Source organism: Microbispora rosea (assembly GCF_044460045.1).
GTDB classification, from domain to species: Bacteria; Actinomycetota; Actinomycetes; order Streptosporangiales; family Streptosporangiaceae; genus Microbispora; species Microbispora rosea.
Window position 1 is genome coordinate 1 of sequence record NZ_JBITJO010000011.1, and the last position, 113,873, is coordinate 113,873.

103 protein-coding genes and 3 tRNA genes (1 of these 106 running past the window's edge) are annotated in these 113,873 nt (G+C 67.9%); 44 read left to right on the top strand and 62 right to left on the bottom strand.

The features are described 5' to 3' along the window. Positions 1 to 826: 826 nt before the first annotated feature. The 3 genes from ACIBK1_RS33400 to ACIBK1_RS33410 all read left to right on the top strand — a co-directional run bounded on the left by ACIBK1_RS33400 (position 827) and on the right by ACIBK1_RS33410 (position 6,064). On the top strand, positions 827 to 2,143 hold the full coding sequence (locus ACIBK1_RS33400) for a trypsin-like serine peptidase (protein ID WP_030512584.1): 1,317 nt from the start codon (positions 827 to 829) through the stop codon (positions 2,141 to 2,143). 475 nt (positions 2,144 to 2,618) lie between these two features. Beyond that, positions 2,619 to 4,112, top strand: coding sequence for a trypsin-like serine peptidase (locus ACIBK1_RS33405; protein WP_030512585.1), 1,494 nt, complete (start codon positions 2,619 to 2,621; stop codon positions 4,110 to 4,112). Positions 4,113 to 4,609: 497 nt separating this feature from the next. Continuing rightward, positions 4,610 to 6,064 (top strand): trypsin-like serine peptidase, encoded by a 1,455-nt coding sequence (locus ACIBK1_RS33410; protein ID WP_396739681.1) that lies wholly within the window; start codon positions 4,610 to 4,612, stop codon positions 6,062 to 6,064. Positions 6,065 to 6,192: 128 nt separating this feature from the next. Here ACIBK1_RS33410 and ACIBK1_RS33415 read toward each other — a convergent pair whose 3' ends face one another. From ACIBK1_RS33415 to ACIBK1_RS33430, 4 genes are all read right to left on the bottom strand, one after another. Beyond that, positions 6,193 to 8,001, bottom strand: a complete 1,809-nt coding sequence (locus ACIBK1_RS33415; RefSeq protein WP_030512588.1) for an ABC-F family ATP-binding cassette domain-containing protein — start codon at positions 7,999 to 8,001, stop codon at positions 6,193 to 6,195. Between the two features lie 12 nt (positions 8,002 to 8,013). Next, positions 8,014 to 8,952, bottom strand: coding sequence for a 4-(cytidine 5'-diphospho)-2-C-methyl-D-erythritol kinase (locus tag ACIBK1_RS33420; protein WP_396739683.1), 939 nt, complete (start codon positions 8,950 to 8,952; stop codon positions 8,014 to 8,016). A gap of 182 nt (positions 8,953 to 9,134) precedes the next feature. Next, positions 9,135 to 10,592 carry a trypsin-like serine peptidase gene (locus ACIBK1_RS33425; RefSeq protein WP_357318127.1) on the bottom strand — a complete coding sequence of 486 codons (1,458 nt, stop codon included), beginning with the start codon at positions 10,590 to 10,592 and terminating at the stop codon, positions 9,135 to 9,137. A 296-nt stretch (positions 10,593 to 10,888) separates the two neighbouring features. Beyond that, positions 10,889 to 11,587 carry a TetR/AcrR family transcriptional regulator gene (locus ACIBK1_RS33430; RefSeq protein ID WP_396739685.1) on the bottom strand — a complete coding sequence of 233 codons (699 nt, stop codon included), beginning with the start codon at positions 11,585 to 11,587 and terminating at the stop codon, positions 10,889 to 10,891. 96 nt (positions 11,588 to 11,683) lie between these two features. Between ACIBK1_RS33430 and ACIBK1_RS33435 the strand changes: the two genes are divergently transcribed. Beyond that, positions 11,684 to 12,274 (top strand): TIGR03086 family metal-binding protein, encoded by a 591-nt coding sequence (locus ACIBK1_RS33435; RefSeq protein WP_030511405.1) that lies wholly within the window; start codon positions 11,684 to 11,686, stop codon positions 12,272 to 12,274. Positions 12,275 to 12,279: 5 nt separating this feature from the next. Here ACIBK1_RS33435 and rsmA read toward each other — a convergent pair whose 3' ends face one another. From rsmA to ACIBK1_RS33455, 4 genes are all read right to left on the bottom strand, one after another. After that, positions 12,280 to 13,131 (bottom strand): 16S rRNA (adenine(1518)-N(6)/adenine(1519)-N(6))-dimethyltransferase RsmA, encoded by an 852-nt coding sequence (gene rsmA / locus ACIBK1_RS33440; RefSeq protein WP_030511404.1) that lies wholly within the window; start codon positions 13,129 to 13,131, stop codon positions 12,280 to 12,282. 19 nt (positions 13,132 to 13,150) lie between these two features. Beyond that, a complete protein-coding gene (locus ACIBK1_RS33445) occupies positions 13,151 to 14,008 on the bottom strand; it encodes a TatD family hydrolase (protein ID WP_357318139.1) in 858 nt (285 codons plus the stop codon). 2 nt (positions 14,009 to 14,010) lie between these two features. After that, the gene (gene metG / locus ACIBK1_RS33450) at positions 14,011 to 15,597 is read right to left on the bottom strand and encodes a methionine--tRNA ligase (protein WP_363425920.1); all 1,587 of its coding nucleotides are present in this window, start codon (positions 15,595 to 15,597) and stop codon (positions 14,011 to 14,013) included. 84 nt (positions 15,598 to 15,681) lie between these two features. Continuing rightward, a complete protein-coding gene (locus tag ACIBK1_RS33455; RefSeq protein ID WP_030511401.1) occupies positions 15,682 to 16,554 on the bottom strand; it encodes a helix-turn-helix domain-containing protein in 873 nt (290 codons plus the stop codon). Positions 16,555 to 16,856: 302 nt separating this feature from the next. Between ACIBK1_RS33455 and ACIBK1_RS33460 the strand changes: the two genes are divergently transcribed. Continuing rightward, positions 16,857 to 17,780: a hypothetical protein gene (locus ACIBK1_RS33460; RefSeq protein WP_396739689.1), complete on the top strand. Its 924-nt coding sequence runs from the start codon at positions 16,857 to 16,859 to the stop codon at positions 17,778 to 17,780. Positions 17,781 to 17,947: 167 nt separating this feature from the next. Here ACIBK1_RS33460 and ACIBK1_RS33465 read toward each other — a convergent pair whose 3' ends face one another. Then, positions 17,948 to 19,189: a glycosyltransferase family 2 protein gene (locus ACIBK1_RS33465; protein ID WP_063754704.1), complete on the bottom strand. Its 1,242-nt coding sequence runs from the start codon at positions 19,187 to 19,189 to the stop codon at positions 17,948 to 17,950. Between the two features lie 398 nt (positions 19,190 to 19,587). Here ACIBK1_RS33465 and ACIBK1_RS33470 point away from each other — a divergent pair, with 398 nt between their 5' ends. Further along, complete coding sequence (locus ACIBK1_RS33470; protein WP_396739691.1) at positions 19,588 to 21,024, top strand: hypothetical protein; 1,437 nt, start codon at positions 19,588 to 19,590, stop codon at positions 21,022 to 21,024. A 46-nt stretch (positions 21,025 to 21,070) separates the two neighbouring features. Here the strand turns inward: ACIBK1_RS33470 and rsmI are convergent, their stop codons facing one another. Then, positions 21,071 to 21,901 (bottom strand): 16S rRNA (cytidine(1402)-2'-O)-methyltransferase, encoded by an 831-nt coding sequence (gene rsmI, locus ACIBK1_RS33475; protein ID WP_030511397.1) that lies wholly within the window; start codon positions 21,899 to 21,901, stop codon positions 21,071 to 21,073. A gap of 106 nt (positions 21,902 to 22,007) precedes the next feature. Here rsmI and ACIBK1_RS33480 point away from each other — a divergent pair, with 106 nt between their 5' ends. Together ACIBK1_RS33480 and ACIBK1_RS33485 are read left to right on the top strand one after the other, a co-directional pair. Continuing rightward, a complete protein-coding gene (locus ACIBK1_RS33480; protein ID WP_030511396.1) occupies positions 22,008 to 23,615 on the top strand; it encodes a dolichyl-phosphate-mannose--protein mannosyltransferase in 1,608 nt (535 codons plus the stop codon). Positions 23,616 to 23,731: 116 nt separating this feature from the next. Beyond that, positions 23,732 to 25,075: a hypothetical protein gene (locus tag ACIBK1_RS33485; protein ID WP_396739693.1), complete on the top strand. Its 1,344-nt coding sequence runs from the start codon at positions 23,732 to 23,734 to the stop codon at positions 25,073 to 25,075. 38 nt (positions 25,076 to 25,113) lie between these two features. On the opposite strand, the gene ACIBK1_RS33490 is transcribed toward ACIBK1_RS33485, so the two are convergent. Continuing rightward, a complete protein-coding gene (locus tag ACIBK1_RS33490) occupies positions 25,114 to 25,956 on the bottom strand; it encodes a cellulose binding domain-containing protein (RefSeq protein ID WP_396739695.1) in 843 nt (280 codons plus the stop codon). A 128-nt stretch (positions 25,957 to 26,084) separates the two neighbouring features. Continuing rightward, positions 26,085 to 26,495, bottom strand: a complete 411-nt coding sequence (locus ACIBK1_RS33495; protein WP_363530128.1) for a VOC family protein — start codon at positions 26,493 to 26,495, stop codon at positions 26,085 to 26,087. A gap of 80 nt (positions 26,496 to 26,575) precedes the next feature. On the opposite strand from ACIBK1_RS33495, the gene ACIBK1_RS33500 reads away from it, so the two are divergent. Together ACIBK1_RS33500 and ACIBK1_RS33505 are read left to right on the top strand one after the other, a co-directional pair. After that, on the top strand, positions 26,576 to 27,532 hold the full coding sequence (locus tag ACIBK1_RS33500; RefSeq protein ID WP_396739697.1) for a helix-turn-helix transcriptional regulator: 957 nt from the start codon (positions 26,576 to 26,578) through the stop codon (positions 27,530 to 27,532). An 11-nt stretch (positions 27,533 to 27,543) separates the two neighbouring features. After that, complete coding sequence (locus ACIBK1_RS33505; protein WP_036408595.1) at positions 27,544 to 28,461, top strand: amidohydrolase family protein; 918 nt, start codon at positions 27,544 to 27,546, stop codon at positions 28,459 to 28,461. A gap of 10 nt (positions 28,462 to 28,471) precedes the next feature. Here the strand turns inward: ACIBK1_RS33505 and ACIBK1_RS33510 are convergent, their stop codons facing one another. Beyond that, positions 28,472 to 29,893, bottom strand: coding sequence for a sensor histidine kinase (locus ACIBK1_RS33510; protein ID WP_051762489.1), 1,422 nt, complete (start codon positions 29,891 to 29,893; stop codon positions 28,472 to 28,474). Positions 29,894 to 30,441: 548 nt separating this feature from the next. Here ACIBK1_RS33510 and ACIBK1_RS33515 point away from each other — a divergent pair. Both ACIBK1_RS33515 and ACIBK1_RS33520 read left to right on the top strand, forming a co-directional pair. Then, positions 30,442 to 30,573, top strand: coding sequence for a hypothetical protein (locus ACIBK1_RS33515; RefSeq protein ID WP_363530123.1), 132 nt, complete (start codon positions 30,442 to 30,444; stop codon positions 30,571 to 30,573). A gap of 290 nt (positions 30,574 to 30,863) precedes the next feature. Continuing rightward, the gene (locus tag ACIBK1_RS33520; protein ID WP_396739700.1) at positions 30,864 to 32,279 is read left to right on the top strand and encodes an FAD-binding oxidoreductase; all 1,416 of its coding nucleotides are present in this window, start codon (positions 30,864 to 30,866) and stop codon (positions 32,277 to 32,279) included. Between the two features lie 534 nt (positions 32,280 to 32,813). Here the strand turns inward: ACIBK1_RS33520 and ACIBK1_RS33525 are convergent. Together ACIBK1_RS33525 and ACIBK1_RS33530 are read right to left on the bottom strand one after the other, a co-directional pair. Then, complete coding sequence (locus ACIBK1_RS33525; protein ID WP_396739702.1) at positions 32,814 to 33,755, bottom strand: SDR family oxidoreductase; 942 nt, start codon at positions 33,753 to 33,755, stop codon at positions 32,814 to 32,816. 42 nt (positions 33,756 to 33,797) lie between these two features. Further along, entirely contained in the window at positions 33,798 to 34,421 is a 624-nt protein-coding gene (locus ACIBK1_RS33530; RefSeq protein ID WP_030511387.1) for an NADPH-dependent F420 reductase, read from the bottom strand. 168 nt (positions 34,422 to 34,589) lie between these two features. Between ACIBK1_RS33530 and ACIBK1_RS33535 the strand changes: the two genes are divergently transcribed. Next, a complete protein-coding gene (locus ACIBK1_RS33535) occupies positions 34,590 to 35,501 on the top strand; it encodes a LysR family transcriptional regulator (RefSeq protein WP_396739704.1) in 912 nt (303 codons plus the stop codon). A 274-nt stretch (positions 35,502 to 35,775) separates the two neighbouring features. On the opposite strand, the gene ACIBK1_RS33540 is transcribed toward ACIBK1_RS33535, so the two are convergent. The 7 genes from ACIBK1_RS33540 to galU all read right to left on the bottom strand — a co-directional run bounded on the left by ACIBK1_RS33540 (position 35,776) and on the right by galU (position 40,793). Then, positions 35,776 to 35,852 (bottom strand) — tRNA-Ala (locus ACIBK1_RS33540). A 50-nt stretch (positions 35,853 to 35,902) separates the two neighbouring features. After that, positions 35,903 to 36,631 (bottom strand): divisome protein SepX/GlpR, encoded by a 729-nt coding sequence (gene sepX / locus ACIBK1_RS33545; protein ID WP_396739706.1) that lies wholly within the window; start codon positions 36,629 to 36,631, stop codon positions 35,903 to 35,905. A 387-nt stretch (positions 36,632 to 37,018) separates the two neighbouring features. Continuing rightward, on the bottom strand, positions 37,019 to 37,660 hold the full coding sequence (locus tag ACIBK1_RS33550) for a GNAT family N-acetyltransferase (protein WP_030511384.1): 642 nt from the start codon (positions 37,658 to 37,660) through the stop codon (positions 37,019 to 37,021). A 67-nt stretch (positions 37,661 to 37,727) separates the two neighbouring features. Next, complete coding sequence (locus ACIBK1_RS33555) at positions 37,728 to 38,204, bottom strand: MogA/MoaB family molybdenum cofactor biosynthesis protein (protein WP_030511383.1); 477 nt, start codon at positions 38,202 to 38,204, stop codon at positions 37,728 to 37,730. Between the two features lie 3 nt (positions 38,205 to 38,207). Further along, positions 38,208 to 38,684: a cyclic pyranopterin monophosphate synthase MoaC gene (moaC, locus tag ACIBK1_RS33560; RefSeq protein WP_396739708.1), complete on the bottom strand. Its 477-nt coding sequence runs from the start codon at positions 38,682 to 38,684 to the stop codon at positions 38,208 to 38,210. Next, the gene (glp, locus tag ACIBK1_RS33565; RefSeq protein WP_396739710.1) at positions 38,681 to 39,883 is read right to left on the bottom strand and encodes a molybdotransferase-like divisome protein Glp; all 1,203 of its coding nucleotides are present in this window, start codon (positions 39,881 to 39,883) and stop codon (positions 38,681 to 38,683) included. The genes moaC and glp overlap by 4 nt, the downstream gene beginning before the upstream one ends. A gap of 4 nt (positions 39,884 to 39,887) precedes the next feature. Further along, positions 39,888 to 40,793, bottom strand: a complete 906-nt coding sequence (galU, locus tag ACIBK1_RS33570) for a UTP--glucose-1-phosphate uridylyltransferase GalU (RefSeq protein ID WP_387077989.1) — start codon at positions 40,791 to 40,793, stop codon at positions 39,888 to 39,890. Positions 40,794 to 40,817: 24 nt separating this feature from the next. Here galU and ACIBK1_RS33575 point away from each other — a divergent pair, with 24 nt between their 5' ends. The 5 genes from ACIBK1_RS33575 (at position 40,818) to ACIBK1_RS33595 (ending at position 45,160) form a co-directional block, all read left to right on the top strand. Next, positions 40,818 to 41,393 (top strand): 5-formyltetrahydrofolate cyclo-ligase, encoded by a 576-nt coding sequence (locus ACIBK1_RS33575; protein WP_051762485.1) that lies wholly within the window; start codon positions 40,818 to 40,820, stop codon positions 41,391 to 41,393. A 99-nt stretch (positions 41,394 to 41,492) separates the two neighbouring features. After that, positions 41,493 to 42,932 carry a potassium/proton antiporter gene (locus ACIBK1_RS33580; protein WP_449566893.1) on the top strand — a complete coding sequence of 480 codons (1,440 nt, stop codon included), beginning with the start codon at positions 41,493 to 41,495 and terminating at the stop codon, positions 42,930 to 42,932. Positions 42,933 to 43,084: 152 nt separating this feature from the next. Further along, entirely contained in the window at positions 43,085 to 43,432 is a 348-nt protein-coding gene (locus ACIBK1_RS33585; protein ID WP_357321663.1) for an FmdB family zinc ribbon protein, read from the top strand. Positions 43,433 to 43,494: 62 nt separating this feature from the next. Then, positions 43,495 to 44,301, top strand: coding sequence for an S-methyl-5'-thioadenosine phosphorylase (locus tag ACIBK1_RS33590; RefSeq protein ID WP_396739713.1), 807 nt, complete (start codon positions 43,495 to 43,497; stop codon positions 44,299 to 44,301). 208 nt (positions 44,302 to 44,509) lie between these two features. Then, complete coding sequence (locus tag ACIBK1_RS33595; protein WP_396739715.1) at positions 44,510 to 45,160, top strand: SAF domain-containing protein; 651 nt, start codon at positions 44,510 to 44,512, stop codon at positions 45,158 to 45,160. Between the two features lie 50 nt (positions 45,161 to 45,210). Here ACIBK1_RS33595 and ACIBK1_RS33600 read toward each other — a convergent pair whose 3' ends face one another. Further along, a complete protein-coding gene (locus ACIBK1_RS33600; RefSeq protein ID WP_363407603.1) occupies positions 45,211 to 45,663 on the bottom strand; it encodes a MarR family winged helix-turn-helix transcriptional regulator in 453 nt (150 codons plus the stop codon). A 117-nt stretch (positions 45,664 to 45,780) separates the two neighbouring features. On the opposite strand from ACIBK1_RS33600, the gene ACIBK1_RS33605 reads away from it, so the two are divergent. Beyond that, on the top strand, positions 45,781 to 46,131 hold the full coding sequence (locus ACIBK1_RS33605; RefSeq protein WP_036408589.1) for a DUF1801 domain-containing protein: 351 nt from the start codon (positions 45,781 to 45,783) through the stop codon (positions 46,129 to 46,131). 34 nt (positions 46,132 to 46,165) lie between these two features. Here ACIBK1_RS33605 and ACIBK1_RS33610 read toward each other — a convergent pair whose 3' ends face one another. Together ACIBK1_RS33610 and ACIBK1_RS33615 are read right to left on the bottom strand one after the other, a co-directional pair. Next, entirely contained in the window at positions 46,166 to 47,290 is a 1,125-nt protein-coding gene (locus ACIBK1_RS33610; protein WP_396739718.1) for a D-alanyl-D-alanine carboxypeptidase family protein, read from the bottom strand. A gap of 129 nt (positions 47,291 to 47,419) precedes the next feature. Then, on the bottom strand, positions 47,420 to 47,986 hold the full coding sequence (locus ACIBK1_RS33615) for a hypothetical protein (RefSeq protein WP_396739720.1): 567 nt from the start codon (positions 47,984 to 47,986) through the stop codon (positions 47,420 to 47,422). 160 nt (positions 47,987 to 48,146) lie between these two features. On the opposite strand from ACIBK1_RS33615, the gene ACIBK1_RS33620 reads away from it, so the two are divergent. After that, positions 48,147 to 48,219: transfer RNA gene (locus tag ACIBK1_RS33620), tRNA-Arg, on the top strand. 198 nt (positions 48,220 to 48,417) lie between these two features. Here the strand turns inward: ACIBK1_RS33620 and ACIBK1_RS33625 are convergent. The 9 genes from ACIBK1_RS33625 to ACIBK1_RS33665 form a co-directional block, all read right to left on the bottom strand. Continuing rightward, positions 48,418 to 49,221, bottom strand: a complete 804-nt coding sequence (locus ACIBK1_RS33625; RefSeq protein WP_396739722.1) for a hypothetical protein — start codon at positions 49,219 to 49,221, stop codon at positions 48,418 to 48,420. Between the two features lie 135 nt (positions 49,222 to 49,356). Next, positions 49,357 to 50,724, bottom strand: a complete 1,368-nt coding sequence (locus ACIBK1_RS33630) for a tyrosine-type recombinase/integrase (protein ID WP_396739724.1) — start codon at positions 50,722 to 50,724, stop codon at positions 49,357 to 49,359. After that, positions 50,721 to 50,912 carry a helix-turn-helix transcriptional regulator gene (locus ACIBK1_RS33635; RefSeq protein WP_396739726.1) on the bottom strand — a complete coding sequence of 64 codons (192 nt, stop codon included), beginning with the start codon at positions 50,910 to 50,912 and terminating at the stop codon, positions 50,721 to 50,723. The genes ACIBK1_RS33630 and ACIBK1_RS33635 overlap by 4 nt, the downstream gene beginning before the upstream one ends. Then, a complete protein-coding gene (locus ACIBK1_RS33640; protein ID WP_396739728.1) occupies positions 50,912 to 52,291 on the bottom strand; it encodes a replication initiator in 1,380 nt (459 codons plus the stop codon). The genes ACIBK1_RS33635 and ACIBK1_RS33640 overlap by 1 nt, the downstream gene beginning before the upstream one ends. Before the next feature lie 95 nt (positions 52,292 to 52,386). Further along, the gene (locus ACIBK1_RS33645; RefSeq protein ID WP_396739730.1) at positions 52,387 to 52,527 is read right to left on the bottom strand and encodes a hypothetical protein; all 141 of its coding nucleotides are present in this window, start codon (positions 52,525 to 52,527) and stop codon (positions 52,387 to 52,389) included. A 20-nt stretch (positions 52,528 to 52,547) separates the two neighbouring features. Further along, positions 52,548 to 52,910 (bottom strand): hypothetical protein, encoded by a 363-nt coding sequence (locus tag ACIBK1_RS33650; RefSeq protein WP_396739732.1) that lies wholly within the window; start codon positions 52,908 to 52,910, stop codon positions 52,548 to 52,550. A gap of 14 nt (positions 52,911 to 52,924) precedes the next feature. After that, positions 52,925 to 53,587, bottom strand: a complete 663-nt coding sequence (locus tag ACIBK1_RS33655; RefSeq protein ID WP_396739734.1) for a DUF2637 domain-containing protein — start codon at positions 53,585 to 53,587, stop codon at positions 52,925 to 52,927. Positions 53,588 to 53,605: 18 nt separating this feature from the next. Then, positions 53,606 to 54,958 carry an FtsK/SpoIIIE domain-containing protein gene (locus ACIBK1_RS33660; RefSeq protein WP_396739736.1) on the bottom strand — a complete coding sequence of 451 codons (1,353 nt, stop codon included), beginning with the start codon at positions 54,956 to 54,958 and terminating at the stop codon, positions 53,606 to 53,608. Further along, positions 54,951 to 55,292 (bottom strand): SCO3933 family regulatory protein, encoded by a 342-nt coding sequence (locus ACIBK1_RS33665; protein ID WP_396739738.1) that lies wholly within the window; start codon positions 55,290 to 55,292, stop codon positions 54,951 to 54,953. The genes ACIBK1_RS33660 and ACIBK1_RS33665 overlap by 8 nt, the downstream gene beginning before the upstream one ends. A gap of 125 nt (positions 55,293 to 55,417) precedes the next feature. Here ACIBK1_RS33665 and ACIBK1_RS33670 point away from each other — a divergent pair, with 125 nt between their 5' ends. Then, positions 55,418 to 55,774 (top strand): GntR family transcriptional regulator, encoded by a 357-nt coding sequence (locus tag ACIBK1_RS33670; protein ID WP_396739740.1) that lies wholly within the window; start codon positions 55,418 to 55,420, stop codon positions 55,772 to 55,774. 177 nt (positions 55,775 to 55,951) lie between these two features. Here the strand turns inward: ACIBK1_RS33670 and ACIBK1_RS33675 are convergent, their stop codons facing one another. Beyond that, positions 55,952 to 56,170: a hypothetical protein gene (locus tag ACIBK1_RS33675; protein WP_396739742.1), complete on the bottom strand. Its 219-nt coding sequence runs from the start codon at positions 56,168 to 56,170 to the stop codon at positions 55,952 to 55,954. 150 nt (positions 56,171 to 56,320) lie between these two features. Here ACIBK1_RS33675 and ACIBK1_RS33680 point away from each other — a divergent pair, with 150 nt between their 5' ends. From ACIBK1_RS33680 to ACIBK1_RS33690, 3 genes are read left to right on the top strand one after another with little or no spacing between them, the layout of a single operon-like run. Then, on the top strand, positions 56,321 to 57,061 hold the full coding sequence (locus ACIBK1_RS33680) for an XRE family transcriptional regulator (RefSeq protein ID WP_396739744.1): 741 nt from the start codon (positions 56,321 to 56,323) through the stop codon (positions 57,059 to 57,061). 2 nt (positions 57,062 to 57,063) lie between these two features. Beyond that, positions 57,064 to 57,540: an NUDIX hydrolase gene (locus tag ACIBK1_RS33685; RefSeq protein WP_396739746.1), complete on the top strand. Its 477-nt coding sequence runs from the start codon at positions 57,064 to 57,066 to the stop codon at positions 57,538 to 57,540. A gap of 53 nt (positions 57,541 to 57,593) precedes the next feature. Beyond that, positions 57,594 to 58,061: a hypothetical protein gene (locus tag ACIBK1_RS33690; RefSeq protein ID WP_396739748.1), complete on the top strand. Its 468-nt coding sequence runs from the start codon at positions 57,594 to 57,596 to the stop codon at positions 58,059 to 58,061. 31 nt (positions 58,062 to 58,092) lie between these two features. Here the strand turns inward: ACIBK1_RS33690 and ACIBK1_RS33695 are convergent, their stop codons facing one another. The 3 genes from ACIBK1_RS33695 to ACIBK1_RS33705 all read right to left on the bottom strand — a co-directional run bounded on the left by ACIBK1_RS33695 (position 58,093) and on the right by ACIBK1_RS33705 (position 59,531). After that, a complete protein-coding gene (locus ACIBK1_RS33695) occupies positions 58,093 to 58,647 on the bottom strand; it encodes an HD domain-containing protein (protein WP_396739750.1) in 555 nt (184 codons plus the stop codon). A 67-nt stretch (positions 58,648 to 58,714) separates the two neighbouring features. Continuing rightward, positions 58,715 to 59,194 carry a GntR family transcriptional regulator gene (locus ACIBK1_RS33700; RefSeq protein WP_396739752.1) on the bottom strand — a complete coding sequence of 160 codons (480 nt, stop codon included), beginning with the start codon at positions 59,192 to 59,194 and terminating at the stop codon, positions 58,715 to 58,717. After that, on the bottom strand, positions 59,178 to 59,531 hold the full coding sequence (locus ACIBK1_RS33705) for a hypothetical protein (protein ID WP_396739754.1): 354 nt from the start codon (positions 59,529 to 59,531) through the stop codon (positions 59,178 to 59,180). Before ACIBK1_RS33705 ends, ACIBK1_RS33700 begins: the two co-directional genes overlap by 17 nt. Positions 59,532 to 59,694: 163 nt before the next feature. Here ACIBK1_RS33705 and ACIBK1_RS33710 point away from each other — a divergent pair, with 163 nt between their 5' ends. Then, positions 59,695 to 60,420 (top strand): XRE family transcriptional regulator, encoded by a 726-nt coding sequence (locus ACIBK1_RS33710; RefSeq protein WP_396739756.1) that lies wholly within the window; start codon positions 59,695 to 59,697, stop codon positions 60,418 to 60,420. A gap of 326 nt (positions 60,421 to 60,746) precedes the next feature. Here the strand turns inward: ACIBK1_RS33710 and ACIBK1_RS33715 are convergent, their stop codons facing one another. From ACIBK1_RS33715 to ACIBK1_RS33725, 3 genes are all read right to left on the bottom strand, one after another. Further along, positions 60,747 to 61,679: a hypothetical protein gene (locus ACIBK1_RS33715; protein WP_396739758.1), complete on the bottom strand. Its 933-nt coding sequence runs from the start codon at positions 61,677 to 61,679 to the stop codon at positions 60,747 to 60,749. Then, positions 61,676 to 62,659, bottom strand: coding sequence for an EcsC family protein (locus ACIBK1_RS33720; protein WP_396739760.1), 984 nt, complete (start codon positions 62,657 to 62,659; stop codon positions 61,676 to 61,678). Before ACIBK1_RS33720 ends, ACIBK1_RS33715 begins: the two co-directional genes overlap by 4 nt. A gap of 183 nt (positions 62,660 to 62,842) precedes the next feature. After that, positions 62,843 to 63,028 (bottom strand): hypothetical protein, encoded by a 186-nt coding sequence (locus ACIBK1_RS33725; RefSeq protein ID WP_396739762.1) that lies wholly within the window; start codon positions 63,026 to 63,028, stop codon positions 62,843 to 62,845. A gap of 731 nt (positions 63,029 to 63,759) precedes the next feature. On the opposite strand from ACIBK1_RS33725, the gene ACIBK1_RS33730 reads away from it, so the two are divergent. The 7 genes from ACIBK1_RS33730 to brxL all read left to right on the top strand — a co-directional run bounded on the left by ACIBK1_RS33730 (position 63,760) and on the right by brxL (position 76,798). Further along, positions 63,760 to 63,954, top strand: coding sequence for a helix-turn-helix domain-containing protein (locus ACIBK1_RS33730; protein WP_396739764.1), 195 nt, complete (start codon positions 63,760 to 63,762; stop codon positions 63,952 to 63,954). An 81-nt stretch (positions 63,955 to 64,035) separates the two neighbouring features. Continuing rightward, on the top strand, positions 64,036 to 64,638 hold the full coding sequence (locus ACIBK1_RS33735; RefSeq protein ID WP_396739912.1) for a DUF1819 family protein: 603 nt from the start codon (positions 64,036 to 64,038) through the stop codon (positions 64,636 to 64,638). A 2-nt stretch (positions 64,639 to 64,640) separates the two neighbouring features. After that, a complete protein-coding gene (locus ACIBK1_RS33740; RefSeq protein ID WP_396739766.1) occupies positions 64,641 to 65,240 on the top strand; it encodes a DUF1788 domain-containing protein in 600 nt (199 codons plus the stop codon). A gap of 4 nt (positions 65,241 to 65,244) precedes the next feature. Beyond that, positions 65,245 to 68,733: a BREX system P-loop protein BrxC gene (brxC, locus tag ACIBK1_RS33745; protein WP_396739768.1), complete on the top strand. Its 3,489-nt coding sequence runs from the start codon at positions 65,245 to 65,247 to the stop codon at positions 68,731 to 68,733. After that, complete coding sequence (pglX, locus tag ACIBK1_RS33750; protein ID WP_396739770.1) at positions 68,733 to 72,164, top strand: BREX-1 system adenine-specific DNA-methyltransferase PglX; 3,432 nt, start codon at positions 68,733 to 68,735, stop codon at positions 72,162 to 72,164. The genes brxC and pglX overlap by 1 nt, the downstream gene beginning before the upstream one ends. After that, a complete protein-coding gene (gene pglZ / locus ACIBK1_RS33755; protein WP_396739772.1) occupies positions 72,157 to 74,652 on the top strand; it encodes a BREX-1 system phosphatase PglZ type A in 2,496 nt (831 codons plus the stop codon). Before pglX ends, pglZ begins: the two co-directional genes overlap by 8 nt. Positions 74,653 to 74,662: 10 nt before the next feature. Further along, positions 74,663 to 76,798 (top strand): BREX system Lon protease-like protein BrxL, encoded by a 2,136-nt coding sequence (gene brxL / locus ACIBK1_RS33760; protein WP_396739774.1) that lies wholly within the window; start codon positions 74,663 to 74,665, stop codon positions 76,796 to 76,798. A 219-nt stretch (positions 76,799 to 77,017) separates the two neighbouring features. Here brxL and ACIBK1_RS33765 read toward each other — a convergent pair whose 3' ends face one another. Further along, positions 77,018 to 78,637 carry an endonuclease NucS domain-containing protein gene (locus ACIBK1_RS33765; protein ID WP_396739776.1) on the bottom strand — a complete coding sequence of 540 codons (1,620 nt, stop codon included), beginning with the start codon at positions 78,635 to 78,637 and terminating at the stop codon, positions 77,018 to 77,020. Between the two features lie 328 nt (positions 78,638 to 78,965). Between ACIBK1_RS33765 and ACIBK1_RS33770 the strand changes: the two genes are divergently transcribed. Then, positions 78,966 to 79,037: transfer RNA gene (locus ACIBK1_RS33770), tRNA-Arg, on the top strand. 163 nt (positions 79,038 to 79,200) lie between these two features. Here ACIBK1_RS33770 and ACIBK1_RS33775 read toward each other — a convergent pair. Continuing rightward, positions 79,201 to 80,277 carry a 1-aminocyclopropane-1-carboxylate deaminase/D-cysteine desulfhydrase gene (locus ACIBK1_RS33775; protein WP_396739778.1) on the bottom strand — a complete coding sequence of 359 codons (1,077 nt, stop codon included), beginning with the start codon at positions 80,275 to 80,277 and terminating at the stop codon, positions 79,201 to 79,203. Positions 80,278 to 80,354: 77 nt separating this feature from the next. On the opposite strand from ACIBK1_RS33775, the gene ACIBK1_RS33780 reads away from it, so the two are divergent. Continuing rightward, a complete protein-coding gene (locus ACIBK1_RS33780; RefSeq protein WP_081903927.1) occupies positions 80,355 to 81,257 on the top strand; it encodes a LysR family transcriptional regulator in 903 nt (300 codons plus the stop codon). A 167-nt stretch (positions 81,258 to 81,424) separates the two neighbouring features. Here the strand turns inward: ACIBK1_RS33780 and ACIBK1_RS33785 are convergent, their stop codons facing one another. Next, positions 81,425 to 82,321: a LysR family transcriptional regulator gene (locus ACIBK1_RS33785; protein WP_030511368.1), complete on the bottom strand. Its 897-nt coding sequence runs from the start codon at positions 82,319 to 82,321 to the stop codon at positions 81,425 to 81,427. A 157-nt stretch (positions 82,322 to 82,478) separates the two neighbouring features. Between ACIBK1_RS33785 and ACIBK1_RS33790 the strand changes: the two genes are divergently transcribed. Next, entirely contained in the window at positions 82,479 to 82,961 is a 483-nt protein-coding gene (locus ACIBK1_RS33790; protein WP_396739781.1) for a PAS domain-containing protein, read from the top strand. A gap of 583 nt (positions 82,962 to 83,544) precedes the next feature. Here ACIBK1_RS33790 and pdxR read toward each other — a convergent pair. Next, positions 83,545 to 84,948 (bottom strand): MocR-like pyridoxine biosynthesis transcription factor PdxR, encoded by a 1,404-nt coding sequence (gene pdxR / locus ACIBK1_RS33795; protein WP_396739783.1) that lies wholly within the window; start codon positions 84,946 to 84,948, stop codon positions 83,545 to 83,547. 188 nt (positions 84,949 to 85,136) lie between these two features. Between pdxR and ACIBK1_RS33800 the strand changes: the two genes are divergently transcribed. Both ACIBK1_RS33800 and ACIBK1_RS33805 read left to right on the top strand, forming a co-directional pair. Then, a complete protein-coding gene (locus ACIBK1_RS33800; RefSeq protein ID WP_396739785.1) occupies positions 85,137 to 85,604 on the top strand; it encodes a cysteine dioxygenase in 468 nt (155 codons plus the stop codon). Positions 85,605 to 85,694: 90 nt separating this feature from the next. Further along, on the top strand, positions 85,695 to 86,258 hold the full coding sequence (locus ACIBK1_RS33805; protein ID WP_396739787.1) for a dihydrofolate reductase family protein: 564 nt from the start codon (positions 85,695 to 85,697) through the stop codon (positions 86,256 to 86,258). Positions 86,259 to 86,272: 14 nt separating this feature from the next. Here the strand turns inward: ACIBK1_RS33805 and ACIBK1_RS33810 are convergent, their stop codons facing one another. Further along, positions 86,273 to 87,046: an IclR family transcriptional regulator gene (locus ACIBK1_RS33810; RefSeq protein ID WP_030511363.1), complete on the bottom strand. Its 774-nt coding sequence runs from the start codon at positions 87,044 to 87,046 to the stop codon at positions 86,273 to 86,275. A gap of 189 nt (positions 87,047 to 87,235) precedes the next feature. Here ACIBK1_RS33810 and ACIBK1_RS33815 point away from each other — a divergent pair, with 189 nt between their 5' ends. After that, positions 87,236 to 88,486: an FAD-dependent oxidoreductase gene (locus ACIBK1_RS33815; protein WP_396739789.1), complete on the top strand. Its 1,251-nt coding sequence runs from the start codon at positions 87,236 to 87,238 to the stop codon at positions 88,484 to 88,486. 283 nt (positions 88,487 to 88,769) lie between these two features. Here the strand turns inward: ACIBK1_RS33815 and ACIBK1_RS33820 are convergent, their stop codons facing one another. Then, the gene (locus ACIBK1_RS33820) at positions 88,770 to 89,525 is read right to left on the bottom strand and encodes an SDR family NAD(P)-dependent oxidoreductase (protein ID WP_030511361.1); all 756 of its coding nucleotides are present in this window, start codon (positions 89,523 to 89,525) and stop codon (positions 88,770 to 88,772) included. A 107-nt stretch (positions 89,526 to 89,632) separates the two neighbouring features. Next, the gene (locus ACIBK1_RS33825) at positions 89,633 to 91,264 is read right to left on the bottom strand and encodes a phytoene desaturase family protein (RefSeq protein WP_076442910.1); all 1,632 of its coding nucleotides are present in this window, start codon (positions 91,262 to 91,264) and stop codon (positions 89,633 to 89,635) included. A gap of 161 nt (positions 91,265 to 91,425) precedes the next feature. Here ACIBK1_RS33825 and ACIBK1_RS33830 point away from each other — a divergent pair, with 161 nt between their 5' ends. Together ACIBK1_RS33830 and ACIBK1_RS33835 are read left to right on the top strand one after the other, a co-directional pair. After that, positions 91,426 to 92,193, top strand: a complete 768-nt coding sequence (locus ACIBK1_RS33830) for an SDR family NAD(P)-dependent oxidoreductase (RefSeq protein WP_030511359.1) — start codon at positions 91,426 to 91,428, stop codon at positions 92,191 to 92,193. Then, positions 92,190 to 93,182 carry a hypothetical protein gene (locus ACIBK1_RS33835; protein WP_396739791.1) on the top strand — a complete coding sequence of 331 codons (993 nt, stop codon included), beginning with the start codon at positions 92,190 to 92,192 and terminating at the stop codon, positions 93,180 to 93,182. Before ACIBK1_RS33830 ends, ACIBK1_RS33835 begins: the two co-directional genes overlap by 4 nt. 83 nt (positions 93,183 to 93,265) lie before the next feature. Here ACIBK1_RS33835 and ACIBK1_RS33840 read toward each other — a convergent pair whose 3' ends face one another. The 10 genes from ACIBK1_RS33840 to ACIBK1_RS33885 form a co-directional block, all read right to left on the bottom strand. Further along, a complete protein-coding gene (locus ACIBK1_RS33840) occupies positions 93,266 to 95,245 on the bottom strand; it encodes an oxidoreductase (RefSeq protein WP_396739793.1) in 1,980 nt (659 codons plus the stop codon). Next, positions 95,242 to 96,855: an FAD-dependent oxidoreductase gene (locus ACIBK1_RS33845; RefSeq protein WP_030511356.1), complete on the bottom strand. Its 1,614-nt coding sequence runs from the start codon at positions 96,853 to 96,855 to the stop codon at positions 95,242 to 95,244. Before ACIBK1_RS33845 ends, ACIBK1_RS33840 begins: the two co-directional genes overlap by 4 nt. 29 nt (positions 96,856 to 96,884) lie before the next feature. After that, the gene (locus ACIBK1_RS33850; protein WP_357314323.1) at positions 96,885 to 97,880 is read right to left on the bottom strand and encodes an ABC transporter ATP-binding protein; all 996 of its coding nucleotides are present in this window, start codon (positions 97,878 to 97,880) and stop codon (positions 96,885 to 96,887) included. After that, positions 97,880 to 98,890 carry an ABC transporter ATP-binding protein gene (locus ACIBK1_RS33855; protein ID WP_396739795.1) on the bottom strand — a complete coding sequence of 337 codons (1,011 nt, stop codon included), beginning with the start codon at positions 98,888 to 98,890 and terminating at the stop codon, positions 97,880 to 97,882. The genes ACIBK1_RS33850 and ACIBK1_RS33855 overlap by 1 nt, the downstream gene beginning before the upstream one ends. Then, on the bottom strand, positions 98,887 to 99,774 hold the full coding sequence (locus ACIBK1_RS33860; protein WP_076442925.1) for an ABC transporter permease: 888 nt from the start codon (positions 99,772 to 99,774) through the stop codon (positions 98,887 to 98,889). Before ACIBK1_RS33860 ends, ACIBK1_RS33855 begins: the two co-directional genes overlap by 4 nt. Then, positions 99,761 to 100,711 (bottom strand): ABC transporter permease, encoded by a 951-nt coding sequence (locus ACIBK1_RS33865; RefSeq protein ID WP_030511352.1) that lies wholly within the window; start codon positions 100,709 to 100,711, stop codon positions 99,761 to 99,763. The genes ACIBK1_RS33860 and ACIBK1_RS33865 overlap by 14 nt, the downstream gene beginning before the upstream one ends. Positions 100,712 to 100,808: 97 nt before the next feature. After that, a complete protein-coding gene (locus ACIBK1_RS33870) occupies positions 100,809 to 102,428 on the bottom strand; it encodes an ABC transporter substrate-binding protein (RefSeq protein ID WP_030511351.1) in 1,620 nt (539 codons plus the stop codon). Positions 102,429 to 102,495: 67 nt separating this feature from the next. Then, the gene (locus tag ACIBK1_RS33875) at positions 102,496 to 103,728 is read right to left on the bottom strand and encodes an alcohol dehydrogenase catalytic domain-containing protein (protein ID WP_363425782.1); all 1,233 of its coding nucleotides are present in this window, start codon (positions 103,726 to 103,728) and stop codon (positions 102,496 to 102,498) included. Between the two features lie 155 nt (positions 103,729 to 103,883). Beyond that, entirely contained in the window at positions 103,884 to 105,317 is a 1,434-nt protein-coding gene (locus ACIBK1_RS33880; RefSeq protein WP_051762479.1) for an aldehyde dehydrogenase family protein, read from the bottom strand. Between the two features lie 111 nt (positions 105,318 to 105,428). After that, positions 105,429 to 106,274: an IclR family transcriptional regulator gene (locus ACIBK1_RS33885; protein WP_197042876.1), complete on the bottom strand. Its 846-nt coding sequence runs from the start codon at positions 106,272 to 106,274 to the stop codon at positions 105,429 to 105,431. Positions 106,275 to 106,378: 104 nt separating this feature from the next. On the opposite strand from ACIBK1_RS33885, the gene ACIBK1_RS33890 reads away from it, so the two are divergent. From ACIBK1_RS33890 to ACIBK1_RS33900, 3 genes are all read left to right on the top strand, one after another. Then, the gene (locus ACIBK1_RS33890) at positions 106,379 to 107,029 is read left to right on the top strand and encodes an SRPBCC family protein (RefSeq protein ID WP_396739799.1); all 651 of its coding nucleotides are present in this window, start codon (positions 106,379 to 106,381) and stop codon (positions 107,027 to 107,029) included. Next, positions 107,029 to 107,766: an SDR family NAD(P)-dependent oxidoreductase gene (locus tag ACIBK1_RS33895; RefSeq protein ID WP_030511346.1), complete on the top strand. Its 738-nt coding sequence runs from the start codon at positions 107,029 to 107,031 to the stop codon at positions 107,764 to 107,766. The genes ACIBK1_RS33890 and ACIBK1_RS33895 overlap by 1 nt, the downstream gene beginning before the upstream one ends. A 94-nt stretch (positions 107,767 to 107,860) precedes the next feature. After that, a complete protein-coding gene (locus ACIBK1_RS33900) occupies positions 107,861 to 108,649 on the top strand; it encodes an IclR family transcriptional regulator (protein ID WP_156081179.1) in 789 nt (262 codons plus the stop codon). 111 nt (positions 108,650 to 108,760) lie between these two features. Here the strand turns inward: ACIBK1_RS33900 and ACIBK1_RS33905 are convergent, their stop codons facing one another. From ACIBK1_RS33905 to ACIBK1_RS33915, 3 genes are all read right to left on the bottom strand, one after another. After that, positions 108,761 to 109,486 carry a hypothetical protein gene (locus tag ACIBK1_RS33905; protein WP_030511344.1) on the bottom strand — a complete coding sequence of 242 codons (726 nt, stop codon included), beginning with the start codon at positions 109,484 to 109,486 and terminating at the stop codon, positions 108,761 to 108,763. A 125-nt stretch (positions 109,487 to 109,611) separates the two neighbouring features. After that, positions 109,612 to 110,979 (bottom strand): helix-turn-helix transcriptional regulator, encoded by a 1,368-nt coding sequence (locus ACIBK1_RS33910; protein WP_030511343.1) that lies wholly within the window; start codon positions 110,977 to 110,979, stop codon positions 109,612 to 109,614. Between the two features lie 181 nt (positions 110,980 to 111,160). Next, positions 111,161 to 111,625 carry a hypothetical protein gene (locus ACIBK1_RS33915; RefSeq protein ID WP_030511342.1) on the bottom strand — a complete coding sequence of 155 codons (465 nt, stop codon included), beginning with the start codon at positions 111,623 to 111,625 and terminating at the stop codon, positions 111,161 to 111,163. Between the two features lie 235 nt (positions 111,626 to 111,860). Between ACIBK1_RS33915 and lgt the strand changes: the two genes are divergently transcribed. Then, positions 111,861 to 112,757: a prolipoprotein diacylglyceryl transferase gene (gene lgt / locus ACIBK1_RS33920; RefSeq protein WP_396739803.1), complete on the top strand. Its 897-nt coding sequence runs from the start codon at positions 111,861 to 111,863 to the stop codon at positions 112,755 to 112,757. A gap of 221 nt (positions 112,758 to 112,978) precedes the next feature. Here lgt and ACIBK1_RS33925 read toward each other — a convergent pair whose 3' ends face one another. After that, positions 112,979 to 113,873, bottom strand: partial view of a non-reducing end alpha-L-arabinofuranosidase family hydrolase gene (locus tag ACIBK1_RS33925; protein ID WP_363525774.1) — the 3' portion only. It continues 572 nt past the right edge of the window; the window shows 895 of its 1,467 coding nt (coding positions 573–1,467); its start codon lies beyond the right edge, outside the window; the stop codon is at positions 112,979 to 112,981.

The following is a 113,873-nucleotide window of genomic DNA, read 5'->3' on the forward strand; positions in this document are numbered from 1 at the left end:
CGCCAACTGGTCCGGCAAGATCGTCTGATCTTCCGCCCGGTAAAGCAGAGTCAAGGAAAGGGCCCGGCCTCCCGCCGGGCCCTTTTCCGTTGCCCGAAAACACCTACACCCGTGCTCCACCACGCGGCGGTCACGCCATCGATCTCACCGCCGACCCCTGGGCCGATCACACCGCTGATCCCTGGGCCGATCACAGTGCCGTCCGCCCCGGCCCGCCCCTTCTCCCCGCTCCACGGCCACCGTCTCGTCGTTGCGGGCGTCAGAGGCCCGATTGGGCACTTCGCGAGCGAGTGAAGCACTCACCCCGCACCCCATAGTGCTCACGGTTCTCACGCCCCGGGCCATCCGCCGTCAGATGACGCGTGACGGGCCGGCTCGCCACGCAGGCCGTAGATCGTCCCCAGACGGACGGGAGCCGCCCGAGCCCTCCCGTCCCCTGCCAGGCCCCGCAGACCGCCGCACGCCGCCGGTCGAGCCCTTTTGGGGCGCCCAGAACGAGCCACCGAGAGCGTGGGCCCGCTCCGCTGAAGGCCCTTTTGACGTAGGACCCCCTCTCTCGGTTTCATCCAGTCGGTGTGATTCGCGTCACACCGAGCCCCGACTCAGAGCGGTCGCGCACCGTGACGACGGACATCCGACACCGCTCGTGATCAGCACAGATGCCGCATAGGCCCATCAACCCGAGCGAAGCACGCGAGCCCGGAGGCGGCGGGCAGACGTCGTGGTTCCACTTACACCACACCAACTTCTCCTATAACTTTCTGACCGTTCCTTTACTGACGCATGGGGCGCAGGAGTCGCCTCACGACAGACCAGGGAGAGAAAGTTGAAGCGCACCCTCGCATTCGGTGGCATCGCGGCCGGCCTGCTGGCCTCCGCTGCCATCGCCGCCCCGGCTCACGCCGACTCCGTCCCGAGCGTGAACCTGGCCAACACCAACCTCGCCGCTCAGCAGGTTGCCCAGTACTGGCTCGGCCAGGCCAAGGCCAACCTGGTCAACGCCACGCCGTACACCGCTGAGACCACGGTTTCCGCCAAGCACGTGTCGACCGGCGGCGTCTCCGCCGACGACAAGGCCGGCGTCGTGGGCTCCAGCGGCGACCAGAAGGCTTCCACCGGCACGTCGAAGAACGTGAACCTGCCGAAGACCACCGGCAAGGTGTTCTTCACCGGCGCCGACGGCAAGCCGCACTGGTGCTCCGCGACCGCTCTGCAGTCGCAGTACAAGAACGTCGTGGCGACCGCGGGTCACTGCGTGTACGACACCAAGTCGAACGCGACCACGCTGGACAACTGGGTCTTCGTCCCCGGTTACTACGAGGGCAAGACCCCGTGGGGCATCTACGTGGGTAAGACCGCGTACACCCACTACGACTACAGCGTGTACGAGGACGGCGACCGCGACTACGCGTTCGTGACCGTCTACAACGGTGTCATCCCCACCGAGGGCGGCACCAGCGGCGGCAAGTACGAGTCGCGCGTCTTCCACAGCAAGTTGGACGCCTACAAGGAGCTGAAGAAGCTCCAGGCCGACAAGACCACCGCTCTGTCGAAGCTCACGGTCGTGCCGGTGTACGAGCGCAGCTCGCACAGCGGCGGCTGGAACAACGGCGGCTCGCACAGCGGCAGCTGGAACAACCACTCGACGCCGGCCCCGTCGCAGACCCCGAAGATCGTCGGCTACAAGGTCGTCGGCTTCAAGGTCTCGATCGCTCTGAAGGACGTCGGCACCCTCGGCGCCAACGTCGGCGGTCAGGGCCTGGCCTACAACCAGAAGATCGGCACCGCCGTCTTCGAGTTCGGCTACCCGAGCGGCTCGCACCCGGACGGCAACTACGCCTTCACCGGCAAGACCCAGAAGTGGGCCTACGGCAAGACCTTCAAGGCCTCTGCCCCGTCGATGAAGGCCGAGGAGCTCGTCGGCATCAAGTCCTCCTTCACCGGTGAGGGCGCCCTCGGCTCGTCCTGGCTGTACCGCTACAGCAGCGCCAAGCGGCTCGGCTACCTCAACGGTGTGACCATCGCGGTCTCCGACACCGACGGGAACGGCCGGATCGACACCAGCGTTTCGCCGTACTTCGACGGTGAGACCCTGGCTGTCTACAAGACCGCTCAGGCGAACTGGTCCGGCAAGATCGTCTGATCTTTCCCCCAGTCAGTGAGATGAAGAAAAAGGGCCCGGCCTCCAGCCGGGTCCTTTTTCTTACGCATTTCACGGACGACGAGATGGCGACGCGGAAAAGGAACGGCGTCGTCAATTCGTCAGGCCCCTCCCCCGGGGGCCGGGTGACCGGAAGGGCCGCACCCGAGTCCTGGTGGCCGTGACTCCTCCCTGGCCGTGTGAAGGGGGAGGTCCTGGCGACGCGTGAGCCGGATGTCGCCGCTGCGGCGGCCGAGCGGTCCGGGAAGGGGAGAGCCCGCTCCCGCCGCGGGCGAATTTCCCCGGAAAAGCACCCGGCGGCGTCGGCGTGCAATGGCATATCACATTGAAGATCACGAGGTGATACCCATTCCTTCGCCTCTCTTACGCCCTCAGCTACCAATCCGGTAGCTTTTGCGCATCCTTTACTGACGCATGAGGCGAAAGCCGCGCCTCACGACAGACCATGGAGAGCACTTTGAAGCGCACCCTCGCGTTGGGCGGCGTCGCGGTCGGCCTGCTGGCCACCGCCCTCGTCGCCTCCCCGGCGCACGCCGACCGCGGCCACGGCAAGCCCAAGGCCAAGCCGCTGGCCGAGACCAACTTCGCCGCCAAGCAGGTCGCCGCCTTCTGGTTCGGCGAGAAGATGGCGAACCTGGTCAAGGCCACGCCGTACGAGACCGAGACCAAGGTCGCGGCGAAGCACGTGTCGACCATGCCCAAGGAGATCACCGACACCAAGCCCGGCGTCGTCTCTTCGAGCGGCGACAAGAAGACCACCAGCACGTCGAAGAACGTCAACCTGCCCCGCACCACGGGCAAGGTGTTCTTCATCGGCACCGACAACAAGCCGCACTGGTGCACCGCGACCGCCCTGCAGTCGCTGAACAAGAACCTGGTGGCCACGGCCGGTCACTGTGTCTACGACACGGTGAAGGACAAGGACCTGATGGACAAGTGGGTCTTCGTCCCGGGTTACTACAACGGCAAGACGCCGTACGGCATCTACGTCGGCAAGATGGCGTTCACCCACTTCGACTACACCACGTACGGTGACGGCGACTTCGACTACGCCTTCGTCGCCGTCTACAACGGCGTCACCCCGACCGACGCCGGCGCCAGCGGCAAGTACGAGTCGCAGGTCTACAAGAGCAAGTGGGATGCCGAGCGGGCCAAGGCCAAGCTCGCTGCCGACAAGACCACCGCTCTCTCCAAGCTCGACGTCGTGGAGGTCAACACCCTCTCGAGTCGCGCCCCCGAGGTTCCGGTTTCCGTCGCCGAGTTCCAGGCCTGGAACAAGGGCAAGAACCTGACCGGAAACGGCCCGTGGGCTCCTCTGACGTCCGCCGGCGCGATCAACGACAAGGTCCAGCCGAACGAGTACAGGTCGGACAGGGACTCCTACGTCAGCAGGGACGGGAAGACCCTGTTCTGGCGGGTGAAGCAGCAGAGCGGCAACCACGAGTACAAGTACTACAGCCGGACGTTCAAGGCGAAGGCTTTCAAGGGCTACAAGGTCGTCGGCGCGAAGCTGACGATCGGCCTGAAGGACGTCGGCAAGCTCGGGGACAACGTCGGGGGCCAGGGCCTGGCCTACAACCAGAAGGTCGGCCAGCCGACCTTCGTGTTCGGTTACCCGAGCGGGTCGCACCCGGACGGCAACTACGCCTTCTCCGGCAAGACCCTCAAGTACAGCTACGGCAAGACCTTCCCCGCCACGGCCTCGGCCCTGAAGGGTGAGGCGCTCCAGGGCATCAAGTCGTCGTTCACCGGCGAGGGCGCCTCCGGCTCCGCCTGGCTGTACAAGTACAACAACTCGACGCGGTTCGGCTACCTGAACGGCGTCACCATCGGCGTCTCCGACACCGACGGCAACAACCGCTACGACACCAGCGTCTCCCCGTACTTCGACGGTGAGACCCTGGCCGTCTACAAGACCGCGGCCGCCACCCCCTCGTCCAACATCGTCTGACGCCTCGTCCCGTGAGGCTCAGCTGAGCAAGGGCCCGGCCGCGTGCGGCCGGGCCCTTGTCTTGTTCTCCACCCTTTGCGTCGTTCCCGCTCTCAACCGCGCGCTCTCCCCGCGCTCCCCGCGCTCCCTGTGCCCTCAGGAGCGCCTTCCGGGGCCGCCCGGCTGACTTCCTCCCGGCCGCAGGCGTTAGGCACGCACGGGCGAAATCAGACGTGATCACCGCATCGTATGGTTCCATCACATAGATGTGATTTGCATCACATTATCCGCTCAAACGATCAGTTACGCAGCGTGCTCGACACCTCTCGAAATCAGCATCTCATCAGCAGAAATACAGGAAACGTTCAGGTTCGGACGTGACCTTGATCGTTTCGGGTGCGTCTGAGGAGCAGCTTTCGGCGCTACTTTCCGCCTGCCTCCTCCGATAACTTTCTTACCGTCCCTTTACTGACGTGTGGGCGTACTTTGTGCCCCCGACAGACCAAGGAGAACAACCCTTGAAGCGCACCCTCACCCTCGGCGGCATCGCGGTCGGCCTCCTGGCCTCCGCCGTCGTCGCCGCCCCCGCGCACGCGGACTCCGTTCCGCACGACACCCTGGCCAGCTCCAACTTCGCCGCCAAGCAGGTCGCCGCCTTCTGGTTCGGCGAGCGTATGGCCAACCTTCGCAACGCCAAGCCGTACAACGTGGAGACGCGAGTCTCGGCCAAGCACGTGTCGACCGGCGGAGCGTCCGCGGACAGCAAGCCCGGCGTCGTCGGCTCCAGCGGCGACAAGAAGGCGACCACCAGCACCAAGAACGTGAACCTGCCGAAGACCACCGGCAAGGTGTTCTTCATCGGTGCCGACCACAAGCCGCACTGGTGCACCGCGACCGCTGTCCAGTCGCACTACAAGAACCTGGTGGCGACCGCCGGCCATTGCGTGTACGACACCAAGAGCAACAAGGCGACCCTCGACAAGTGGGTCTTCGTCCCCGGCTACTACCAGGGCAAGACGCCCTGGGGCATCTACGTGGGCAAGACCGCGTACACCCACTACGACTACGACGTCTACGAGGACGGCGACCGCGACTACGCGTTCGTCACGGTCTACAACGGCGTCATGCCCACCAGCGGCTCCAGCAAGAGCTACGCCCGCACCTACGAGACCTCCCGTCAGGCGAAGTGGGCCAAGGCCAAGCTCGACAGGGACAACGCCTACTCCCACCTGCGTATCCGGCCCGTGGTCGACACCCGCCACGTGGTCAAGGAGGGCACCCGCGACTCGCAGAAGGTCTACGTCAAGCGCGACGACTGGAAGAAGCTCAACCCCGAAGGCACTCCGGCCGACGGTCCCTTCAAGGAAGGCACCGGCGTCACGGACAAGGAGTACTCCTTCAAGCCGCGCGGCTGGGACGAGGGCAAGGCCTCCCGCGACGGCAGGGCGTTCTACCTGAAGAAGGGCGACAAGTACGTCGTCCGCACCTACTGGATCAACTACGACGTCGACTACCGCCTGACCGGCCGGATCCTTTCCATCGGCCTGAAGGACGTCGGCACCCTCGGCTCCAACGTGGGCGGCCAGGGCCTGGCGTACAACCAGAAGATCGGCACGGGCATGTTCGTGTTCGGTTACCCGAGCGGGTCGCACCCGGACGGCAACTACGCCTTCTCCGGCAAGACCCTCAAGTGGTCGTACGGCAAGACCTTCAAGGCCAGCTCCCCCACCATCAAGGCGCAGGAGCTCGTCGGCATCAAGTCGTCGTTCACCGGTGAGGGCGCGCTCGGCTCGGCGTGGCTGTACCGCTACAGCAGCACGAAGCGGCTCGGCTACCTGAACGGCGTGACCATCGGCGTCGCCGACCGCGACGGCAACAGGCGCTACGACACCAGCGTCTCCCCGTACTTCGACGGCGAGACCTACGGCGTGTACAAGACCGCCGCGAACAACTGGTCCGGCAAGATCGTCTGATCCGCCACCGCTCATGCGAAGGGGCCCGGCAGCGCGCCGGGCCCCTTTCGTTCTTCGCATCACCGCTGTCGAGACCGTGACCGGCCGACGGCGCCCTACCGCCCTAGCGCCCTATTGCTCTAGGCGGCCTACTGGCCTTCGAGGCGCTCCGCCACCGCCATCCACTCGAGCTCGGCCGACTCCTTCTGCGCGGCGATCTCCCGCAGCTCGGCGTCGAGCGTGGCCAGGCGTTCGAAGTCGCTCGCCGCCTCGGCCATCTCGGCGTGCAGCTTCGCCTCACGCTCGCCGAACTTGTCGATCTGCCGTTCCAGCCGGTTGAGCTCCTTCTGCAGCTCCCGCAGCTCCTTGGCGGACAGCCCGCCCTCCGGCGCCGGCTGGTCGTCCCGGCCGGCCCGCTCGGAAGCGCTTGCGGCGGAGGCCGCCCGGGCCGACAACGCGGCGCCCGCCGCACGGCGTTCCAGGTATTCGTCCACGCCGCCGGGCAGCATCGACAGCCTGCCGTCCCCGAGGAGCGCGACGCAGCGGTCCGCCACCCTCTCCAGGAAGTACCGGTCGTGACTCACCACCACGAGCGTGCCCGGCCAGCTGTCGAGGAGGTCCTCCAGCTCGGTGAGCGTCTCGATGTCGAGGTCGTTGGTCGGCTCGTCGAGCAGCAGCACGTTCGGCTCGTTCATGATCAGCCGGAGGAGCTGCAGCCGCCGCCGCTCGCCGCCCGACAGGTCGCCGACGACCTTCCACTGGGCCTCGCCCCGGAAGCCGAGGCGTTCGAGCAGCTGGGAGGCCGACCACTCCTTCTTGCCCACCTGGACGTACTTGCGGATCTCCTCGACCGTCTCCAGCACCCGCCGCGCGGGGTCCAGCTCGGCGAGCTCCTGCGACAGGTGGGCGAGTCGCACCGTCTTGCCGCGCACCATGCGGCCGGAGTCGGGCTCGACCGTGCCGGACAGCAGGCGCAGCACCGACGACTTGCCCGAGCCGTTCACGCCGATCAGGCCGATCCGGTCGCCCGGGCCGAACTGGTACGTGCAGTGGTCGAGCACCAGAGGCCCCGCCGCCGGGCCGCCCGCGTGGAGCGTCACGTCCTCCAGGTCCGCGACGGTCTTGCCGAGCCGCGCCGAGGCGAAGCTCAGCAGCTCGACGGTCTCCCGCGGCGGCGGCTCGTTCGCGATCAGCGCCTCGGCCGCGTTGATCCGGAACTTGGGCTTGGAAGTCCGGGCCGGCGGGCCGCGCCGCAGCCAGGCGATCTCCTTGCGCATGAGGTTCTGCCGGCGCTCCTCCGCGGCCTGCGCGATCCGCGCCCGCTCGGCCTTGGCCAGCACGTACGCCGCGTAGCCGCCCTCGTATCGCTCGACGGAGCCGTCCACGACCTCCCACGTGCGGGTGGAGACGGCGTCGAGGAACCACCGGTCGTGGGTGACGACGAGCAGCGCCGACTTGCGCTGGACGAGATGCCCGGCGAGCCAGGCGATGGCCTCGATGTCGAGGTGGTTCGTGGGCTCGTCGAGGATCAGCAGGTCGTGCTCCTCGACCAGCAGCCGGGCCAGGGCCGTACGGCGACGCTCCCCGCCCGACAGCGCGCCCGCGGGAGCCGCGAGGTCGATGTCGGCGAGCAGGTTGGCGAGGATCTCCCTGATCGCGGCGTCGCCGGCCCACTCGTGCTCGGCCCGGCCGGCCAGGACGATGTCCTTAACGGCTGTGTCCGGATCGAACCGGTCACGCTGGGCGAGCGCGCCGACGCGCAGCCCGCGAGTGTGGGTGACCCGGCCGCCGTCGGGCTTCAGCGTTCCGGCGATGATCGAGATGAGCGTGGTCTTGCCACCGCCGTTGCGGCCGACGACGCCGATCCGGTCGCCCTCCTCCAGTCCGAGAGAGACGTCGGCGAGCAGGGGCTTGGGCCCGAAGGCGTGGGAGACAGACTCCAGATTGACCAGATTCATCGCCCGTAAAGCTTATCCGGCCACGGTGGCCCCGGGGACGGGCCCGTGGGCGGTAACGACGGACCTGCAGCCGTCCACGTCCTTGAGCAGGGCGGCCAGCTCGTGCGCCCGCTCGGCGGACTCGGTCAGAAAGGCGCAGGTCGGGCCGGATCCGGAGACGATCGCGCCGAGCGCTCCGTGCTCACGGCCGGCGGCGAGCGTGTCCGCGAGCGAGGGGCGCAGCGCCAGCGCCGCGGGCTGCAGATCGTTGGACAACACCTGCCCGAGCGCCGTCGCGTCGCCCTCGCGCAGGGCGGCGAGCAGGGCCTCGCTCACCGCGGGCGTGGGCGCGGCCACCCCCGCCTCCTCGCGCAGCCGGTCGCACTCGCCGTACACCCTCGGCGTGGACAGACCGCCGTCGGCGAGCGCGAAGACCCAGTGGAAGACCCCGGCGGTCTCCAGAGGGGCGAGCCGCTCGCCGCGTCCGGTACCCACGGCGGTGTCGCCGAGCAGCGCGAACGGCACGTCGCTGCCGATGTCGGCGGCGATCTCCATCAGGTCCTCGACGGGCAGGCCGAGGCCCCACAGCTCGTTGCACGCCACCAGCGCCGCCGCGGCGTCGGCGCTCCCTCCGGCCATGCCGCCCGCCACGGGGATCGACTTCCGGATCAGCAGATCGGCCCGGTAGAAGCGGCCCGCCCGGTCGGCCAGCGCCCTCGCGGCCCGGACGGCGAGGTTGTCGTCGCTCACCGGGACCTCGCCCGTGAGGTCCCCCTCGACCCTGACCCTGAGCGGGGCGGCGGAAGGGTCCCGCTCAGGGGCGGGGCCGAGCGGCTCGGCGGCGGTGACCTCGTCGAACAGCGAGACCGCGTGGAAGACGTTCACGAGGTCGTGATAGCCGTCATCGCGCAGCGGTCCGACCGCGAGCTGGAGGTTGACCTTCGCCGGCACGCGCACCGTGATCGCGCTCATCGCCCGCTCACCGCCTCATGTCGCCGTCGCACGTCGCCGCGACCGGACTGCCTGGACATGGGACCCGAGCTTAGCGGCACCCACGCCCCCCGGAGATCCGGCGGCGGCCACGGGTGCGCATGTCCCGGGCAGCGGAAAGGGGCCCGGCTGACGCCGAGCCCCTTCGCGTGCGCGATGACCGATCAGACGATCTTGCCGGACCAGTTGGCCGCGGCGGTCTTGTAGACGGCCAGGGTCTCACCGTCGAAGTACGGCGAAACGCTGGTGTCGATGCGCTTGTTGCCGTCGGTGTCGGAGACCGCGATGGTCACACCGTTCAGGTAACCAAGCCGCTTCGTGCTGCTGTAGCGGTAGAGCCAGGACGAGCCGATAGCGCCCTCACCGGTGAAGGAGGACTTGATGCCCACCAGCTCCTCGGCCTTCATCGACGGCGCGGCCGCCTTGAAGGTCTTGCCGTACGACCACTTGAGGGTCTTGCCGGAGAAGGCGTAGTTGCCGTCCGGGTGCGAGCCGCTCGGGTAACCGAACACGAACATGCCCGTGCCGATCTTCTGGTTGTACGCCAGGCCCTGGCCGCCCACGTTGGAGCCGAGGGTGCCGACGTCCTTCAGACCGATCGACAGAGCCCGGCCGGTCAGGCGGTAGTCGACGTCGTAGTTGATCCAGTAGGTACGGACGACGTACTTGTCGCCCTTCTTCAGGTAGAACGCCTTGCCGTCGCGGGAGGCCTTGCCCTCGTCCCAGCCGCGCGGCTTGAAGCTGTACTCCTTGTCCGTGACGCCGGTGCCCTCCTTGAAGGGACCGTCGGCCGGAGTGCCCTCGGGGTTGAGCTTCTTCCAGTCGTCCCGCTTGACGTAGACCTTCTGCGAGTCGCGGGTGCCCTCCTTGACCACGTGGCGGGTGTCGACCACGGGCGTGACGGTCACGTGCGAGTAGGCCTTGTCCTTGGCGAGCTTGGCCTTCGCCCACTGGGCCTCGCGCGAGGTCTCGTAGGTGCGGGCGTAGCTCTTGCCGGACGCGCTGGTGGGCAGGACGCCGTTGTAGACGGTCACGAACGCGTAGTCGCGGTCGCCGTCCTCGTAGACGTCGTAGTCGTAGTGGGTGTACGCGGTCTTACCCACGTAGATGCCCCACGGAGTCTTGCCCTGGTAGTAGCCGGGGACGAAGACCCACTTGTCGAGGGTCGCCTTGTTGCTCTTGGTGTCGTACACGCAATGGCCGGCGGTCGCCACCAGGTTCTTGTACTGGCTCTGCACGGCGGTCGCCGAGCACCAGTGCGGCTTGTGGTCGGCACCGATGAAGAACACCTTGCCGGTGGTCTTCGGCAGGTTCACGTTCTTCGACGTGCCGGAGGAAGCCGACTTGTCACCGCTGGAGCCGACAACGCCGGCCTTGCTGTCCGCGGAGGCGCCACCCGAGGAGACGTGCTTGGTGGGCAGCGTGGTCTCCACCGCGTACGGCGTCGCGTTGACCAGGTTGGCCTTGTTCTGGCCGTACCAGAAGGCGGCGACCTGCTTGGCAGCGAAGTTCGTGCTGGCCAGGGTGTCGTGCGGAACGGAGTCCGCGTGGGCGGGGGCGGCGACGACGGCGGAGGCCAGGAGGCCGACCGCGATGCCGCCGAGGGTGAGGGTGCGCTTCAAGTTACTACTCCCTGGTCTGATCGTCGGGCGCAATTGCGCCCCATCCGTCAGTAAAGGACGACTAAAAGCTATCTGAGGATTTGCTGGCAGTGACCGCCCTAGTGGTTTTCCGTCTGATCACCGCGTCAGGATCGCGATCGTCGCCGCCGCCCGCACCCTCTCCGCGGCCGCCACGTTTTCGCTGATCACAAGGGCCGCCATACGCGACCCCGTCACAAACCGTCACTGATCGACACAAGCCCTGTGTGTGATGTAAATCACACTCCTTCGATGGAACGGGATCACCGTCGATCACGTCAAACTCGCCCCGACTGACCCGGCCGCCGCCACCGCCAGTTCAGCTCGCCCGGCTCCGGAGCCGGGCCGGGGAGAGCGGCCTCGCCGGTCCCGGTCACACCGGCTCCGGCAACACCCGCTCGGGCAACACCGGCGAGCACCATCGACAGGAAGCGCCGCCGCAGCTCGCGCGTGCGCTCCGCGTCGGGCACGCGCACGGCGGCGCACCCCTCCAGCACGAGACCGATGTCGTCTACGACCAGGTCACGGCGCAATAGTCCGGCCGCGTAGGCCCGCTCCACCAGCCGGCCCATCAGCTCGGCGGCCCGCCGCGCGTCACGCCCCATCTCCTCGGTCGGCGTGAAGGTGCCGGCGAGATGGACCGTGAGCGAGTGCACGTCGGCGTCGACGATCCGTTCGAGGAAGACGACGAGCGCCTTCCAGGCGTCCGGCTCGGCCTCGACCGCTTCCGCCTCCTCGATCCAGCGGCGCAGGCCGTCGTGGCACAGCCTGCGCAGCAGGTCCTCCTTGCCGGGATATCTCCGATAGAGCGCGCTCATCCCGACCCCGGCCCGCTCCGCGACGGCCGCCACCGGCGCCTTGGGATCGGCCAGGAAGACCTCCCTGGCGGCGTCGAGGATGGCGGCGTCGTTGCGCGCGGCCCGGCCCCGCCGTCCGGCGAGGCCGGCGGAACCGCTGTCGTCCGTCTGCTTCGGCATGCGGCCACAGTAGCAGTGGAACAGAACATTCCGTTCTGCTATAGTGGTGAGCAACGGAACAGAACATTCCGTTCCAATGAGGAAAAGGGGCATCCCATGAACGAGACCACCACGGCGAGCTGGCGGACCCTGCTGACCCAGGCGCACGACGCGTTGCGCGACGCCGTCGCGGGCGTCGGCGGCGAGGCGTGGGACGCCCCGACCCCGTGCGAGAAGTGGTCGGTCACCCAGGTGCTGCAGCACGCGACCGGGGACCAGACCGCCTTCACCGCCGCGATCAACGGTGGGCCGTGGCCCTCGGAGGACCCGTTCTCGCCCTCCGGCCGTATCGAGGGCGACCCCGCGGCTCACCTGGCCGTCGCGCTGGACGCCTCGGCCCGCGCCTGGGCGACCGTGGACGACGACGCCGAGCAGGTGCCGGTTCCGCTCCCCCAGGGCCCCATGCCGGCGTGGCTCGCGGCCGGCGCGTGTGCGCTGGACGCGGCGGTGCACGCCTGGGACATCGCCGTGGCCACGGGGCAGCCCTCGCCGCTCACCCCGGAGATGGCCCTGCCGCTGATGGAGGTCGCCTCCCAGATCGTCGAACCGCTCCGGGCCTACGGCGCGTACGCTCCCGCGCTGGAGACCGGCGACGACGCCGACGCGGTGGCCGTGCTGCTGGCCTACCTCGGCCGCCGGCCGATGTGAACCGCCTAGGTCGCCGCGGCCCGCTGCTCGGCGATGCGGGCGAAGTCCTCGACGCCCAGCTGCTCCCCGCGGGCCGAGGGGTCGACCCCGGCCCCGAGCAGGGCCTTCTCGGCGGCGGCCGCCGTGCCGGCCCAGGAGGCGAGCGCGGCCCGCAGCGTCTTGCGGCGCTGCGCGAACGCCGCGTCGACGGCGGCGAACACCTCTTCGCGGGTCGCCGTCGTCGCCGGCGGCTCCCGCCGTACGAACGAGACCAGGCCGGAGTCGACGTTCGGCGCGGGCCAGAAGACGTTGCGCCCGACCGGACCGGCCCGGCGCACCTCGGCATACCAGGCGGCCTTCACCGAGGGAACGCCGTAGATGCGCGACCCCGGCGTGGCGGCGAGCCGGTCGGCGACCTCCGACTGCACCATCACCAGCCCGCGCCGCAGCGACGGCAGCGCCTCCAGCAGGTGCAGCACGACCGGCACCGACACGTTGTAGGGCAGGTTCGCGACCAGCGCGGTCGGCTCGGTCCCGAGCTCGGCGGGCCCGACCTTGAGGGCGTCGGCGTGCACCACGGTCAACCGGCCGGCCACCTCGGGGGCCCGCTCGGTCACCGTCAGCGGCAACTGCTCCGCCAGCACCGGGTCGATCTCCACGGCGACGACCTCGGCGACCTCCGGGAGCAGGGCCAGGGTGAGCGAGCCCAGCCCCGGCCCGACCTCGATCGCCACGTCGTGCGGTTCGACCCCGGCGAGCCGGACGATCCGGCGGACGGTGCCGCCGTCGATTACGAAGTTCTGCCCCAGCTTCTTCGTCGGCCGGATGTTCAGCTTCTCCGCGAGCGCACGCACTTCGACCGGCCCGAGCAGACTCATGTCTCCAGTGTCTCCCGCGCTACCAGGCGCCGAAGACGGTCTCGCCGTTGACCGTGATCCGGGCGGCGAGATCGGCGAGGTCCATGCCCTTGACCTCCGCGAGGCAGCGGAGCGTGAGCGGGATCAGGTAGGGCGCGTTGGGCTTGCCCCGGTGCGGCGTCGGCGGCAGGTAGGGCGCGTCGGTCTCGACCAGCATCAGCTCGGGCGGGGCGACCGCCGCCGCCTCGCGCAGATATCCGGCGTTCTTGTACGTCACCGGGCCGGAGAACGACATGAAGTAACCGGCGTCCACACACCGCTTGGCCATCTCGGCGTCGCCCGAGAAGCTGTGGAAGACGACCACGTCGGGAGCCCCCTGGTCGGCGAGCACGGCGAGCACGTCGTCGTGCGCGTCGCGGTCGTGGATGACCAGGGCCTTGCCGGTCCGCTTGGCGATCTCGATGTGCGCGCGGAAGCTGGCGTGCTGGTCGTCCTTCGACGCCCAGTCGCGGAAGTAGTCGAGCCCGGTCTCCCCCACCGCCCGCACGTGCGGACGCCGTGCGAGGTCCTCGATCTCGGCGAGGACCTCGGGCGTGGAGGCGTGCGCCTCGTTGGGGTGGATGGCCACGGCCGCGTAGACGTCCCGGTGCCCGCCGGCCACCTCGGCGTTCCACCGGGACGACGGCAGGTCGTATCCGACGGTCACCAGCCGCGTCACGCCGACCGACTTCGCCTCGGCGAGGATCGACTCGACGCTCGCCCCGGCCGCCTGGGCCGCCAGCGCGACGGGATCACCCGAGGACGCCTGCCGGTTGCCGACCATGATGTCCAGGTGGCAGTGGCTGTCGAACACCTCGGCCGGCAGCGCCTCGGGCGGCGCGGGACGCTCACGCGACATGGTCAGGCGTTCTCCAGCCGCGGGAAGAGGATCTCGCCCTTGACGACCTGCGCCCCGGCGGGCAGCCGGCCCCAGGTGGCGAGGTCGGCGATCCGCTGGTCCGCGAGCGCGCCCAGGTGCGGCTCCGCCCCGAGGGACGCCCACAGCTTCTCGGCGGTGGTCGGCATGATCGGGTGGAGCAGGACCGCGATCGCGCGCAGCGACTCGGCCGCGGTGTAGAGGATCGTGGCGAGCCGCGCCTGTCCCTCCGCCGAGTCGTCCTTGGCCACCTTCCACGGCGCCTGCTCGCTCAGGTAGCCGTTGACCTGCTTGACGAAGTCGAAGATGGCGCCGATGCCGCCGGCGAAGTCCAGGTTGTCACCGATCAAGGTGTCGGCCTGGGCCACCGCCGCGGCCAGGCCGTCCGCGATCGCCTGCTCGGCCGGGCCCGCGTCCTTCGCCTCCGGCAGCACCCCATCAAAGTACTTGCCGATCATCGCCGCGACCCGGGACGCCAGGTTGCCGAAGTCGTTGGCGAGCTCGGAGGTGTAACGGGCGGAGAAGTCCTCCCAGGAGAACGAGCCGTCCTGGCCGAACGGGATCGCCCGCAGGAAGTAGTAGCGGTAGGCGTCCACGCCGAAGTGGCTCGTGAGGTCGCGGGGCGAGATGCCGGTGAGGTTGGACTTGCTCATCTTCTCGCCGCTGACCAGAAGCCAGCCGTTGGCGAAGATCTTGCGCGGCAGCGGCAGGTTGTTGGCCATCAGCATGGCCGGCCAGATCGCCGCGTGGAACCGGAGGATGTCCTTGCCGACCAGGTGGACGTTCGCCGGCCAGGTGGCGTCGAACTTCGCCTGGTCCGAGCCGTACCCGACGGCCGTGGCGTAGTTGAGCAGCGCGTCGATCCACACGTAGATGACGTGCTTGGAATCCCAGGGGACCGGGACGCCCCAGTCGAAGGTCGACCGCGAGATCGACAGGTCCTGCAGGCCCTGCTTCACCAGCTGCACGATCTCGTTGCGCGCCGAGGCCGGCTGGATGAAGTCGGGGTTCTGCTCGTAGTGCTCCAGCAGGCGCGGGCCGTACGCGGAGAGCCGGAAGAAGTAGTTCTCCTCCCTCAGCCACTCGACCTGGCTCTTGTGGATCGGGCAGAGGTCGCCCTCCAGCAGGTCGCCGGGAGACTTGTACTCCTCGCACCCGATGCAGTAGGGGCCCTCGTACTCGCCCTTGTAGATCTCGCCCTTGTCGTACAGGTCCTGCACGAACTCCTGCACGCGGTCGGTGTGGCGCGGCTCGGTGGTGCGGATGAAGTCGTCGTTGGCGATCTGAAGGTGCTCCCAGAGCGGCTTCCAGGCCTCCTCGACGAGTTTGTCGCACCACTCCTGCGGTGAGACGCCGTTCGCCTCGGCCGTACGCATGATCTTCTGACCGTGCTCGTCCGTGCCCGTGAGGTACCACACCTTCTCGCCGCGCTGACGGTGCCAGCGGGTGAGCACGTCGCCCGCGACGGTCGTGTAGGCGTGGCCCAGGTGCGGGGCGTCGTTGACGTAGTAAATCGGCGTCGTCACGTAGAACGCCGACTCCCCGGATGCAGTCGTACCTGTAGCCGCCATGTGCGAATCCTATCGGCCTCGGGGAGATGACTCCCCGGGTTAAAACGCCGCGCGCCGCGGACGCGGGCGACGTCTCCGGGAAGGTCAGCCCGCACGGCGGACGGCGGCCGGAGTCGTGCCCAGCCGGGCACGCATCACCCGGGTGAGGTGTTCCCGGTGGGAGAAGCCGCAGCTGACCGCGACCTCGCCGATGGAGGAGTTCCCGGTGCGGAGCAGGCGGCATGCCCGCTGCAGGCGCAACCGCAGCAGGTACTGGTGTGGCGACTCGCCCGTGCTGGCCTTGAACTGCCGGGTGAACTGGCTGACGCTCAATGAGGCCGCGGCGGCGAGATCCGCGACCGGCAGCGGTTCGGCGAGCCGCCGCTCCATCAGCTCCCTCACCCTGGTCATCTGCCGGGACGAAAGGCCGCTCGGGGTTCTGCGCCCCGGGCGCTCACGGCCCGCGCGATGCCGGTGCGCGAGCTGGGCGGCGAGCATCCCGGTCAGGTGGTCCGCATAGGTGCGGGCGGAGGGCTCCCAACGCCGCACGACACCGTGCAGCGCGAGCATGAGCTGCTCGACCAGCGGGTCCTTGGCGCCCAGTTCCTCACGCAGCTCCACCGGCCGGCCGTCGTTGGCCTCACGCAACGCCTCATCCGTGAGGTACGCGTGGACCGTGTCGAGCCCGCCCCCGAGCTCCACCGACAGACTGCGGCCGGCCGGGTGGAGGAAGAGCCCCCCGGCCGGAACCTTCCGGGAATACCAGGATCTCCCCTGGCCACGGCTCACGGTGACAGGGCCGTCGAGGTGCAGGATCAGCAGATGGGTGGGGGCGGGGGCGAACTCGGCGCGGTACGGCCGTTCCCGCTGGGTGGAGACGTACAGGTGCTCCCAGCCGAGTCCTGAACTGTCGCGCTGGGAGGTGATCCAGGGCTGCCGGAGTATCCCGCACGTGTCGACCAGGCCCAACTCCGCCATCTGCCGAACTCCTCATGCCCACATCTCCGGCGGCGGCTCACCGCCGGTCGTATCCCTGTCGCCGTCGGAATGCGGCCGGCCCAGGCCGGGCCGCGTTCCGAGCGTAGCGAGGCCACGTAGCGGGCCTCCGCACCGCCGACAGGTAGGCCGGTCTTCGGGCGCTTGGCCGGTCTCTCCCCGGTTCTCCCTGCACGTTCGGCTCGTTTGTCTGCCCAAAAGCCGCACTGTTCCCGACGAAGGCGGCAGTTGGGTTCGGTAGATCGCTACGGTCGGCTCGTCACCAACCATCCATCGGGGGATAGATGCGTTCCCGTAAATCGTCCTGGCTCGGCCGCACCGGCTCCGCCGTACTCCTGACCGCCGCCGGCCTCGCTGTCACCGGAACTTCGGCGCACGCCGAGGACCAGGCGTACGTGGCCGTCATGGCGGAGAGCAGTCAGCTCGCGCAGGGCGTCACACCGGCCCATGCCAAGCCGTTCCAGTTCGAGATCGTCAACTTCGTCGACTCCGGCACGACGGCGAAGAACGTCACCGTCACCGTCGATGCCGGCAAGCTGGACAGGACCCGTGTCGGCTACCTGGTTCCGAGCGGCTGCACGGCGAACGCGGCCGGATACACCTGCCGACTGGGCGACATGTCCGACTACTCCCGCGACTTCGGAGTTCCGCTGTACAGCCTGGGCGAGCAGGGCGCGGCCGGCACGCTGTCGGTGAAGGTGTCCAGCACGACTCCCGACCCCTATCTGGACGACAACAGCGTCGAAGTGCCGGTCACCGTCGCTCCGTCGGGCTACGACCTGGTCACCTGGGCCCAGGACGTCTACGCCGACGTCGCGGTCGACGGCGACGACGCCGGGGAGACCAATCTGACCCCGGTCAGGCTGGGCCACAGCGTCGCCTTCGACTGGGCGATCCGCAACTACGGCAGCCTCCCCGCCAAGGGGCTGAAGTACGGGTTCAGCCTGCCGCCCGGCCTCACCTTCGCCAAGCAGCCCATGGGCTGCCGCGTCCAGCAGTCGGACGGCTACACCCTGGCGGCCTGCGAGCAGCCGAACGTCACGCTGCAGCCCGGCCAGTCCTTCACCACCGATGTGAACCTGAAGGTCGGCTCGAACGTGCCCGTCGGCCAGCTCCACGGCCAATCGTTGTACGTCTTGGATTACACCACCGACGAGATCGACCAGGGCGACGCGAACACCGACTTCCAGGTGTTCACCAGGCCGTGACGCGGCCCTGAGCCGGACCGGCTCCGCCGGTCGTCCGACGCCCGCCTGGCGGCCGGGTCGTTCACCTGACGCGAGAAGACGCGGCGGGGTGCCGGAGCACCCCGCCGCGTCTTCGATCTTGCGGTTCCCGCGCGAGCCGGCGGGCGGCAGGAGGATCCCGCGGCGCTCTAGGCCACGGACTCGCGGTCGGCGGTGGTCTCGGACTCGCGGCTGACGGCCTCGGCGGCCTCCTCGGCGGCGGACGCCGCGATGTCGACCGGGTTCTCCCGCGTACGGCGGATGCCGAGGATGCTGATGAACAGCGACGCGAAGATCGTCTGGAAGCTCATGACGAACGCGGTCGCCGACGGCACGACGAGACGCAGCGACTCGGCCGGGATCAGCTCGCCGAAGCCGCGGCCGCCCCAGTGGGCGAGCGAGGCCACCAGGCCGACGAGACCGGCCACGGCCAGGGCGCCGCCCGCGAGCAGGCCCTTCTCCAGCGTGACGACGTCCACCAGCCTGCGGATGCGCCGGTCCTCGGGGAGGAAGCCCTCCTCGGCCGCGTACACCTTGGTGAACAACGCGAACAAGACGGCCTGGAAACCGCTGACCACCATCGCGGACGCGCCGACAAGCGTGTCGACGTCGAAGGCGAGCTTGCCGATGTAGACCGGGCCGAACGACAGCGCGGCCCCGGCGACGAGGCCGAGGCTCATCAGCACCAGGCCCGGGATGAAGAACAGCCAGCGCGGGCTGTAAAGCAGCAGGAAGCGCAGGTGACGCCAGCCGTCCCGCCAGGAGCGCAGGTGCGGCGGGCGGGAGCGGCCGTCGGGCGACAGGGTGGTGGGCACCTCGCGGACGTCGAGCCCCTGCAGGGTCGCCTTCACGACCATCTCGGACGCGAACTCCATGCCACCGGTCTGGAGTCCCAGCCGCAGGATCGAGTCGCGGCGGAAGCCGCGCAGTCCGCAGTGGAAGTCGCCGATCGCGCTGGGGAAGAACAGCCGGCCGATGAACGACAGGACCGGGTTGCCCAGGTAGCGGTGGAGCGGGGGCATGGCCCCCGGTGCGATGCCGCCGCGGAACCGGTTGCCCATGACCAGCTCGGCGCCGTCCCGGAGCTGCTCGACGAAGGGCATCAGGCTCGTGAAGTCGTAGGAGTCGTCGGCATCGCCCATGATGACGTACTTGCCGCGAGCAGCCCGGATGCCGCCGATCAGGGCGTTGCCGTAACCCTTCTCGTCAATATGGACAACCCGGGCGCCCGCATCGCGGGCCAGCTGTTGCGAGCCGTCGGTGCTGCCGTTGTCGGCGATGACCACCTCGCCGTCGATTCCGTTCTCGCGCATGCAGGTGAGAGCCTTGCGAACACAGATCTCAACGGTCTCGGCCTCATTGAGGCATGGCATGACAACGGTAAGTTCCACGTCGCAACTCCTCGCATATGACGGCAGGACACCAATGATGCCCGCTTCCCCGTAGCGCCCGAGTCAAGTCCGTGAAACGGCTGGCATTCTGTAACCGTGACTCCACCCACCGCTGGAGCGGCGGGCTCCCCGCGTCGCCGGCCAAGCGGCGTCGCAGAGGACGAGCCCGGCCCGGAGAGTTCTCAGCGCGCCGGCCACGTCGGCGTGCGGGGTATGCCCGCAGGTGACGTGCCGGAACTCCGCCCGGACGGCGCGGTCGTCCTTCGTCACACGCCCGCGGGTGTCCCATGGAAGGCATCGGCGAAACTCGAGGGGAGGAAGCGCGGACTCACCCGCCAGTTGAAGCAGGCGGTCGAATCCGCGCGACTTTGATGGTCGCGATCGCGGATCCTCCATCGGTGAACGTCTCCCCGGCGGGCGGCTGGGGCCGTCCGCTCGCCCTGCTGCGCCGGCACCGGATCTTCGCGGTCACGCTCGGCGTCGCCTTCGTGCTGCGGATCGTCACGATGCTGGGCTTCGGCCCCGCCATGTGGTTCAACGACTCCTACGACTACGTGTCCGTGGCGCTGCGCCCGCGTCCGCACCCGATCCGCCCGGACGGGTACAGCTTCTGGCTGCTGCTGCTCAAGCCGTTCCACAGTTTCTCGCTCGTGGTGTTGACCCAGCACCTCATGGGCCTCGCGGCGGCGTTCCTTATTTATGCGCTGCTGACCAGAAGATTTGGGATGCCAGGCTGGGGGGCGACGCTGGCCGCCGCCCCCGTGATGTTCGACGCCTACCAGATCCAGCTCGAACAGCTGATCATGTCGGACACCATGTTCATCCTGCTCGTCGTGGGCGTGGTGACGCTCGTGCTCTGGCGGGAGCGGATGACCTGGCGGAGCGGCGCCGTGGTCGGGCTGCTGCTCGCGCTGACGGCGCTGACCCGGAGCATCGGCCTGCCCATCCTCGCCCTGGTCGTGGCCTACCTGGTGATCAAACGGGCGGGCTGGAAGCCGATCGCCGCCATGGTCGCCGCGTGCGCGCTGCCCGTGCTGGCCTACATGGGCTGGTTCAAGGCGGTGAACGGCCAGTTCGCGATGACCAACAGCGACGGGGTGATCCTCTACATGAGGACGTCGCTGTTCGCCGACTGCCACAAGATGGACATCGACGAGCGCCGCGAGCTGGAGCTGGCGCTGCTGTGCATCAACGTCGCGCCCAAGGACCGCGGCCTGTCCGCCCAGGCGTACCTGTGGTGGGACGACCAGAACCAGCTCCACGTCTTCGGCTCGGGCATGAAGTTCACCCCCGAGATCAACGCGAACGCGAGCGCCTTCGCGAAGAAGGCGATCCTGGCCCAGCCGGGCGACTACCTGGCCGCGGTGGCCAAGGACTTCTTCCGCGCCTTCCAGTGGGGCCGTCCGCGGTTCCCCGACGCCAAGACCTTCCTGCAGTACGAGTTCGACAACGAGTACACCCGCAAGCTGCCCAAGTGGAGCTCCTACCACAGCACCACGGACAAGGACGCCGAGGCGTACGAGAACGGCCCGGCCGCGACGCACGTGGTCTCGCCGTGGTCGGACATCATGATCGGCTACCAGAAGGTCGTACGGCTGCCGGGCCTCGTGCTGGGCATGCTGCTGTTGTTCGGCCTCTACGGCCTGGCGCGGCGCTGGCGCGACCTCGGCGGGCCCGCGCTGCTGCCCTGGCTGGGAGCGGTGGGGCTCATCCTGGCCCCGGCGGCGACGGCCGAGTTCGACTACCGCTACCTGCTGCCCGCCGCCCCCCTCGCCTGCCTCGCCGCCGCCATCACCGCGCGTGATCTTGTAGTTAGTCGCAGACGTGGCCGCTGACCTGGGCGGCCAGTCTCCGTGATCATCGGTGCGACAAACTACAAGATCACGACGGTGGGGTGGCGTGGACGGCGTTGTAGAGGTCGCGCTTGGGGACGCCGGCCGACTTGGCCACCTCGGTGATGGCCTGCTTGCGCGGCACGCCGGCGCCCTCGCGCCTGGCCACCTCCTCGACCAGTTCCTCGATGCCCGGCGCGGCCTCCTCGGCGGTCCGTCCCGCCACCACCAGCGTGATCTCGCCCCTGACCTCACCCGCGGCCCATTCGGCCAGCTCGCCGAGGCCGCCGCGCCGCACCTCCTCGTAAGTCTTGGTGAGCTCACGGCAGACGGCGGCGGGCCGCTGCGCGCCGAAGGCCTCCGCCATCGCCTCCAGAGTCGCGTGCAGGCGGTGCGGCGCCTCGAAGAACACCATCGTGCGCTCCTCGGCCGCCAGCGCCGCCAGCCGCCTGGACCGCTCCCCCGGCTTGCGCGGCGGGAACCCCTCGAAGCAGAACCGGTCGCTCGGCAGGCCAGAGACCGCGAGGGCGGTCGTCACCGCCGACGGACCGGGCAACGCCGTCACGGGCAGGCCGGCCTCGACAGCGAGGCGGGTGAGCCGATAGCCGGGGTCCGAGACACCCGGCATCCCCGCGTCGGTGATCACGACGACGGTCCGGCCCTCGCGCAGCGCCTCCAGCAACTCGGCGGCCCGCGCGCTCTCGTTGGCGTCGTAGTAGGACACCACGCGGCCGCCGATGGCGATCTCCAGGTCGGCCGCGAGCCGCCGCAGCCGGCGGGTGTCCTCCGCGGCGATCACGTCGGCCGCGGCGAGCACTTCGCGCAGCCGTGGGGAGGCGTCTTTGGGCTGGCCGATCGGGGCTCCGGCGAGAACGAGCATCCGTCCACCCTATGGCGGGCGTGAAACATTCATCGACGAACGGCCAGATGACCGAATCCGCGCGCGACCCGTGTCCTTGGCGGGGACTCACCAGTAATCTGTCCGCGTGGCCGTGACCGACTATTCTCACAAGGCGTTCGAGCAGCCGGAAGAGGGACCACAGGAGAACGCTCCCGCGGTTTCCCTGCGCGACCGGCTCGTGCCGCCCATGCCCGGCAGCGCCATGTGGGGCTGGCTCGGCCCCATCCTGGTCGCCCTCTTCGGCGGATTCCTGCGGTTCTACCGCCTGGGCACGCCGCACTCCGTCGTCTTCGACGAGACGTATTACGTCAAGGACGCCTTCGCCACCATCAAGTACGGCGTCGAGCGGCAGTTCGTCGACGGCGCGGACAAGCTCCTGCTCTCCGGCAACGAGAACATCTTCAAGCAGTGCGGCTCGGTGAGCGAGTGCGCCTCCTACGTGGTGCACCCGCCGGTCGGCAAGTGGCTGATCGGCCTCGGCGAGTTGATCTTCGGAGCGAACCCGTTCGGCTGGCGCTTCGTCGCCGCGCTGCTCGGCACGCTGTCCATCCTGATCCTCGCCCGCACGGCCCGCAGGATGACCCGCTCGACGCTGCTCGGCTGCGCGGCCGGCCTGCTGCTGTCTCTCGACGCCCTCCACTTCGTGCTGTCCCGCACGGCGCTGCTGGACATCTTCCTGATGTTCTGGGTGCTCGCCGGGTTCGCCTGCCTCGTGGCCGACCGGGACTGGTCCCGCAGCCGCCTCGCCGCGTGGCACGAGGCGGGGTCGCCCGCGGACGGGCCGCGGCTGGGCCTGCGGCCCTGGCGCCTGGCCGCCGGGCTGTGCCTCGGCCTGGCCATGGCGACCAAGTGGACCGGCGGCTTCTACATCGCCGCCTTCGCGATCATGACGCTGCTGTGGGACGTGGGCGCCCGGCGGGCCGTCGGCACGCCCCGGCCGTACGGAACGGTCATCCGCCGCGACCTCCCGCTCGCCGCGGCGTGGATGGCGGCCGTCCCGATCGTCACCTACATCGTGTCGTTCACGGGATGGTTCGTCACCGACAAGGGCTACGGCCGCAACTGGGACCAGGCCACCTCGAGCGGCCCGGTCTACTTCGTCATCGACTCGCTCCGCTCGTGGTTCGACTACCAGAAGCAGGTGTTCAGCTTCCACACGGGCCTGGAGGCGACCCACCCGTACCAGTCCGAGCCGTGGCAGTGGCCGCTGCTGCTGCGCCCGGTGGCGTTCTTCTACGAGTCGCCGAAGAACTGCGGCGCCGCCTCCTGCTCCTGGGCGGTCCTCGGCACCGGGACGCCGATCATCTGGTACGCCGGTCTGCTCGCGCTGATCGGCATGATCGCCTGGTATGTCGCAACCCGCGACTGGCGGGCGGGCGCGGTGCTGCTCGGCTACGCCGCCGGATGGCTGCCGTGGTTCTACTTCGCCGTCGCGGACAACCGGACGATGTTCATGTTCTACGCGATGCCGATGGTGCCGTTCATGATCCTGGCACTCGTGCTGGCGTGCGGATTGATCATCGGCAGGGAGGACCCTGCCCGGCCCAACCGGCGGGTGGTCGGCACGGCCGTGGTCGGGGCGTTCGTGCTCCTGGCTCTGGTCAACTTCGGCTGGCTCTATCCCGTGATCGCCGCCGAGTCCATCTCGTACGACTCCTGGCACGCGAGGATGCTGTTCGACTCGTGGATCTGACCCCCCCGTATCGTTGGGCGCGTACTGTGCGCCCTAGGGTGCACCCAGAGGGGGGGTGGTCGCGAGTGATGCCCGGTCGTCGTCAACGATGGGGTCGATACGGCAGACTGCGGGTCATGCCCGCACCTGACGTCGCCGCGCTCCTCGCCCAGCTGGAGCGCTCCGAGCCGGACATCGCCGAGTCCGCCCGCGTCGCGGTCGAGTGGCTCGCCGGCGGCGAGGCGCTGGAGACCATCAGTCAGTTCGATGTGTGCGAGTTCCTCTGGTACACGCTGCCGATCAAGGTGCCGGGCGACCAGACGACCATCGCCAGGGCTCTCGGCCGGCTGCTGCGGCTCGCGGGCATGGAGCGTTACGCCGCCCTGTGCGACTCCCCGGCCACCGTCCGGATCCTGCTGACGTACGTCAGGGAGGGCGAGGAGGCCGGAGCCGCGGCCTACCACCGAGAGCTCGAGGCCACCGGGGTGCTGCCCCCGGACGTCGCCGAGCTGTCGTGGAGCTCGATCATGGGGCCGGAGGAGCTCGGGGCGCACGTCGCGTGCGCGGCCGCCCTGGAGCTGGCCATCGTGACCGGCGACCCGGTGGACCGCGAGGAGCTGACCCGCCGGTGGCTCACCGCGCCCCGCCCGGAGCTGGGCGGCGACTGCTGGCTGCACCGGGTCCACGGCGAGCGGCTGAACCGCTGGGTGCTCGGTCGCGGCACCGCCCGCCGCGAGCTCGCCCAGCCCTTCGAGGTGCGGCTGCACGCCCCCATCGCGGCTCCGGACGAGCCGCACCTGGAACCGCTGCGCTGGCTACTCGGCCTGGCCCGCACCGGGGTCCGGCTGACCGAGCGGCTCAACGTCGGGCGTGCCGTGGCCGCCGAGGCGGCCGACCGGTTCGGCTGGGGCAATCGGACCAGGTCGGGGGCCGTACGCGGCGAGGCCGACGTGCCCGCTCTCACCGAGCTTCGGCAGATCGCCGTGCACGATCTCGGGGCGCTGAGGCGCAGCGGCCGGAGGCTGGTGCTCACCACCACCGGCAGGAACCTGCTGGACGACCGCGCCGCCATGTGGGACGCGGCGGCGCCCACCCTGCTCGTCCCCGCCCCCGGGGAGCACGACTTCGAGGTCTCCATCCGCGAGTCGGCGCTGATGATCCTGGTGGACGGCGACGTGGTGCGGGACGGCGAGCTGCGCGACCGGGTCGCCGAGGTGGTCAACGGCGAGGGCTGGCGCGCGACGGACGGCGGCCGGGTCGGCGGCGCCGACCTCACCGGTCCGCTCGCCCGGCTCCGCCACCGCCTCGACGCCCTGGGCCTGGATGGTCCGGGCCGAGCGCCCGAGGGCGCCGGCCGTGAACCCGAGACGCGTGTAGCGGGCGCCCCGCCGTGGCGGCTCACGGACGCCGGGCGGCGCGCCGCGCTGGCCGCGCTGCGCGCCCAGGCCCTGCGCCCCCGCCAATACGCCGGCCTCGGCTGAACGCACGGGCTTCTCCGTGCCGTGCCGACGACGTCACCTCACGTCGTGACGATCTTCACGGTGCAGGGCTCGCCGTTGAGTCGCCACTGCATCGGGTTGGAACCGCCCCCGGCGTAGGAGCCGTTGAAGCCGAGGTGCACCGTCTGACCGGGAGCGATGTCGGTGCCCCAGGAGGGAGCCACCGCGGTCACCTCGGCACCGGTCTGGGACCAGGTGGCCGACCATCCCAAGGACACCGTCTGGCCGGGATTGGTGAACAGGAACGTGAGCCGCCAGTCCCGCACGGGCGTGGTGCCGGTGTTGGTGAGCTCGATGGTCGCGGTCATCCCGCCCGCCCAGGTGACCTGCCGGTAGTCCACCCGGCAGTTGATCGTCCGTGGGGACGGCGACGGCGTGGTGATGACGTCGTTGTAGATCCGCACGGTCACCGACCCCGACGCGGGTGAGACGGCCCCCAGTGTGTCCACGGCCACGACGTGCAACTCGTGGTCCACGTACGCGACGCCGCTGGGCGGCCAGCCCAGGGCGAAGGCGCCACCGGTGGCGTCGGGCCCGAAGGTCGCTACGCGGAACGTGACGCCGTCGCGGGTCTCCATCACCCGGTAACAGGCGATGCCGTCCTCGTCGGTGGCGGCGGCCCAGCGCAGGCTGACCGAGTTCAGCAGGACGCTGACGATCTCCGGCGTCCCCGGAGCGGTCGGCGGCGTGCCCGCGGACGGTGTGCCGGGCTCGCACGGGATCGGCGTGGGCGGTGGCGGCGCCGTCGTGAGGGCGTAGGCCGCGGCCCCCGGCTCGGTCTCGACCACCACCGGCGCGACGAGCGCGGCGACCGCCAGGAGCACCGCCGTCAGCCAGGCGCTCATCTCCGTCTTCGATCTCATCGGCGGCACTCCTCATGTCGGTCGACGGCCCCGATGACGTGATCGTCCGTATCGGCGGGCGGCCGGTCAACGGACGCCGGCGCGGCAGGCCGTACGCGCCTGATGGGCCGCGCACGGCGCTGCAACTTTCAGCCGCGGCCTTCGAGGACCTCCAGGTAGTGGGCGTTGTACATGATCCCGAGGATGTTGCCGAACGGGTCGGCGACCGAGGCGGTGACGAACCCGGGACCGCGCTCCGTCGGCGCCTCGTGCTGTTTGGCGCCCATCGACAGCAGTCTGTCCAGCACCGCCGTGAGGTCGTCCACGTGCCAGTAGACGACGGCTCCGGCCGGTTCGGCCGTCGGGTGCGGCGCGTAGCGCCGGTCGATGAACCCGAGTTCGTGCCGATGGTCGCCGAGGCGGAATTCGGCGTAGGCGAGCCGCCCGTCCGGCCCCCTGCGCTCGAAGTACGCCTCCACGCCGAGCACCTCGGCGTACCACCGCGTCGCCTCCTCGACGTCGTCGGCCCAGAAGTTCACGGTCGTCAGTCCACGCAACATCTCGTGCTCCCTTCCTCGGAGACAAACGCTAGGAGGGCTTGAGGAACGTACGGTTCCGCAATGCGCGGGAGACTGTGACCATGCTGGAAACCTCCGTACGGCTGCTGCGGTTGCTGGCGCTGCTCCAGACCCGGCCCGGATGGTCCGGCGCCGACCTCGCGGACCGGCTCGGCGTGACCACCAGGACCGTGCGCAACGACGTCGAACGGCTGCGCCACCTGGGATACGAGATCCGCTCGGCCACCGGCACGGCCGGCGGATACCGGCTGGGCGCGGGGTCCTCGCTGCCCCCGCTGCTGCTGGACGACGAGGAGGTCGTCGCGGTGGTCGTCAGCCTGCAGGCCGCCGCGGGCAGCACCGTGACCGGCATCGAGGAGACCTCGCTGCGCGCGCTCGCCAAGCTTCAGCGGATGCTGCCGTCCCGGCTGCGCCACCGGATCGAGGCCGTGCGCGCCGCGACGGTCGCCGTGCCGGGGCACGGTCCCACGGTGGACCCCGAGACGCTGACCTCGATCGCCGCGGCCGTCCGCGACCATGAGACGCTGCGGTTCGACTACCTCGACCACCGGGGGCACGAGGGACGCCGCACCGCCGAGCCGCATCGGCTCGTCTTCACCGGCCGGCGCTGGTATCTGCTGGCCTGGGACGTCGACCGCGCCGACTGGCGGACCTTCCGCGCCGACCGCGTGCGGCTCCGCGTCCCGAACGGCCCCCGCTTCACCCCGCGTGAACCGCCCGAGGGCGACGCCGCCGCCCACGTCGTACGCGGGGCGGGCTCGGCCGCCTGGCGGCACCGGGCCGTCGTACGGCTGCACGCGCCCGTCGAGGTCGTGGGCGCGCGGCTCACCCCCGCGGCCGGGCTGCTGCGCGCCGAGGGCGCGGACACCTGTGTGCTGGAGACCGGCGGCGACTCGCTCCGCAACCTGACGGCCTTCCTCACCGCGCTCGACGTGCCCTTCACCGTGCTCGACCCTCCCGAGCTGCGCGCCCACCTGCGTGCGCTGGCCGCGCGCTACCTCGCCGCAGGAGGCGGATAACGTGTGAGGTCATGCCCGACGAGATACTCACCGCAGACGACGACATCCGATACGTGAACGCGTTCTGGCGGAGACTGGGCCTGCCCGGCCTGATCGACGTCCACACGCACTTCATGCCGGAACGCGTCCTGACCAAGGTGTGGGCGTACTTCGACTCGGCCGGGCCGCTGGTCGGCCGGGCCTGGCCCATCGCCTACCGGCTGCCCGAGGACGACCGCGTCGAACGGCTCAGGGCCTTCGGCGTGCGCGCGTTCACCTCCATGCTCTATCCCCACAAGCCCGGCATGGCGGAGTGGCTGAACGACTGGGCCGCCGATTTCGCCGCCCGGGTGCCCGGCTGCCTGCACACGGCGACGTTCTTCCCCGAGCCCGGCGCCGGGCGGTACGTCGCGCGGGCCATCGAGCGGGGCGCCCGGGTGTTCAAGGCGCACCTCCAGGTCGGCGCGTACGACCCGAACGACCCGCTGCTCGACGATGTCTGGGGGCTGCTGGAGGACCACGGCATCCCGGTGGTCACGCACTGCGGGTCGGGCCCGGCCCCCGGGCCGCACACCGGGCCGGAACCGATCGCGGCCCTGCTCTCCCGGCATCCCCGGCTGCCGCTCGTGATCGCCCACATGGGCACTCCCGAGTATGCCGAGTTCCTCGCCCTGGCCCTGCGTCACCCGGCGGTCTGCCTGGACACGACGATGGCCTTCACCGGCTTCACCGAGGAGACCGCGCCCTTCCCCCGGGAGGCCGTCCCGCTGCTGCTGGAGCTTCAGGACCGCGTCCTGCTCGGCACCGACTTCCCCAACATCCCCTACCCGTACGCCGAGGCGCTGTCGGCCCTCGCCGGCCTGGACCTCGGGGACGGGTGGCTGCGCGCCGTCTGCCACGACAACGCCGCCAGGGTCTTCGGCCTCCAGTCGGTCACGTCGGAGACATGACCTCGTCGTTTCACGAGGAGACGCTGTCGTCGGTCGAAGCCGTCGTCTCCGCGTCGGGAACGGCCGGGAGGCGCAGGACGAAGCGGGCGCCGACGGGGCTGTCCTCGATTCTCAGGCTGCCTCCGTGGGCCTCCGCGATCTGCCGGGCGATCGCCAGACCCAGCCCCGCGCCCCCCGCGTTCCTGCTGCGCGCCGTGTCCACCCGGGTGAACCGGTCGAACACCATCTCGCGCTTGTCCCGGTCGATGCCCGGCCCGTCGTCGCTGACTTCCAGCACCGCGGTGCCGTGATCCTCGCCGGGTTCGTGCCGTACGGACACGGTGACCGTCGTCCTGGCATGCCGTTCGGCGTTGTCGAGGAGGTTGGTCAGCAGTTGAGCGAGACGCACCCGGTCGCCGACCACGACGACGCCGGACTTGAGGGCGCATTCGACATGCTTGGCCTCCTGCCGACGGTTGCGCAGCTCCGCGGCCACGAGCACGGCCAGATCGACCCTGCACTGTTCGCCGCACGCGCCCTGCTCCAGCCGATCGAGGGTCAGCAGGTCGTGCACGATCGCCTGCAGCCGGTCGAGACTGGGCAGGAGGGCCGCACCCAACTGGGGCACGCTGGTCTCCTCAGGTGCGAGGAGGCCGTCCTCCACCTCGGCACGCATGGCGGCTATCGGGGTGCGCAGATCGTGGGAGGCGTTGGAGACGAACTCGCGCTGGTGTCGCAGCGCGCTCTGCACCTGGTGCAGCGCGCTGTCCAGCCGGCTCAGCGTACGGTTGACGCTGTCGGCCATCGCGCGGATCTCGTCGTCCGCGGGCGGCATCGGCACCCGGCGGCCGGGGCAGGTCTCGTTGATCGTGTCCAGTTCCGCGCGGATGGCGTCCATCGGCCTGAGCGATGCCCGCACGTCTCGGTACCCCAGATAGGTGATGGCCGCGGCCAGCGCCGCGGCACTCACTCCCACCAGCGCGGCCAGCCAGGGATCGACCCATGGCGGCACCTCCGGGGCCGCGCTGTAGACCAGCCATCGGCCGCTGCTGCGGTGCGCCCACTGCGCCACGACGACGTGGCATCCGGGGGTCGGGAAGTCGCCGCTGCACACGGTACGGGTCACGCTGTTCCTGGTGTCCGGCGGAAAGAACAGCGCCATTCTCGGCTTGCCTCGCATGTTCGCGGTCGAGGCGACCACAGTGCCGGAGGGGTTGACCACCTGGAGATCGCGACTCTTGTACACGTCGAGCGGGTAGGTCAGTTCCCCCCGCTCAAGCTGGACGGCGACGCGGCCACCCGCCGCCGTGATCTCCCCTGTGGTGTCGTCGCTGGCGTAATGATGGACACCCATCATGATGGACAGGGCCAGCAGCGCACACAGAAAGGCCGCCGTCACCCCGGTGAACAGGGTGATGCGGAACGTGATGGAGAAGTGGTCGTGCAGGCGCATCCTCCCCCCTCCTGGCCAGTGGACCATACGAGGCGGAAAGAGCCGGGAAAGAGGTGATTGTCCTATCTCGACAGGTCGCCACGGCCGATCCACGTCTTGGGCGGAACACCAAGGAATCCCCGCCTCTCGTTCGTAGGCGCCTCTGGGCGGGACACCCGCGGCCGCTCGGACGTTTACCGGAAAGCGGAGAGGCCGGGCCGCACCCCGGCACCGCGGTTGATCATGTGGGTGCCGGGGCCTTTCTCGGTCGCGGTCAGCGGCAGCTCGTGGAGGGTGGCTGAAGGCCGTGGTGCCGAAGGAGACGCACGACACCGATTTGGACGATTTAGTCCAGTTTGGTTGACCGTTGATGCCCCTTGAGGCGTCCCATCGACCATCGAGCACACAACCCGCTCGCAGGCCTATCGACATCTTTGATCTCGCCGCCAGGCGCTCGCCGCTCACCGGGCACAACGACTCCGAATCCATACTAGTCTGGACCAGTTCGTCCAGTTTTGGCTGGATCGTACATGCCGCGCAGGCAAAGACTGGACACACCGAGGTGCCGGATGAAGGCGATTGTGGTGACGGATCAGGCCGCGGGAACGGCCGGGATGACGCCGGCCGAGCGTCCCGAGCCGGAGGCGGCGGGGAACGACGTCCTCGTTGCGGTTCACGCGTCGGGATTCACCCCGGTGTGAACTGTCGTGGCCATCGAACTGGACGGATCGCCTCGGGCGTGACCGGACGCCGTCGATCCCCGGGCCCGAGTCGGCCGGTGTGATCAGCGCCCTTGACTGTGGAACGACGGGGCTGTCGGCGGGACAGCGGACGTTCGGCCTCACCGACTGGACTCGCTGCGGCACCCTCGCGGAGCACGCGGCCGTCGAGGCGCGCCCCCTCACGTCGCTGCCGGGCGATGCCGGCATCACGGTGGTCGCGAGCCTGCCGGGAACGCGACACCCCAAAGAAATACTTGGAGACACACCCTGTGAGTGCAACGCCTTCTGACTTCAATGCCGAGCGTGTCCACGAGGAGGTCGCAGAGCTCGCAACCGAGATACACGGGCCGTTGCTGGTGCCGGGTGAGGAGGGTTACGCCGCGGAGAGTAGTGCGTACAACCTCAACAATCCGCTGGAACCGGCGCTGGTGGTCGGCGCCGCGAACACGGGCGACGTACAGGCCGCAGTGCGCTTCGCCGCACGGCACAATCGGCCGGTGGCGGTGCGAGCCACGGGACATCAGGTCATCCGATCGACGCGCGAAGCCGTACTGATCAATACCTCGCGGTTGAACGGAGTGCACGTCGACGCCGTCAACCGGATCGTCCGCGTGGAGGCGGGAGTGTGCTGGCATGAGGTGGTCGAGAAAGCGGCCGAGTACGGCCTGGCGCCGCTGAACGGCTCCTCACTGGACGTCGGAGTGATCGGCTACGTCCTCGGGGGCGGGCAGGGCCCTGTCCTCAGCCGGTCCCAGGGTTATGCCTCAGAACACGTACAGATGATCGAGGTCGTGACCGCCGACGGCGAACTGCGAAAGGTGACGGCGGACAGCGAACCAGACCTGTTCTGGGCGCTGCGCGGAGGCAAGGGGAACTTCGGGGTAGTGACCGCACTGGAGATGTGCCTGTTCCCGGTGACGGAGTTCTACGGAGGTGGACTCTATTTCGCCGGAGAGCAGATGGCCGAGGTCCTGCACGTCTGGCGGACGTGGGCGGCCGGACTGCCGGAGGAGGCCACCACCTCGGTCGCGGTCCAGCGGCTGCCTGCGTTGCCGGAACTACCTGAACCGCTTCGCGGTGCGTTCGTGCTGCACGTGCGGTTCGCCCACCTCGGCCCCGCCTCCGAGGGAGAGGCCCTGATCGCCCCGATCCGGGCCGTCACCACCCCACTGCTGGACGCGGTGACGAAGATGCCGTACACGAGCGTCGGCATGATCCACATGGATCCCCCGCAGCCGATGCCCTACTACGACCGGACCACGGCGCTACGGGAACTGTCCGCCGAGACCATGGACGCCTTCATCGAACTCACCGGGCCGGGCTCGGACTGCCCGCTGGCCAGCGTGGAAATCCGTGCCCTCGGCGGAGCGCTGGACCGGGAGCCGGCCGTGCCGGACGCGGTGCCCACACGAGGGATACCGTTCATCGTGTTCGCCGCCGGCGTCGGCGGGCCTGACCAGGCCGGTCTGCTGCAGGGGTACCTCGACCGGATCATGCGCCGCCTCGCCCCGTGGGCGGTTGAGGGCAACCGCATGGTGAACTTCCTGTCCGCGGACGAGGCCACCACTGCGGAAGAACTGCGTCTGGTGTACGGCGCGGACCGCTACCGGCGTCTGGCTGAGATCAAAAAGGCGTACGACCCACTCAACGTGTTCCGGGTGAACCACAACATCGTGCCGGCGTAACCACTGGGGTAAGTCCGTCTGCCACACGATCAGCTGCAGGCGGCTCTGGACGTCACACAGGCGCGTCACCCGCTGTTGTCCGTCCCTATCGAAGACCACACGGACAGCCGTGTGATTGATCAGGCGTTTCGTGTGTCGTGGTGGGTGGCGATGCCTCAGGCCACCGCTGTATCAGGACCATGTTCGTGTAGGCGCCGGGCAGAGCGATGGGCTCGCTGATGAGACCCGCTTCTTCGAGGACTTCTCGGCGGAGGCCGTCGCTGATGGCCTCCCCAACTCGAGGACTCCGCCCGGCGCTTGCCAATGGCCGTTGTCGGCTCATCGGGTGAGCAGGACGAGGTCATGGTCGCCGATGATTACGCCGGCAACACTCACCGAGTGCGTTTCGCCGGGGTCTGGTTCTCCTGGTCGGCCAGGTCAACCGGTTCACGCCGCCTGCGATTACCGCCTCGCCGAGGCCAACGCCGCTCGGATGGTTCCCAGGAAGCCCACAGTGGTCACGATCTCAGCCTCTTTCGATCCGAGACCCTGCCGTCAGCCGGCGGGGAAGTAATGGCCGTTGTCCAGGTCGTCAAGCAGTCGCGGCTGAACCGGTTCCCACCCGAGGATCTGACGGGTGATGGCGTTGGACGCCGGGTAGCTGCGCGTGACGATGTTGGCGAGGAACCCGAAGTATCCCGGCAACACCAGTTCGTCCATGGGAATACTCAGGGCAGGCAGGCCCAGGCGGCTGCCGATCGCCTCGGAGATTTTCCGGAACGCGATGCCCTCATCCGCTACCGCGTGCCAATACCGGCCCGCCGGCCCCTTCTCCAGTGCCAACCGGAACAAAGAGGCGGCATCACGGATGTGCACGGCGTTCCACAGGTTCGCGCCGTCCCCGGGGTAGCCGGCGAAACCTCTCTCCTTCGCCAGAGCGATCAGCTGTACGAGGAAACCCCGACTGTCTGTGGTGCTGTGCGCGATGTTCGCGATCCGCACGACCGACGACCGCACTCCTCGTTCAGCGAGCCCGATCACGGCCGACTCCACGACATTACGAGCATGCAGAGTGCCTTTGTGCTCGTCGCGGACGGGCAGGGCCGGGTCCTCCTCGGTGGCCGGCCGGCCCAGGTCCTGCTGCCCGGGCGAGCCGATGCTGCCGGCCACAACCAGCGGTTTTCCGGTTCCCTCCAGCGCCTCGCCGTAGGCGAGCATGATGGGGACCTCCGCGGCGGCCACGGCATCGATTCCACCGGAGAAGAGCAGGTCCTGTCGATGCGCGACATGGATGACGCCGTCGAACTCCGCGGCCGTCTCCCGGAGCCCGGTGAGATCCTCGAGGTCGCCTCGACGCACCTTGGCGCCGAGCGCGGACAGCGCCGCTGCCGCCCCGTCCGACCGGGCCAGGCCGGTGACCTCGTGACCGGCGGCGACGAGCTCGGGGACAATGTGGGAACCGGAGTGGCCGGTTCCACCGGTAACAAAAACGCGCATGATATGGCTCTCCGTGGGTGAAGAAGTGTGGGTGTGATCGGTTCAGCGGAGAGTGCTGATGCCGAGGGTGAAGTCGAAGGTCCCGACACCGTTTCGGGCGAGGCTGATCATCAGCAGGCCCAGCCCTTCCAGCCAGTGCGCCATCTCCAGGCCTCCGGCATCCAGCGGGCGCAACCCCAGGCTTTCGATGAACGCCGAGACGGTTGCCTTGGCTTGAGCGTCGTCGCCGGCGAACAACACGTCCAGCGAGCGGCCCGGAACCAGCGTGTGCCCGAAGACGGTGTTGAACGCCTTCACGACGTGTGCGCTCGCCGGGGCGGCGTCGGCGATCGCCTGTGCGGCGGACGCGCCGTCAGCGGTGACCAGCCCGGTGGCGTCGGCGTTGACCGGGTTCGTGAGGTCGATGATGACCTTGCCGGCCAGCGCGTCACCGTACTGGGTGACCACGGGCACGGCACTGGCGTTCGGGACCGCGAGGATGACGATGTCGCCGGCTGGGGCGGTGCCGAACGTCACGGCCGTAGCGCCGCCGCCGAGCGCCGCGGCCATCTCCTTGGCCTTGGAGATGTCGCGGCCGATGATTTCGACGTCGTTGCCGCCCGCGACCACGCGGGCGCCCAGGGCGCGGGCCATGCCGCCCACGCCGACAATGCTGATGCCGCTCATGAGTCATGCCTTTCTGAAGCTGCGAAGGTCGTCGACGAACAAGTCATCGACGCCTCGGGAAGCGCGCTGTTCGGCGCTCGACCCGAACGTGCCACCAGCCGATCTCGGTGTCCAAGACCTCTTGTGGCCGTGGCGATAACCTGAAGGCATCACCAGACGGGGGGCGTGATGGATCTGGATTTACGCAAGCTGCGCTACTTCGTCGCGGTCGCTGAGAGGTTGCACTTCGGCCGCGCCGCCGACGACCTGCACATCGCGCAGCCGGCCCTCAGCCGCCAGATCCGCGCGCTCGAGCATGACCTCGGCGCCCCTCTGTTCGTCAGGGACAGCCACGGCGTGACGCTGACCGACGCGGGCCAGCAGTTGCTGGACGACGCCGGCCCGCTACTGGCCGCCGCGCAGGGGGTCCGCCGCCGGGTGAGCGTTGCTGCGCGTGGCATCCGGCGGCTGACGGTTGGTTTCCGGGTCGGTGTCGCCGTCACACCAGCGGTACGGGCGTTCGAGACCCGGCATCCGGATGTGATCGTCGACGTACAGCGCATCGAGGGGGATGAACAGGCCGCGATGCTGCTCGACGGCCGCATCGACGTGGGCTATGTACGGCTGCCGATCGACGAGGCGGGCCTGCGCGTCACCCCGCTGTACACCGAGCCGCGGGTGGCGGTGCTGCCCGCCGACCACTGGTTGGCCGGCAAGGAACAGATCACCGAGGCCGACCTGGCCGGCGAACCGCTGGTCTGGAACGCCGACCCGAGCACGCAGCCCACGAGGCGCCCGCACCCGAACGCCGGATACCAGGTGCGCGGGGTGGACGAGACGCTCGAGCACGTCGCAGCCGGCCGCGGTATCTCGTTTCTGGCCCGTTCAGCGACCGTGTTCTACTCCCATCCGGACGTCAGCTACGTGCCCATCCCGGACCTGTCCCCCGAACAGGTGTGCCTCGCCGTTCCGGCGGCACGCACCTCGCCTCTGGTCGACGACTTCGTCGCCGCGGCTCGGGCGACCGCCGAGATCACAGCGGAATGCGGCAACTACGAAATGTGGCAGCTCGGAGGCGAATCCGCCGCCACGAACGGTTGATCGATCCGGCCGGCCACGACAGCGCCAACCGAGGGCCGCGCTCACCGCGATGCCGAACACCACGGGTTCGATCGTTGCAGCCCCCGATCGTTGAACCGCAACACCGCATGACGGCGCGACCCGCCCGGCCGTTGACTTTTCGCTGACTGCCGGCAGCGGGAACGAGGCGGTAGCCGTACCGATCGGCCTCGACGGCGAACGGCCCCGGACGTGGCGGTACGGCCCCGGGCAGCGAAAAGGCCCGCCAGGTGGATCACCTGACGGGCCTTCGTCGTGGTGGAGCTATGGGGATTTGAACCCCAGACCCCTTCGATGCGAACGAAGTGCGCTACCGGACTGCGCTATAGCCCCAACGACCTCGACTAGATTAGCAAACTCTGCGGGGTGTTCGCGCCACCGAATCAGTCTCCGGCCGCGCGGCGTCCGTCGGCGTACTGGTCGAAGACCTGGACGCGCTTGCGCGCCTCGAACTTGATGATCTCCGCCTCGTGGACCGCCGCGGCCAGGGCGCGGCGGTGCTCCCGCCGGCGGCGCAGGTGCTCGGCCCGCGCCAGGGCGGCCTTCTCCCGCTGCTCCCTGTCCGCGCGCACGGCCACGCGCAGCACGGCGAGGTAGCCGAGGAGGAGCGCGCCCGAGGGCGCGACGGCCCACCAGGGCATCACGCGTACGGCCGCGGTGACCACGGAGGCGAGCACGAGCAGGATGCTCCACAGGAGCCGACGCCGGCGGCGGGCGAGGATCCGGGCGCGGCGGTGCGCGGCGACGCGGCGGGCCCGGGCGTGCCGCTCCGCCGCGATCCGGTCCGCCGTGACGGCCTCGGCGCCCGGCTCCGCGACGGAAGACGCGGCGGGACCGGCGGAGCCCGATGACGCGGCCGGCGGGGCGACGACGGTGTCGGCGTCGCCCGCGTCCGCATCGGCGTCCGCGTCTGCGTCGGCGTCGGCGGAGTCGTCCGCCGAGACCTCCGGAGCCTCGGTGAAGTCGGCGGCGGGCGGCTCGGACAGCGTGGACGCCTCCGCCTGCTCCTCGAACAGCTCGTCGTCGGTGTGCCGGTCCCGGCGCAGCCACATGGGCAGCAGGACGCTGAGCCACATGACGACGATGGCGAGGTAGAGCAGGGCACTACCCATGCGGCCACCTCCGGACCGCCGTACGGGCGTGCCTGAGGGCATGGTGAACACATCCGTGGCCCTGTGTCGGCGGAGAGGTGTTCACGTCACGCACCGTAGGACTGTGTGTCACTGAATGACGAGCATTCAGTCCGGTGTGTCGCGAGATCGTCAAAGCTCTTCATGTAATTCGATCCCGTGCGAGCGCGCATTCCCACAGGCCACGCCCGTCGTCCGCCGTGAGGACCCGCTACCGGTGGGCCAGCGGCGGCCGGGGGGCGAGGGACGGGGTCCGCTTCCGCAATGGGATGCCTCCAGTGACGCGGTTTCGGTCTACCGCCACCGAGCATCACAGCGCCCGCTAGTGATCGGCTTGTCCTTCGATTGCAGCCGGTCGTGCGCCGTCTCCTACCCCGGGCTGGACTCGCTGCGGCGGGCGGCCGAGTTCATGGTGCGGCGCCACTGGACGAGTAGTCCGCGCGGCACGTCCTCGACGGTCAGCGCGTAGCAGATGTGGTCGCGCCATGCGCCGTCGATGTGCAGCTGACGCCGGCGGATGCCCTCCTCCCGGAACCCGAGCTTCTCCACGACCCTGCGGCTGGCCTGGTTCTCCGGCCGGATGTTGGCCTCAAGGCGGTGTAAACCGGTCGTGAAGAAGCAGTGGTCCACCGCCATGGCGAGCGCGGTCGGGATGATGCCCCGCCCGGCGAGCGCGCCGTCGACCCAGTAGCCCACCTGCGCGGAGCGGGCCGACCCCCACACGATCGCCCCCACGGTGAGCTGCCCGGCGAACCGCCCCTCGTACGTGACCACCCAGGGCATGGCCATCCCCTGGCGGGCCTCGCGGCGCAGCGTGCCGACCATCGAGACGTACGGCCCGAGGCCGGTGCGGAACAGCGGGGTCTCGGGGTTGCTCGGTTCCCAGGGGCGGAGCCATTCGGCGTTGCGCAGCCGGGTGTCGCGCCAGTCCCGGACGTCACGCAGGCGCAGCGGCCGCAGCCCGACGGGCCCCTCGGCCATGGATGCCGGCCAGCCGCGAAGTCGATCCATTCGTCAATCATCCACCGGAACACGGTCAACGCGCCACGCGGGACGCGCCCCGGGCTCGGCGGACTCCTCAGCGGGCATGGTCGCCGCCGTGGATCTGGTCGACGACGTGGGCCAGGATCGGGGTCAGCACGGCCATGCCGTCCCGTACGCCGCCGGAGGACCCCGGCAGGTTGACCACCAGCGTCGTGCCCGCCTGCCCGGCGAGACCGCGGGACAGGATCGACGTCGGCACCTTCTCCCGGTTGACCTGCCGTACGGCCTCGGCGATGCCGGGGATCTCCCGGTCGAGCACCCGGCGGGTCATCTCCGGGGTGAGGTCGAGAGGGGTGACCCCGGTGCCGCCCGTGGTGACGATCACGTCGTAGCCCGCGGCGACGCCCTCGCGCAGCGCGGCCTCGACGGCGTCCCCGTCGGGGACCACGCGGGGCCCGTCCACCTGATCGCAGCCCGCCTCCTTGAGGAGGGAGGCCAGCAGCGGCCCGGAGCGGTCCTCGTAGACGCCCGCGGACGCCCTGTTGGACACCGTCACCACCAAAGCGCGCACGCCTTACTCCTGTCCGGACCGGGTCCAGTGGCCCGTCTTGCCGCCCGTCTTCTCCTCGACCCGGACATCGCTGATCACCGCCGCCGGGTCGACCGCCTTGACCATGTCCACCAGCGCGAGCGCCGCGACGGTGACGGCCGTGAGCGCCTCCATCTCGACGCCCGTCCTGTCGGCCGTACGGACCCGGGCGGTGATCTCCACCCCCTCGTCCACGACGGCCAGCTCGACCTTCACGCCGGTCAGGGCGATCGGGTGGCACAGCGGCACGAGGTCCGGGGTGCGCTTGGCGCCCATGATCCCGGCGATCCGCGCCACGCCGAGCGCGTCGCCCTTGGGCACGTCTCCCGCGCGCAGCACGGCCACCGCCTCGGACGACAGCAGCACCCGCCCGGTCGCGACGGAGGCACGCGCGCTCACGTCCTTCTCCGAGACGTCCACCATCCGAGCGGCGCCCGACTCGTCCACGTGAGTCAGCTTCATAGCGGTATCACCTCCACCTCGGCGCCCTCGGGCAGCGAGGTCTCGTCCTCCGGCACCACGATCAGCGCGTTCGCTGCGGCCAGCGCCGCGAGCTGGTGCGAGCCCTGCCCGGTCACCGGCGCGACGGTTTCTCCCGTCCCCTCGGTGTCTCTGCTCAGCACGGCCCGCAGGTACGACCGCTTGCCGGCCGGGGACCGCACCGGCCCGGTGACGGTCGCGCGCACGGTCGCGGGCGGCCCGGCCGGGAGTCCCTGCATCGCCCGCAGGGCCGGCTTGACGAAGAGCACGAACGACACGAACGACGAGACCGGGTTACCCGGCAGCGTGAAGATCGGCACACGGTCGGGCCCCACGACGCCGAAGCCCTGCGGCATGCCCGGCTGCATGGCGACCTTCTCGAAGGTCACCGTCCCCAGCGGCGACAGGGCCTCCTTGACCGGCTCGTACGCCCCCATGGAGACGCCGCCGCTGGTGATCACGGCGTCGGCCCGCAGGAGCTGGGCGTCCAGCGTGTCCATGAACTCCTTGGGGTCGTCGGTCACCGAACCGGCCCGGAACCCCTCCGCCCCGGCCTCGCGTACGGCCGCGACGAGCATGAAGCTGTTGGACTCCCAGATGTGGCCCGCGCCCAGCGGGGTGCCGGGCTCGCTGAGCTCGGCACCCGTGGACAGCACGACCACCCTCGGCCGGGGCCGCACCAGCACCCGGCGCCGGCCCACCCCGGCGAGGATGCCGATCTGGGCGGGCCCGATCCTGGTGCCCTCGCGGAGCACCACGTCGCCCGCCCGCACGTCCTCACCCGCCCGCCTGATCGCGTTGCCGGGCGGGGCGGGCCTGTCGATCCGTACGCGGGCGGTGCCGCCGTCGGTCCACTCCACGGGAACGACGGCGTCGGCGCCCGCGGGCAGGGGCGCCCCGGTCATGATGCGGGTGACGAGGCCGGGGCCGAGGGCGTTCAGCCCGTCGTCCCCCGCCGCCACGTCCCCGATCACGGGCAGCGTGACGGGCACCGCGGCCACGTCCGCGGCCCGCACGGCGTAGCCGTCCATCGCCGAGTTGTCGAACGGCGGCAGCGGGACGGGCGAGGCGACGTCCTCGGCCAGCACGGCGCCGAGGGCGGACTCGATCTCGACCTCGAGCGGTGCGAGCGGTCGCACCGTCGCGAGGATGTCGGCGAGATGGCGGTCGACGGGCTTCATCGGCTCACTGTCCGGTCTTGTCCAGGAACTCCCGCAGCCACGGCAGGAACTCGGGGGCGAGGTCGTCCCGGTTCGCGGCGAACTGCACCACGGTCTGCAGATACTCCAGCTTGTTGCCGGTGTCGTAGCGACGGCCGCGGAACAGCACGCCGTGCACCGGACCGCCCTCCTCCGGGCCCGACGCGGCCAGGGTGCGCAGGGCGTCGGTGAGCTGGATCTCGCCGCCGCGCCCGGGCGGGGTGCGTTCCAGCACGCCGAACACGGCGGGGTCGATCACATAACGGCCGATGACGGCCCAGTTCGAGGGCGCCTCGTCGGCCGGGGGCTTCTCCACGAGGTCGGTGACGCGGACGACGTCGTCCTCGTCGGTCGGCTCGATGGCGGCGGCGCCGTACAGGGAGACGTGCTCGCGCGGCACCTCCATCAGCGCGATGACGCTGCCGCCGTAGGTTGCGCGCACCTCGATCATGCGCTTGAGCAGCGCATCGCGGGGATCGATGATGTCGTCGCCGAGCAGGCAGGCGAACGGCTCGTGGCCGACGTGCTGCTTGGCGCACAGGACGGCGTGGCCGAGACCCTTGGGCTCCCCCTGCCGCACGTAGTGCATGGTGGCGAGGTCGACGGGCTCCTTCACCTGGTTGAGGCGTTCCTCGTCGCCCTTGGCGCGAAGAGCGTCCTCCAACTCGTACGCTACGTCGAAGTGGTCCTCGATCGAGCGCTTGTTGCGGCCGGTCACCATGAGGACATCGAGCAGCCCGGCGGAGACGGCCTCCTCCACCACGTACTGGATGGCCGGCTTGTCGACGATGGGCAGCATCTCCTTGGGGGTCGCCTTCGTCGCGGGAAGGAAGCGGGTGCCGAGACCCGCGGCGGGCACGACGGCTTTGGTCACGGGATCGAAGTCAGCCATGAGTAGACACTAACGGAGCAGTCTTTGGACAAGATGAACCTGCGTCGGCGTATCCTGCGCGGCCGGTCGGAGCTCGATCCCGGGACGCTGCGCGAGTCGTCGGCGGCCATCAGGGAGTTACTCCTCGACCAGCCGTGGGTGCAGATGGCCGGGCTGGTGGCCTGCTACTGGTCCACCGGCGCCGAGCCGTCCACGCAGGGACTGATCCTGGCCCTGTGGAAGCACGGCGCCACGGTGATGCTTCCGGTGCAGCGCCCGGACGGCGACCTCGACTGGGCGGTGTACGACGGGCCCGACTCACTGGCGCCCGGCCCGAACGGAATCATGGAGCCGGTGGACGTCCGGCGCGGCGTCGACGCGATCCGCACCGCCGCGCTGGTGATCGCGCCGGCCCTCGCCGTGGACCGGGTGACCGGCGTACGGCTCGGCCGCGGCGGCGGCTTCTACGACCGGGCCCTCGCGCGCGTCGGGCCGAACGTGCCGACGGTGGCGCTCCTGCACGAGGGCGAGCTGATGGAAGGGGTTCCCGCCGAGCCCCACGACCAGCGCGTACGCTTCGCCGCCCTCCCGAGTGGAATCGCCCGTTTGGTACAGATGTGACAAGATTGGTATAGCGGACGGCGAAGGGAGCGGATCGGTCTGAACGTCTGGCTGCTCCTGTCCGCTGTCGTCGTCATCGCGGCCATCGCGTCCGTCCGGATCGCGCACCGCACCGGCCTTCCCACGCTGCTCCTCTATCTCGGCCTCGGGCTGCTGCTCGGCGAGGGCGGCATCATCGGCATCCACTTCGACAACGCCCAGACGGCCCAGCAGCTCGGCATGGTCGCGCTCGCCGTGATCCTGGCCGAAGGCGGTCTCACCACCAACTGGAGCCACGTACGCGACGCCGTGCCGACGGCGCTCGTGCTCGCCACGGCCGGTATCGCGGTCAGCGTCGTCGTGCTCGCGGCAGGTGTCGCCGTCCTGCTCGGCATGGAGTGGCGGATGGCGCTGCTGCTCGGCGCGTTCCTGGCGTCGACCGACGCGGCGGCCGTGTTCTCCGTGCTGAGACGGCTGCCGCTGCCTCCCCGGCTCGCGGGAATCCTGGAGGCCGAGTCGGGCTTCAACGACGCCCCGACCGTCATCCTCGTGATCATGCTGAGCGCCGGCTCGACGCTGCCGCTCTCGCTGCCGCACATCCTTCTGGACACCGCCGTCGAACTGGTCATCGGCGCGGCCGTCGGTCTCGCGGTGGGCCCCGCGGGGGTGTACGCGCTGCGCCGGGTCGCGCTGCCCGCCTCCGGCCTCTACCCGATCGCGGTGCTGGCGCTGGCGTTCGTCACCTACAGCGGGGCGACCCTGCTGCACGGCAGCGGGTTCCTCGCGGTCTACCTGACCACGCTGATCCTGGGCAACGCCAGGCTCCCCCACCGCGCCGCCACGCGCGGCTTCGCGGAGGGCGCCGCCTGGCTCGCCCAGATCGGGCTGTTCGTCATGCTCGGAATGCTGGCGAACCCGAGCGAACTGCCGGGCGTGATTGTCCCCGCCCTCGTGGCGGGCCTGCTGCTGGTCCTGCTCGCCCGACCGGCGTCCGTGCTGGTGTCCGCGGCGATCGCACGGCTCCTGCGTCTCGGTTCGCTGTCGTGGCGCGAGCAGGTGTTCCTGTCGTGGGCCGGGCTGCGCGGGGCGGTGCCCATCGTGCTGGCCGCGATCCCCTGGGCCGCCGGTCTGCCGGGGGCGAAGGGCCTGTTCAACGACGTGTTCATCATCGTCATCGTGTTCACGATCCTCCAGGGGCCCACGCTGCCGTACCTCGCCAGGCTGCTCGGCCTGGCGGCGGAGGGCGAGGCCCGCGACCTCGACGTGGAGGCCGCGCCGCTGGGGGAGCTGAACGCCGATCTGCTGCAGGTCCGCATCCCGTCCGGCTCGCTCATGCACGGTGTGGAGATCTTCGAGCTCCGGCTGCCGGCGAACACCATGGTCACGCTCGTCGTACGGAACGGGCAGTCGTTCGTGCCCACGCAGACGACCCGGCTGCTGGCGGGCGACCAGCTCCTCGTGGTCACCACGGCCGCCCAGCGGGAGACGGTCGAACGCCGCCTGCGCGCCGTCAGCCGCCGCGGCAAGCTGGCCGGCTGGTATGGCGAACGCGGCGGCTGACCGCCGTCGCTGTGTCCTCGGGCGCGGGCGGATCTCGGTGGGATCGAATGGGACGGCGCGGGGCAATAAACCGGGCTGGAGTGGCGTTTGGGCTTGTTGACTGCTTACCATTAGCAATCGACCCGGTCGAGTGCCAGTCTCAGGAGGAGCGAGTGCCTACCTACCAGTACGCCTGTACCGCTTGCGGTGAGCAGCTGGAGGCCGTCCAGAAGTTCTCTGACGACCCGCTCACGGAGTGCCCGGCCTGCCAGGGCAAGCTGCGCAAGGTCTTCTCCGCCGTTGGCATCGTGTTCAAGGGCTCGGGCTTCTACCGGACCGACAGCCGTTCCTCGAGCTCGTCGACGACCACGTCCACCACGACGACGTCCTCCTCGAAGTCGTCCGGCGACTCGGGCAAGAAGGAGCCGGCGACCTCCACGAGCTCGTCGAGCACCTCTTCGTCTTCGTCGAGCACCTCCTCGTCGAGCACGTCCTCGTCCGGCTCGACCGCCGCGGCCTGAGGTTATCCACAGGGGCCGGCGGGACGCGGCGGCTGTACGGCGCCGTTCGCTAGGGTCGGCCCATGGTCAATAGCGCAGACATCGGGGTCATCGGCGGCTCGGGGTTCTACTCCCTGCTGGAGGACGCCGAAGAGATCGACGTGACGACGCCGTACGGCCCGCCGAGCGACTCGATCACCGTGGGCCGCATCGGCGAGCGGAGCGTCGCGTTCGTCCCCCGGCACGGCCGCGGCCACACCTTCCCACCCCACCGCATTCCCTATCGGGCGAACATGTGGGCCCTGCGGTCCCTCGGCGTCCGCCAGGTGCTCGCGCCCAGTGCGGTCGGGTCCCTGCGCCCGGAGATCGGCCCGGGCGCCCTCGTGATCCCCGACCAGCTCGTGGATCGCACGCAGGGCCGTGAGCAGACCTACTACGACGCGGGCGGGGCCGTGCACGTGTCGTTCTCCGACCCCTATTGCCCCTCCGGCCGGGCGGCCGCCGTGGCCACGGCGCGCGAGACGGGCTGGGACACGGTCGACGGCGGCACTCTGGTCGTGGTCCAGGGGCCCCGGTTCTCCACCAGGGCAGAGTCGAAGTGGTTCGCGGGGGCGGGCTGGTCGATCATCGGCATGACCGGGCACCCCGAGGCCGTGCTCGCCCGCGAACTCGCCCTCTGCTACACGACGCTCGCCCTCGTGACCGACCACGACGCCGGTGTGGAGGCCGGTGAGGGGGTCACCCACGAAGAGGTCCTCGCTTTCTTCGCCGCCAACGTGGAGCGGATGCGCACTCTGGTCGCCCAGGTCGTCGAGGTCCTTCCGGAGGAGCGCTCCTGCCCCTGCGGCAACGCGCTCGACGGGATCAAGCTGCCGATCGAGCTTCCCTGACGCCGATGCGTGCCATGCCGCACGGCGGTGTCCGGCCGCGGAACCGGCTGCGGACCCGGGGTCGCGACACCGCCGCCGGAGCGCCACCCAGACAAGCAGCGCGGACGGACAGCGCGGACGGACAGCGCGAGGGGGCGTCGGCGTGGAGCGCCCACGGTGCCACCGGGCTCCGTCGTGAGGCGAGGGGCGAAAGGCGGGCGAGGTGGTCATGCGTGATCTGAAGCGGCTGAGGGCGCGCCGTCGCCGTCCGATCGCCGCCGTCCTCTCCGGTATGGCGGTGGCCTGCGTGCTGCTGGCCGTCCGCACCCCCGACGGGGTGGAGGTCCTCGCCGCCGCCCGCGACCTCCCCGGAGGCCGACTGGCCGCCTCCGACGTCGTGGTCGTACGGCTCCCGCCCGACGCGGTGCCCGCCGGGGCGTACGCGCCGGGCGCCCCGGTCCCGGGCCGCGTGCTCGCCGGTCCGTTGCGCCGAGGCGAACTCCTCACCGACGCGCGACTGCTCGGCCCGGGCCTGTTCCACCAGACCCTGGCCGGGCAGACATCCGGCGGCTCGGCCGGCGGTGGCCCGGCCGCGGCGACGGATGTGGTCCCGGGTCTGGTCGCGACGCCGGTCAGGATGGCCGATCCCGACGCCGCCCGCCTGCTGTCGCCGGGAGACGTGATCGACGTCCTGGCGGCCTTCGAGGACGGGCCTTTCCAGGCCCGGACCGTCGCCCAGGAGGTGCGAGTGATCGCCCGGCCACCAGGTCGTACGGACGGCGGCGCGCTGCTCGTGCTGGCCACGACCCCCGGGCAGGCGGCCCAGTTGGCCCAGGCACAGGCGCAGGGCAGGCTGTCGATGACCATCCACCCGCGTTGATGGGCCTTTGTCCGGGCGGCGAAGGGGGCTGATCAGGCCATGAGCGCCTGTCAGGCCGTGGTCGCGCCGGCCTGCCGCCAGGCCCGCTGGTCCCGCGTGACCTGCTGGAGCATCTCCCTGAACCCGGCGTAGCGCCCGGCGCCGAGGGTTCGTTCGTGCCGCTCCTCGATGGCGGCGAGGATCGCGCGCGCCTTGGTGATCTCGTCGATGCCGCGCTCGGTGGGGACGATGAGCTTGGCCCGGCGGTCAGCGGGATCGGGTTCGCGGGTGACGTAGCCGAGCCTGACGAGCTCGTCGAGGATCGTGCCGACGATCTGCTTGTGCTGGCCCGACCGGGCCGCGAGGTCCGTCGCGCGCACGCCCTTCGGATCAAGGAACGCCAGCACGGTCCCGTGCCGCGGGCTCACGTCGGGATGCCCCTGCTCGGCGAGGGTCTCGAACAGCTCCTCCTGAAGAGCACGCATCAACTGGCCGGCCAGCATGCCGAGGTCAGGAACCCGCACGGTCCACCGTCTTCCAAATTTAGTCACGATCATTGACCGTCATGGATCTTTATCATATCGTGGCGCCCTGAACGCGCACAGCCGCCCCAGAGGAACAGACAGCGAGGGATCACGACCATGGCCAGCAGCGAGATCGACACCTACGTCGAGACGAAGCTCGACCCGAAGTACCGCGAGATCGTCGCGGCCCTGCGCACCCTGGTGGCCGAGGAGGCCCCCGAGGCCGTCGAGTGCCTCACGTACGGCTCGCCCGCCTGGCGCGGCAAAAAGATCCTCGCCGTCATCAGCCAGAGCAAGACCCATCTCACCTTCGCCTTCGAGCGGGGCGCGGAGATGTCCGACCCCCACGGCCTCCTGGACGGCGTGGGCAAGAAGACCCGCCACGTCAAGATCAAGACGTTGGACGGGATGAACGAGGACGCGCTGCGCGACTACATCGGCCAGGCCGTCCGCCTCGACGCGAACTGACGCGACCGGTTCCCCCGCTCGGGGGAACCGGTCGTCAGACCTGCGCGCCGAGCTTGGGGTCGTACTCCCAGTGCCAGGGCTCGAAGGGGCTGTGATACGACCAGTCGGGGTGTATCCAGCCATAGCGCTTGCTGTTGGCCTCCAGCCAGTTGAACTGCACGGAGCGGAAGTTCTGCACTCCGCCGCACAGGTCGACCGCGAGCCCCAGACCGTGGTTGCTCTTACCCGGAGTGGCCGCGAAACCGGGCCGCCGATAATAGATGGACTGCTGCTCGCTCAGATTGCGATAGCTGTCGGAGATGCACATCGAGCTGCCGAAGCGCTTCTTGTAGGCGATGTTGAGATCGGCGAAGGCGATCGCCGCGTCCGCCCGCAGCTCCTCTCCGGCCTGCGGCAGGGGGCACAGGATGGTCTGGGGCAGCAGGCCGTTCGGGTACTGCTCCGCCTGACCGATCCTGGTCGGGTCGCAGCCGCCCGCCCCCTTGCTGCCGATCTTCACACCGAGCTTGATCAGCGCCTTGGTCAGCGACCGCACCAGCGTGCTGGAGCGTTTGCGCAGCGCAGCGACCTGCGCACTCAGCTGCGCCTCCTGCAGGAGGTTGGCCGCCCGGAGCTCCTGCGCCTCCTGCGCGAGCTGCTGCTGCCGCTCCAGCAGCTTCACCGCGTCGCCGAGCACGTTGTTCCGCCCGGCGACGATGTGGTCGAGGTCGGCGATCCTCCGGAGCGTCTCCGTGCCGTTTCCCGCCCTGAAGAACGGGCTGAGTCCGTCGAACGAGGGATCCTGGTACATGGACGAGGCGAGGTCGGACAGCGGCTTGCGCAGTTTGTTGAGCTCAGCGGTGGCCTGCTGGAGACTCTGCAACTTGGTCGCCAGCGCCTTCTCGACGGCGCCGAACTTCTTCTGCCGCGCCACCAGTTGCCTGTTCGCGTCCTCGATGGACTTGTACGCCTTCTGAGCCTCCCGCCGCAGCTCGGTCAGCGTGGTGGGCTCCTTGTCGAGCGCACCGGCCGGCGCGCTTGCTCCGGCGGTCTCCGTACGAGCCTTCGCGGTCGTGGTGTCGGCCAAGGCGGCCGTGGCCGTGCCGTACGGGGCGGAGACGGCCAGCGAAGTCATCGCCGTGACGACCGCGATCAGCCTGGCTGATCGAGGAGATGACACGATCGATTCCCCCGTTTGCGAACTCTTGACCTGGGTCAGGGACGCACGTTACTACAGCGCGCCGCGTGCCCGAGCCTCGGTTCGCATAAGTACTATCGACCGGACACGTCGCATTTGCGCGTTTCCAGCTCATCGCCCGCCTTCGGATTGGCCCTCACGCTCCCGGCAGAGCTCCCACAGCCACGTGTCCTGCCACTCCGGCGCGCACGCGAACGTCGTCTCCTCACGAGGCTCCGGTTTCTCTACCGGCCGGCTCGCCTTCGGCGTGTCCCCGTGGACGACCTGACGGACGGGTTGAGCGATCGGAAGGATCCGTACGCGCCCCTCGTAGAGACGCGCGGGACCGGACGGCGCGGGAACCGGGGTCGGGTTCAGCAGGGGTTTGCGCACCGTCCCCGCCATCGGGACCACGTCGATCCTCGGGGCCTCCTGGCCGTCCACCGGATTCCGCGGCATGGCGATCCGCGTGGCGGGTGTTCCGGCGGGAGCCGCGGTTTCGCCGCCCTTCTCATCTGCCGTCCCGGCCGCTGCCGCACGTACGGCCGCATCGCCCGAGGAGTGGGACCGCGCCCGCTCCCCGTAGCCGGCGAAGTCGGCCATGAGCATGCCCGAGGCAAGGATCGCCGGCGCGAGCAGCGCCGCGACGAGCACCACCGATCGCAGCCCGCGCGCGGATCCACGTCGCGTTACGGTCACGGCCAGCGACGGTAACCGCCCTCCCCTGGCCGGCGTACGACCACTTGCCATCGCTTTACCGCAGGTCAGCCTGCCGATGACCGGCAGACTCCGAAACGACACCCCGCGGAAGGCGCGAGCGGGCCCAACCTTTCGCTAGGCTTACTGATGCACATCATGCGCCTCCGTAGCTCAGGGGATAGAGCACCGCTCTCCTAAAGCGGGTGCCGCAGGTTCGAATCCTGCCGGGGGCACTCTTTGATCAGGCCAAACAGCCCCTCACCTGGGGCATCTCGAAGCCGTCTAGCGATCTTAGGCAGCCATAGGTCACTGTGGGCAGTCGCGCGCCGCTGGTCGCGGGATATTCGCGGGATGGCTTCTGAGTGGGCCGCCAGAGGCATGTTGCCCGCACGTCGGCCCCGGATGACGAGGCATATCTCGGCTGGATCTGTTCAGTGCTGGTAGAGCGTCAGGCCAGTGCGGTCGGGCGTCGGCACGTAGCGGACATCGCGTGGGCCGTCGAACACATCGCGGGGAAGCGGCACGGCCGACTCGCTCACGGTTTCTACGATCGTCAGCCACACATCGGAGCCGGTCGGGGCCTCGTGTTCGACCGCGCGCATCGCTTCCAGCCAGCCCGCGACGTCGTCGCCGTACTGCGCACGGTTCTCGTCCATCCAGACGCCGTACCAGGCGACGGCACGATCCTGGTGGTGGAGCCAGGCCACCGCGCTGACGTAAGGGTGATCCATCGTAAGCTTGCCGTTGCGACCGAGGGTCATTGTCCACTCAGCGATCTCACCCGTATCCGGGTCCAACGTGCCGTGCAATTCATGGTCACCGTACATAGCCGCCATAAGTGACATGTCGTCAGAGGGGACCGGGCAGTTCATCGGGTTGGCCATAACGACCATGAGCGGATGCCCGAGGCTCTGGGCGGCCTTCAGTTGAGCGGCGGCCTGCTTGATCTGTGAACGAAGCGGCTTCAGGGCATCCTTCATAGAGCGGCTTTTCGGCCCAGCGACTCTGTTGCCGTCCTCTGAGCGCCGGAACTCGGCGTCCGCGAAGAGGCCGGGCGTGTTGAAGGATTTGACCTCGCACACCACCTCGAAGCCATGGGCGGAGACGAGCCGATCGGGGTTCTTGATCCGTCCAAGCAGCCCGACATCCGGTTCGACCTGCCACGTGTAGCCACGCTCGACGAGGTATTGGTCAAACCAGTCCTCAGCCATGGTGCTCAGGTTGTTACTCGTCATGATCTGATTGTGCATCTTCGGACGTGACGCGGCTCACGTCGAAGCTGACCACCCGTCCGATCTCCACATTCACAACCCTCAGCGAAAAAAGATCGGCCCCGGGTAACCCGAGGCCGATCTGAGGGTCGACCTACATCAGTCGCCCAGAGCGCTCGTGATCTTGTTGTTTGCCTGAAGCGTCTGCCCCTCCACACACTTGGCGTAGACGCGTTGCAGGACCTCTACGCTGTGCCCCGCCCGTTGTGCAACTTCGGTTGCCGGAACGCCCGCGCTCAGCCAGAGCGAGACCGCCGCGTGCCGTAGGTCGTACGGTCGAGCGGCCAGAGGAGACGCCGCCTGTTCCGGCGGGAATGCGATCGCTCTCGCCTCCTGCCAGATGCGGGAGATAGCCGAGGCGGTGTAGGGGCGGCCCTTGGCGGTGCGGAACAGCCGGCCATCGTCGGCAACGCCGTACCGCTTGATGTGCTCTCGCAGGATCGCCACCAGGACCGGCGGAATCGGGATCGGCCGCGTGTCACGCTCGGGGCGGTGCTTCAGGCCGCGCTCGTCGTGTGCCTCCCCCGAGTCGGTGTAGCGCTTGTTCGCCTGTGGCCGCGCCTTCTCCAGGGTCAGCATGCCCCAGCCCTCATCGGGCAACTGGCAGTTGTCCCGCCGGAGGCCCGCGGCTTCCTCAGGGCGCAGCGCGGCGTAGTACATGCAGGCGTACAGGGCCATCATGCGCGGCCCCCGCGAGCGGCCAACGTAGGTCACCGCGGCGAGCAGCGCCCCCGCCTGACGAGGGTTGACCACTGTCCGAGGGTCGACGGCTTCCGTCGACTTGGGCGGAGTCCACTTGATCTCGCGCAGCGGGTTGGAGGGCAAGACCTTCTCTTCCACGGCGAGCTCCAGGAGGTGATTGAGGACCTCTCGCTTACGCAGGACGGTGTTCGCCGCCGCCTTCTTACCGCTGAACGTCACGGAGATCGCGTCCAGACCGCGCCGCAGGACGCTTGCCTCTTGCAGGTCGGCCAACGGAAGCGAAGCGGTCTCCAGCCACCGCAGGACCGCCGCCCGATGCCCCGGCAACTCCCCTCGCCGGTCCTCAGGAAGCAGGGCGTGATCCCGAAGGACGGTCCGCAGTTCCGCGTCGTCGGGCTTGCCAGGCAGGTCCTTGGCGAAGGCGGGGACCAGGGCTATCAGCGCGTAAGTGTCGGTTTCCCGAGTTCGCGCCGCCGATGCCTTCCACCGTCGCCTCATGTACTCCTGGGCGAAGGTGAGGACGGTGGGGCCGGCTTTCGGGTCAGGTGCGAGCATCGACACCGGCAGGCCCGTTGCGATGTCGAACGCCTCACCGTTCTTGGCCGCCTGCCGGAGATCAGACAGGAAGCTCTCGGCGAGAGCCTTGGTGCGCCGGGTTTTGGATCTCTGCCGTCCGCCTACTGTCCAGCGGATCTCATACGAGGCGGTCTTACTCGACTTGTTCCGGCGGATCTCCCAGAACTTCACGTCATAGCTGGTGTTCACGCAGCCTCCCGCAGGGACTCCAGCCACGCCGTGAGGTCGCTCCTGTAGACGTAGAGATCTCCGTTGGGCAGCTTCACGCAGACAGGGGCGCGGCCCATTTCGCGCCAGCGGTAGAAGGTGCGGCGGGAGACGCCGCCCAGTTCGTCGAGAACCTGCCGCAGCGGCATCAACTCATCGCGCCCACCCATCAGGCCCCTCCCCCGCCCGAGGGGAGCCCGGACGCGCTGGCGAATGCGGCGACGAGGGCGTCACCCGGGGAGTAGCCCTTTCCGGCGTACTCCCATTCGCTGACGACGAGGACGGTGTCCTCGTCGAGGAGGGGAAGGCGGCCGGCGGTGATGTCCTCGTCGCGGGCGTGGTTTTGACGGTCGGCGCGGATGTCGCCGAGGGTGGTGGAGTAACGGCGGGATCGGGTGGAGAAGTGGCCGCGGAAGCCGAGCATGTGCGCCCACTGGGTCAGCCGGAGGTCGGCCAGCTCCTCGAAGGCGCCGAGGCGAAGGCATTCGGCGATAAGCCGCCGGGCATGGTCCCGAACGGGCAGAGCGGCCAGGTCCTCGCCGGGGACGATGCGCCGGTCCATGGTGCCGACGCATTCGGTGGCCTTGGTGGCGTACTTGGCGATGTAGCCAGCGACGGCCTGGTCGGTCAGCTCGCCGTCCATCGTGATCGGGCGGACGTCGAGCTGCGTACCCCAGCGCAGGACACGCGCGGGCTCGTTGTCGAATGCAGAGATCTTGGCGATGACCACGGAGGCGGCGTGCTGTACGGCTTGGCCGAGGAGATCGAGCGTAGCCCAGGCCGGGGGTGGGGAGATGGGTCCGGCCGGGCCGTCGAGGCGGATGACGGCGTGCAGGTGGACGACGCCGCGCCGCTGATATTCGGCGACCTTGGCGAAGGACACGACGAGCTGGTCCCGCATGTCGCGCAGGGTCAGGCCGCCGAGCTTGGCCAGGTGCCGCCGCAGGGCGTCGGCGAAGCGCTTCCACAGCAGCGGCGCGACCGCGTTGAACAGCACCGAGCCCGTGTAGTCGTAGCAGTCGGGACACAGCGGCTCGCCGAGGCAGTCATCCTCTGCGCCGTGTCGAGCGGTGCAGGACAGAACGCGCCCGTGCGGACAGGTCGCGGCGTCGCGGCGGGGGTGGCAGGGCAGGATGCTCCCGTTGTGCTGCCGGCGTGTGTGGACCGGGCCGAACGACGGCGCGGTGAGCGTAACGAACAGGCACGGGTGCCCGGTCACCGACGCGGGGACGCCTTTGCCGCCGACGAGGCCGGCGCGGATGAGGTGGTAGGTGTCAGCCCGGTAGGTCTCGGCGCAGGCCGGGCAGCGGGACGCGCGGCGGGTTTTGCACGGGACACGCAGGACGCCGTCGGGTTCTAGGCGGGTGCTGTAGCGGTGCAGCAGGGTCCCGGTGGCCCTGTCCCAGTGTTCGACCTTGCCACGCAGGTGGATCGGCTGTCGGCAGCCGCCCGTACGGCGGATCTGAGAGGCGAAGCGGGAGCAGTCAGGGTTGTTGAGCCGGGCGATGGCACCGCGGATGGCGTGCGCGTTGGCGGATGTTACGGGCAAGATGGAGACCTCCTTTCGCTCGATGGGTGGAGGGATGGCCCCCGACCTGGCAGGCGTCTTGGCGGATGTACAGCCAGGCCGGGGGCGCTGACGGATCAGCAGAAGCCGAGCCCGTCACAGTGGCGGCAGGTCTCGCCGTAAGAGTCCAGGCCGCCTCCGCCGCAGTGGCAGCACTGCCACCGCCGGGGCGTGATCGGCGTGGACTCGGTGGGCGGGGCCTGCTCGGTGTCGGGCATGGGTGTCACCTCCTTTCGTGTCAGGCGGCCTGCGCCGTGTTCTGGTCAGGGATGGGGTCGGGCTGGATGCAGCCCTCGTAGCTGCGGTCGGCCTCGTACTGGGCGCGCCGGGCGGCGAGGATGGCCACGGCCCGGTACTCCACAGGGCCGAAGCAGATCGAGGCGGCGTAGTGGCCGTATTCGCGCTCGTGCGGATCAATCGACGTGCCGAGCAGTTCGGCGATGTGATCGACCTCGGCGCACATCTCGGCATCCGTGGCGCGGTGCGGGAAGTGCAGCACGTTGACCGAGCGTGGGACGGGGACGGCCGGGTTGGCCTCCCGGAAGTCGGCCAGGGCGCGGAGTCCGGCGATGAGCGCGGAACGGTGGTCGTCGTTGGTCATGTGGTGATCTCCTCTCATGCGATGGATTCGGATGCGGTGCGTAGGGTGCGCAGCAGGTCGGAGGCGAGCTGGTTGGACACGCCCAGGCGGGCGCGCAGCAGGTCGCGGGTGATCGGCTTGCCGTGCTTGACCTGGTGTTCGTCAGCCACGCGGCGGGCGTAGGCCACCAGCGCCGGGGACGGTCCTGCCTCGCCGTCCTGCCCGTCCTGTACGGCGGGGACGAGCGCCGGGGCCGGGGACGGCGAGGACGGGACGGTCTCGACGGTCAGGACGGGCGCGGACGGTTCGGGACGAGGGGTGGCGGAGCGGCGTTCGAGCATCGAGACGGCGATGAGGAACGCACCCGCGGGCGTGGCGGCGGTCAGCCAGCCCCATACGGTCGGTTCGGCCTGGTGCAGGTTGGCGGCCAGGGACAACACGATTCCACCGGCCAGAACCAGCGTCGGCCAGGACACGAGGCCGGTCCGTTGGCGGCCGGTCTTCTTGTCCCGCTGCCGTTCCCGGGCGGCCATGACACAGGTGAGGTCGACGCAGACGGCCACGGCCCACGACATCCAGCCGGTCTGTCCGTGGTCGGTGGCGGTGTCGCGGATGTGGGTGAACGATCCGGCACCCGCGATGGCGGCCAGGACGAGAACCGGCCCGGTGTCGAGCAGCCATGAGGCGAGGCGTCGCATCGTTACCCCCTTTCGTGATCAGGCGGACAACAACTCGGAGAGCGCGGCCTCATCGAGGCCGGTGACGCGGCCGGGCTGAGCGATCTCGGCCCACGTGGGAGTGAGCCGGGACCAGTGCCGGGCGGTGTGTTCTGCGGTCTGCTCGGAGACGTAGAAGGAGCGGGCGCGGTACCACTGACCGTCCTGATGGGCGACGATCGCGACGCCGGGGGTCTCGGCGGGTATGGCGCGGGCGGACACCAGCGCGGCGGCATCGAGGTCGCCGAGCGTCATGGTCGCGGTTTCCGGGTCGTTGACCCGGTGGCAGATCCGCCCCGAGCACTGGGCGCGAAGCGCGGTGACGCCGGGGCCGAGGTCGGAGCCGATCCGCTGGCCGGACAGGAACAGGTAGATGCCGAACGCCCGCCCGAGTTGTGCGATGCGCAGCAGCGCAGTTGAGGTATGGGCGATCTCGTCTTTCTCGGACTTGTCGGCCATCAGATACAGCTCGGCCAGCTCATCGACCAGCACCACCACCGGAATCGGCCGCACGCCGGGCGGGAGTTGCCAGATGTTGCGGGCGCCGGCCGTACGGCACAGCCCCATCCGGTCAACCATCACGGCCATCAGGTCATCCAGCAGGCCTACGCTCTCGGCCCGCGTGGTCGCCAGGGCCGACAGCCGGGGCGCGTACGGGGTGAACTCGACACCGCCTTTGAGGTCGATGCCGACCAGGGCGACCGGTTGCGGGGCCAGCCCCACGAGCAGGGCGTTGGCGAGGTTGGACTTACCGGATTGGGTGGCTCCCGCGTTGATCCAGTGCGGGACGGTCCGGAAGTCGATTGTCCACAGCCCGCCGGTTTCCAGCCGCCCGACATGGACGATGAGGAGGTCACCCGAGGCTGGGAAGTGGTCGAGCCGGACGAGCGGGTCCCGCACCGTGGCGGCCAAGACGACCCGACCGGGCCGCGGTGAGGAGACGCGTACGGCGTGGACGCCCCAGGAGTGGGCGAGCCGTTCGGCAGCCTGGGCGTAGTCGGCGGGGATCTGCCCTTCGAGGGTGTGGACGGTGACGCGCCAGCCGTGCCGGGTCGGCAGTGGCAGCCACATGAACGGTTTGGTGTCGACCGCGACCCGCTGGAAACGCCGCCGTACCTTCACGAGCCCGGTGGAGGCGATCGCGCCGGGGACGGTGGTGAACCACCAGCGTTGCCGCTTCTTGGTCAGCCCGCAGCCGAGGGCGACCTTGCGCCAAGTCGCCCGGACAGCGAGGGCGACGAGAGGGAAGCCGACGATCAGCCAGAAGGAGCGGAAGTGGTAGCGGTGCCAGGCCCACAGGCCGGCCGCCGTAGCGGCCAGGCCCGCGAGCAGTGTCAGCAGGGCGTCACGCATGGGCGGTCACGCCCGCCGGGATGATGGAGCTGGCCCGGTAGCTGATGCCCCAGCGGGCCTCGCCGCCCCGGGACATCTCCCAGACGTAGCCGACCAGGCCGACCGGGGTGACGTCCTGCCCGGCAGTGATCTGTGGTTCGCCGGAGGTGCCGACCTTGACGAGTTCGATCCGGCCGAACTCGTCTTCCACCGACAGGACGATCTCGTAGACGGTGTTGCCGTTCTTGTCGGTCTTGATCTCGCCGGTGTCCTGGTTGAGGACGCGCGGACGGGGCGCGCGGACACAGACGAACTGCAGCTTGGTCACGTCGACCGGGATCGGAATCGTGCGCATGTGTTGGACCTCCTTAGCTCGATGCCAACATAGTTAACTAGGTTGGCCCGGTTGTCAATGTTCTCTCGGTTGGCTTGGTCGTGTTCCTGTGCTGAGATGAGACTTGGGTCCAGGACAGGAGAGGGATGGTCAAGAAGACGGGACGGCCCGGTTACCTCCAGATCGCCGACGATCTGCGCGAGCAGATCCGCGGCGGATCTCTGCCGCCCGGCTCCCCGTTGCCGTCGACCACCCAGCTCGCCGCCCGGTACGACGCCTCACTCAGCGTCGTCAAACTCGCGGTCGGGATCTTGCGAACCGAGGGCCTGGTGATCGGCCAGCAGGGCAAGGGCGTGTTCGTCCGGGAAGACGTCCCGGACACCGCCCCGGGGCCGGCGGGCGACTTGGCAAGCGAGGTCATCGCGCTACGCACCGCCGTACAGGACCTGTCAGAACGCCTGGCACGGGTCGAAGCAACCTTGTCTCAGCGATCCGAGAGTTAGGACCCCCGTTCCGAACCTTTAAGCCGGTGACGTGTCGAGCGAGCCGCGCGGACGCGTCCCCGGAGGCGACCCCGCCACGCATGGCCTTGTCCTCCCGCCGGATGCCGACCAGGACCGCCACATAGCCGACGGTCACAACCGCGGTCAGGGCCAGGGCGATGATCAGAGGCAGCGCGCTCACGACCAGATCACCCCCAGGGTGGCGGCACCGAGCGGGCCACGCGGGGGACGACGGATGATGGCGCGACGCCGGGCGGCCCTGCGGCGGGCGAGCTGACGGCGTGCCCACCTGTCACGAGCGATGCACTTGGAGCAGCGGGTCTGTCCCTCCTCCAGCAGCGCCCCGCACTCGCAGCCGGGCGCCTCCTCCGGAGGGGTGATCGTGGTGTCTGTCATCGGTGTTTCTCCTTTCGTCGCAGGTGGTGGTGCGTTGTGACACCGAGAGTGCGGCGAAAGGGCAGGACGAGATCACTACACGACGGGACATGTTCAAGACGTCCCGTCTACGATTGCCACGTCCCTGGACGTCCTGACGCGGCAGGTGAGATGGCCAACGAGCGACTACGCGCGGCCCTTCTGGAACGCGGGGTGAGCATCGCCGAACTGGCGACCGCGATCGAGGTGGACCCCAAGACCGTCGAACGCTGGATCACCAAAGGCCGCGCACCGTACCGGAAGCACAGATACGCCGTCGCCACCCATCTGGGGATGGACGAGGGTTACCTGTGGCCCGAGGCGTTGACGCGCGAGCAGGTGGCCTCGGCGTCCGAGAGTGAGATCGTCACCGTCTACCCGCACCGCTGGGCCGTCCCCCGCGACGCCTGGGGACGTCTGTTCGCCCAGGCCCAGGACGAGATCGGCATCCTGGTCTACAGCGGCCTGTTCCTCGCCGACGACGCCGGCATCGTGCGCATGCTGGGCGAGAAGGCCGCCGCCGGAGTGAGGGTGCGCATCCTGCTCGGCGACCCCGGCAGTCCCGAAGTCGCTCAGCGCGGCGCGGACGAGGGCATCGACGACGGCATGGCCGCCAAGATCCGCAACGTCCTCGTCCTCTACCGGCCCATCCGCGGCCTGGACGGGGTGGAGATCCGGCTCCATCGCACGGTGCTGTACAACTCCATCTACCGCGGCGACGACCAGCTTCTCGTCAACACACATGTGTATGGAGTGCCCGCCGGCAACGCCCCGGTCCTGCATCTGCGGAAGGTGTTAGGTGGAGACATGGTCACCACGTATGTCGAGAGTTTCGAACGGGTGTGGGAGCAGGCCACGTCGGTAGGGTCGTGATCGTGGCCCGCCGCATCGACTACTACGACGACCCTGACGCTCCCAAGCCGAACAGCCTGGTCCCGTCCGTCAACGTCGTCGTCACCAACGACGCAGGGGACATTCTGATGATCCGTCGCAGCGACAACGGCAACTGGGCCGTCCCCGGCGGCGCGATCGACCTCGGGGAGTCTCTCCCACAGGCCGCCGTACGCGAGACCCTCGAAGAGACCGGCGTGCTGTGCGAGATCACCGGCCTCGTCGGCACCTACACCGACCCCCGCCACGTGATCCTCTACACCTCGAACGGCGAGGCCCGGCAGGAGTTCTCCATCGTCCTCACCGCCAGCGCCGTCAGCGGCGAGCCGACCCCGAGCAGCGAGTCCCGCGAAGTCCGTTGGGTACCCCGCGACCAGGTCGAGGCGCTGCCGATGGACCGCTCAATGGCCCTGCGGATCGGCCACTACCTCACCGGCGCCGTTCTGCCGTACATCGGCTGAAAGGCCCTGACGCGCGGCCTGGAATTGTCAGATTAGGCCGATACAGTCCGCCCATGAGCTACGACTTGTACTTCGTCGAGCGAGAGCCGGGCCAATCTTGGGATGACGCTCTCAAGGCGCGCGAAGAGGCTCTGGAGGCGCGCGAGGAGGCGCGCGAAGACGACCTCCCCTTAGACGTCGATGCATGGGACAGGATTGTGTCCCGGGTCCGTGGCGTCCTTGGAGAGGTTGACGTCTTTGAGAACCCGCCCGTCTGGGAGATCAGCCACGAAGCAACCGGCATTCAGTTGGGCTACTGCGAGGGACAGTGGGACATGACCGCCCCCTACTGGACCCACGGGGAAGACGCTGCCCACGTCGTTCGCACGATGCGCGCTCTGGCTCCGATCATCGAGCAGGAAACCGGGCTCGAATGCTACGACCCGCAGCTCGAACAGCCGCTCGCGGACATCGAGCCCGCGGACACGGCACGCGCAGTCGCTATGTTCAATCGCGTGGCCGAGACGCTTGGCAGGGCTTAGCACCTCAGCACGCTGAATGCAGTCGGGCGGTTCAGGCCCGTTGTACAGCCAACGCGCTCTCGACCGCCCGCACCGCGGCCAGAATGCACGGCGTAGACGTCGTGATGGAGCGGCTCACCAAATGCTCGGGGCCATAGCGGGAATGGATCTCCGCCAGTCGCTCGGTGACGTCGAGGTGCCGGCCGTCCGGGCCCGTGGTCATGTCGCAGTACGTCAGCGCCTCCACCAGCTCCGGCCGTTCCTGAGCGAACTCTGCATTGAGCACGTCGAGCAGACCGCGCTCAGCGGCCTCGTTGACGGCGCAGGAGTGATGGGCGACTAGACGGCACAGGCGCTCGTCGGCGCCCGCCACATCACGCAGGTAGCGGGCGCCGTCGAGGGGGTGAAACCCGGTGTCGACCAGCTCAGGAGAGTAGCCGATGTCATGGAGGTAGGCGGCAGCGGTCAGCATGTCGGCCTCGTCGCCGAGGATCGGGGCCAGCGTCGCTGCCTGCGCCGCTACACCCTGGGTGTGTGCCCAGCGCCGGGGCAGCGGCTCGGCTAGGAGTCGTTCGGCCAAATCACGCGCCCACGCAGCTTGTCCCACGAGACAGACGATAGGCGCACCCGCCTCTGTGCGACCTAGGGCACCAATCCAGACGTCCTAGGACGTCCTACTCGTTGGAGCGGACGAACCGGCCCTTGCCCTGCCGGGACACGATCAAGCCTTCGCGCTCCAGCTCCGCGAATGCCTGCCGTACCGTGTTGCGCGACGCCTCGTACAGCCAGCGAAGTTCCGCTTCGCTAGGCAGCAGGTCTCCGGGGCTGAGGTCGCCCCGCTCGATTCGCCGCCGCAGCTCGCGGGCGATGAGCTGGTAACGGTAGGAGGCATCGACCGGGGCGTCAGCGCCTTGCACGAGCCGCCCCTTCGAGGGGACCGTCACGATCAACACCTCTGCCTCCAAGGTGCGCAACGCGCGTCGCACCGTGTTGCGGGCAACGCGGAACTCCGCTGTCAAAGCGGTCTCCGAGGGCAGCGCCCGCCCGGCCGGATAGACACCCGTCGTGATCCGCTCGCGTAGGCGCTCAGCCAGCTTGCCGGAGATTCGCTGCCCGGTCAGCCACGCCTTGCGCCGTTCAGGAGCGGTGCGCATCGAGAATCTTCGTCAGGTCGATACCGAGCTCTCCCTGTTCGCCCTCGCGCCAGCCCTCGCGCGCCGCCTTCTCGATCCGGTCGGCCGCCGGCAGCAGGCGCAGGCACGAGACCCGCTCGTCGTGCTGGTCGCCCCAGTAGAACCACAAGAACGCCAGGTGGACGTAGACCCGGCGGGGCTGTAGCTGGCTGTCGGTCACGTCCAGGGCTGGCCGGTTCTTTTCATCCACGATCAGGACCGCCGTGATCCCGCGCTGTGCCAGCTCATCCCGCAGCTCCGTCAAGAGCTGTTCCTGATACTCGCGCTGCCGCTTCTGGATCGGCCGCAGTTGTTCCATGCCTGACACGCTCCTTTCGGCTTGGGGTGGGCGCGTTCATCGCGCCCATGCCGAACGAGCTTCCGCCGAGGTGGGGGAACCTCTACACCGCGACTAAGGGACGTCTAGGGACGTCTCGTGTTAACGTCGCAGGCAGAGCCGCCGCCCCAGGAGGTACACCCCCGTGAGCGACACCCTGCGCCATGCCCTCGCACGAGCCAGACTCGGAACCGTCGACGTCGCCGCCGCCCTCGAGGTGGACCCCAAGACGGTCGACCGCTGGCTAAAGGGCCGCGTCCCCTACCCGCGCCACCGCTGGGCACTGGCCGACATGCTGCAACTCGACGAGAGTGACCTGTGGCCCGACGTCGCCCAACCGCGGCGAACCATTTCCCACGAAGTGAAAGCCGTCTATCCCCACCGCTGGGCCGTACCGCAGAACATTTGGCGGCGGCTCTTCCAGGGCGCAAGTCGCGAGATCGACATCCTGACCTACAGCAGCCTGTTCCTTGCCGAGGACACCGGCATGATCCGCCTGCTCGCCAGCAGAGCCGTGGTAGGCGTGAAGATCCGCATCCTTCTCGGCGACCCGGACAGTCCAGAGGTGGCCGCCAGAGGGGCCGAAGAAGGCATCGGAGCCGACGTCATGGCCGCCCGAGTACGCAACGCCCTCATGCTGTACCGGCCGCTCCGGAAGGTCGAGGGGGTGGACATCCGCCTCCACCGCACGACCCTCTACAACTCCATCTACCGAGCCGACGACGAACTACTCGTGAACGTCCACGCCTACGGTGTCCCGGCAGCTCAAGCCCCCGTGCTGTACATGACAGCCACCAAGGACGAAGACAGCACAGCCATCTACCGTACGAGTCTCGAACGCGTGTGGGCCACAGCCGAACCGCTCCACTGACGACCCGTCCTGCTGTGTCGGACCTCGGTTGATGCTTGACGCTTCGGCCTCGCCTGAAGCTTTACATGATCACGACGTGGCTACCGACTCAAACTCTGCGCGGACTGGCCATCCTGCCGCCTGGCGGCACTTCCGCTCATGTCGATGAGCGGATATCAGATAGCGTCGATGGTCGAGAGTAGCGGGATCATCATGGGCACATGGTGGCGACCACATGCGATCCGCAGTCGATGCTTTGTCGACTACCGCGAGCGGGTGTGTTCTCGCCCTCGCCGCGGCGGGAGTGGACTCCCCTCAAAGTAGGAGTCCCTGCTGAGGACGACGATCTACCGGAGGCAGGGCATCATTGCCCGGAGGTCGATCACTTCGATGTTCGCGGCCGCGGTGAACTCGGATACTGTCATGGTCTCGGTCAGTCCCGGCGCGTCTCGGATTCGAAGTGGGCCCTTCGAGAGCGTCTTGACCGCGTTGCGCTTGCTTGTCGTGAGGAAGGCGACCGGCAGCGCGCCAACGACGAAGACCTGGCGCCGCCGATCGGTCTCGTCGAGAGACAGCCCGACGACGTCGGCGAATAGTGCGCGCTGGCGCGCGCCGTCTTGGCCTTTCCACGACGAGAGCTTGAACTCGGCGACTCGATGGGTGGTCTCCAAGTCGAATACGCGTCCGGGGTCGTTGCCTGCACCGAGCGATGGCCGCTTCGTGACCACCTCGTCATCCTCGAGAACCATCGGCAGCACCTGAGTGATGACGCCTGCATGGATCAGTGTGTCGAGCATTCCCACCCGCTCACGCACAACGAGCGCAGCGTCAACCAGGTCCTCGTCGAATCCGGTGGTCTGGCCGAGATCAGCGGCGGCCGCTTTGCTGATCCCATTCAGCTTCGCCTCCAGCGCTGCGAGCGTCGGCGTCAGGACGTTCGATGCGAGGAAGAGGTCCAGTCGGCGAAAGGCTTCGAGTGCATCCTCGTCAGTGTGTGGTGTCGTTGGGCTTGGGACAACTGGCTTCGCGCTCTGCGGGATCTCGCCTGGAATCGAGCTTGTTGCGAATCCTAGGCGCTGAAAGACGCGCAGCGCGAAGTGGCTGATGAAGGGCTCGTCGATCAGTCCAGTGGCGATCCGAAAGGCCTGTTTCGGTGGCCAACGCCGACCGTCGATCTCGACCCAATGGGTACGAATCGAATCAGGCAGGCTTGGCAGGACCCGAGCCCGCACGGTGGCGGCATCGAGTTCGACGATTCGGCCGTTGAGAATGAAGTTCATTCGCCATCGCCCTGGTGTCGGAGGTGCTCGGGAAGAGGTAGTCCGTACTTCTCGGCCAGATAGAGGGTCTGGGCGTAGAGACGAGCCTGATGCACTACGTCGCCAAGGACGTATGCGTTGGTGCCTGCTCCTGCGAACACAGCAACCACCGGCATGGCTTTGGTGACCTTGTCGACTGGAACCGCGCGTCCGTTCGCGAACTGTTTCATGAGCTTCTCGACCGCTGCCATCAGCTTGTGGTCGTCTCGCAACTTCTGGCTCCATCGCACCCGGTCCTTGGCGGCGTTGAACGCTGCGCCAGCCTTCCGAGCGGTCTCAGCCTTCGGTGCCTGGTTGCGGCAGGCGCGCATGACCATACGATCGACAAGGTGTCTCATCTCGTCGTCGGTCACATCAAAGCCGTAGGCGTAACAGACGCGCGTCGCGACGGCCGTGCTCAGCATATGCATCGCCACCATGTCGAGCGTGATGGCTGCGAGGCCGCCCGCAAACGGGACCATCGCGAGCACACCCATTGCTCCACCTTGAAGCGCCCCGCTTGTGCGCCATTTCAGGGCCATCGTTCGGGTGAAGTCGTCGAGATGTTTGAGGTCGAGCTCCTTTAGATCCTCCAGCTTCGCAACGTCGCGTCCCGCTGCCCGGTGATGCTCCAACACCTTCTCGGGGTCGACGAGCTCAGTCGTCCAGTCGGTCACGAGTTCGAGCAGGTGAACCGCTCCCTGGACGACAGGGATCAGTGCCGCATCGGTCAGCCTCTCTATGCCGTCCTTGGCGACCGGGGGCGTTACATTCGACATAGCCTTGCCGGCCTTCCGGGCGGCATCCTTGACCTGGGCACCAGCTTCACCGAGCGCGGCTCGGGCCTTCGGGGGGAGCAGTTGGCGGCGCTTGGCCTTCTTCGCCCAGTGTTGCTGCAGATCCGCCCAACGCCGCTCCTCATATGGGGACATCGCGCGAACTTCCTCGGGGCTTTCACTCACACTTGCAAAGGCTAGGCGAGAGAACCGACATCAATCGATGGTTCGGGGATCACCGCTAGACGGCCGCATTGTCAAGCATCAACCGAAGCAGGACCCGACCCGTCCTGCTTGTCTAGTTCCATGAGATGGCTGCGTTTCTGTCCCAGGACATGGGCGGCAGGTGATCTAGGAAACATGATCGACCTAGCGGGGTCGGTGAGGTTTGTGGTTCCGGATCGGGATGTCGGTGGTCCGTCGCACCATGCGCGGCCCCTCGTCCAGGTCGATCGTGAAGGTGGTGTCGCTGACGTGCACGGTGACGACCTCGCCGGCATGCTGGCGGCCCAGGGAGACGGTCTGGCGGCACACCATGATCACTGCCGGAAGCAACTTTTCTTCTCGCTATCAAGGGCGAGCCGCCTATCGGCGGCTCGCCTCGCGCGCCGGTCGGCCAGCCGACCGGGCGTGCGGCTCTCCGGCCGGTCCCGGCCGGCGCCGACCGGGCGCTCCCGGGAGGCCGAGACGAGGGCAGCAGACGAGCGAAGAGGACCGGAGCCAGGACGACGACCAGGACAGCGCGGACCAACTTGCCGAGGCGCACGGAGGGAGGAGCCGCAAGGGGCTCCGCCCCCTGCACCCCGGCCCTCCTCAGAGATGAGCCGGAAAGGGTGCGGGTGAGGGGCGGTCATCTCCTCGACGGCCGCCCCGAAGGGATGCCAGACCGGCCGCCCAAGGTCAAGCCGTCGAGTGCGGGTAGGCCAACCAGCGGGCGCCGAAGGTCACCGGGAGACATGTACACGCGAACGACGGCCTGACCCCAGGCGTCCGTCCCGGCATGGCTACGCCTGCCCGACGAGGAGATGACCGCACAGCGTGCTCGCTGGCGTGGTGCCGGTTTGGTGCAGCGCGGCGAGATCGAACGACGCCGACCGTTCTGACCCGGAGGCCTGGCGCAAATCGTTGGACGTCGGCCCAATCTTTGCGGCATGACATCGGATTTGGCCACGAACCACACCTATAAACCCGACCATACCCGGTGAAACCTGCCGGGGACCGGTCAGGCATCTACTACGATGCAGCCGGTCCGGTGTTGCCCGTCGTGCGCCATCTGGAGGTTGCCCGTGGCTGAACCATGGCTGTCCGCCGATGACATCGCCGCTCACCTGGGTGTCACGAAGGACACGGTCTACTCCTGGATCGCTGAGAAAGAAATGCCAGCTCACAAGCTCGGCAGACTCTGGAAGTTCCAGGTCAGCGAGGTTGATGAGTGGGTACGCAGTGGCAGTGCGGGAAGCGAGGGCAAGAAGTCTCGCTGAATGCCGAGCAACCTCAGTGGTCGGTTGTAAGCTGATCTACTTGCCTGAATCAGGGAGGAGGTTCCTGTGAGGCACGCGACTGTGCAGCGATACGCGCTCTCCTTTACAAGTGGTGCTCTCCTTATGCGGGAGGCGGTGATTGTCGCGCCCTTGTACCTGGCGCAGCGCAACTGGGGGCTGGTGCGGGCATGGATCGAGGAGCGGAATCTGCTTCAAGCGCGCACGCTCTCCTCAAGGAGCCGCCTGGCCCGTGAGGTCACTCAGCGACTCGCCGTGCTCACCGACGATGAGATCGAGTTGCTGATCGATGCGACGGCCACTGAGCGTGGACACCTGCTGTGGGCGGCTGCCTGCCGTCGCTATGACCTGATCGGTGAGTTCGCCGAGGAGGCGGTGCGCGAGCGGTTCCTCCTGTTGACACCGACACTCACGTACGAGGACTTCGACAGCTTCGTGCGCGGCAAGGCTCTATGGCACACCGAGCTGGCTGAAGTCAAGGACTCGACGCTGCGCAAGCTGCGCTCGAACGTGTTCCGAATGCTTAACGAGGCAGGCTTGCTCTCCGACCGCGGGCACCTGTTCCAGGCCGTGCTCTCGCAGCGGGTCGCCGGTGTCTTGTCGACGCGCACCCCGAGCGATCTGCGATTCTTCCCGACTAACGATGACGCTATAGGAAGGCCCTAGCGGTGACGCCGACCGAGCTGTCCAAGCAGGAAGAGCATCTGTTTAAGGTGCTCAGCGGCGAGCGATTCCTCCAGATGAAGGGCCTGAGCAACGAGGTGCCATTCTTCATCTACCCCTACGACCCCGAAGACGCCCTCGCAATCGCGGGGTCCAAGAAGCGTATCAAGAACCGATTGGCCATCAAGGGAATCGAGGTCCGCGAGATCAACCTCTACGACCTCTCCGTGGAGATGCTCAAAGAGCGCGGGGTCTGGGATCGCCTACTCGCCCTCGAACCGGAGCAAGACAAGGCCGACTTCCGCGAGTTGCTTCAAGGAATGCTCGACCCGCAGCTCCACTTCGCGCCCAAGATCCGTGCCAAGCTCGCCGAGGGTGACTTCGACGTCTTCTTCCTCACCGGCATCGGCGAGGTCTTCCCGTACATCCGCTCGCACAACGTGCTGAATAACTTGCAAAGCGTCGTGACGGGCAAGCCGATGCTCATGTTCTTTCCCGGCCGCTACGAGCAGTCGGACACGCTGGGGTCCTCGCTCGTGCTATTCGGGCGACTCAAAGACGACCAGTACTACCGAGCCAAGAACATCTTGGAACAGGAGGCTTGACTCGATGAAGTTGAACGAGATCTTTGCCAAGGACGTCCAGCGTCCGATTGAGGGCGTCATTAAAGCTGACGACACCGCGCACCTGGGCACCGAGGTCGACGAGTACGTTCTGACCAATGAGGCTGCCAAGGGCCTCGAACTCCTGCTTGAGGCGTACACGAACTACACCAACGCGAACGGCGTGTGGATCTCGGGCTTCTTCGGCTCAGGTAAATCCCACTTGCTCAAGTTGCTCGCCCACCTGCTTGGCGACGTAGAGGGGCAGGAGTTCCCGCGCGAGCGCGTGTCCGAGAGCTTCCGGTCTAAGGCGCAGGGTGCGTTCCTCCCGGCCTTGTTAGTCAAGGCCGACCGCATCCCTGCCAAGAGCCTGCTGTTTAATATCGACCAGAAGGCCACGGTCATTACGAAGGACCAGACCGACGCACTGTTGAAGGTGTTTGTCAAGGTTTTCGATGAGAGCCGCGGCTACTACGGCAACCAGGGCCACGTGGCTCGATTCGAGCGGGACCTGGACAACCGCGGCCAGTACGAGGCGTTCAAGACTGCATACGCACAGATCGCGGGACGCGACTGGGCGCACGGCCGCGAGGAGGGCGTGCTCGAAGAGGGCAATGTGGCCAAGGCGTACGCCGAAATAAGCGGCCAGACCGAGGGGACGCCGACCAACATCCTGACGAAGTACCGCAACGAGTACTCGGTGTCGATCGAGGACTTTGCTAACGAGGTCAAGGCGTGGGTCGACAAGCAAGATGAGGGCTTTCGGCTGAACTTCTTCGTGGACGAGGTCGGCCAGTTCATCGGGTCGAACACGCACCTGATGCTGAACCTCCAGACGATCGCCGAGTCGCTGAACACCAAGTGCCAGGGCCGAGCGTGGGTGTTCGTCACCTCCCAGGAGGACATGGATAAGATCGTCGGCGACCGCACCAAGCAGCAGGGTAACGACTTCTCCAAGATCCAGGCACGATTCAAGACTCGGGTGAAACTCACCAGTGCCGATGTTGAGGAGGTCATTCGCAAGCGTCTGCTGGAGAAGAACGAGGCAGGCGAGTCCGCTCTGGCGAAGATCTACGCCGAGCAACACGCGAATTTCAAGACGCTGTTCGACTTCGTTGACGGTGCGAAGACCTATCGCAACTATACCGACGAGGCGCACTTTGTTGGAACGTACCCATTCGTCAGCTACCAGTTCCCGCTCTTCCAGGCGGCGATAGAGGGCATCTCGGACCACAACGTATTCGAGGGCCGCAATAGCTCGGTCGGTGAGCGCTCTATGCTCGGCGTCGTACAGCAAGTCGCCAAGGACGTCGGTGATGTCGAAGTCGGCAGGATCGCGACATTCGACCACATGTTCGCAGGCATCCGTGCTTCGCTGAAGTCCGCAGCGCAGCGCTCGATCGACGTCGCCGAGCGCAACCTCGATAACGAGCTTGCCGTGCGCCTACTCAAGGCGCTGTTCCTGGTCAAGTACATCGAGGGCTTCCACGCGACCCCGCGAAATCTAACCGTGCTGGTCTACGACCGGTTCGGGCTTGACCTGCCCGCGTTATCCAAGCAGGTGCAGGAGGCCCTGACGCTGCTGGAGACGCAGACGTACGTGCAGCGCAATGGCAACGTCTACGAGTACCTGACAAACGAAGAACAGGTCATCGAGGAAGAGATTAAGAACGTCGAAATCGACGCCTCCGAGGTCAGCAGTCGCCTGTTCAAGATCCTCTCGGGCGATATCATCCGCACCAACAAGCTGCGGTACGCCAAGAACGGCCAGGACTTCGTGTTCGGCTACAAGCTCGACGACCAGGTGTATGGGCAGCAGCGCGAGCTGACGGTTCACTTCATCACCCCCGAGTACCCGTTCGGCCCAGAAGAGACCCGAATGCACAGCGCCGGCAAAGACGAGCTGCGCGTCATCCTGGAACCGGACGAGCGCGCCCTATCTGACCTGCGACTGCTCATCAAGACCGAGAAGTACACCAAGCGCAAGCAGACGACCTCGCTCTCGGCGATCGAAGAGCAGATCCTGCGTTCCAAGGCGACACAGAACATCGAGCGCGAGAAGGAACTCGTCGAGCGCATCCGCCGAGCCGTCGGCAAGGCAGACCTCGTAATCAATGCCACCGACGTGACCTCCGCAACTCAGGACGCCATCGCCCGTGTGACTGACGGGTTCCAAGACCTCGTCAGCCGTACCTACACCCAGCTCAGCCTCCTCGGCGGGGCCACCTACAGTGAGCAGCAGGTCGCCACTTTCGCCAACCCCGACCAGTCAGTTATCTTCGACGACCCGTCGCTCTCAAAGCTCGCCACCCCGGGCGACGAGGTGTTCTCGTTCATTCTGCAACGCGACCGGCTCGGCGAGCAGGCGACCGTCAAGACGATTGTGGGTGCGTTCCAGGCGAAGCCCTACGGCTGGGATCTCGCCTCGATCGAGGTCGTCCTCGCTTGGCTTGTGGGCACCTCGAAGCTCACGATCGCAGTCGATGGGAACGCCCTGAAGCGCACCGAGGTCGCGGCGGTGCTGCGCAACACGCAGAAGCACTCACACGCGGTGGTCACTCTGCAGAAGGTCTTCAACGAGCGCAAGGTAGCGGCGCTCCGCAAGTTCTGCACCGACTTCTTCGACGAGGCGACCGCGCCGAAGGACCCGCTGGAGCTTGCCCGGTACAGCAGTGACAAACTGCGCGGCAAACTCGACGAGCTGAAAGCGCGTGTGAATGGGTCGAAATACCCGTTCATGAAGCAGTTGGACGCACCGATGGCGCTGCTCGAACAGGCGGTAGGCAAACCCGCCGAGTGGTATCTAACCGACTTCAGTCTCGGCGAGGAGCTACTCGACGCCAAGGACAACGTGATCGACCCGATCCAGTCGTTTCTCAATGGCGGGCAGCGAGCCATCTACGACGACGGGGTCGCGCTGCTCGCGACGAACGCCAACAACCTCGGCTACCTGCCCATCGACAGTGATGCCGAGGTGAGGCGGTTGCTGGAAGACCCGAACGCGTTCCGCGGCAACCGTATGGCACAGCTTAAGCAGGCGGCAGAGGCGCTCTGTAAACAAATCGAAGAGGCACTTGCAACCAATCGCGCAGTCGTGGTCAGAGCGATCGAGGGCCGCAAGACCGAGGTGCTCGGCAGTGCCTACTACGAGAACGCCACTGAGGACGCGCAGAAGCGCGTCGTTCACGTGATCGATGGGATCATCGCCCGCATCAGCAGCGAGAAGCAGATCGCGCTCATCCGCGAGCAAGGGAACAGCTTCGAGGAGACCATCTACCCATCGCTGCTCGATCAACTCGTATCCTCCGCTCGGTCTGCCGGCAGCACCGATGATCCCGAGCCCAAGCCCGTCAGGCAGATCGTCTCGATCAAGACGATCACCGCGCCTGGCGTCCACGGTGTGCTGGAGACCGCCGAGGACGTCGACCGATACGTCAATGCGCTCCGCGGCGCGCTGCTGTCCACGCTCAACGACGGAAAGCGAATCGCACTCTGATGGAAACCGCTCCGCTGAAGTCTTTCGCCACTTGGGCGCGCACCGCACTCCTCCGAGAGGTGGCGGCCCGCATCGCGGTCGTACTTGCCCCTGCCTCGCCGGAGCGCGTAGAGCAAACCAATGCGGTTGCCGCCCTGGAGAAAGCTGTCAGCGCCGCAGGTGGTGGTGAGACGGGCCGCGCTACCGTCGCGGACAGGGTGGCGTATACCTGGTTCAACCGCATCATCGCGCTACGGTTTATGGACGCCAACGGCTACACCGGCGTCGGGATCGTCTCACCCGAACGAGGCCGCGAGGGCGGCCAGCCGGAGATCCTTGCCGAAGCCAAGCGCGGGAACATCGAGAGCACGGTCGTCATCAACAAGCGCGCTGTTGAGGCCATCACCAGCTTGCTTAACGGCAGCCGCCGCAGTGAGGACCCGCAGGGCGAGGCGTACGCACTGCTGCTCGCCGAGTACTGCCGGCACTGGAACCGCTCAATGCCGTTCATGTTTGAACGCGAGGGCGACTTCACGGAGTTGCTCGTTCCGGCCAACCTGCTCGCCGAGAACTCCGTGCTGGCCCGCGCGGTGGCCGTGCTCACCGAGGACGTGTGCCAGGACGTTGAGGTAATCGGCTGGCTGTACCAGTTCTACATCTCCGAGCGAAAGGACGAGGTCTTCGCCGGGTTCAGGAAGAACAAGAAGGCCGGGGCCGCCGAGATCCCCGCCGCCACCCAGCTCTTCACCCCGCATTGGATCGTCCGCTACCTCGTCGAGAACTCCCTCGGACGTCTCTGGCTGCTCAACCGGCCCACCTCCCGGCTCGCCGAACAGATGGAGTACTACATCGCCCCGGCCGACGAGGAGACCGACTACCTCAAGGTCGCCAGCCCCGAAGAGTTGAAGATCATCGATCCCGCATGCGGCTCCGGCCACATGCTCACCTACGCGTTCGACCTGCTTTACGCCATCTACGAGGAAGAGGGCTACGCACCTTCTGATATCCCCGGGCTGATCCTCGCCAACAACCTCTACGGCACCGAGATCGACCCCCGCGCGGGAGCTTTGGCCGCGTTCGCCCTCACGATGAAGGCGCGCGCACGCCAACGCACCTTCTTCAACAAACAGGTCAAGCCGAACATCTGCGTGCTCGAACCAATCTCGTTCACCCCCGCGGAGTTGGACGCGCTCGTCACCCGTGACGGTGACCGCTCCGAGGAGGAGGCGTTCTGGAACCAGTTTGAGCACGCCGACACCTTCGGGTCGCTCATCCGCCCGCGTGAGCAACTGATCCAGCCGCTCAAGCAACACCTCGACAAGCATGCGCCCGACGATGGCGACATCATTGGGAACGAGCTTCACGAGCGCGCGCGTCGGGTGGTTCTCCAGGCTGACTACTTGTCGCTGAGGCGCCACGTGCTTGTTGCGAATCCCCCCTACATGGATGCGCGCAACATGTCGGGACAGTTGTACGACTTCGTGTCACTTCAGTTCCCTGCAGGGGCTTCCGGCATCGACTTGGCCTTCGCGCTGAGGTCTCGGTCATTTGTGCAGGCGGGCGGCTACATTGCCTTGCTCACGATGGACAGTTGGCTGGGCAACGTTGAATGCCGAGACTTTCGAGGAATCGTCCGGAAGGATCTGGAGCTCTACGCCCTGCTCCATCTTGGTAAGCGGGCATTTCCTGAAGTCAACGGCGACGTCGTTCAAGTGGCTGCCTCTATTTTCGTGAACGAGCCAGATAGAGGCCGTGATTCGGTATTCATCGACGCTACCGAGGGCGTCACTGGTGCCGAGAAGACAGCGCTTTTTAGGAATCCTCAACGGTACTACACACATCCACTGAAGTGGTTCGACACTTTCCCGGGGCAGGTCTTAACTCCGTACGCGGCTTCAGAGACTGCGCATCGCACCTTTGAGGCAGCGCCACCGATGAGCGACGTGGCAGAGGTGAGGACTGGCCTCCAAACGGGGGACAATGGCGCGTTTCTCCGCTACTGGTACGAAGTCTCCGCCTCACGGATCAAGATGGCTTCGACCGACGTGCAAGCGAAATGGGTACCCTACGTCAAGAGCAGCGCACCGACGAGGTGGTTTGGACGGGAGGACCTTGTGGTCGATTGGGCGGATGATGGTGCTCGAATCCGGGAGCATCCGAGCTCGGTTGTGAGAAACCCTGCTTACTACTTTCGTTCCGGCATCTCGTACGGAGGCTTGGCAGGTAATCTCAAGGGTCGCTTGGTGGATGATTTTGCCATCTTTGACCAGAAGAATTCGATGGTTTTCCCGCGCGCCGGAACTTCCCCATACACGCTACTTGCGCTCGTGAACAGCTCTGCGCTCGAGACCTTGGCCCGCCTTCTGTCGCCCAAGGGGTTTGGTGTTGGCGTTCTCGGGCAATTGCCCATCCCCGAGGGGGTTCTCGATGACAAGTCAATTGATGCGCTTGCGCGTGAGGCTCTGGTTCATTCTGGACGTCTCTATGATCAGGATGAGACGTCTTCGGGTTATCTAGGTTTGGATTCGCTTCTGCTGAATGGCGAGGCAACTTCGCAGGTCCAGGACGCCTTCCATTCGACCGTTTGCGAGGAATTGCGGCTGACGTCGCGACTATCCGAATTGCGCAGGGAGAACGACGAATATTTCGGGAGGGCTCTCCTATCTAGCTCCCAACCAGTGGCGCGGGATGAAATGGTCCGACCCGTGTCCACCGCCAGATCCTTTTCTGCGTCGCTCGTCTCCCTAGCGGTAGGCTGCATGTTCGGGCGCTACAGCCTCGACGAACCGGGCCTGGTTCTCGCGAACCATGGCGACACGTTCCAGGACTACCTGGCGAAGGTGCCGAATCCGTCGTTCATGCCTGACAAGGACAACGTCATCCCGATCGTCGATGGCGATTGGTTCGAAGACGACATCGTGGCGCGCTTCCGCCAGTTCCTCCGGGTGGTGTTCGGCGAGCAGCACTTCGAGGAAAACCTGCGCTTCGTCGCTGAGTCGCTCGGCGTGAAGGACCTGCGCGACTACTTCGTAAAGTTCTTCTACAAAGACCACGTTCAGCGGTACAAGAAGCGTCCGATCTACTGGCTGTTCTCCAGCCCCAAGGGATCGTTCAACGCCCTCATCTACATGCACCGCTACACGAAGTCGACAGTCTCGATCGTGCTGAACGAGTACCTTCGCGAGTTCAAGGCGAAGCTGGAGGCCAAGCGCCAGCACCACGAGCGGCTCGCCGCGGGGACTGGCACTCCACGGGACAAGGCCGCCTGGCAGAAGGAGGTCGACCGCCTGCGCAAGGTGCTGCTTGAACTCGACGAATACGAGCACGATGTGCTGTACCCGCTGGCGACCCAGCAGGTGCAGATCGACCTCGATGACGGCGTGAAAGCTAACTACCCGAAATTCGGTGCTGCGCTGAAGAAGATCCCCGGACTTGAGGCTAGCGATGAGTGAGGCATCCGCCGTCCGATTGCACCTGGAGCGTCGCTTCGAGACGCACCGGGTGGTGTTCTGGCACGACCCCGAGGGCGAGTACGCCGCCGACCTCGACTCGCTCGCCTTGGAGGGCGTCGAGATTCTGCGTGTCGCCAACGACGAGTACGCGGTTAAGAACCGGCTGCTGCACCTAGAACCTGAGGCGAAGTTCCTCGTCTACCGTTCGGGTTCAGTGCCAGCAGGGATCGGTAACTGGCTGCTCGACCTGGAACTGGCCTACGGCATTTTCACCGCGGATCGGGCCTCGCTCGTGCAGCAAGAGCTCGGCCTGACCGCCGACGGCACCGGTGAGGTCGTCCAGGCGCACGAAAAGTTTTTCCGGGCTACCAAGCGAGTGCAGAACCTCAAGACACTGCTCAACCCTAACGATGACGCACGGCTGCTGAAAGCCAAGATGTCGGCCGTCCTGCTCGGCCAGCGAGAGCACAGCATGCTAGAGATCACCCGAACTCTGCTAATTGAGAATGGTACTGGTGCGGACACGAAGTACAGTGCACTCGCCGAGTACGGCCTCGGCGACTTCTACTGGCAGGGCGTCGGGTCAATCTACGGCTACACGTCGCCGAGCCCGAGCATCGACGACTTCGTGTTGTGGATGTTCCGGCAGGCCATGGACGGGTTCAAGTCTGAACGTCCCGGGGGCCTCCGGAACATCCAGCTCGACTTCGGAAGCCTGCGCTACGACATCCGCAGCCAGAAGGCGATGATCAAGATCGCGAAACGTGTAGCTCGCGACCTGGACTACGCGCGCACGATCGAGGACGCAAGCTTCCGAGACCTGCTAGGCAATGATCTGTTCGAGGAGGCAGACCAGAAGATCATCAGCGACCTTGCGCGTGCCGTCGCCGACCGAGCGGTCACGGCTCGAGAGGTCACCGAGGTAATCCGTAGCCGTCAGAGCAGCATCTGGATCGACGGGTATCGCAAGCTGTACGCCGCGATCGGTAGCGCTTCTGGCCTGCTGACCGCCCTCAGCGCTCTCAGCCTGTCGATGCAGTCGTTCGATGAGGGCTTGGAGCAGTACCGGCGCGACTGGTTTCGTATCGATCAGCTCTACCGGCAGTTCACCTACGCGGCCCGCACTGCTGAGCACACCGGCCCGCTGGAAGAGCTGCGGGCGCAGGTCGAATCGTTCTACGTGAACAAGTTCCTGTACACCTTGGGCGCCGCATGGCAGCAGCATGTCGATGGCGTCGACCGGTGGCGTTCCGCCGTGCTACGGCCGCAGACCTCGTTCTTCGCCGACCACGTTAAGCCGATCACGCGGGACGGCCGGCGTAAGGCCGTCGTCATCGTTTCTGACGCCTTGCGCTACGAGATCGCCGACGAGCTGGGTTCGCGCATTCGCCAGGAGGACCGTTTCGACGCGACCCTTGATGCCGTTCTGGGGGTGCTGCCGAGTTACACCCAGCTCGGGATGGCCGCGCTCTTGCCGCACGCTACCATCGGGCATTCCGGCAAGGGCGATCTCGTCGATGTGGACGGCCAACCGTCCGCAGGCACTGGCAACCGCAGCAAGATGCTCGCTGGCGTGCTGGGAACGGCGGTCCCCGCCGAAGACCTGCTCAGCATGACCCGCGATGAGATTCGCGAGCTGTACCAGCAGTACCAGGTGCTGTACGTCTATCACAATCGCATCGACGCGATCGGCGACAAGCAGGGCACCGAGCGGCAGGTTTTCGAGGCCGCCGAGAAGACGCTGGAGGAGCTTGTCGACCTGGTCAAGCGCCTCACGAATGCCAACGCCACAAACATCCTCGTGACCGCCGACCACGGCTTCCTATTCCAAGATTCCGCACTCGACGACGCGGGCTACCTGTCGGTCGCCCCGCAGGGCGACAACATCGCAGTGCAGGCGCGCCGCTACGTGCTGGGAACAGGGCTGAAACCCGACCCGGCGTTCAAGACGTTCACCTCTGCCCAGCTCGGGCTCGACAGCGACTACGAGGTGCAGGTACCGAAGTCGATCCACAGGCTTCGGCTCAAGGGCTCCGGCGCGAGGTTCGTCCACGGCGGCGCGACTCTCCAGGAGATCGTCGTGCCCGTGCTGACGATCAACAAAAAGCGCAGGAGCGACACCCGCCTGGTCAACGTGGAGATTCTGCCCGAGTCGGACAAGATCACGACCGGGCAGCTGGTGGTTAAGCTCTTCCAGACCGAGCCGGTGAGCGAGAAGATCCAGCCGCGCAAGGTACGGGCCGGCCTATACGTCGGCGAGACCCTCATCTCAAACCAGGCCCCACTGGTCTTCGACCAGGAGTCGACCGACAAGCGAGACCGCTATCAGCGTGCGGTCATGTTGCTCAGCCAGGATGCGAACGACTACAACAACCGGACGGTCGAGTTCCGGTTGGAGGAACTGATCCCCAACACCAACCAGTGGCGCGTCTACGCTAAGGCGATGTACACGCTGAAGCGCTCATTCGCCTCGGACTTCGACTTCTAAGGAGGATGCAGTGAGTGAGGTCAGTCAGGGGGCATCTGTCGACCCAGACGCGCCAGTCGATGCTGCGCCGATGCAGAGCGAACTAGACCGCAAGATAAACCGGCTCTTCCCGGGTGCGGTCGTGCGCAAGGACTTAGTGAAGGCAGTCAAGGGCAACGCCATCGTACCGTCCTATGTGCTGGAGTACCTGCTCGGGCAGTACGCGGCATCCAACGACGAGGCCACCATCCAGGCGGGCATCGACACGGTGCGCAGGATCCTGGCCGACCACTACGTGCACCGGAACCAGTCCGAGCTGGTGAAGTCCACAATCCGCGAGCGCGGGCGGCACCGCATCATCGACAAGGTCACCGCCACGCTCAACGAGAAAGACGACGTCTACCAGGCCGAATTCGCCAATCTCGGCATAAAAGGCGTGCTTGTCGAGCCTGCCACGATCAAGGCGCACCCGAAACTGCTCGTCGGAGGGGTGTGGTGCATCTGCGACATTGAGTACTTCCACAGTGAAGACCCGCGGGTGGTGCCATGGATACTTGGGTCGATCAAGCCTATCCAGTTGTCGAACTTCGACAACAAGGGCTACCTGGCGGCTCGGCGCGAGTTCACTACCGACGAGTGGATCGACCTGCTCGTGCAGTCCGTCGGATTTAATCCCGAGTTGTTCGGGAGGAGAGCCAAGCTCATCCAGCTCGTGCGGCTTATACCGTTCGTCGAGCGTAACTACAATCTCATCGAACTTGGCCCCAAGGGCACCGGCAAGTCCCATATCTTCTCCGAGTTTTCGCCCCACGGCATGCTCATCTCCGGAGGAGAGGTCACCGTGCCGAAGTTGTTCGTCAACAACGCCAACGGGCGCATCGGCCTGGTCGGCTACTGGGATGTCGTTGCGTTCGATGAATTCGCCGGCAAGAAGAAGCGCACCGACAGGGCGCTCGTCGACATCATGAAGAACTACATGGCGAATAAGTCCTTCTCCCGCGGCGTTGAGTCGCTCGGTGCTGAGGCGTCGATGGTCTTTGTCGGCAACACCTCCCACACCGTGCCGTACATGCTCAAGCACTCCGACCTGTTCGACGAGCTGCCCGAGAGCTACCACGATTCCGCCTACCTCGACCGGCTGCACCACTACATCCCTGGGTGGGAGGTCGACACCATCCGCGGGGAGATGTTCTCGAGAGGGTACGGGTTTGTCGTCGACTACATCGCCGAAGTGCTCAAGTCGATGCGCTCCCAGGACTACTCGGACCGCTACCAGAAGCACTTCTCGCTCTCCTCCGACATCTCGACGCGTGACCGCGACGCGATCCACAAGACGTTCTCGGGCCTGATGAAGATCCTCTACCCGCACGGAGAGGCCGCACCCGAGGAAATCGAGGAGATCCTGCGGTTCGCGATCGAGGGCCGCAAGCGCGTCAAGGACCAGATCCTGCGGATCGACTCGACGATGGCCGACGTCAAGTTCGGTTACCTAGACAGGAGCGGATCCTGGCACCCGGTCTCGACCTTGGAGGAGGACGAATACCCGGCGTACTACCACCGCGAGCGCCAAGAAAGGTCCGAGTCTGCGGGCGGGACGGTCGGACCGAGGGTGGGCGCTGTGGTGTCCACTGGGCACGATGAGACTTCGGATAAGCACGCGCAGGTCGCGGAGGCTCCGCTGTTCGAGGGGCACCGTGAGTTCCAGGAGAACCAGCGCGGCGTCTCGTTCGCCACGCTTTTGGTCCCGTACCTACGTGGAGCTGATCATATAACGATCACGGACCCCTACATTCGCCAGTTTCACCAGGCCCGCAACCTCATGGAGCTCATCCAGGGGATCGCCGCCGCTAAGGACCCTGCCGACGAAGTCAACGTCAAACTCATCACCACGGAGAACAAGGACGAAGACAAGCTGCGCAAGCAGCTCGAATACCTGCTGAAGATTAAGCAGGGCGTAGCAGCGGGTGGCATCAACTTCGACGTAACGTTTGACGACACGATCCACGACCGCTCGATTATCACCAACGCCGGATGGAAAATTTTACTCGGCCGCGGGCTCGACATCTTCCAGTACGTCACCGGCGATGCATTCGACCTCGCAGCCAGGCTTCAGGAGTATCGGCAGGTTAGGGCGTTTGGCGTGACCTACATCCGTGAGAGAGAGTGACCGACATCAAGTCGGCCTTGAACTGCCTCTACGACTGGTCAGTGGCGCAAGGGGACGTGCGCATATTCCCATCGTTTATGTCGGGCGAACACCGCCAAACCCGTCCTCCATCAGGGGCTTGGCATCGGGTGACGGCGGCTGATGTGACAGCCATGCCATGCGATTCGGCACAGGTCCTGTAACTTCCCGCCTTATGTGCCCTCATCCGAAGGACAAGTTTCAGCTGCCTATGATATGGAGGTCCTGCCTGTACTCCTGGACGAGGAGAAAGACCTCTTCGCGGTATCGCTCGATGAAGTCGGTCAAGGAAAACAAACCCCTCAAATTTTCAACGGCACCAGGCTTCAGATCCTTCGGCAGGAGAGTAGTCCTCATACGCTCCTCGAAACTTCCTTGGGTCTGCGGCGTTGAGACCGAAACATCGGCCACGTACCGCAAACCTAGAAGCTGTAGTAATTCCCGGTCAGCCTGCCAATACATGCCAGCTAACCTAGCAACGTGCCAGCTCATAGCATTGTCGTACACTTGCGCGACGCGAGACTGCAGGTCAGGAACCCCGATACCATTCCACTGAAGCATCCCGCGCAGCTCGAAATAGGGGTGGTCATCGTCGCGCGGCTGGGCCACCGCTGATACCACCGGCACATGTTCGCTCAGGCTTTCCGCTAGAATCTCTGCACGGTATTCACCGATGTTGTAGGGCAGCGCATAAATGAAGGCACCCATGAGGTCGCACGGATTGTAGATATGCAACCGGACATCGTACTCGACAGATAGGTCGCCGACAATGTCGAGCCAGCCTCCGACAACGTCAACCCAATCCTCATTGGTTTCCAGACATTCCATTGCCGCCTGCCGAAATTCATTCCAGTTTGACGCGATTTTCGTACTCGCGCTGCTATTGAAGAGAAGCCGCGCTCCACCGTCGTTTCCGCGTAGAGCCTTGATGAAGTCATCATTTTCGTACGGGCCAAGCGTAAACGCCCCCGAGGTTCGAATCTGCTTAATCTCCCAACCAGGGTCGCCGACGAGCTTGGAGAACACACCAGGACTAGCGCTTTCGGAGGTGTCGGCAAAAACCGAACTCGTTACGTGACACAGGGCGTCGTATTCATCGGGATGCTCATATTGGTCGCGCTCAGTCTCGTCCACGACCTCGTGACTACACTCCTCCCGGCAATTTGACAGGCCCTTGGTAGTATCGAGACGGCCGAAGCCTAGATACAGGGCATGGGGGTACATCACGATCCCCGAAGGTCCGCAATAGTCGAGGTCAACACCGACAAGGTCAACCTCGTAAACCTCAGCAGCGCAACGGACCACCTGTTCCCAGCAGCGATCCCGCCCATCAGGATGCCTAAACAAATAGATAAAGTGAACGGACGTCAGCTTTTGATCAAGCGGTTCAGGGAGAAAATCAACCCGCTGAGCATCGAGCGGAACCCCATCGTCATCTATTTGTAAAATATACCCACGAAGGTCGTGATGCCAGTCACGGGCGATATTGCTGAGTGGCGCCAAAAGCTCTTTCCACTGCTGCTCAAGGGCAACCACAATAACCCTGATACGGTCAGCAGGAAGCCGCTTCTCGCGCCGAAGCAGCTCCGCATATTTTGCGATCTCTTGTGTGGCCTCCCGGGCCGTCTGGTTCGCCCGCTTCAGTTCGATAACCACCCACATACGGTGTTGGTCGCGAGCGAGAATGTCGATCCGACCTCCGGTACCCTGAGAGTTGGTCAGGATGTATTCCTCATCGACCAGGCGTAGCCCCGGCTCAAGGACATGTAGCCGCTGTGCAAGAAACGTCCGAATACGGTTCTCATGAGGAGCGGTGGTCATGCGGCGCCTCCCGACTGCTTGATAAGACATCTACCATGAGATCACGAAAGGCTTCCCCATGTCTCTACCTTCGATAGGCCTGACGGCCAACGCAGCTCACGGCACTTGGTGCCATACGACTTACTTGGGCGCTACGAAGACGCCGGGTTCCCCATGAGATTGCGCTTCTACTCACCGGGGAGAGAAGCCGGACGCCGGTTACGCGAAGTAGGTCGTAGCCAGCACCAGATACCCAAGTAGCGTGGTGGCCGGCCTGTGTGAGTAACGGGATATGCGCGGGATGATCTTGAGAGCGTTACACCTTCAGCGAGGTGTTACCGCAGCTCAAGCCCCCTGATCTAGGTGTACGGCCCCCGCTCTCCTAAAGCGGGTGCCGCAGGTTCGAATCCTGCCGGGGGCACTCTTTTATCAAGCCAAACAGCCCATCACCCTCGTGCATAGGTGGTGTGCTGCATAGGATCGCGGGCCACGACCGATCGGGGCGTTTCGAGTGGTGATTGAGGTGATCGCCACGTTGAGGCTTCGTGCCGGTCGAGGCCGAGCGCGGTTGATGGGCTGCAGGCTCAGGCCGTGATGTGCCCGACGACTTGGGGGATCTCGAACAGGTTGCCGGTGTCTCCGGTGTGCAGGAACGCGACGTTGCTGTCGGCGGGGATCCGCCCGCTGCGGGCGTGGTCGAGCAATCCCGCGAGTCCCTTGCCGGTGTAGACGGGGCCGACGAAGACGCCCTCTGTTCGGGCCAGCTCACGGATGGCTGCTGTGCTTTCGGCGGACGCGACGGCGTAGTCCTCGCCGATGAAGCGCTGGTCGATGTCGATCTCGGCGCGGATCGTCGCGTCGTCGGGTACAGGCGCGCCCAAGGTGGCCAGCACCGCCTTGGTCCGTTCGACGATCACGCCGGGGTTCATCCGGTCTCCGTCGTTGAACCTCTGGATGGAGATCGACCGGAACTTCACCGGGTGTCCCAGGCATAGCTTGGCCGCCAGCATCCCCGGCAGCGCGGTCCCGGTGCCGATCGTGTGGTAGACGTAGTCGAGCTCGACTCCTGCGGCATCGGACTGTTCAAGCATCTCCCGGAACGTCAGGGCGTGCGCGATGTAGCCGTCGGGGTGCGCACCACCGGTCCCGACAAGGAGGACCTCGTGCCCCTGCGCTTCGAGTTCGGCCTTGCGCACCGCGATGGCGTCGGTGATCCGCGCGGCCTCGTCCGGAGAGTGCCAGACGTTGCCGCTGACGTTGATGACGTTGGTTTCGACACCCATCGTCTTGTTGAGCAGATAGTTGCCGCGAAACTCGCCGAGCTCACCATGCCGGCGCACGTTCCGCGTCAGAAACAGGATCGGCGTGATTCCTACGCTCAGGCAGGCGGCGGCGAACTGCAGACCCGAGTTGGTCAGGTATTCGCCCTGGGTGATGACGTGTGTCACTCCGTTCTCGAGGGCCCGCCCCAGGATGAACTCGGCCAGGCGCATCTTGCTTCCGCTGATCGCGCTCGGGCCTGCCAGGTCTTCGCGCTTCATGAAGAGGTCGAGCCCGTACGCGGCCGACAGGTTGGGCAGCGCGTGGAACGGAGTGGGGTAGAACCCGACCCGGCGTCGGGGGAGCTTGTTGACGGCGGCGTCGAAGTGCGTGAAGTCCATGCGGTCCAGCGTCGAGCACGCAGCAACATTAGGACAAGCGATGATTTCTTCACGGGCCATTAGCTACGCTGAACTTCGTGTCATGGAGTTTCGACCCCCGCCATCTACGGACTCTCGAGGCCGTCGTGCGGCTCGGCTCGTTCGCCGCTGCTGCCGAAGAGCTCGGCTACACCCAGTCCGCGGTCTCGCAGCAGGTTGCGGAACTCGAACGACGGGTCGGTGCGCGGGTTGTGATCCGGCGGCCCGTCCGTGCGACCGAGGCCGGGCAGGTCCTTCTCGACACCGAGGCCGCGATCAGCATGTCGATGAGTCGCGCCGCCACCGAGCTCGCGGCGCTCGCGGACGGAACCGGCGGCGAGGTGCGGCTCGGCGCGTTCATCTCGGCGGCGGCCTCCATCGTCCCTCTCGCACTCGCCCGCCTGCGTGCGGCCCATCCGGCGGTTCACATCACGCTCCGTGAACTTGAGCAGCGTGAAACGCATGCGCTGCTGTTCCGGGGAGAGATCGACCTGGCCATCACCTTCGACTACGAACACGCTCCCGGGCGGGTGCCCGCCGGGCTCGTGCAAGAGCACCTCATGGACGATCCGATCATGGTCGTCCTTCCCGTCGGCCATCCCCTGGCCGGAGCCGACAGTGTCACCCCAGCCGATCTGCCGTCGGACGCATGGATCAACACGGCGGTCGACGTCCGCGACTTGGCAGCGTCACCCGTCCACGGCGACCGGGGAAGCGGACATCGTTTGGACTTCGACGGCATGGACTTCCGCACTGCGCTCAATCTCGTCGCGGCGGGTCTCGGCGTCGCGCTGCTGCCGCGGTTGTTGCTGTTGGACGCTCCGCCGAGCGTTGTGGCTCTGCCCATGCGGCAGCCCACGTTCGTCCGTCGTCTCCACACCTGCCGGCTCGATACGAGAGGCGTGAGCGCATCGATCAGGCGGCTGGAGATGTACCTGCGGGAGGCGGTGGCGGAACTCTGAAACGACGCACCGAGCGTCCGCCAAGAGGCGCAGAGGTGATCGGGTTGAGCTCTTGTTCCACATGTTCGGCAGCAGGACGCCCATCAAGAGGGTCCGCACCGAAAATCACCCACCGGACCGCCAACGGCTGTACCCCAGAACTCACCGAGACGCGCCCGAGGCCGTGCTTACTTGGGCTGGACCCTTGTTCTGAGGTGTGCGGCGAGCGCCGCTGCGGGTTCGGAGAGCCCGGACCAACTTTGGCCGCACAGCAGCAGGTTGCGCCTCGCCCAGGAATTGGTCAGGTCCACAACCCGCAGGTCGTAGACGCGCTGCCAACGGGCCGCCGCGAGCGCGGGAACCACGGCGATGCCGACCCCAGCCGCCACCGCACTGCAGATCGCCTCCGTGGTCGGCAGATGCGCCCGGTAGCGCGGACGGAGCCCGAGCGGCTGGGTCTGCCCGCTCAGATGCTCCTGCAACGGGTTCCCCTGCGTGAAACCGACGAACGGGTGGCCCAGACACTCGCTGAACGCGACATGAGCACGCCCGGCCAGCGTGTGGCCTGGCCGGGCGATGACGACCAGCGGGTCGGGACGCAGCACGGCGCGTTCCAGCCGGCCCGAGTCCACGGTATCGGCGATGATCCCCAGTTCGACCCGGCCGTCGGTGACGGCGGCGACGATCTCATGGCTCGCCCGCTCCTCCAACTCCAGGTCGATGTCGGGGTTGTCGGCCATGAAGTCGACCAGCACCGACGACACGAGCGTTTCGGTTGCCGAAGTGTTCGCCAGGATCACCAAAGTGGATCGCAGGCCGTCGGAATACCGGGCCAGTTCAGAACGCATCCGGGCGACCTGCCCGACGACCTCGCGTGCATGGGCCACCAACAGCCAGCCCGCCGGCGAGGGCACAACGCCACGGCGATGCCGGATCAGCAGCGGCGCCCCCAGAGCCTTCTCCATCGCTTTGATCCTCGCACTGGCCGAGGCCAGCGACAGGTGTGACCGGTCCGCTCCCTGAGTGATGCTGCCCTGGTCCACCACCTGCAGGAACAGCTGGAGATCGGTCAGGTCGTACGCCATGGCCGAGACGCTACTCCCATCGGCCCGGTCCGAGAAGCCTTCGGCTCAGCCGAAGACTCATACGCAAAAAGGCTCATTGTCAACCCCATGTCAGGCGGGCAGGCTTCAAAGCGAGACCGGACGCAGTCCGTCGAGCACGAGCACCTCGGAGGTATCGATGACATCTCAGGCCGAGCCGGCCGAAGCCGCCGAGAGCCGCATCGCCACGGACTGGGGCCTGGACGAGTGGGCGGACCGGCTGATCGATCAGGCTGGAGTCGGAGTCACCATCCTGAACCACCACGGCACCGTGATGTATTACAACAAGTGGGCTTCGGAGCACCTCGACCGCCGACCCGAATACATCGGCAACGACGTCCGGAAACGGCATCGCCGAGCGGTAACCAATCCCCGTTTCGACGCCATGCTCAAGCTGTTCGAGGACGGCCGCGTCGAGCCGGTACGCTACGTCGCCAGACCCTATGGAAAAACCACAATCCTGGTCACGGTCTCACCGATCCGGGTCGACGGCGAACTGGTCGGCTTCTCCCAGATCGTGCTTCTCAAGGACGAGGTCCAAGAACTCTGTGCGCGATTCGACGAGTCCGGACGCGAGTCCTTCGAAAGAGAAATGCTGCCCAACGGCCCGCCGGCGACCTGAAGGCGTGAGGTCCGCCCAATGCCGCCCGCCCTTTCGGAGGCAGGCGACCCCGCGCTGACGCGAGACGAACGCGATCGTCTTCCACACGTGGATGACCTCGCGATGGCCGGACACGTGCCGGGTATCGACGGACGGTCGACGGGGGCGCCATCGTTCGCCCAGACCCCAAACAGACCCGCGCGGACGTACAGCGACACCGCCGCACAGCACGCGTCCAGATCACACGTCACGCACCTCGCCGCCCACGCCCGAGTGGTCCGGTGGGCGAGAGCGACAAGGCACTGGGACACCGAGTTGACCTTGCCATTCGCCTCATGACCTGGGGCTTCTCCCCCGGTACGGCTTCCCCCGTGTGCAGCCGCAGGCCACCGAGAGCAAGCCTGGATCACCGTTCACGGAATATCCACGGAATGACCTTGGGGCCGTTCGACCAAAGGGCGTTCTCCGGTCGGGTTTCCCGTCAGTCGTCATCCGTCACCGGCACGCCGCTTCACAGGCGTGTCATCGGGATCCCCTACCGGGAAGTTACCGCTGAGTCCGCGCCATGCGGCACCGTGCCGGGACGCCGGTGCCGCTACGCGGCTTATCCCTGCCGCAGTAGGTCGCCGATGGCCGCGATCCCGCGTCTGATCGCGTCCTGGTTGACGTCTCCGAATCCGAACACGATCGCCGGCGGCCCATCGCTGTTCGGTGATCGGTATCGAGCGAGCCCTTGCAGCCCTACTGAACGCTGTGCCGCCGCGGCGACGATCTCCGCCTCGTCGGCTCCCTCGGGGAGCTGAGCGATGGCGTGGAAGCCGGCGGCGAGGCCGGTCAGCACGAGGTTGGGAGCGTGCTCGCCGATCGCTTCGACCAGTGCGTTGCGCCGCGCGGCATAGACGCCGCGCATGCGGCGTAGATGGCGATCGAACCGGCCCGACTCGATCAGCCGAGCCAGGGCGAGCTGGTCGAGTATCGGCGAGCAGCGGTCGCACCGGTGCTTCTCCTCGGCGATCCATGCACCCAGGTGCCGTGGAGCCAGCACCCACCCAAGTCTCATCGCGGGAGCGAGAGACTTGCTGACCGATCCGATGCTCACGACGCGATCCGCCGCGAGGCCCTGGAGCGATCCGACGGGTTGCTTGTCGTAGCGGAACTCCGAGTCGTAGTCGTCCTCGATCACCACCCCGTTCACCTGCTCAGCCCACTCCAGCAGTGCCAACCGCCGATCGGGGGCGAGGACCACACCGGTTGGGGTCTGGTGGGCCGGCGTGACGATGACCGCGGTCGCTTTCGTCCTGGCGAGCTCGTCAACGACCAGGCCGCGGTCGTCGACGGGGATGAAGACCGGCTTCAGGCCCGCCCGGCGGACGAGAATCGGCATGTCCAGGTGGCCCGGGTCCTCGACGGCGACGGAGGTGGCGCCCGCGGCTCGCAGTGCGGCCAGGGTGAGGGCGGCGCCTTGGGTGAACCCACTACAGATCACCACGTCGTCCGCACCTGCGAACGCTCCGCGAACCCGTCGCAGGTACGACGCGATGACCTCTCGCAGCCTGATCGAGCCCTGGGGATCGCCGTACCCCATGTCACGGGCAGAGGCCGTGCGGGTGGCCTCTCCACATGCCCACAACCAGTCGCGTGCCGGAAAGCTGTTCAGGTCGGGGCGTCCCGGCGAGAAGTCGATCTCCATCCTGGCGGCAGGCGTGCCCTCTGGTGATGTGACGACGGTCGTCTGCGGGCTGAACGCGACCCGCGTCGCCGAGCCGCCGAAGGCACGCAGGTAACCCTCAGCCTCCAACTGCTCATAGGTCGCCTGCACCAGGCCGCGGGAGACACCAAGGTCCACCGCAAGCCTTCGCGACGACGGCAGCCGCTCGCCGATCTGCAGACGCCCCTCCCGGACCGCCGTTCGCAGCGCGTTCTGCAACTGCGAACCCAGCGTCTCGGAGCTCTGGCGATCGAGCCGGATGAAGACGTCCGGGGTCAGACCGGACCACTCAACTGCCATGGAACTGGACCTTACCCAGGTCCACCTACCTGGCCTAGCGTCGCATCAACCAACCACGAGGACGCCTGATGCACGCCATGCAGTCCACTTCTCCTGCTACCGCGACCGGTCCGGAAAGTCCCTCCTCCCTGGAACGCATGTATGCCGCGATCCGGGCCGCAACCCGGGTCCCGGCAGACTGGCAGACCGTGGTCGACGCCGTGGTCGCCGGCCTGAGGGGGAAGCTCCCCCCAGCCGACGACGTCCTGCGGCAGGTCCCGGCCCGGGCACGCCGAGGGAGTGACCGAAGCCAGGTACTTCACGTCGAGCCCGACGGCAGCTTCTCCGTCGTCGCGCTCGTCTCCCGGCCCGGGCAGGCGACCAGCGTGCACGACCACACGACGTGGTGCGCCGTCGCGGTCGTCGCCGGTACCGAGTACGAGGAGCGGTTCAGCCTCGACGAAAGCGGCCGAGCCCTGCTGTTGACGGGGACCGGCACCGACCACGCGGGGACGGTGAGCGGCTTCGCCCCTCCCCACGACATCCACCGGGTGACCAACTCGGGCGCGACGGTCGGCGTATCCCTACACGTATACGGCACCGATATCGGCCGGATAGGGAACAGCGTGCGCCGTACCTACGACCTGCCCATCGTCGAACCGAACGAAGTCGGCTGACGGGGCCACCTGATCATGTGCACCGCGGAGACCCCGCAGAGCATCGACACCTCGTTCACCGCGCCGATCAACAAGCTCAAGGAGTGACAGATGGCAGACACGGAACGGCAGACCGCCGAAGGCAAGGTGCTCTGGCATTTCACGATGTCCCTGGACGGGTTCGTGGCGGGGCCGAACCACGCGATGGACTGGATGACCGGGATCTCGTTCCGCCCCGGCCTCATCGAGGAGTACGCCCGAACGACCGGCGCCGTGCTGGGAGGCCGAGACGGCTTTGACGCCTACCCCGACGTCAGCGGGATCTACGGCGGCGCGTGGCGGGGGCCGGTGTTCGTCCTCACGCACCACCCCGAAGACGCGCAGCCTTCCAAGGGCGTGACTTTCCTGAGCTGCGATGTGGCCGAGGCGGTTCGGATCGGGCTGGAGGCCGCCGGGGGCAAGAACCTCGAGGTCTTCTCGGCCACGCTCGGCCGACAGCTTCTCGAACGCGGACTGATCGACGAGGTCGACCTGCACATTGCGCCGGTGCTGCTCGGCGACGGGATCCGGCTGTTCGACAGCCCCGGGAGCGCCCCCGTCCGACTCGAGCTGCTCAACGGCGATGACCATTCGGCCGCGGTGAACGTGCGGTACCGCCCGATCGCGACCAGGTAGGCCAGAAGGACATGTCAATGCGACGGAGCCAGACCTCCTGCCTCGATGGCGCCGGCCGCACGGTGCAGGGTAGCGACCAGGCCGGGCAACTGGTGCCGGTCGTAGCGCACCGACGGCATGGAGACGGAGAGCCCCGCAACCGCCTGACCCTCCGCATCGCGGACCGGGACACCGACCGCGACGACCCCGCGCTCCGAGAGCTGGTCGTTGACCGCGAAACCGGACCGGCGGATCCGGGCCAGCTGCGTCCGTAGGCTCGCCAAGTCGGGCCGCTCCTCCGGGCGCTCCACGTAGCGCTCCGGGGCGTAGAGGCCGTCAACCTCCGACGGCGAGAGCTCGGCAAGCAGCACGAGTCCACCTGTGGTGCGGTACGCGGGGAACACCATCCCCTCACGAGAGCCCACCCTCAGCGCGTGCTGGCACTCGATGCTGGCGATGAACCGGGTTCGGTCCCCCGTCCGGATCGCCAGGTTCGCCGACTCCCCCACAACGTCGACGAGGCGTTGCAGGTGGCCCAGCGCCCGGCTGCGCAGGCGCGACACGCTCGACTGCGAGTACGTCGCCAACTCCAGCACCGGGCCGGGGTGGTACGTGCGGCGGTCGTCCTGGACGGCGAAGTCGCGATAGACGAGCGTCTGCAGGAGCCGGTGGGCGGTCGATCGGGCGACACCGAGCCGCTCGGCGATCTGGCTCACCGTGAGACCGCCCTCCAGCTGCAGCATGACCGCGGCACGCAGCGCGTGGTCGGCACTGGTCACTATGTAGGCCGGTGGGGTCTTCGGGTCCACGCTGTTTCTCCGATCGGTTCCGCAATGCAGAATCTTAGGTTCTGCACCGGCGACGCCTGCCACCGTAGAACACGTGACGACGACAGACCGGTCCGGCCTTCGCCGATCTCCCCGAGGACTTCCTGACCCCGCTGGTCGCCGATGTCGAGGCCAAGCGCGTCAGTCCCTGGCTCTGAGGAGGCACGCACTATGAGCAACGTGGACGTGATCATCGTCGGCGGCGGCATCGGTGGACTGAGCACCGCCTTCGCCCTGGCCCGGCTCGGCCTGAAGGTCCGGGTCCTGGAGCAGGCACCCGAGTTCGGGGAGGTCGGAGCCGGCCTGCAGCTCGCGCCGAACTGCACCCGGATCCTCGACGACTACGGCCTGCTCGACAAGGCCACGTCTCTCGGCGTCGTCCCCGAGCGGATGGTGATGCGTGACGCGATCGACGGCAGCGAGCTGACCTCGCTCGACCTGCGCGACCTCGAGCGGACCTACGGCTATCCCTACATGGTCATCCACCGCAGCGACCTCCACCGTCTGTTCCTCGAAGCCTGCCGTACCGCCGGCGTCGAGCTGCTCACCCATCAGCGGGTCACGGCGTACGCCCACGCCGAGGGCAACGCCACCGTCGTCACGGAGGACGGCACCACTTGGGTCGCCCCGCTCGTGATCGCCGCCGACGGCCTGCACTCGGTTGCCCGCAAGCTGCTCGTCGACGACGAGCCCGTCTCCTCCTCCTACGTCGCCTACCGCGGCACGGTCCCCATCCCCGAGCTCACCCGCCCAGTGGACCTCTCCGAGGTCGTCGTGTACGTCGGCCCGCGCTGCCATTTCGTGCACTACGGGCTGCGCGGCGGAGACCTCCTCAACCAGGTCGCCGTGTTCGAGTCGCCGAAGGCACTGGCCGGGCTCGAGGACTGGGGCACGCCGGACGAGCTCGACACCGCGTTCGCGGCCACGTGCGACGACGTTCGCGCCGGAATGCCGCACATGTGGCGCGACAAGTGGTGGCGGATGTTCGACCGCGACCCGATCAGCACCTGGGTCCAGGGCCGGATCGCGTTGCTCGGCGATGCCGCCCACCCGCCGCTGCAGTACATGGCGCAGGGCGCGATCATGGCGATTGAGGACGGTTGGGTGCTGGCCGAGCACCTCAAGCGGCTGCGTGCGGGTGACGGCGCGCCGGACTGGGACGGTGCCCTCGCGGCGTACGAGGCCGTGCGCCCCGAGCACTGCCGCCGCGTGGTGTTGACAGCCCGCACCTGGGGCGAGCTGTGGCACCTCGACGGGCGTGCCCGCGAGCAGCGCAACCTTCTCCTCCGCCACCGGGCGATCGACGACTACTCGTTCACCGACTGGGTCTACGGGCCCACGGCCCTGTTCCCTGAGGACGAGCCGCCCATGTTCGAGCCGATCCCACTGGCCACGGCCGACCTGATCGTCAGCAACTCCTAGCCCGGCCGCGTCGGGCTGCTTGCCCGAACCTGGCGCGAGGAGCGCAGGTGCCGCTGATGTCCCGGCCGACCAAGACGGTGCCGGTCCTCGGCGTACCGGCCGGCCTGCGGGTCGCCTACGGGCACGGCAGCGACGCGATCCACGCACGAAGACCTACCTCAACGCGCGTGACGCCTACCACTTCGCGCGGCTCCGGCGCCGGCGAGCAGAGTCGCCACAGCCCTGCCGATACCGCGCCGGCGCCGACGACGACCGCCCGCTTGCCGGGGATCTTTCGTCGTGCTCAGGAGAGGTGGAGGGGGTAGCCACCGGAGACCGACAGGGTCTGCCCGGTGACCATACCGGCGGCGTCGGTGCACAGGTAGTTCATCGCGTTGACGATGTCGGCCATCGTCCCCATGCGGTGGATCAACTGCATGTCGTCGATCAGCACCCGCAGCTGGCCGGACAGCTCGCCGATCGCGTTGTCCGAACCGATCGCACCCGGCGCGACGGCGTTGACGCGGATGCCGTCGGGCGCGAACTCCTCGGCGAGCGCGACGGTCAGGCCCCGGACGCCGAGCTTGGTGATCCCGTACACGGTGTTCGACAGATAGCCGGCGATCGACGAGAGGTTGAGGATCGCCGGGCTCTTCCCCCGGGCGAGGTACGGCCGAGCAGACCTCGCGCAGTTGACGACGCCCACCACGTTGACGCCGAGGATCTGGTGCCACTGCTCGGCCGTGACCGAGGTGACCGGGACGTTCCACTTCATCAGGTGCAGGCCGGCATTGTTGACCAGGACGTCGATGCCGCCGAGCTCCTCGGCCGCGGCGTCGACCGCGGTCTGGACGGACCGCTCGTCGGCGACGTCGCAGAGCACCGCCATCGCGGCGTCGCCGAGCTCGGCGGCGGCGGCCTCGGCCGCAGCCAGGTCGATGTCGGCGATGGCCACCTTGCCGCCCTGCCGTACGACGTCGCGCGCCATCTCCCGGCCGATGCCGTTGCCGGCGCCGGTCACGAACGCCACCCGGTTCTCGAATCCTCGTGAGTCAGTCATCTTCTCGGTCTCCTTCTCGGGTGGGTCTGTCGCCGCCAGGCAAGTCGCGTTGTGCGAGCGGCACCTCGGCCACGGTCTGCGGCGGGGAGTGGCGCATCAGGCAGCCGTCACACGGTCGGCGCGGCGGGCGACTGCCGGGCTGCCTCCTCCATGGCGGCGCGCACGTCGATAGGCGTCCACCAGGGCGTGAGGCCGAGGTCCTCGGCGATGATGCGGGACACGATGTAGCCGGCACCGCCGGAGATCGCGCCGCCCGGATGCGTGGGCGACCCTGCCATGTAGAGGTTCGAGATCGGTGTGCGGTAGCCGAAGTGGTTCCACATGCTCTGGTCGCCGCCGAACGAGCCCACGAAGATGTCACCCTCGACCATGTTGGTGATCTCCTTCGTGTAGTCGTTGGGCGTGTAGGTCCACGCGTGGACGATGTTGTCGTCGGTGAGGTTCGGGGCGTACTCGCGCCACTTGTCGATCACCTTGCGGGTGATCTCCTCCTTGACGGGCTCGATGTTCTCCGGGTCCCCGCCGGGCGCGTAGGGCATCGCGTACCAGGCGTACGCTGTCGAGCCGCCTTCCGGCGCCTGCGACGGGTCGAAGGCCGTGATGTTGCCGGTGCCGAACGACACGAGGTCGGGAATGCGGCCCTCGGCGACCTGCTGGTGCAGGCCGAACAGGTCCTCCATGGTCTCCGCGCCGACGTTGTACTTCAGTGACTTGTGGAGCGCCGGGTTGGTGTCCGAGCCGACGTAGCGCGGCGCCTCCTTGAGCGCGAGGTGGACGCCGAACAGGCCCCAGGCCGTCTGCTTGAAGTTGTCGATCTTCTTGAGGTACTCGGCCGGCAGCTGGTCGCGGCCGACGAGCTTGTTCCAGGTCTGGGGGACGTCGATGCAGCTCGCCACGAACTGCCGGGCCTTGAACGAGCGACCGTCGGTCAGCTCGATGCCGGTGGCGCGGCCGCCGTCCACGACGATGCGCGCCGCCTCCGCCTTGTTGATGAAGGTGCCACCCGCGCGGATGAACTGCTCCATCAGGCCGCGGGCGAGGTTCCAGCTGCCGCCGACGCAGACCTGGTAGCCGGCCGACAGGTCGAAGCCGCGGACGGCGGCGCCCATCGGGCTCTTCTCGGAGACGGCGTCGTAGAGGACGGTGCCGAAGAGCGAGAGCTTGAACAGCATGAGGAGCTGGACCTTCTCGTTCTCGAACAACTCCTTCACGAGGTCGAGCGGCTGGCGCTCGATGATCTGGAGGAAGTCGCGACCGATCTCGCTCTTCTCCAGCAGTGCCACGCGCTCGGCCTCGGCCAGCGGCTCGGAGTAGCGCTCGGCCAGGAAGATCGCGTTGCTGATCTTCTCCGAGCGCCGGTTCCACTCGCGGAAGGTCTCGGCGTCCTTCTTGGAGAACTGCGCGATCGAGGCGATCGTCTCCTCCGCGTCACGGGAGATGACCAGCGACGAGCCGTCGAGATGCGGCTGCGCGAACTCGTACTGCGGGGTCACGTAGTCAACCGTGGCCGAGAGGCCCAGGTCCTTGTACCAGGGCGTCTCGGTGATGTTGAAGTGGTTGATCGAGTGCGGGTTCTGGTAGAAGCCCGGCGGGCCCGGCTCGATGGTGCTCAGTCCCCCGCCGTACTGCAGCCGGCGCTCCAGCACAGCGATCTTGAGCCCGAGCTTCGACAGGTAGGTGCCCAGGATCAGCCCGTGCTGGCCGGCGCCGATGATGAGGCCGTCGTAGGTGTCAGACATGGTGCGCTTCTCCTCTTGGCTCTGCGGCCGGGTTGCGCTGAACGTCGAGTGTTCGGGTAGGCGGAATGCTAGACCGCAGCGTCGAACGCCTGTCATGCTAGGTGTCGTCTCGAGAAGCGGTCAAGAAGCACGTCCGACTTCTCCGATGCGAAAGGGATCCCATGAGTCGAAGCGGAGTGCTCGCGGACCGGGTGGCTGTCATCACCGGGTCCGGCCAGGGCATCGGAAGAGAGTTCGCGGAGGCGTTCGCCGCGGCCGGCGCCACCGTCGTGGTCGCCGACCTCGACGGCGAGAACGCCGAAAAGGTGGCGGCGCGGCTGCGCGCCGGGGGCGCTCAGGCGCTCGGGCTCGGGGTCGACGTCTCCGACGAGACCGCCGTCACGCGCATGGTCGAGGCGGCCGTCGCCGAGTTCGGGCGCATCGACGTGCTCGTCAACGGTGCGGCGATCTTCTCCACCCTCACCATGAAGCCGTTCGAGGAGATCGGCGCCGACGAGTGGCGCAAGGTGATCGACGTCAACGTCAACGGCGTCTTCCTGTGCTGCCGCGCGGTCAGCGCGACGATGCGGGCCCAGGGCTCCGGCACGATCGTCAACATCTCCTCCTCGACCGTGCTCGGCGGACGCCCGAACTACCTGCACTACGTGACGTCCAAGGCCGCGGTCGTCGGCATGACCCGCTCGCTCGCCCGCGAGCTCGGTCCCGCCGGGATCAACGTCAACGTGATCATGCCCGGGTCCGTGGAGACCGGGATCCCGCGTGACTCCGCCCGCCCCGAGGCCGTCGAGCAGATCGTCGGCAACCAGGCGCTGAAGCGGCGGATCGTCTCCGCCGACATCGCCGGTGCGGCCGTCTTCCTCGCCTCGGACGCAGCCTCGATGATCACCGGTCAGAGCCTGGTCGTCGACGGAGGGATGAACTTCCTGTGAGCCGCAATATCGACCTGACCCTGGCCATCAACGACTCCGACCAGGTCCGCGACCTGGCCTCGGGCAAGGTCACCGTCAACGGGGTGGACCTGCGGGTCACCTACCACGAGGTGGAGGAGATCTTCTTCCGCTTCACCAAGTTCCGCGAGTGGGAGATCAGCGAGATGTCGCTGGGCAAGTACTGCTCGCTGCGCGGCGCCGGGGACGACTCCGTTGTGGGCCTGCCCGTCTTTCCCTCCCGCGCGTTCCGCCACTCCGGCATCTACGTGCGTGCCGACGGTCCGGTCGACGACCCGGCCGCTCTGGCCGGTGCGCGGATCGGCTTCCCGGAGTGGACCGTGACCGCCACGGTCTACCAGCGCGCGCTCCTGCAGCACGAGTTCGGCCTCGACCTCACCGCGATCGACTGGGTCCAGGGCGGCATCAACGCACCGGGCCGGATCGAGACGCTGCCGGTCGGGCTTCCCGACGGCATCACCGTGCGGGCGGAGCACGAGCGCTCCCTCAACCAGATGCTGATCGACGGCGACCTGGACGCGGTGATCGTGCCGCACACCCCCGACGCCGCGACCGACGGCTCCCGGCGGGTGGTCCAGCTCTTCTCCGATGTGCGCTCCGTCGAGGAGGAGTACTACCGGCGGACGGGGATCTTCCCGATCATGCACGTGCTGGTTGTGCGCAAGGACGTGTTCGAGCGCTACCCGTGGATCGGGCCGAACCTGGTCACCGCCTTCACGCAGGCCAAGGACAACAGCATCGCCCGCATGCTCAGCGGCACGGCCCCGCATGTGCCGGTGCCGTGGGGGCCGACCACGGCCGGCATCGCGGCCGACATCTTCGGCGGGGACATGTGGCCCTACGGGGTCGAGGCCAACCGCACGACGCTCGAGGCCTTCACCACCTATGCCGCCGAGCAGCGCCTGACCGCCACCAAGCTGGCGGTCGCGGACCTGTTCCCCGCCTCGGTGCTGCAGAGCCACGTGATCTGATCGTTCACAGGAACGACGACAGGGCCGCCGAGGCGGCTCTGTCGTCGTTCCGGGAGCCGTACGCCGGGCGGACGGCGCGCGGGTCAGATCATCGCGCCGAAGCGCCGGCCCTCCAGCACCGCGTGGGTGATCCGTCTCGGCGCGAGGGCGTCACCGATGACGTACGCCTCGCCCTCGTCGCCGGCCGGGACCGGGTTGGCGACCCGGCCGATCGCGGTGACGACCGCGCCGGCCGGGATCTCCCCGGCCGCGCCGCTGAAGACCTGCTCGGTGTGCACCACGCCCTTGCTCCACGCGGTCACCGCGGTCATCGAGACGAACTCCACCCCCAGCTTCGAGAGCCGGGACAGCAGCCCGCTCAGCGAACGAGGCTCCACGTCCTCACCGTGCGCGTGACGCTCGGTGAGCAGCCACACGCGCCGGCCCTCACCGGCCAGCAACTCCGCGGCGATGAACGGCTCCAGATGCGTCTCGGGACCACCCACGACGACCACGGGCACGTCGGCCGGCGGCCGTCGGCCGACCAGCAGGTCGGAGGTGGTCAGAACCGGCGCGTCGACTGGGAACGGCGCCGTCAGCGGCTCCGCGCCGACCGCCCAGATCACCTTGTCGGGGGCGAGCTCGGCGAGGGTCTCCTCGTTCGCCTCCGTGCCCGGCCGGAAGTCCACACCGGTCGCCCGGACCTCGCGTTCGAGCCGGCCGACCAGTGCCGACCACTCCTCCAGCATCGGAGACGCCACCAGGCGCCGCAGCGTACCGCCCACGGCGTCTTCGCGGTCGAGGAGGATCACCTCGTGCCCGCGTTCGGCGGCCTTCGCCGCGGCGGTCGCTCCAGCAGGCCCGGCGCCGACCACGACGATCCGCTTCGGCGACTCCGGCGCCGAGCCCGCGTGGAAGCCCTCGCGACCCGCATCCGGATTGACCGGGCACGACAGCGGGACCCGCACGCACTCGTTGCAGCCGATGCAGAGGGCGATCTCCTCGCCGCGACCCGAGATCGCCTTGGCGGCGAAGTCCGGGTCGGCGATGTAGGCCCGCGCGGCGCCGATCAGGTCGGCGTCGCCCCGCTCGAGGATCTCCCGCGCGAACGCGGCGGTGGTGATCCGGCCGGTCACCAGGAGCGGCCGCTCGAGGCCGGCCTCGGCCAGCGCGGTGCGGATCGCCCGGGCACCGTCGACGGCAGGACCGTGCGCGGTGAGCCAGGGACTGGTGTACGGCGTGCTCGGCCGGCCGTTGCGCAGTCCGTTGTGGTTGCCGATCGAGACCGAGAGGTAGTCGAGGTACGGCGCGATGTCGCAGGCGATCCTCGCCGACATCTCCGGAGTGAGCCCGCCCTCGATCTCCTCGCTGACCTGCAGCCGCAGCCCGAGCAGTGGCGTCGAGCCGATCCGCTCGCGGATCCGCTCCAGCAGGCGCACCAGCAGGGTGGAGCCGGCGGCCCACTCGTCGGTGCGGCGGTTGTAATACGGCGAGATGAAGCGGTTGAGCAGGTAGCCGTGGCTGGCGTGCAGCTCGACCCCGTCGAACCCGTTGGCCGCGATGGAGCCCGCGTTGCCGACGTACCCCTCGATCAGGTTGCCGATCTCGGTGCCGCTGAGTGCGTGCGGCACCGTGCCGAACTCGTCGCCGCGCAGAGCGGACGGCGCCAGCGCCGGCGAGAAGCTGTCCCAGGACCGCTCCGCGCCGGGGTGGTGGATCTGGCCGATCGCCACGGCGCCGTGCCGCTGCACCGTGTCGGCGAAGCCCGCGAAGACGTCACCGAGGCCGGCGAGCAGCTTCGTCTCGTACCGCTCGTCGCGCGGGTGGTACGGCACGCCGTCCTGGTCACCGCGCGCAGCTTCGAGGCCTGCGACGATGTCGGGCGGGTAGACCGGCATGTTCATCACGCCCATACCCGCGGGCAGGATGGCCATAGCGACGCCGGCCTCCGCACGCCGGCTCAGGTACGCCGGCAGCCGCCCCGCACCCAGGCGTCCCAGGTGCGGGGTCATCACCATCCGGTTGCGGAGGGTGCGGGAGCCGATCCGCAGGGGCTGCGCGAGCGGGTTCGCCCACGTGCTCAACGGGCGAGCGCCTTCGCGCTGAGGTAGCCGTAGGTCATGCCGGCCGCCAGCGTCGCGCCGGCACCGGGGTAACCGGGACCGAACGGGCTCGCGGCCACGTTGCCGGCGGCATAGAGCCCCTTGATCGTGCCGCCGTCCGCCGCCAGCACGTTGCCCGTGGTGTCGGTCTGCGGGCCGCCGTTGGTGCCCAGCGCGCCGAGGAGCACCTCGACGGCGTAGTACGGGCCGCCTTCGAGCGGGCGCAGGTTGCGGTGCGGCGTCACGCGGGCGTCGCCGCGATAGGAGTCGTAGGTCGACTCGCCGCGGTGGAACTCGATGTCGACGCCGGTGGCGGCGTAGTCGTTGTACCGCTTCATCTGGTCGAGGAAGCCGTCCTTGTCGATGCCCAGCTTGCCGGCCAGCTCCTCGTAGGAGTCCGCGACCGTGAACCAGCTCGGGGTCGGCGTCTCGGGGGTCACCGTGGCCACGGAGTAGGAGTCCCGGAAGCGCTGGTCGAAGATCAGCCAGCACGGCTGGTTCGCGTACGCGTAGGCCTGCGGGTCGAAGTTCGCCAGCGCCTTGCCCATGTCGTTGTAGTTCATCGCCTCGTCGACGAAGCGGCGGCCGGACCTGTTGACGATGATGCCGCCCGGCAGTGCCCGCAGACTGCTGGTGGGCCGGTAGAGCGGGGCGCCGTCGTAGCTGTCGCCCTTGACGTAGATCGAGGGGCTCCACCAGGCCTGATTCATGTTGCCGAGCATCGCGCCGGCGCCCATGGCCATGATCAGGCCGTCGCCGGTGTTGTGCGGCGGGCTGGACGGAGCGGTGAGCGGTGCGCCGAGGAACTGGTCGACCAGCGTCTTGTTCCACTCGAACCCACCGCTGGCGAGGACGACGCCACGCCGGGCGCGCAGCTCCTGCTCGACGCCCTCGTGCTCGACGACGACGCCCGCGACGGAGCCGTCCGCCCCGCGGATCAGCCGCCGCGCCGGGGTGTCGGTGTGGAGCGTGACGCCCTTGCGCTGGCAGCCGTGCAGCAGGGCGCCCACGAGCGCGGCGCCCATGCCGACGATGCCCTTGCTGACCCGGTCGGCGATCAGGGCCCAGTCCCAGCGGTCGAGAGTGTCCTGGCCCCACTCGTCGACCTCAAGACGCGTGATCGGCACGCCGCTGTGCGCCTGACGCAGCTTGGGCTGCAGGTCGCCGAGCAGGGTGGTGTCGAACAGGTCGCCCTGCAGGGTCCGGCCGCCGCCGGCCATGGCTCCGGCCATGTCGGGCTGGTAGTCGGGGTGGTGCGGATTCGCCTCGAACGAGATGCCCGTGAGCGCGACGACCTCGTCGAGCATCGGGTTCACCGTGTCGACGAAGATCGTGTAGCGCTCCTCCTCGACGCGGCCCATCGTGATGGTCTTCAGATACGCGAGCGCGTCCTCACGGCTGTCCGTACGGCCGAGGTCGGCCAGCCAGCGGTTGCAGGGCGCCCAGATCGAGCCGCCGGAGACGACACTCGTGCCACCGAAAACGCCGGCCTTCTCGACGACGGTGACGCTCAACCCGGCGTCGGCCGCGATCAGCGCGGCAGTCAGCCCTGAGGCGCCGGAGCCCACGACGACGACATCGGCTTCGTTCATGTTTCTCTTCTCCTTTGTGTCGCTGGTGGTCACGAGACGTGGTGGCAGGCGATGAACTGCCCGGGCCGCTTCTCCTCGAGCTGCGGTTCCTGCTGCGCGCACCGGTCGGTCGCCAGTGGGCAACGGGTACGGAACCGGCATCCGCTCGGTGGGTTCAGCGGCGAGGGCAGGTCCTGGGCGGCCCCGGCCACGGAGGGCTTGATCCGCTCCCCCGTCACCCGGGGCACCGAGGCGAGGAGGAGCTGGGTGTAGGGGTGGTGGACGGTTTCGCGATCGAGCGCCTCCACCTCGAGCACCTCGGCGACCTTGCCGAGGTACATGACGAGGATCCGGTCGCTGATGTTCTTCACGACGCCGAGGTCGTGGGAGATGAACATCATCGCCAGCCCGTGCTCGGCGCGGGTGCGCTTGAGCAGGTTGAGCATCTGGCTCTGAACCGAGACGTCGAGGCTGGCCAGGATCTCATCGCAGATCAGCAGGCTGGGCCGCATCATCAGCGCCCGCGCGATCGAGACCCGCTGGCACTGGCCGCCCGAGAGCTCGTGCGGGTAGCGGTTCCAGACCGTCGCGGAGTCGAGGCCGACGTCGTCGAGCAGTTCACGCGTCCGCTCCTCCAGCGCACGGCGGTCGCCGCCGCGGTGCCAGATCTCGACGCCTTCCTGGACCAGGTCCTTGACCTTGCGCCGCGGGTTCAGCGACGCCATCGGGTCCTGGAAGATCAGCTGCATCGCCACCCGGGTCTCGCGAAGCTTCTTCGCCGACAGGCTGCCGAGCTCGGTGTCGTCGAGGTTGACGACACCGCTGTTCGGGGCGGGCAGGTGCATCACGGCGCGTGCGACGGTGGACTTGCCGCAGCCGGACTCGCCGACGAACCCGACGGTCTCCGCCGGTGCGACGTCGAAGCTGACGCCGGACACGGCGTGGACGCGCCGGCCGCCCTTCGCGGGGAACTCGACCTGGAGATCCTCGACCCGGAGCAGGGTGCTGCCGGCTTCGCGCAGGTGGGTCTTCCCGGTCCCTGCCATCAGATGCTCACCTCCTTCGTGCTGCGGACCGCGTCGAGCGGGTAGAAGCAGGCGGCGCCGTGGGACGGAGTGCCGCCGCTCTCCAGGGAGGGCTCCTCCTCCCGGCACCGGTCCTGGGCGAACCGGCAACGGGGGGCGAACCGGCATCCCGGAAACCGGTGGGCCGGGTCCGGTGGACGGCCGGGGATCGACACCAGCTCCGCCCGTGCCGGGTTCTCCAGGTGTGGCTTGGCGTCGAGCAGTGCCTGCGAGTAGGGGTGCCGCTGGTGACGGAAGAAGTCCGACGACGCGGCCTCCTCCTGGATGCGTCCGGCGTACATGACGGCGACCTTGTCGCTGCGGCCGGCGACGACGCCGAGGTCGTGGCTCACCAGGAGCATGGCCATGCCCTGCTCCTCGCAGAGCGTGCCGAGCAGATCGAGGACGTGCTTCTGGACGGTCACATCGAGCGCGGTGGTCGGTTCGTCGGCGATCAGCAGCTGCGGTCGGCAGGCCAGGGCGATGGCGATGCCGACGCGCTGGCGCATGCCGCCCGAGAGCTCGTGCGGGTACTGGCCGAACCGGCGGGCCGGGTCGGGGATGCGCACGGTGTCGAGCAGCTCGATCGCGCGCCGCCTGGCCTCCTGGCGGGAGAGCGACTTGTCGTGCTGCCGCAGCGTCTCGGTGATGTGGACGCCGATCAGCTTGACCGGGTTCAGGGAGCTGAGCGGGTCCTGGAAGATCATCGCGATCCTGGCGCCCAGGTACGCCGCCCGCATCTTCTTGTCGGGGTTGGTGATGTCGACACCGTCGAAGAGCACCGACCCCGTGACCGTGGCGTTCGGCGAAGTGCTGGTGAGCCCCATGACGGTGCGTCCGAGGACGGACTTGCCGGATCCGGACTCGCCCACGATGCCGAGCGTCTGACCGCGCTCCAGGTCGAAGGAGACCCGGTCGACCGACACGACTTCGCCACGTGAGGTGGTGAACGTCGTGGTCAGGTCACGTACGTGCAGCAACGGCCGGCTCACAGCGACACCTCCCGCTTGTCCCAGCGCTTGCGCATCCGCTCGCCGAGCAGGTTGAACGAGAACACGGTGAGGAACAGGACCGCTGCCGGGACGTAAACGAGGTGGGGATAGTCCTCCATCTTCCCGTTGAGGCCCTCACCGATCATGTTGCCCCAGGTCGGCTGCGGCGGACGGAGCCCGATGCCCAGGAAGCTGAGCGAGGCCTCGGCCACGATCAGGGCCGAGACGTACACCAGGCACATCGGCACCACCGACAGCAGCACGTTGGGCATGAGCTCGCGGAACACAACCCGCGCCCGGCCGGCGCCGAGCGCCCGGGCCACGGTCACGAACTCCCGCTGGGCGAAGGCGAGGGTGTTGGCCCGCGTCACCCGGATCAGGCCCGGGATGGCCACCAGCGACAGTGCCAGCGCCATGTTGAGCGCGCTCGGCCGCAGCACAGTGGCCAGGGCGACGAGCAGGATCAGGGCGGGGACCGCGAGCAGGGTGTTGGTCAGCGTGCCGATGACCCTGTCCACCTTGCCCCGCAGGTAGCCGGCGATGACGCCGAGCGTGCCGCCGACGAATGTGCCGATGAGGACGGCGGAGATGCTCACCGTCAACGAGACCCGGGCGCCGTAGATGATGCGCGAGAGCATGTCCAGGCCGAGGGCGTTGGTGCCGAGCGGGTGGGTGCTGCCCAGCGACGGCGGTTGGTAGACCGGCTCGAGGAGGGTCTTCGCGGCGTCCTGCGCCTCCTGAAGTCCGAGCATGGGCGCGGTGATCGCGGCGAGGATGAGCACCGCCAGCCACGCGCCGCAGAACCACAGCAGCAGGTCGATGCGGCGACGACGACGTGCGGGCCGCGCGGTGGGCGCGAGCGCCGCGGCCTCAGGCGCCGACACGACGGATCCTCGGGTCGATGACGCTGTACATGAGGTCGACTCCGGCGTTGATCAGCACGTAGCAGGCGGCGATGACGAGCACGGCGCCCTGGACCACCGTGATGTTGCCCTGGCTGGCGGAGCTGACCACCAGCCGGCCCATCCCCGGCAGGGAGAAGAGGGTCTCGACGATCACCGTGCTGCCGATGAGCTGGGCCAGGCTGAGGCCCAGCACCGTGATCAGCGAGTATGACGACGGGCGGAACGCGTCGAAGATCATGATGCGCCACGCGGGCATGCCCTTGGCACGTGCGGAGAGCACGAAGTCCTCCTGAAGAGTGCGGACGAGGTCACCGCGCAGGACCCGGGTGAAGGTGGGGATCTCGAGCAGCGCGATCGTGATCACGGGCAGCGCAGCGTGGTAGAGGTTCTGGCCGAGCCCGTCGGTGACGCCCACCCAGCCGACGCGCGGGAAGAGGTGCAGCTGGTTGACCAGGAGGGCGATCAGCACCAGGCCCGAGACGAAGCTCGGCACCGACATGATGCCGAAGGTCGTGGCACTGGCCGCCCGGTCGAGCAGGCCGTCGGGGCGACGCGCCGAGATCATCGCGAGCGGGATCGACACGACCAGTGCGACGACGAGCGCGAGCACCGCGAGCTCGATGCTGACCGCGAACGCGGACCGGATGAGACTGGTGACGTCCTCGTTGGGCGGCACCATGGAGGTGCCCAGGTCACCCTGGAACACGTGGCCGAGCCACGTGAAGTACCGCTCCACCAGTGGTTCGTTGAGACCGAGCTTCTCGCGGAGCTGGGCGTAGGCCTCGGGCGACTGGTTGTCACCGAGGATCGCCACCGCCGGATCTCCCGGCATGAGTGAGGTGAGCGAGAACGTGCCCAGACTCACCAGGAACATGACCACCAGGAGCTGGGCCACCTTTCCCGCCGCAGCTTTCATCAGGTCCTCACCAACTTCACCTCGGCTGAACGATCGGACGGGCAGTGGTGCGGGGGCGGCGGACGACGCCCCCGCACACCGTGTGCATGACGCAGGGTTACTTGCTGATCCATGCCTTGGAGAAGTCGAGCGTCAGCCGTGAGGAGACCTCGATGTCGTGCACGTTCTTGTTCCACACGACCATCTGGGCCGTCGTGTTGTAGGGCACAGCCGGCACCGTCTCGGCCCACTGGGCCTGGATCGTCGCCATCTGGGCGGCCTTTTCCGCCGTGTCGTCGGCGGCGGCGAAGTCGCTCAGCGCCTTCGCGATCGTCTCGTTGTAGTAGCCGAGCTGGTTGTCCTTGCGGCCGAAGCGCTCCAGGTAGCTCGTGTAGAGCTCGCCCGGCTCGTCCGGCACCGGCCAGCCGTACATCGCGAGGTCGTAGTCCCGCTTGATCAGGACCGCGTTGATGAGGTCGGTGATCGACTGCACCGGCTTGGCGTCCACCTTGAAGCCGACGGCCTCGAGCTGGGCCTCGATGGTCAGCGCCGCCTCGGCCTGCGCCGACGGGTAGATCAGCTCGATCTTGCCGTCGAAGCCCTTCGCGTCGGCGAGGTGCTTCTTGGCCGCCTCGGCGTCGTAGGTGAAGGTCGGCTTGTCGTTGGCCCACTGCGACTCGGCGGAGAAGATGCCGGTGCCCGGGAACGCGTTGCCGTCGAAGGCGCGCTGGTTGATCACGTCGGTGTTGATCGCGGACGCGATGGCCTCGCGGACGTTGATGTCCTTGCCGGGGGTGTCCGGCCGGCTGGGCGTGCCGTTGTTGATCAGCAGCATCGAGCCGGTGTTGGTCATCCGCACGTAACCGCTGTAGCCGCTGCTGGGCTGGATGTAATCCTTCACGATCGTCGGCGTGCCGATCAGGCTGCCCTGGATGCCACCGGCCTGGAGGGCGTCCTTCAGCGCCTGGTCACCGGTCGTGATCGTCTGGAAGGTCAGCGAGTCGAGGTACGGCTTGCCGTCCCAGTAGTCCGGGTTGGCCTTGAGCACGAGGTTCTGCCCCGGGGTCCACTTGTCGAGCATGAACGGACCGGCGCCGACCGGCTCGCGCTGGTAGGACTCGCCCTCGTCCTTGACGGCCTTCGGCGAGGCGATCATGCCGGGGGCCTGGGAGAGGAGATAGGGGAAGTCGGCCCACTTCTGTTTCAGCGTGATGACCACCGTCTTGGCGTCCTTCGCGACCGCCTTCTTCACCACGGAGGTCCACAGGCCGGAGAAGCCCGCGCCGCTCTTGGCCATGCGGTCGAAGTTGAACAGGACGGCGTCCGCGTCGTACGGCGTGCCGTCGGTGAACTCGACGCCGTCCCGCAGGACGACGGTCCACTCGGTGAAGTCGTCGTTGGCGCTGATCGAGTCCGCCATCGAAGGCACGTACTTACCGGCCTTGGTGTCGTACTCGGTCAAGGTGCCGTAGACCGCCCGCGCCTCGTCGCCGCCCGAGGTGCCCGAATACTGCTGCGAGACGGGGTCGAAGCTCGCGATGCCGCCGCCGTACCCGAAGGTCAGCGAACCACCGCTGACCGGGTTACCCGAGGCTTCGGTGATCCCGAACGACCCGTTCGTGACCTTCAGGGGGTCGGCCTTGCTGGACGTCGGGGCGGACGTGTTGCTGCAGCCCATCATGACCAGGGCGGCGACGGTTGCCGTGACCCCGATGGGCAGGCGGCGAATCTTTCTCATTGGTTCTCCCGGATGGGTGGAAGGATCAGGTGTCCCCCGTGACCTCTCCTTGGCGGGTTGGTGGTGCTTACTCGAAGGTGATGATGGGAAGCAGGGCGTCGCGGTTGAGCGCGCTCCACAGCGCCTCGTCGGCGCGCTCGAACGGGAGGATCGGGTCGCACAGCGCCTTGGCGTCCAGGTAGCCGTTCTCGATCAGGTTCGCCAGGCGCGGGATGTCCCGGAGGACGTTGGCACCGCCGTAGGCGGCCGAGAGGTACCTCTTGCCGTGGTAGTCGAACGGCCCCGGGGCCGGGCCCCAGACCTTGGGATCGTTGGTCGGCGCGACGACGCCGGTGGCGACGAACGTGCCACCGCGACGGGTCATCTTCGGCCCGAGGGTGATGAAGTGGGCGCCGGTCCTGTCGTCGGGGCTCCCGGTGGTCGGGTCGCCGAAGGTGATGCCGGCTGCCTCGAAAACGTGGTCGGCGCCGTTGCCGTCGTAGAAGCCCTCGTACGGCTTCCCACCGGCGTCCATGTTGTCGGTCGCCGGTCGGCACAGCTCGCGGACCTTCCCGACGAGGTGGTCCATGCCGACCTCGTCGGAGTTGAGCACTATGTGCGCTCCGGCGGCCTTGGCGGCGTCGAGGCGGTGCGGGATCCGCTCAACAGCGATGATCAGACGGGCACCGGCCATCTTGGCGGCCTGGATGATCGCGAGACCGAGCGGACCGGCACCGAGGACGACGACCGAGGATGCGATCTCGATGCGCATGCCGAGCAGGCCGAAGGCCCAGCCGGGGCCCGGCACACAGGCCAGCGAGGCGAGTTCGATGTTCGAGAGCCTGCTCTCGTTGACCGGCACGACCCACGATTCGTCGTTCACGGCGAGCTCGGCGAAGCCGCCGGTGTGGTCCTGCCAGACCGACCGGCCGTCCTCCATCTCGGCGAACGGCGGGTTGTCGGGGTGGGCGAAGTCGATGTCGTTCTTGTGACCGCAGCACCACCACTCGCCGCGCAGGCAGCTGTAACAGGTGCCGCACGCGGGGAGGACGGGCGTGACGACCTTGTCGCCCGGCTTCACGCGGGTGACGAGCGGGCCGACCTCCTCGACGATGCCCATGGCGCCGTGACCCGGGCTGCGCGGCCGGACAGCCTGGTTGGGAAGCTCGGACACGTTCGTGACGATGGTGTAGCAGGCCTGCGCCGCCAGGTTCCGGATCACGACGTCCTTCGGGCGGATCGGGTTCAGGCGCAGCGTCTTCATCTCGAACTTGTCGTCGTATCGAACCCATCCCTGGAAGGTCCGGGGGGTCTCGCTCATCGGTTTCGCTCCTTGAGGTGGTGGGTGCGCCTGTGCTCACCTCGCACGAAAGGGCACCGTGCGACGCTCAGGCTAGGAAAGGGTTGTGACGACGGCCACAGATCGCGGCCGCATTTCTGCAGGACGGAATTGTCCCTATCCTGACTGTCCGAAAATCAGCGGGAGCCCGGTTGGAGGTCCAGCGAGACCGCCTTCACCTGCGTGAAGGACAGCAGCTCCTCGACGTGCTCCTCACGCCCCAGCCCCGAGTTCTTGACCCCGCCGAACGGGAGGCCGACGAAGTGCCGGGACGACGTGTTGAGCCAGACATAACCGGCCTCGACCTTTCGGGCGAGGATGTGAGCCTTGGCCACGTCCTGAGTCCAGAGGCTGGCGGTGAGGCCGAGCGGTGAGTCGTTGACCAGGCCGATCGCCTCATCCTCGGTGTCGAACGCGGTCACCGAGAGCACCGGCCCGAAGATCTCCTCGTTGAAGATCTCCGCGGTCGGCGGCACGTCGGCGAACACGGTCGGTTCGACGAACGCACCCTTGAGCGAGGCGCCGCCTCCGGCCACGGCCCGCAGACCCTCCCCCTTGGCCCGCTCCACGAACCCCATCACCCGGTCACGGTGCTGCGGGGTGACCATGGCGCCCATCTCGGTTTCCGGGTCCAGCGGGTCGCCCATCCTGACCGCCTTAGCACCGGCCGCCACGCGCTCGACGATCTCGTCGACCAGCGAGCGGTGCACCAGCAGCCGCGAGGTCGAGCCGCAGGACTGCCCGGCGGTCCAGTGGAAGTTCATGCCCGTGATGGCACCGGCCGCGGCGACCGCCGGATCGGCGTCCTCGAGCACGACCATGGGGTTCTTGCCACCGAGTTCCAGCGTCGTGTTCTTGATGCCGGCCCGCGCGGCGCTCTGCAGGATCGTCTGGCCCGTCGGCACACTGCCCGTGAACGCGATCCGTCGTACGTCGGGGTGCGCCACCATCGCGGCACCGGCCGTGACACCGAAACCGGAGATGACGGACAGCACGCCCGGCGGCACCAGCGGCGCGAACAGCTCGGCCATCCGCAGGGCGGAAAGCGGCGTCTGGTCGGGCGCCTTGAGCACGACGGCGTTGCCCGCGAGCAGCGGCGCCGCGATCCGCGAGGCCGCGAACATCAGCGGGTGGTTGTAGGGGATCAGCCGCGCGACGACGCCGTAGGGCTCGCGCACGGTGTAGTGGAGCATGTTGGACCGCCCGACCACGGTCTCCCCGCCGAGGTTCATCGCCCAGTCGGCGAAGACCTCGAGCAGCTCGGCGGCCAGGTCGACGTCACCCTTCATCGCCGTGACCGGGTTGCCGCCGTCCTGGGCGTCGAGGAGGCCCAACTCGTCCCGGTGCTCGCGGAGCGTGGCGGCCATCCGACGCAGCACCTTCGCGCGCTCGGCCGGGGCCGCAGCCGCCCAGTCGAGGTAGGCACGCTTGCCGCTCGCCACCGCGCGGTCGACGTCGTCGGCCGTGGCGGCGGGCACGAACCCGAGGGACTTTCCTGAGGCCGGAGAGAAGGTCTCGTAGGTGTCACCATTGCTCGCCGGCACCAGCTTGCCGTCGATCAGCATATTCATCGTTAGCTCCCGTCACCTTTGGCAAGGGACGTAATCAGGAGCGGCCGTCTTCATACTCGGCGGCGTTCGAACATTCTTGAGGACAGAACGTTTTCTTCCGGGCTCGGCCCCTCAGTCGATGTCGCACAAGTCGGGCGCCATCCGGGACGCCTCCGCCATCAACGCCTTGCCGATCTTCGGGATCAGGCTGTTGGGACAACGCGACGGGCGGACTGCGACCGCGAGCGCACCCCGCACGACGCCGTCGGTGTCCTTGAGCACCACAGCGACCGAGACGATGTTGCGCTCGCTCTCCTCGTCGTTGATCGCATAGCCACGCCGGCGTACGGCGTTGAGCTTGGAGACGAGCTCCGGGAGCTCGGAGACGGCGGGGCCGTAGACAACGGGGAGCCCGTGGGAGTAGAGGGACTCGAGCTCGGCCTTCGTGAACTGCGCCAGAAGCGCGCGGCCGCCGGCGGTGTTGTGGGCGGGGAGCACCATGCCCTCCCGCGTACCGACCCGGTCGGCGTGGGCCGCCTCGATGCCGTCGACGAACCGCACCGCCGAGCCCTGGAGCGCCATCAGGTGGACCGTCTCATCGAGCTGCCGGCTCAGGGCGACCAGCGACGGCCTCATCACGGCGCGCAGGTCGCGTCCGGACCGCGCCGATGCCGGCGTCACCGAGAACGCCGGGCCGAGATGGTACTTGCGCTTGAGGTCCTGGACGGCGAAGCCGTGGTGGACCAGCATCGCGAGGAGGCGGTGCGCCGTGGACGGTGCGATCCCGAGCTGGCGCGCGACCTCGACGACGCCCAGCCCCGGCCCGAGCTCGAACCCGGGCGGGCCGGCACCGTCGCCGGCGATCACGGCCGGCACGTCGGTCCGGTTGCGCAGCAGCGTCAGCAGCCGTAACGCGTTGTCGACGGACTCGATCGGATAAGCGGCGGGCTTGGTCGAGCGGCCCACAGCATTCTGCACGACGGAAACCCTAGGACGGTCGTCACACCAGGTCAACGACGATCCCTAATCTCGTCGCTGTCACGGGCAGACCTTGCCCGCCCGAGCGCGTCCGGAGGAGTCACGTGCCGCAGATCCGATACACGGTGCAAATCGCGACGCCAGTTGAGCGCGTCTGGGCCTTCGTCGAGCACCTCCCCAACTGGGCGCCACTGATGATCGGCTACCAGAAGGTCGTGGAGGTGAACGACCGGCAGTCCATCTGGACTCTGAAGGGCGACATGGGCATGCTCGCCCGCGAGGTGGACCTGCAGGCCGACATCACCCTCTGGGAGCCGCTCAAGCGTGTCGAGTTCACCCTGACCGGCCTGACCGAGAAGCTCTCCGGTTCCGGCAGCTTCACCCTTGAGCCGGCGACCGGCAACGACGCCCGGGAGGCCGAGACGCCGGCCGAGAAGTCACCCGCGCCGGCCGCCCCGGCGCCACGGCGCAAGCGCCGTCGTCTCCGTGAGGCGTTCGCGCGCTTCCAGGCGCGGATGATGCGCCGGATGATGAAGCGCGCCGAGGGCGCCGACGAGGCCGTGCGCGCCGCGGCCGCGACGATCGCCTCCGCTCCGGCGGACAGCAGCGGCGCGGGGTCCCTGCTGACCTTCGAGCTGCAGGTGCAGCCGGGCGGCCCCATGGCGCCGATGCTCGAGGTGCTGATGGCGCCGATGCTCGAGCCCGCGGTCTCCGACCTGACCAAGGGCATTCGCGCGGCCCTCGAGGCCGGCTGATGTACCCGGGCCTTGCGCACCGGCGGGTCCTGGTGACGGGCGGGGCCGCCGGGATCGGCGCGGCCATCGCGCGCCGCCTCTCCGACGAGGGGGCGTACGTCGCCGTCCTCGATGTGGCCGACACCGCCCCGATCGTCGCCGAGCTCGGCGGACGGGCGGTTGGTGTCCCGTGCGACGTCAGCTCGACCGCGTCGGTCAACGCGGCGGTGGCGCATGTGGTCGAGCAGCTCGGGGGCCTCGACGTCGTCGTCAACAACGCCGGCATCATCGGACCGAACGCCCCGCTGGCCGAGACGAGCGATGCCGACTTCACCCGGGTCGTCGACGTCGACCTCGTCGGCACCTTCCGGGTCTGCCGGGCAGCGCTCCCCCACCTGGTCGCAGCCACGGCCGGGCGGATCGTCAACATCGCCTCGATCGCCGGCCTCGAGGGCAACAAGGGACGCTCGGGCTACGCGGCGGCGAAGGCCGGTGTCATCGCGCTGACCCAGTCGCTCGCCCGCGAGGTCGCCGAGAGTGGCGTGCTGGTCAACGCGGTCGCCCCGGGATCGGTCGGCGACACGGGCATCGTGGGCCCGATGCCGGACCTGGCGGGACGCGCGATCCCCAACCAGCCTCTCGGCCGCATCGCCGGCCCGCCCGAGGTCGCGGCGCTCGTGGCCTGGCTGTGCTCCGACGAGGTCAGCTTCTCCACCGGCGCGGTCTACGACATCACCGGCGGCCGCGCGGTCTACTGATCCCCGCCACCGGATCAGGTGTACAGGAGTCGACAACCCTCCGCCCAGGCGTCTCGCTGACACGAACGTCATTCCGCAGGTTAGAATCACTATCTTGCTGATCGTCGTGAGGACATCCATGGACGCGCCGGACAAGCTCGACTCCCCCATCGGCTCTGCCGACAACGTGCTGCGCCTGATCGCGGCGTTCGAGCAGCACGACAAGCTGCGGGTGGCCGACGTCAGCCGGATGCTGGGGGTCGCGCGGTCGACGGCGCACCGGCTGCTCCGGGTGCTGGTCGCGCACGGCTTCGCGTCGCAGGACGAGCTGTCCAAGGCCTACGTCGTCGGGCCCTCGCTGTTGCGCGTGGCCGTGTCGATCTCCCGGGGACTCGACCTCACCAGGGCCGCGGCCCCCGTGATGGCCGAGCTCGTGACCGAGCTCGGCGAGACCATCCACCTCGCCGTCCTGCAGGGCTCGGAGGTCTTCTTCCTCAAGTCCATCGAGACGCCGAAGTCACTTCGTGTAGGTGCGCGGGACGGTGATCTCCGTCCGGCCTACGCGACAGCGACCGGACGAATCCTCCTTTCCGAGCTCAGCGACGAGGAGCTCCAGACCCACCTGCCGAGCGTGCTCTCCCCGCTCACACGCAAGACGGTCACCGACCGCGAGGAGCTCACATCGGTCCTGGCGACGGCACGACGGCTGGGCTACGCCTGGAGCCTCGGTGAGAGCGAGGAAGACGTCGCGTCGGTGGCGGTTCCGGTGCGGAACGCGAGCGGCAGGATCGCCGCCGCACTGGCGGCCGCGGCGCCGCCTTCCCGACTCGGCGAAGAGGACGTCGCGTCGATCGCCGCGAAGCTGACGTCCGGTGCCACCCGGATCAGTTCCCTCCTGCTCTAGGTGCACTGACCACAGAGGTCAGGTACGCGGCGACACGATCGTCGACGACGGCCGGCGCCGTACGGGAGTGGTGACGCCACGCGAGGGCCCCTGCCCGCCGGTCCCTGCCCTCTAATGCCTGCCGAGTCCGGCGCGAAGCCCGAACCAGCCGACCGCGGCGACGAGTGTGACCTGGAGCAGATACCCGACGGCGACGACCCCGGCGCCGAGTGACTCGGCCGGCAGCCCGACGAACACGACGACGTATGCGATGCCCGTGATCGACAGTCCGCGCGGCATCGTCTTCGAGATCAGCGTCCCGACGAGCACGAGCAGCACCCCGACCGCGATGGCGACCTGGGTGCCGATGATCGCCGGCAGGAGCCGGTCGAGATGTGCGTTCAGGACGTCGAAGAGCTGCCGGCCCTCGGCCTCGGGCAGTACCTCGGGGTCGGCCGCGTACGCGAACGGCAGCACCTGGGCGGTGATCGTGAGGGCGAAGAGGATCCCGCCGATCCCGGCCAGCAGGGCGCCGGCCAGGTTGAGCACACCGGCCCTGCCCCGGGCGAGCAGCACGAAGAAGACCCCGGCGGCGACCCAGGAGATCGCATACCCGGGACCGCCGAGGTACAGGTTCATCGGCCAGTACGCGCCGCCTAACGCGCGTACGTCGTCGTACCGGACCGTGCCGTCGAACGGCGGCTCCCAGAAGGTGAACCCGGTCCGTCCGGCCAGCGAAACCAGCAGCAGGACGAAGAGCCCGGCGAGAGCGACGCGCTGCGGGGCCCAGCGGGCCGGGACCGGCTCGGCAGCCGCGGCCGGGGGGATCACGGTGCCGGGGAGTTCGGATGCAGTCACGGTCGTGTGCCTCCTTCGATCGGTGTCAGCGCGACTCGCGCTGTTGTCCACCGTCACGACGGGGCGTCGTGCGGGCATCGGCCTCAGCACCTATCTTTGGAAAAGCCCAGCTCAGTCGGCCTTGCTCACTCCCTGTGGCCCCGGTTCCCGGCGGCGTGGTCCAGCCAGATCCTCGCGGCCCGCACGCGACGATTCGTCTCCGCGCCGGGCGTGAGGCCGAGCTTGACGAAGATCGCGCGGAGATGGGCGTCGACCGTGCGCTCGGACACCACGAGCTGGGCCGCGATCCCGGCGTTGCTCGCCCCCTCGGCGAGGACGGCGAGCACCTCGGCCTCGCGTGGAGTCAGGCCGGTGACCGTTGCCCCTCCGGCCGGCGCCGCGAGACCCCTGTCGTTCAGGGCCTGCGGGGCCGGCGGGTCCTGCGCGTGCTGCGCGTGCTGCGGGGCCTGCGGGTGCTGCGGGTGCTGCGGGGTCAGGGCCCGGGCGAGTCGTCCGGTCCCGGCCCAGGCGCCGCCCCCGACGACGACCGTCACGGCCGCGACGAGGAACGCGACCGAGCTCGCGCCGAGCCGGAGACCGGGAGCCGCGATGACGGTCCCGGTCCCGATCACGACCAGGGCCGCGCCGGCGAGCCCGGTGCCGCGCACGACGATCGCCACCTGGCGACCCTCGACGCCGCCGCGCGCGGCGATCAGCGCGCAGGCGGTGCTGAACATCGAGGCTCCGGCGAGAGCGACGAGGAACGCGACCGAGCCGAGCGACGGCTCTACGGCGCCAGGGTCACGGGCAACGGCGAGCAGGAGGCAGAAGCAGACGGTGAGCGGAGCGGCGCTCGCCCCGGCCGCGGCGACTCCGATCCGCGCGCGGGCGGATCCCTCCGAGCCGAGCGCGGCACGCCACAGCGTCACCGGGACGAGCAGGAGGGCCAGGACGCCGAGCAGCGTGGCAAAGGTGCCGACCGGCTCGAGTGCCGTACGCCAGTCCTCCGGCGCGATGGTCGGCAGGCCGGTGAACGGCTCGCTCGCCGTCGTCAGCAGCGCGTTGGCGAGCGTGACCGTGCCGCTCGCCGCGGCCAGGACCGGGTGTGTCCAGGGTGCCCTTGCGCCGGTCCGGATCGCCGCGGACGCGGTGAGCTGCATGAGGGCGAGCGGCGGGATCCACGCCGAATTCCAGGCGGCAACCGCGAGTGCGGCGGCCGGGTGCCCTGCCGTGACCATCCACACCGCCAAGGCCGCCAGGACGAGATTGGCGAGCAGGGCGGCGCAGAGCCAGGTCGCGAGCGTGCCGGCCCGCCGGTTGCCCACCCCGGCGAGCCGAGTGGCGGCAACGGCCGCGCCGATCGCTCCCGCCGCCAGCGCGAGCACGCCGACCGGGTCGGTGGCGAACCCGCCGTGGCCGGCCAGCCGGAACGCGAGCAGGGCGGCCACCGCGACGCCTCCGGCGGCTCCGGCCAGAACCCGGCCCGCGGACGGCGACTGAGCGATGGCGATCACGCTGGTCTTACCGGCGGTCGGTCACGAGCCGAAGCGGCGTCATGCGCCACACTTTAGCCTCCGGCGGATTGGGCGTCTCGGCCCCTCGTCGGCCTTATCACCTGCGTCGTCTGACGCACCTCCCGCATCGCCGACGCCGTCCGCCATAAGCCCCGGTACGCGGTGAGTGGCCGGCGTGCCCTTATCGGTGGTCGAACCGCCAGAAGCACAGCTTGAACAGTTCTACGCGAAAGATGTCGGGGGGAAAGTCCGGATCAAAGTGGTTTTCCAGCGTCTTCGCGTGCACGTCCACCGACCATTCGACATCGGCACAGCCCAGGTCGAACGTCTCATGGTCGCCACCCATGAAGTTCTCCCGGGCTTGGAGCCTGCCCGAGGGCACACGCACCCGTCCGCTCCACGAGCGCTGCCAGGAGGGATCGACGGCCGTGGGCGGCCCGCTCCACAATTCGAACCGCACGTAGGCGCGGCATTCCCTATTCGCCAGAAGGAAGAACGCCTCGTCGGTCTCGATCCACCAGTGTTCCTCCCGAGTTTCCGTCGGGAGCGAGGCGGCCAGGGGGTCGCCACTGTCCCCGTCCACGATGTCGATGTTCCCGTAGAGGTCGTTGACCTCGTATACGAGACTGGCCAGGCAGTCGGCCACGCAGCACCTCATCTCGCACTCGGCGTCTGTTTCGGGAGAATCAAAGCAGGCACGTACGACATCCTCGGAAAAGCCTTCGGAGAGGCCGGCGCCGGCGGACGTACCACGCCTTTCCGGGTGTCACCGCCGTTCGGGAAAGCGAAAGGCCCCGGGATGGCTCCGCTTTCTGCAATACACCTTTGCGATCGGGTCACGAAGGCGGCCAGGTGGCCTCACGTTGACTAGCCTCACCGGCATGCCCCTTGCCTCGGTTCCCAGCCCTTCCGAAGGCGTCTGGTATCTCGGGTTCATCCCGATCCGGGCCTACGCGTTGTGTTTCATCGTCGCGATCGTCTTCGCCGTCTGGCTCAGCGAGCGACGCTGGCGCGCCCGCGGCGGCGAGAAGGGTGCGATCGGCGACATCGCGGTGCCCGGAGTGATCTTCGGGCTGATCGGTGCCCGCCTCTACCACGTCATCACCGACTGGCAGACCTACTTCGGCTCGCACGCGATCAAGGAGCCCTACCGGGCGCTGTTCATCTGGGAAGGCGGGCTCAGCATCTGGGGCGCGATCGCCCTGGGAGGCGTGGGCGTGTGGCTGGCCTGCCGCCGCCGGGGGTTGTCTCTGCACGACGTGGCCGACACGGTCGCGCCGAGCATCGCGTTCGGGCAGGCCATCGCCCGCTGGGGCAACTGGTTCAACCAGGAGCTGTACGGCGGTCCGACCACGTTGCCGTGGGGCCTGGAGATTGACCAGGCGCACGGCGGCGAGCCGGGCGTGCTCTACCACCCGACGTTCCTGTACGAGTCGCTGTGGGACGCGGCGCTCGGCTTCGGACTGATCCTGGCCGGCAGGCGGTTCACGCTGCGCCACGGCCGCCTGTTCGCCCTCTACGTCGCCGGCTACACGTTCGGGCGGTTCTGGATCGAGGGGCTGCGGATCGACCCGGTGGGCGGAGTCGACCACGCGGTGACGCTCCTGGGGCTGCGGATCAACCAGTGGACCTCGATCGTGCTGTTCGCCGGCGCACTGGTCTATCTCCGGGTGACGCGTGACAAGGACACCGAACAGGTCGTGGTGCCGGTCTCCCACCCCAATGCCTCGAACGAGGAGGGCGGCGGGCATGCCTCCGATTCGATCGGGAGCGCCTGACGCGGCTCACATGCCGTAAAACTCCCGAAGAGGCGTCCGGTCGTGGAGTCGTGCAGGGGGATCGTGCGGTGGCTCTCCGCGTGACTGGGCGGGCTCGGCCGTGCGCCGAGCCCGCCGGTCGGGTTCCGCCCGGTCCTCATCGTTCACGGTGACTGCGCTCAGGTTCTGTACGCGTGTGTGCCGTGAACGACTGGAGACCGGGACGGACCCGTGTCATGCCGTCAGCGCTGCAGGGTCAGCACGCCCGGGCGGTAGGGCAGGAGACCGTAGTCGCCGCCGGAGCTGGGGCTGCGGCCCTGGTAGAGCAGCTGCAGGTTGCAGGGGTCGACGGTCTTGGTCTGGTCGGGGTTGGACCGGACCAGGTCGCCGTGGCTGATGTCGTTGGTCCAGGTGGCGCCGCTGTTGGCCTTGCCGGCGAAGGGGTTGCTCTCGCTGGTGGCCTGCGGGGTCCACGAACCGCCCAGGCTGGTGGCCGTGTACGAGCGGAAGTAGCGGCCCTGCGAGCCGATCGACTCGACGAGCATGAGGTACTTGTTCTGGCCCTGGAGCTTGTAGACCTCGACACCCTCGAACAGGTTGTTCGTGGAGTCGCTCATGATCTGGGTGTAGTTCGAGCCGAAGCTGCCCGGGAAGTTCCCGATGGGCATGCTGGACCGGTAGATCTTGCCGTTGTCCCCGGCGAAGAACAGGTACATGTTCTGGCCGTCACCGATGAGGGTCTGGTCGATGGGGCCCGTGCCGGAGCCGGAGATGCTCGCCGTGGACAGGGTCTGCTGCGCCGACCAGCCGTTCGGGTTGCTGGGGTCGCTGGAGGTCCGGTAGGAGAAGGCGGTCCCGCCCCACTGGTAGGCCAGCACCCAGATGTTCTTGGGCGCGAAGTAGAACAGCGTCGGCGCGACGGCGGAGAAGTTCATCGTGTTCTGGCTGGCCGAGGCCATGTCCGACCAGTTCGTGAACAGGCCGAAGTTCATCGAACCCCAGCTCGATCCCGTGTTGTGCGTCGTCGCGTAGACCAGGTGCTTGCCGTTGTAGACGACGTTGGTGAAGTCCTTGAGCGAGACCCACCCGGACTTCGGAGTCGCCAGCGCGCCCGTCGAGCTCCAGCGGTACGACGAC

Bases quoted from the DNA above. Each gene is read 5' to 3' on its own strand.
- ACIBK1_RS33415 (WP_030512588.1), bottom strand. From the start codon at position 8,001: ATGAATCTGGTCAATCTGGAGTCTGTCTCCCACGCCTTCGGGCCCAAG.
- ACIBK1_RS33420 (WP_396739683.1), bottom strand. From the start codon at position 8,952: ATGAGCGCGATCACGGTGCGCGTGCCGGCGAAGGTCAACCTCCAGCTC.
- ACIBK1_RS33430 (WP_396739685.1), bottom strand. From the start codon at position 11,587: ATGCCGAAGCAGACGGACGACAGCGGTTCCGCCGGCCTCGCCGGACGG.
- ACIBK1_RS33435 (WP_030511405.1), top strand. From the start codon at position 11,684: ATGAACGAGACCACCACGGCGAGCTGGCGGACCCTGCTGACCCAGGCG.
- rsmA (WP_030511404.1), bottom strand. From the start codon at position 13,131: ATGAGTCTGCTCGGGCCGGTCGAAGTGCGTGCGCTCGCGGAGAAGCTG.
- ACIBK1_RS33445 (WP_357318139.1), bottom strand. From the start codon at position 14,008: ATGTCGCGTGAGCGTCCCGCGCCGCCCGAGGCGCTGCCGGCCGAGGTG.
- metG (WP_363425920.1), bottom strand. From the start codon at position 15,597: ATGGCGGCTACAGGTACGACTGCATCCGGGGAGTCGGCGTTCTACGTG.
- ACIBK1_RS33455 (WP_030511401.1), bottom strand. From the start codon at position 16,554: ATGGCGGAGTTGGGCCTGGTCGACACGTGCGGGATACTCCGGCAGCCC.
- ACIBK1_RS33460 (WP_396739689.1), top strand. From the start codon at position 16,857: ATGCGTTCCCGTAAATCGTCCTGGCTCGGCCGCACCGGCTCCGCCGTA.
- rsmI (WP_030511397.1), bottom strand. From the start codon at position 21,901: ATGCTCGTTCTCGCCGGAGCCCCGATCGGCCAGCCCAAAGACGCCTCC.
- ACIBK1_RS33485 (WP_396739693.1), top strand. From the start codon at position 23,732: ATGCCCGCACCTGACGTCGCCGCGCTCCTCGCCCAGCTGGAGCGCTCC.
- ACIBK1_RS33490 (WP_396739695.1), bottom strand. From the start codon at position 25,956: ATGAGATCGAAGACGGAGATGAGCGCCTGGCTGACGGCGGTGCTCCTG.
- ACIBK1_RS33495 (WP_363530128.1), bottom strand. From the start codon at position 26,495: ATGTTGCGTGGACTGACGACCGTGAACTTCTGGGCCGACGACGTCGAG.
- ACIBK1_RS33500 (WP_396739697.1), top strand. From the start codon at position 26,576: ATGCTGGAAACCTCCGTACGGCTGCTGCGGTTGCTGGCGCTGCTCCAG.
- ACIBK1_RS33505 (WP_036408595.1), top strand. From the start codon at position 27,544: ATGCCCGACGAGATACTCACCGCAGACGACGACATCCGATACGTGAAC.
- ACIBK1_RS33510 (WP_051762489.1), bottom strand. From the start codon at position 29,893: ATGCGCCTGCACGACCACTTCTCCATCACGTTCCGCATCACCCTGTTC.
- ACIBK1_RS33515 (WP_363530123.1), top strand. From the start codon at position 30,442: ATGAAGGCGATTGTGGTGACGGATCAGGCCGCGGGAACGGCCGGGATG.
- ACIBK1_RS33525 (WP_396739702.1), bottom strand. From the start codon at position 33,755: ATGCGCGTTTTTGTTACCGGTGGAACCGGCCACTCCGGTTCCCACATT.
- ACIBK1_RS33530 (WP_030511387.1), bottom strand. From the start codon at position 34,421: ATGAGCGGCATCAGCATTGTCGGCGTGGGCGGCATGGCCCGCGCCCTG.
- ACIBK1_RS33535 (WP_396739704.1), top strand. From the start codon at position 34,590: ATGGATCTGGATTTACGCAAGCTGCGCTACTTCGTCGCGGTCGCTGAG.
- sepX (WP_396739706.1), bottom strand. From the start codon at position 36,631: ATGGGTAGTGCCCTGCTCTACCTCGCCATCGTCGTCATGTGGCTCAGC.
- ACIBK1_RS33550 (WP_030511384.1), bottom strand. From the start codon at position 37,660: ATGGATCGACTTCGCGGCTGGCCGGCATCCATGGCCGAGGGGCCCGTC.
- moaC (WP_396739708.1), bottom strand. From the start codon at position 38,684: ATGAAGCTGACTCACGTGGACGAGTCGGGCGCCGCTCGGATGGTGGAC.
- glp (WP_396739710.1), bottom strand. From the start codon at position 39,883: ATGAAGCCCGTCGACCGCCATCTCGCCGACATCCTCGCGACGGTGCGA.
- galU (WP_387077989.1), bottom strand. From the start codon at position 40,793: ATGGCTGACTTCGATCCCGTGACCAAAGCCGTCGTGCCCGCCGCGGGT.
- ACIBK1_RS33590 (WP_396739713.1), top strand. From the start codon at position 43,495: ATGGTCAATAGCGCAGACATCGGGGTCATCGGCGGCTCGGGGTTCTAC.
- ACIBK1_RS33595 (WP_396739715.1), top strand. From the start codon at position 44,510: ATGCGTGATCTGAAGCGGCTGAGGGCGCGCCGTCGCCGTCCGATCGCC.
- ACIBK1_RS33605 (WP_036408589.1), top strand. From the start codon at position 45,781: ATGGCCAGCAGCGAGATCGACACCTACGTCGAGACGAAGCTCGACCCG.
- ACIBK1_RS33625 (WP_396739722.1), bottom strand. From the start codon at position 49,221: ATGACGAGTAACAACCTGAGCACCATGGCTGAGGACTGGTTTGACCAA.
- ACIBK1_RS33635 (WP_396739726.1), bottom strand. From the start codon at position 50,912: ATGGGTGGGCGCGATGAGTTGATGCCGCTGCGGCAGGTTCTCGACGAA.
- ACIBK1_RS33645 (WP_396739730.1), bottom strand. From the start codon at position 52,527: ATGCCCGACACCGAGCAGGCCCCGCCCACCGAGTCCACGCCGATCACG.
- ACIBK1_RS33650 (WP_396739732.1), bottom strand. From the start codon at position 52,910: ATGACCAACGACGACCACCGTTCCGCGCTCATCGCCGGACTCCGCGCC.
- ACIBK1_RS33655 (WP_396739734.1), bottom strand. From the start codon at position 53,587: ATGCGACGCCTCGCCTCATGGCTGCTCGACACCGGGCCGGTTCTCGTC.
- ACIBK1_RS33660 (WP_396739736.1), bottom strand. From the start codon at position 54,958: ATGCGTGACGCCCTGCTGACACTGCTCGCGGGCCTGGCCGCTACGGCG.
- ACIBK1_RS33665 (WP_396739738.1), bottom strand. From the start codon at position 55,292: ATGCGCACGATTCCGATCCCGGTCGACGTGACCAAGCTGCAGTTCGTC.
- ACIBK1_RS33670 (WP_396739740.1), top strand. From the start codon at position 55,418: ATGGTCAAGAAGACGGGACGGCCCGGTTACCTCCAGATCGCCGACGAT.
- ACIBK1_RS33675 (WP_396739742.1), bottom strand. From the start codon at position 56,170: ATGACAGACACCACGATCACCCCTCCGGAGGAGGCGCCCGGCTGCGAG.
- ACIBK1_RS33680 (WP_396739744.1), top strand. From the start codon at position 56,321: ATGGCCAACGAGCGACTACGCGCGGCCCTTCTGGAACGCGGGGTGAGC.
- ACIBK1_RS33690 (WP_396739748.1), top strand. From the start codon at position 57,594: ATGAGCTACGACTTGTACTTCGTCGAGCGAGAGCCGGGCCAATCTTGG.
- ACIBK1_RS33700 (WP_396739752.1), bottom strand. From the start codon at position 59,194: ATGCGCACCGCTCCTGAACGGCGCAAGGCGTGGCTGACCGGGCAGCGA.
- ACIBK1_RS33705 (WP_396739754.1), bottom strand. From the start codon at position 59,531: ATGGAACAACTGCGGCCGATCCAGAAGCGGCAGCGCGAGTATCAGGAA.
- ACIBK1_RS33715 (WP_396739758.1), bottom strand. From the start codon at position 61,679: ATGAACTTCATTCTCAACGGCCGAATCGTCGAACTCGATGCCGCCACC.
- brxC (WP_396739768.1), top strand. From the start codon at position 65,245: ATGAAGTTGAACGAGATCTTTGCCAAGGACGTCCAGCGTCCGATTGAG.
- pglX (WP_396739770.1), top strand. From the start codon at position 68,733: ATGGAAACCGCTCCGCTGAAGTCTTTCGCCACTTGGGCGCGCACCGCA.
- pglZ (WP_396739772.1), top strand. From the start codon at position 72,157: ATGAGTGAGGCATCCGCCGTCCGATTGCACCTGGAGCGTCGCTTCGAG.
- ACIBK1_RS33765 (WP_396739776.1), bottom strand. From the start codon at position 78,637: ATGACCACCGCTCCTCATGAGAACCGTATTCGGACGTTTCTTGCACAG.
- ACIBK1_RS33775 (WP_396739778.1), bottom strand. From the start codon at position 80,277: ATGGACTTCACGCACTTCGACGCCGCCGTCAACAAGCTCCCCCGACGC.
- ACIBK1_RS33785 (WP_030511368.1), bottom strand. From the start codon at position 82,321: ATGGCGTACGACCTGACCGATCTCCAGCTGTTCCTGCAGGTGGTGGAC.
- ACIBK1_RS33790 (WP_396739781.1), top strand. From the start codon at position 82,479: ATGACATCTCAGGCCGAGCCGGCCGAAGCCGCCGAGAGCCGCATCGCC.
- pdxR (WP_396739783.1), bottom strand. From the start codon at position 84,948: ATGGCAGTTGAGTGGTCCGGTCTGACCCCGGACGTCTTCATCCGGCTC.
- ACIBK1_RS33805 (WP_396739787.1), top strand. From the start codon at position 85,695: ATGGCAGACACGGAACGGCAGACCGCCGAAGGCAAGGTGCTCTGGCAT.
- ACIBK1_RS33815 (WP_396739789.1), top strand. From the start codon at position 87,236: ATGAGCAACGTGGACGTGATCATCGTCGGCGGCGGCATCGGTGGACTG.
- ACIBK1_RS33820 (WP_030511361.1), bottom strand. From the start codon at position 89,525: ATGACTGACTCACGAGGATTCGAGAACCGGGTGGCGTTCGTGACCGGC.
- ACIBK1_RS33825 (WP_076442910.1), bottom strand. From the start codon at position 91,264: ATGTCTGACACCTACGACGGCCTCATCATCGGCGCCGGCCAGCACGGG.
- ACIBK1_RS33830 (WP_030511359.1), top strand. From the start codon at position 91,426: ATGAGTCGAAGCGGAGTGCTCGCGGACCGGGTGGCTGTCATCACCGGG.
- ACIBK1_RS33845 (WP_030511356.1), bottom strand. From the start codon at position 96,855: ATGAACGAAGCCGATGTCGTCGTCGTGGGCTCCGGCGCCTCAGGGCTG.
- ACIBK1_RS33850 (WP_357314323.1), bottom strand. From the start codon at position 97,880: ATGGCAGGGACCGGGAAGACCCACCTGCGCGAAGCCGGCAGCACCCTG.
- ACIBK1_RS33865 (WP_030511352.1), bottom strand. From the start codon at position 100,711: ATGAAAGCTGCGGCGGGAAAGGTGGCCCAGCTCCTGGTGGTCATGTTC.
- ACIBK1_RS33870 (WP_030511351.1), bottom strand. From the start codon at position 102,428: ATGAGAAAGATTCGCCGCCTGCCCATCGGGGTCACGGCAACCGTCGCC.
- ACIBK1_RS33875 (WP_363425782.1), bottom strand. From the start codon at position 103,728: ATGAGCGAGACCCCCCGGACCTTCCAGGGATGGGTTCGATACGACGAC.
- ACIBK1_RS33880 (WP_051762479.1), bottom strand. From the start codon at position 105,317: ATGAATATGCTGATCGACGGCAAGCTGGTGCCGGCGAGCAATGGTGAC.
- ACIBK1_RS33895 (WP_030511346.1), top strand. From the start codon at position 107,029: ATGTACCCGGGCCTTGCGCACCGGCGGGTCCTGGTGACGGGCGGGGCC.
- lgt (WP_396739803.1), top strand. From the start codon at position 111,861: ATGCCCCTTGCCTCGGTTCCCAGCCCTTCCGAAGGCGTCTGGTATCTC.